Raw genomic sequence first — 113,827 nt, 5'->3', positions numbered from 1 at the left:
GCCGCTACCTGCTGGTGGACGCCGGGACGCTGGCGCAGGCCGAGGCGATCTTCGCCCCGGCGGTCGCGCTCAAGGTCGATCCGGATGCGCCCGCGGAACAGGACCCGTATTCCGACCCGCAATACCAGGTGCCGGACGACCTGACCTGGTAGGCCTTCAGGCGCCGCGCATCGCCCTGCGCGGCCTGCGCAACAGCCAGTACCAGGCCACGCCACAGGCGGCCAGCGCGATGAACCCGGACACCGCGAACGCAACCTGCCCGCTGAAGCGCCACAACTGGCCGGCAAGCAGCGCGCCGATCACGCCGCCCACGCCCGACGACATCCCGTAGAACACGCCCTGGCCGTGGCCGTTGTGGCGGCCCGGGAAGTATTCGGCCAGCAACAGCATCGCCGCGGCGAAGAACGCCGCGAAACTGAAGGCATGGGTGGCCTGCGCCGCCACCATCACCGGCAGCGAATCCGGCCATGCGGCCGTCGCCCACCAGCGCAGCACGGTGATGCCCAGCGAGAACACCAGCAGCCGGCGCGCGCCCCAGCGGCGGAAGATGCGCTGCGACAGGAACAGCAGGCCGATCTCGACCAGCACGCCGATGCTCCACAGCACGCCCTGCATGGTCGGCGAATAGCCGTGCTCGCCCAGGTAGATCGAGAAGAACGTGTAATAGGGGCCGAACGAGACCTGGATCAGGAAGGCGGCGGCGAAGAACGCGATGGTCTCCGGGCGACGCAGGCGCGCGCGGAAGCCGGCCTCGTCGCCGTGCCCGGCCAGCGCGGGCGGTTCCGCATACTGGTTGTTGAAGGCGCAGGCCAGCAACGCGACGAACAGCGGCAGCATCATCCACGGCAGCCAGGCCGCGCCGAGGCGGTCGATCAGCATGCCGAAACCGGCCACGACCAGGATGAAACCGATCGAACCCCAGACCCGGATCAGGCCGTACAGGTCGGTGCGGCCATGCAGGTGCGACTGGGTGATCGACTCGAACTGCGGCATCACCGCGTTGTAGAAGAAGCAGAACGCGCACATCACCGCGAACAGCCCGGCGAACTTCCACGGCAGCAGGAAACCGGCGAAGCAGGCCACGGTCAGCGCACATCCGATGTGCAGCCAGCGGATCGGGCGCGGCGAACGGGCGGCCAGCATGGTCCAGGCGCTCGGTGCCACGATGCGCGTTGCGTACCACAGGCTCATCAGCACGCTGATCGCGGCGATGCCCATGCCCTGCGACTGCAGGTACAGGCTCCAGTACGGGGTGAACGCGCCGAGCACGGCGTAGTAGGCGAAGTAGAAACTCGCCAGGCGCAGCATCGGCACCGGTGGATGGCCGGGGGGCGTCATCCGCGGAGCTTCGCATGCCGCGGGTTCGCGCCCGCGGTCCGGCCCGGCCGCCGGCTTGCGCCTGCGCGGCAAGGCTCAGCCGGCGGCATCGCTGGCCTCGAGCACGCGGCCGATCCCGGCGTCTTCGACCGCCTTGCGCAGCGTGTCCAGCGCGACCGGCAACGCATCCAGCCCGATCCGGAAGTGCAACTGGCCGTCCGGGGTGCGGGACGAGTGGATCGAGGCGAGGTTGATCCCGAGCGCCTCGAAGGTTTCCAGCAGCTCGCGCAGCGAACCGGGGCGGTCCTCCGGCAGGTAGACGCTGAGGCAGGGGCGTTCCGCGAGGTCGGCCAACAGGTAGCCGAGGCGGTCGAAACCGTGGCTGCGCGATGCCAGTTCGCCGGCATCGAACAGCGCGGCGGGTTCGGCGATGAAATCGCGGCGCAGCGCGCGCCGCGCATCCTCGCCGCCGTCCGCCACGCAATCGCGCAGGCGGCCGGTCGCCACGGCCAGTTCGCGCAGGACGGGCAGGACATGCGGGTTGTCGAACTGGATGCCCTCGTAGATCGCCGGGTTGCCGGACAGCAACCTGCCGGTGACGGTCAGGTCCAGCTCGTAGCCGACGGTGCGCAAGGCATGCAGCAGCGGCAGACCGCCGGCATCGGCGGCGAGCGCCCGCAAGACCCGCGCCTGGGTCATGTGCGAGGCATGCACCAGCCCCTGCACCAGCGCCATCGCGCGGTCGTGCGCGGCGGGAACGACGTCGACGCAGTCGGCTTCGAGCGAATCCAGCATGTGCGCCAGCCAGCCTTGCCAGCGATCGACCCGCGCCTGGCAGACCGCGAGCACGCGCCCGGCGAGGCTCCCGATCTTGGGCGGCGCGGCCATCGGATGGAGGCCGGCGACCTCGGCGCGCGAACGCAGCATCGCCTCCACCGGCACCTGCTTGATCGAGGTGAGGTCGAGCCAGAGCATGCCGGCTTCGTCGCCGCCCGCCGCTTGCACGTAGTCGTCGACGATCGCGGCGGTATGGCGGATCGGCGTGCTGAACACGAGCACGTCGCACTGCCCGAGCAGTTCGCGCGGCGTGGGCGAGGCCGCGAGCGCGGGATCGCACCCGGTTGTTCGCAGGCCGAGGCGCTCGCGGAAGAAGCGCGCGAACCAGCGCCCGTACGCGCCATCGATGCCGACGATGCCGACGACCGGAGGCTTGCCGTTGGGCCCGGTGCGGGCGCTCATTCCGGATCGTAGTCCAGGTTCGCCGCCAGCCAGCGTTCGGCCTGCGCAAGGCTCACGCCCTTGCGCCGCGCGTAGTCCTCGGCCTGTTCCTTCGACACCCGCCCGACGACGAAGTACTGGCTGCGCGGATGGCTGAAATACCAGCCCGAGACGGACGCCGCCGGGGTCATTGCGAAGCTTTCGGTCAGCGCCATGCCGGCATTGCCCGCGGCATCGAGCATGCGGAACAAGGTGGCCTTCTCGCTGTGCTCGGGGCAGGCGGGATAACCGGGCGCGGGGCGGATGCCGCGATATTGCTCGTCGATGATCGCATCGACCTCCAGCGCCTCGTCCGCGGCATAGCCCCAGAACTCGGTGCGCACGCGCTGGTGCATGCGCTCGGCCAGGGTTTCCGCCAGCCGGTCGGCGAGGGCCTTCAGCAGGATCGCGTTGTAGTCGTCGTGGTCGGCCTCGAAACGCGCCACGTGCGCGTCGATGCCGAGTCCGGCGGTCACCGCGAACGCGCCGATCCAGTCCGCCTTGCCATTGTCCTTTGGCGCGATGAAATCGGCCAGGCAGAAGTCCGGGCGTTCGACCGGCTTGTCGGTCTGCTGGCGCAGGAAGTGCAGCGTGGTGGACTTGCCGTCCACCTCGGCGATGACGTCGTCGCCGATCGACTGCGCCGGGAACAGGCCGATCACCGCCTTCGCGCGCAGCCATTTTTCGTCGACGATCTTCTTCAGCATCGCCTGCGCATCGGCAAACAGCTCCCGCGCCTGCTTGCCGACGATGGCGTCGTCGAGGATCGCCGGATAGCGGCCGGCCAGTTCCCAGGTATTGAAGAACGGCGTCCAGTCGATCAGCGGCAGCAGTTCGGCCAGCGGGTAGTCGTCGAACACCTGCAGGCCGGGCTGCTTCGGCGCCGGTGGCGTGTAGTTCGTCCAGTCGCCGTCGAATTTCTGCGCGCGCGCCTTCTCCAACGACACCAGCCGCTTGGCGTCGCCGCGGTTGCGATGGCGTTCGCGGATTTCGGCATAGTCGTTCGCCGCGGTTTCCACGAAGCCGCCACGCAGCTCCGCCGATACCAACGACTGCGCCACGCCGACCGCGCGGCTGGCGTCCTTCACCCAGATCGTCGGCGACTTGTAGTGCGGGTCGATCTTCAGCGCGGTATGCGCGCGCGAGGTGGTCGCGCCGCCGATCAGCAAGGGCAGGGTGAAGCCCTGGCGCTGCATCTCGCGCGCCACGTGGCTCATTTCCTCCAGCGACGGCGTGATCAGCCCGGACAGGCCGATGAGGTCGGCCTCGACCTCGCGCGCGGTATCGAGGATCTTCTGCGCCGGCACCATCACCCCGAGGTCGACCACCTCGAAGTTGTTGCAGGCCAGCACCACGCCGACGATGTTCTTGCCGATGTCGTGCACGTCGCCCTTGACCGTGGCCATCACGATCTTGCCGTTGTTCTTCCCCGCGTCGCCGGTGCGCAGCTTCTCCGCCTCGATGAACGGCAGCAGCCAGGCCACCGCCTTCTTCATCACGCGCGCCGATTTCACCACCTGCGGCAGGAACATCTTGCCGGCGCCGAACAGGTCGCCGACCACGTTCATGCCGTCCATCAGCGGGCCTTCGATCACGTCCAACGGGCGCGTGGCCTGCAGCCGCGCTTCCTCGGTATCGGCCTCGATGTAGGCGTCGATGCCGTGCACCAGCGCATGGCTCAGGCGCTCGCGCACCGGCTTGTCGCGCCAGCGCAGGTCCTCGACTTTCTTTTCGCCTTTCTTGCCCTTGAAACGGTCGGCGATCTCCAGCAGGCGCTCGGTGCCGTCGCTGCGGCGATTGAGCACCACGTCCTCGACGCGCTCGCGCAGTTCCGGATCGAGGTCGTCGTACAGCGGCAGCGCACCGGCGTTGACGATGCCCATGTCCATGCCGGCGCGGATCGCGTGGTACAGGAACACCACGTGGATCGCCTGCCGCACCGGCTCGTTGCCGCGGAAGCTGAAGCTGACGTTGGAGACGCCGCCGGAGATATGGCTGTGCGGATGCCGCCGCTTCAATTCGCGGCAGGCTTCGATGAAGGCCACGGCATAGCCGTCGTGTTCCTCGATGCCGGTGGCGATCGCGAACACGTTGGGATCGAAGATGATGTCCTCGGGCGGGAAGCCGATCTGTTCGGTCAGCAGCCGGTAGGCGCGCGAGCAGATCTCGACCTTGCGTTCGACGGTATCGGCCTGGCCCTGTTCGTCGAAGGCCATGACGACGACCGCGGCGCCGTAGCGCCGCACCAACCGCGCCTGGCGCAGGAACTCGGCTTCGCCTTCCTTCATCGAGATCGAATTGACGATGCCCTTGCCCTGCAGGCACTTCAATCCGGCCTCGATCACGCTCCACTTCGAGCTGTCCACCATCACCGGGATGCGCGCGATGTCCGGCTCGGCGGCGATCAGGTTGAGGTACTCGACCATCGCCTGCTGCGAATCGAGCAGGCCCTCGTCCATGTTGACGTCGATCACCTGCGCGCCGTTCTCGACCTGCTGGCGGGCGACGGCGACGGCCTCGTCCAGCCGGCCTTCCAGGATCAGCTTCTTGAACTGCGCGCTGCCGGTGACGTTGGTGCGCTCGCCGACGTTGACGAAGTTGGATTCAGGCGTGATCTGCAGCGGCTCGAGGCCGCTGAGGCGGGTGTTGCGGGCGAGGCTCATGCGGCGTCGGCCAGTTGCGGGATCGTGCGCGGCGGCAGGCCGGCCACGGCTTGCGCGATCGCGGCGATATGCTCGGGCGAAGTGCCGCAGCAACCGCCGACCAGGTTCAGCAAGCCGCTTTCCGCGAACTCGCGCAGCACGCCCGCCATGTCGTCCGGCGTTTCATCGTAGCCGCCGAACGCATTCGGCAGGCCGGCATTCGGATGGCAGCTGACGTGGGTGTCGGCGACCTGGGCGAGCACGTCGATGTGTTGGCGCAGATCCTTGGCGCCGAGCGCGCAGTTGAGGCCGATGGCCAGCGGTTGCGCGTGGCGCAGCGAATACCAGAACGCTTCCGCGGTCTGCCCGGACAACGTGCGGCCGGACGCATCGGTGATGGTGCCGGACACCATCACCGGCAGGCGGACCCCGAGCTCCTCGAACACGTCGTCGATGGCGAACAGCGCGGCCTTCGCGTTCAAGGTATCGAACACGGTCTCCACCATCAGGATGTCCGCGCCGCCTTCGATCAGGCCGCGCGCGGCCTCGCGATAGGCTTCGGCCAGTTCGTCGAAGTCGATCGCGCGGAAGCCGGGGCGGTTCACGTCGGGCGACAGCGACGCGGTGCGCGAGGTCGGGCCCAGCACGCCGATCGCGAAGCGCGGCTTGGATGGATCGCGGGCTTCGGCTTCGTCGCAGGCGCTGCGCGCGAGGGCCGCGCCTTCGCGATTGAGCTCGCGCACCAGGTGCTGCAGCCGGTAGTCGGCCAGCGAGATGCTGGTCGAGTTGAAGGTATTGGTTTCGACCAGGTCGGCGCCGGCGGCGAGGTAGGCGGCATGGATGTCGCGGATGATGTCGGGGCGGGTGAGCGTGAGCAGGTCGTTGTTGCCGCGCTGGTCGTGGCTTTCGCAGCCGCAACCCGCGCCATGCGCATGGCCGTCGGCGGCGAACAGGGCATCGTAGCCCTGCGCGAAGCGCTCGCCGCGATAGTCGGCTTCCTGCAAGTCATGGCGCTGGATCATGGTGCCCATCGCGCCGTCGATGATCAGGATGCGTTGCGCCAGCGCGGCTTGCAGCGCGGCGATGCGCGCCGGGTCCTTCCACGGCAGGCTCATGGCTTGATCCCGATCAGCGAGATCACCTCGAAATGCGGCGGGCGCTTTTCGCGGGTCACGGTTTCGCTGCTGGCGATGGTGAGCCCGGCCTTGTCGGCGAACTTGCGCAGTTCCTTCTCGCTGAAGCCCAGGTTCTGGTGGCCATAGGCTTCCACCGCGCTGCGGTGCTCGTGCTTGGCCAGGCTGGACAGCAGCAGGCGGCCGCCCTTGCGCAGCACGCGCGCGGCTTCCGCCACCGCCTGCGCCGGCTTGTCGGCATAGGTCAGCGCGTGCATCAGCACCACCAGGTCGAAACTGCCGTCCTTGAACGGCAGCGCATGCATGTCGCCTTCGCGCACGTCCACGTTGGCGAAGCGGCGCAGGCGCTCGCTGGCGGCGGCGACTACGCGCTGGCTGGAATCGATGCAGACATAGCGATGCGCATGCGGGGCCAGCAATTCGGCCAGCACGCCGTCGCCGGAGGCGATGTCGAGCACGTCGCCGGGCGACAGCAGCGGCAGCGCGGTGCGCGCCAACGCCTCCCAGGTGCGGCCCGGCGAGTAATGGCGTTCCATGTCGCCGGCCACGCTGTCGGCCCAATTCTGGTCGGCGGCGCGCATCGCCAGCACCGCCGGCACGCGCTCGGCATCCTGGCGCAGCAGCGGGTCGTCGCTGCCGGCGCTGATCGACTGCCACAGGGCGCGCTGCGCGGGGTCCAGCGCGGCATCGTCGAAACGGTAATAGGCGGACACCCCGGCGCGGCGGTCGCGGACGATGCCGGCTTCCTTCAGCTTGGCCAGATGCGTCGAGACGCGCGGCTGCGCGAGCTGGGTGATCGCGGACAACTCGGCCACGGTGAGTTCCTCGCCCTCGAGCAGGGCGAGCAGGCGCACGCGGGTGGCGTCCGCGAACACCTTCAGCCGGGACGACCAGCCTTCCAGATCCATATATATCTTTCCATCGCGATTTAACGATAAGTGTCCGCCGATGCGCGCTCCGGGTCAAGTCGCGGGATCGCGCGGGGTGGGGTTTACGGTGCCCCGGGGCTACAATTGCAATCCTTTGCAATCGAGCGGAGACCGCCGTGGATTTTGGGTTCACCGAAGAGCAGCTGATGATCCAGGACGTGGCCCGGCGCATCGCGCAGGAGAAGATCGCGCCCAGCGCGGAACACCACGACCGGACCGGCGAATTCCCGCTGGACAACATCCGCACCCTCGGCGAGAACGGCCTGATGGGCATCGAGGTGCCGGCCGAGTACGGCGGCGCCGGCATGGACCCGATCAGCTACGTGCTGGCGATGGTCGAGATCGCCGCCGCCGACGCCGCCCACAGCACCATCGTGTCGGTCAACAACTCGCTGTTCTGCAACGGCATCCTCAAGTTCGGCACCGAGGCGCAGAAGCAGCTGTACGTGCGCGCCATCGCCGAAGGCCGCGAGATCGGCGCGTTCGCGCTGACCGAGCCGCAGTCCGGCTCCGATGCCACCGCGATGCGCTGCAAGGCGACCAAGCAGGCCGACGGCAGCTTCGTGATCAACGGCAAGAAGAGCTGGATCACCTCCGGCCCGGTCGCCAAGTATTTCGTGCTGTTCGCGATGACCGACCCCGACAAGGGCGCGCGCGGCATCACCGCGTTCCTGATCGATGGCACCCGCGCCGGCTTCCATCGCGGCAAGACCGAACCCAAGCTCGGCATCCGCGCCTCGGCGACCTGCGAGATCGAATTCACCGACTACGTGGTGCAGCCCGATGAAGTGCTGGGCGAGGAAGGCCACGGCTTCAAGATCGCGATGAGCGTGCTGGATGCCGGCCGCATCGGCATCGCCTCGCAGGCGATCGGCATCGCCCGCGCCGCGTACGAAGCCACCCTGGCCTACGTCAAGGAACGCAAGGCCTTCGGCCAGCCGATCGGCAGCTTCCAGATGACCCAGGCCAAGATCGCCGACATGAAGTGCAAGCTGGACGCGGCGCTGCTGCTGACCCTGCGCGCGGCCTGGCAGAAGGGCCGTTTCGAGGCCGGCGGCGCCAAGTTCTCCACCGAGGCCGCGGTCGCCAAGCTCACCGCCTCCGAGGCGGCGATGTGGATCACCCACCAGGCGCTGCAGATCCACGGCGGCATGGGCTATTCCAAGGAAATGCCGATCGAGCGCTATTTCCGCGACGCCAAGATCACCGAAATCTACGAAGGCACCAGCGAGATCCAGCGCCTGGTGATCGCCCGCAACGAAACCGGCCTGCGCTGAGCAACCGAACCCGACACCATGGCCGCGCATGCGCGGCCATCGTCCATTGAAGGCAACCCTGCGATGACCATCAAAACCGACAGCAGCGATTCCGCTTCCATCAAACCGATCTTGGCCGCATTGGCCAAGCGCGTGCCCAAGGCCAGGCTGGCCGAGGCGCAGGCGTTCGCCACCGCCTTCTACCGCCGCATGAGCGGCGACGAGTTCGCCCAGCACGCGGCCGATGGCTGGGCCGAACTGGCCGCGGACATGCTGGAATTCGCCCGCGCGCGCAAGCGCGGCAAGGCCAATGTCCGCCTGTTCAACCCGGCGATGAAGGAAGACGGCTGGGAATCGCCGCATACCGTGGTGCAGGTGGTCAACGACGACATGCCGTTCCTGGTCGATTCGGTGACCATGGCGCTGGCCGAGCAGGGCATCGGCGTGCACGTGCTGGGCCACCCGGTGATGTCGATCGCGCGCGACAAGGCCGGCAAGCTGACGGCGGTGGGCGAGGGCGCGCTGGAATCGTTCATCCACCTGGAGGTGGACCGCCAGCCGCAGGCGGCGATGGCGGCGATCAAGGCGGCCATCGACAAGGTGCTCGACGACGTGCGCTCGATCGTGGTCGACTGGGATCCGATGCACGCGAAGATGCTGGAAGTCGCGGACGGCCTGGCCGAACGCCGCATGCCGGTGTCGGAGGAAGGCAAGCGCGAGGCGCAGGAGTTCCTGCGCTGGGCGGCGAACGACCACTTCACCTTCCTCGGCTACCGCGAATACAAGGTGGTCAGGCAAGGCAAGGACGAAGTGCTCGCCGCCGACGAAGGCAGCGGCCTCGGCCTGCTGCGCGGCAAGGACGCAGGCAAGCCGCGGGCCTTGAAGTCGCTGGCGGCGCACTACATGCCGCAAAGCGGGTCGGTGGATGCGTTGATCCTGACCAAGACCAATGCGCGCGCCACCGTGCACCGCCCGGGCTACATGGACTACATCGGCGTGCTCAGCTTCGACAAGGCCGGCAAGCCGGTCGCCGAGCAGCGCTTCCTCGGGCTGTACACCTCCAGCGCCTACCACCGCCGCCCCTGGGACATCCCGCTGGTGCGCGAACGCCACGAATACGTGATGCGCCAGTCGGGGCTCAACCCGACCAGCCACAGCGGCAAGGCGCTGCGCCACATCCTGGAAACCCTGCCGCGCGACGAGCTGTTCCAGTCGAACGAAGAGGAGCTGTTCCGCACCGGCATGGGCATCCTCGGCCTGCAGGAACGCGTGCGCAGCAAGCTGTTCCTGCGCCGCGACCGCTACGGCCGCTACTTCTCGGCGCTGGTGTACGTGCCGCGCGACCGCATGAACACCCAGCTGCGCAACCGCATCGAGGACATGCTCAAGCAGGCGCTGAACGGCGAGCACGTCGACACCAATGTGCAGATCGGCGAATCGCCGCTGGCGCAGATGCACATGATCGTGCGTCCCAAGGCCGGCGATGCGGTCGAGGTCGACCAGGCCTCGCTGGAGGAAAAACTCGCCGAGATCGTCCGCGACTGGCGCGACGAACTGCGCGAGCAGCTGGTCGCGCGCCATGGCGAAGAAACCGGGCTGAAGCTGGCCAACCGCTTCGGCCGCGCGCTGCCGGCCGGCTACATCGAGGAAGTCAGCCCGGCGATCGCGGCGTCCGACGTCGACCACCTGGCCGCGCTCGCCGGCCCGGACGACCTGCGGCTGTCGCTGTACCGCTCGCGCCGCAAGGACGGCGGCCTGCGCTTCAAGCTGTACCGCCAGCTGGACGACATCCCGCTGTCCGATGCGCTGCCGATGATGGAGAACATGGGCCTGCGGGTGATCTCCGAGCATCCGTACAAGGTCGATGCCGCGGATGGCGTGTCCTACATCCAGGACTTCGAGGTGGAATCGCTGCAGGGCGAGCTCGACGTCGACGTGCTCGACGAGAATTTCGAGGAAGCCTTCGCCCGCCTGTGGCGCGGCGACGCCGAGAACGACGGCTTCAACCGCCTGATCCTGGCCGCCGGCATGTCGTGGAAGCAGGTCGCGATGCTGCGCAGCTACTGCAAGTACCTGCTGCAGGTCGGGGTGCCGTTCTCGCAGAGCTACGTGGAAGCCACGCTGGCGCGCTATCCGCTGCTGTCGCGGCTGCTGGTGGAACTGTTCGAGGCCCGCTTCGATCCCTGCACCGGCAAGGAAAGCGATGCCGAGATCAAGCGCGGCATGGGCCGTCTGGGCGCGCAGCTGAAGGCGCTCGCAGGCACCGACGAAGCCGCGCTGGCGGCGCTGCAGCCGGTGGTCGGCGCGCGCAGCGGCAAGCGCGAACAGCAGGTGGAAGCGACCCGCAACGCCCTGCTCGGCCTGATGGACCGCGTTTCCAGCCTGGACGAGGACCGCATCCTGCGCAGCTTCATCGGCGTGATCGACGCCACCCTGCGCACCAGTTACTACATCGACCGCAAGGACGGCCTGCGCAAGGACGGTGGCCCGGCCGACTACGTCAGCTACAAGCTCGACTCGTCGCGGGTGCCGGACCTGCCGAAGCCGCGCCCGTACCGCGAGATCTGGGTGTGCGGCCCGCGCGTGGAGGGCGTGCACCTGCGCTTCGGCCCGGTCGCGCGCGGCGGGTTGCGCTGGTCCGACCGCCGCGAGGACTTCCGCACCGAGGTGCTGGGCCTGGTCAAGGCGCAGATGGTGAAGAACACGGTGATCGTGCCGGTCGGTTCCAAGGGCGGCTTCTTCTGCAAGCAGCTGCCGGACCCGGCGGCAAACCGCGACGCCTGGTTCAACGAGGGCGTGGCCTGCTACAAGCGCTTCATCAATGGCCTGCTCGACATCACCGACAACCTGTCGCCCGACGGCAAGGTGCTGCCGCCGGCCGGCGTGGTCCGCCACGACGGCGACGACCCGTACCTGGTGGTCGCCGCCGACAAGGGCACCGCGACCTTCTCCGACATCGCCAACGGGATCGCCCAGGCGCACGGCTTCTGGCTGGACGATGCGTTCGCCTCCGGCGGTTCGGTCGGCTACGACCACAAGGGCATGGGCATCACCGCGCGCGGCGCCTGGGAATCGGTCAAGCGCCATTTCCGCGCGATGGGCCGCGACTCGCAGAAGCAGGACTTCACCTGCACCGGCATCGGCGACATGTCCGGCGACGTGTTCGGCAACGGCATGCTGCTGAGCAAGCACATCCGCCTGGTGGCCGCGTTCGACCACCGCCACATCTTCATCGACCCGAACCCGGATGCCGCCGCCACCTTCAAGGAGCGCGCGCGCATGTTCAAGCTGGCGCGCTCGAGCTGGGAGGACTACGACAAGGCGCTGATCAGCAAGGGCGGCGGCGTGTGGCCGCGCAGCGCGAAGTCGATCCCGCTGTCGGCGGAGGCGAAGGCCGCGCTCGGCATCGAAACCGATGCCGCCTCGATGAGCCCGATGGAACTGATGAGCGCCATCCTCAAGGCGCCGGTCGACCTGCTGTGGAACGGCGGCATCGGCACCTACGTGAAGTCCAGCCGCGAGAACAACGCCGACGTCGGCGACCGCGCCAACAACGGCCTGCGCGTCGACGGCAGCCAGCTGCGCTGCAAGGTGGTGGGCGAGGGCGGCAACCTCGGCCTGACCCAGCTCGGCCGGATCGAGGCGGCGCAGCACGGCGTGCTGCTCAACACCGACTTCATCGACAACTCGGCCGGCGTGGACACCTCCGACCACGAGGTGAACATCAAGATCCTGCTCAACGGCGAGGTGCAGAAGAAGAAGCTGAGCCTGCCCGAGCGCAACAAGCTGCTGGCGTCGATGACCAACGAGGTCGCCGACCTGGTGCTCAACGACAACTACCGGCAGAACCAGGCGATCAGCCTGATGGAGCGGATGAGCGTGTCGCGGCTGGGCTCCAAGCAGCACTTCATCCGCACGCTGGAAGCGCAGGGCCTGCTCGACCGGCAGATCGAATACCTGCCCTCCGACGCCGAGATCGCCGAGCGCAAGGCGCGCGGCCTGGGGCTGACCCGCCCGGAACTGGCGGTGCTGCTGTCGTACTCCAAGCTGGTCGCGTTCCAGCAGCTGCTGGATTCCGACGTGCCGGAAGACCCGTACCTGAGCAAGGAGCTGGAGCGCTACTTCCCGCAGCCGCTGCAGGCGAAGTACGCCAAGGCGATGCAGCAGCACCGGCTGAAGCGCGAAATCATCGCCACCGCGGTGACCAACTCGACCATCAACCGGATGGGCGCGACCTTCCTGCTGCGCATGCAGGAAGACAGCGGGCGCAGCCCGGGCGAGGTCGCCAAGGCCTTCACCATCACCCGCGAGACCCTGGATGCGCGCGAGCTGTGGGCGAAGATCGACGCGCTCGACGGCAAGGTCGCCGAGTCGGTGCAGATCGACGCGCTGCAGGTGATCTGGAACCTGCAGAGGACGTTCACGCGCTGGCTGCTGTCGCGCGCCGGCGACATCCCGGACATCGCCACCGCGGTGGCGCGCTACCACGACGGCTTCCGCGACATCCGCGCCGGCGAAGGCATCCTGCCGTCCGCGCAACGCCCGGCCTACGAGGCCAGCCTGCGCAACTGGCGCGCGCATGGCGTGCCGCAGGAACTGGCGGCCCAGCTCGCGGCGCTGCCGTACCTGGAGCCGTGCGCGGACATCATCGAGGTCGCGCGCGAGCGCAAGCTGAAGCCGGTGGACGTGGCCAAGGTGCACTTCCGCATCGGCGATGCGCTCAACCTGCCGTGGTTGCAGGAACAGATCGACGCCTTGCCGGTGGAAGGCCGTTGGCATGCGGTGGCGCGCGGCGTGCTGCGCGAAGAACTGGCCACCCAGCAGCGTGCGCTGGTGCAGCAGGTGCTGGCGCGGCCCGGCGCCAATGCCGACGCCAAGGTCAAGAGCTGGCTGGAGCGCGACGACGCCGCGCTGCGGTTCACCCTGTCGATGCTCAACGAGCTCGCCGCGCAGAAGACGCTCGACTACCCGACCGCCTCGGTCGCGGTGCAGCGCCTCGCGCAGTTGGCCTCGCGCAGCTGATGCGGATCGCTCCTTTCCGCGAGGGAAAGGAGCAACGGGTTCGGGGTATGCTCAGGCCATGAGCATGCCCCGACTCGCATTGCTGGCCAGTCCCACTGACGACGCGCAGGCCGCGCTGCAGGCGTTGACCGCCATCCACGGCTCCCACGCGCCGCAGGAGGCCGACGTGCTGGTCGCGCTGGGCGGCGACGGCTTCATGCTGCAGACCCTGCATCGGCACGGCGCGCTCGGCAAGCCGGTGTACGGGATGAAGCTGGGCACGGTCGGCTTCCTGATGAACCATCACCGCGGCGACGACCTGCAGCAGCGGATCGCGACCGCCGAGCCCGCCGTGCTGCATCCGCTGGAAATGCTGGCGCAGACCGAATCCGGCGCGACCGTCGGCTCGCTGGCCTACAACGAGGTCTCCTTGCTGCGCCAGACCAGGCAGGCCGCGCACGTCGGCATCGAACTCAACGGCCAGCTGCGGCTGGACGAACTGATCTGCGACGGGGTGATGGTCGCCACCCCGGCCGGCAGCACCGCCTACAACTTCTCCGCCAGCGGCCCGATCCTGCCGCTAGGCGCGAACGTGATGGCGCTGACCCCGATCGCGCCGTTCCGCCCGCGGCGCTGGCGCGGTGCGGTGCTGAAGTCCGGTACCGAAGTGCGCTTCCGCGTGCTCGACCCGCACAAGCGCCCGGTCAGCGCCACCGCCGACTCGCACGAGGTGCGCGACGTCACCGAGGTGCTGGTGCGCGAACAGCGCGAACGCAGCGTGACCCTGCTGTTCGATCCCGAGCACAACCTCGAGGAGCGCATCCTCGCCGAGCAGTTCACCTCCTGAACTGGCCCCTCAGTCGGGCCGTTTCGCCGGGCGGCCAGAGGATGCCTCCGGATGGACCATCAGGACCGGCCAGGCGATGTCGCTGAGGTAGACCGCCTCGACCTGGATGGCGCCAACGCCCGGTTTCCACCCGCGGTTGTTCACGAAATGGATGTCGCAGGCCTGCGCATGCCGCGCCGCGGGGCAGAGCAGGCCGCGCGGATGATCGCCATCCTCGTCGCTTTCCCCGTGGCGCAGGGCCAGGGGCGCGGGTTCGCGTCGCCCCTTGCGGGTCGCGGCGGCGGCGTTGCGCACATGCCCCAGGCCAAACCGGCGGCAAGCCCGACCAGGCTGGCGCAACCCGCGAGGAACAGGCACAGCGCCCGCGGGGATTGTTCCTCCACCGGGGCGGCAGCGGCGAATCCGCCGATGGCGAGCACGCTGCAGGCGGGCGCCGCACGCGATTCGCCGATCATGCGCAGCTCGTCGACCTGTTCCTGCCGGGACATCGGGGCGGGCTTCATGGCGCCGATGCCCGCACAGCCGCATGTCGCGGATATTGCGACCGGGATCGCGGACAATGCGGCCATGCCCGAGCCCGTCGCCACCCTGACCGTCGCGATCACCGCGCGCGCGTTGTTCCACCTCGAGGACAGCCACGGCCTGTTCGAGGCCAAGGGCGTCAAGGCGTATGCCGACTACCAGCGCGCGCGCGAGGACGACCTGCTGGACCCCGGCATCGCCTTCCCGCTGGTGCGCAAGCTGCTGGCCTTGAACGCGACCGCCCCGGCGCAGGCGCCGCGCGTCGAGGTCATCCTGCTGTCGCGCAATTCGTCCGACACCGGCCTGCGCATCTTCAACTCGATCCAGCATTTCGGCCTCGACATCCGCCGCGCCACCTTCACCTCGGGCGCGCCGGTGTGGCCCTACATCAAGCCGTTCGGCACCCAGCTGTTCCTGTCGGCGAACCCGGAATCGGTGCGGCGGGCGCTGGAAGCGGGGATCGCCGCCGCCACCATCCTGCCGGCCAAGGCCAGCGAATCGGAGCACGACCAGTTGCGCATCGCATTCGACGGCGACGCGGTGATCTTCGGCGACGAAAGCGAACGCGTCTCGCGCGAGCACGGGGTGGAGGCGTTCGGCCGCCATGAGCGCGAGCGCGCCCGCGAGCCCTTGTCCGGCGGGCCGTTCCGCGGCTTCCTGTCCGCCCTGCACGACCTCCAGGCCGCGTTCCCGGCCGGCGACGGCGCGCCGATCCGCACCGCGCTGGTGACCGCGCGCTCCGCGCCGGCGCACGAACGCGTGATCCGCACCCTGCGCGAATGGGAGGTGCGCCTGGACGAGGCGCTGTTCCTCGGCGGCCGCGACAAGGGCCCGTTCCTGGAAGCCTTCGGCGCCGACATCTTCTTCGACGATTCGCCGCACAACATCGATTCGGCGCGCCGCCATGTCGCCGCCGGACATGTGCCGCACGGTGTCGCCAACGATTGAGCCGCAGCCTGCGCGGCGGGTTGTCCGCGGCGGATGCGCTCGCCGCCTGCCGGCCTTGCACCCGCGGCGCGGCAAGCGCCGCGCTAGTCGGGAAGCCGGATGCCGGTCAGCTTCCAGGTCATCCCGCTGCGGCTGAATTCGAACACGACGGGCTTGCCTTCGTCGTTCTGCACGGTCGCGGTGAACAAGGACAGCGACTCGTAGCCGGTCTTCGCATCCTTCAGCGGATCGGCCGCACGCACCTTGCCGTCGGCGTCCTTCTCGCCCGCGATCCGGCGGGCCAGCGCGCTCCCGTGCAGCAGGGTGGCGACGCCGACCGGGGACACCATCGCATCGATCGCAGGTTCCGAAATCAGGGCGGTGACGCCGCCGATCGCTTCCGCGGTCTGCCCGTGCCCGACGCGGTCGACGATGCCCTCCGCGATCCGCGCCTGGACCTGCGGCGCGATGCTTTCCCGCAACCTTGCGAAATCGACGAAGCGCCACAGTTCGCCATATGCGCCGGCGGCGATCACGTTGCGGATGCCGTTGATCGCCAGCCACGGGCCGGCGGCGACGAAGGCCAGCAGCGCCAGCAGCACGACCGCCAGGCTGGCCAGCAGCCATTTCGCTTTCCTGTTCATCCGGACACCTGCAACGGGGGTGCGTGCATCCTGCGCAAACCACGGCGGCCGGGCAAGCCCGGTCGTCGTCGCCTTGGCGCCGTCGCTCGGGACCGCGCGGCGCGCAGGCGATGCCCGTGGCGCCGGCGCCGGCCGTTGCGTTCCGCTTGCCGCATTCCATGCGCTGCGTCATCGCCGCCGGAAAAATGCCGCCAGGACCGGCCGCACTGGCCGGGATCCATCCATGCCGCAACCAGTGTTGCGCAGGCGGGCGCAGCGTGGCGGCCTCGTTTCCCGCGTCGACGGCGAGGCCGCGCACGGGATCTTGCGTAGCCATCTCGCGCCTACGCCTGCGGCCGGCGGTATTGCCGGCTCAGCGCAAGCCGGCGTCGATGCGGTCCGCCCAGGCGAGCAAGCGATCGAGCAGCACCTGCTTGTCGCCAGCGCCGGCATGGACTGGCCGCAGCTGCGCGATCTCATCGCGCAACCGGGCAAAGGTGCATTCGGACAGGCCGCTGTCGATGTCCAACCGCTCGCGGCGATACGCGTTCCAGCGTTCGCGTTCGGCCGGCAACAGGCTGTCCGGCCAGTTGCGCGCGCGATAGCGGAACAGCAGTTCCGGCAGGCGTTCGTCGCGGAAGGCGTACTGCGCCTTCGCCAGCAGGTGCGGCGGCGTGCCGCGCACCTGCGCGAACAGGCGCTTGTCGCCATCGCCGATGAAGCCGTCGTACAAGGCCGCATCGACGTCCACGCTGTCGGCCGGGCGTTCGCGGGCGAACACGCGGCGCACCTTTTCGGCAATCGCCGGGCCGGCGGCACGGACGCGCGCCGCGCGGCGCTGGACGGCGTCGGGATCGATGCCGAGCCAGGCGAAATCCGCCTCGCGCAGGTGCTCCCAGGCGACCAGCGCCGGGCATTTGTTGGTATGCACTTCCTTCAGCGGCACCCGCGCTTCGCCTTCCGGCAGGTCGGCCTGTCGGATGTACAGGCGTTCGGCGATGGCGTCGGCATCGAGGTCGAGCAGGGCGTCCGGTTCGCTGTCGAGGTCGAGCACGATCACCCGCGCATCGATCTGCGGATGCCGCGCCAGCGGGATCACCGGCGCGGCGCACAGGCGCGAGGCGGGATAGCGCTGCGACACATGCAGCAGCGGGGTCATGTCGGTGGTGTCGAGCAGCGACGCGGCATAGCGCTTGTTGCGCAGGCGCAGCGCGTAGTCCCACAGCCGCGGCTGGTGCTGGCGGAACAGGCGGGCGATGCCGATGGTCGCGCGCACGTCGCTCAAGGCTTCGTGCGCGTCGCCGATGCGCAGGCCGTTGTCCTCGGCGAGGTGTTCAAGCTTGAAGCTGGTGCCGCCGCCGTCCTCGCGCTGCCGCCAGGCGATGCCTTCGGGGCGCAGCGCATGCATCAGCCGCAACGCATCCAGCACGTCCCAGCGCGAATTGCCGGCTTTCCATTCGCGTTCGTAGGCATCGTGGAAGTTGCGGTACAGGCCGTAACGGACGAATTCGTCGTCGAAGCGGATCGAGTTGTAGCCGGCGCTGCAGGTCTCCGGTCGCGCCATCTCCTCGACGATGCGGGCGAACGCGGCGGCTTCGTTGACGCCATCGCGCAGTGCGTCCTGCGGGGCGATCCCGGTGATCAGGGTGGCGACGGGCGAGGGCAGCAGGTCGTCGGCCGGCTGCACGAAGAACGAGATCGGCGCGTCGATTTCGTTCAAGGCCTCGTCGGTGCGGATCGCCGCGAACTGGGCGATGCGGCTGCGGCGCGGGTCGGCGCCGAAGGTCTCGAGGTCGTAGAACAGGAAGCTGGCGCTCACGCCGGCGCGTCTGCCAGCGGGGCGAGTTTCGCCAGCACGGCGGCATCGACCGCGGCCCAATCGACGGCCTCCAGCGATGCGAGCCCGCGCGTGGCATCGACCAGGATCTCGCGCTGGATCTCGCTGCGATGCAAGGCGACCGAATACGGGATGCGCATGAAGCTGACCATCGCGTAATGCGGCACGAAACGGCCCGGATGGCGTTCCTGCAGCGCCAGTTCCAGTGCGCGCTGCAACAGGAAAGCGGCATCGTTGACCTTGTCGCGCATCTCGATGTAGTTCTCCAGCGCCATCTGCTGGATCGCTTCCGCGTCCGGCTTGCGCTGGGCTTCGAACGCGGCGAAGGCATCGGCGAGCGACGCGTTCGCGGCGAGGTGGTCGGCCAGCGCCACGCAGTCCTCGAACGCACAGTTCATGCCCTGGCCGTGGAACGGCACCATCGCGTGGGCCGCATCGCCGACCAGCACCGCGCGGCCATCAAGATGCCAGCGGTCGAGGTACAGCGTGCCGAGCGTGCCGACCGGGTTCGCCTCGTAGTCGTGGCGCAAGGCGGGGATCAACGGCAACGTGTCCGGGAAATCGCGTTCGAACAGCGCCTGCGCGTCGTCGGCGTCCTGCACCTGCTCGAAGCACGGGTAATCGCCCTTGTGCGGCATGAACAGGGTGACGGTGAAGGTGCGCTCGTCGTTGGGCAGGGCGATGCACATGTAATGGCCACGCGGCCAGATGTGCAGCGCGTTCGGCTCGATGCGGAAATCGCCGTTGGCGGCCGGCGGGATCTCCAGCTCCTTGTAGCCGTGGTCCAGCCAGTCGGTGCGCTCGTTGAGCGGCAGCACCTTGCCGATCTGCCCGCGCAGGGTCGAACCCGCGCCATCCGCACCGACCAGTGCGCGGAAAGGACGCACCACCTCGATCTCGTGGTGGCGGAACGCGGCCAGCCCCGCATCGAAATCGACGCGCTCCAGGCCGTGGTCGAAATGCAGGCGCGCGCCATGCGATTCGGCGATGTCGAGCAGGACGATATTGAGCTCGCCGCGGCTGATCGACCAGATCACCTCGGAATCGTCGCGGCCGTAGCGCTGCAGGCCGGGCTCGCCGTGCAACGGATGCACGTAGCGGCCGCGCATCATCACCGCCTGCTTCATCACCTCGCCGTCGGCGCCGGCCTGGCGCAGGGCATGCAGGCCGCGTTCGGCCAGCGCGAGGTTGATCGAACGGCCGCCGGCATAGCCGTGCACGCGCGGATCGCCGCGGCGTTCGTACACGTCGACCGCCCAACCGCGCTGGGCGAGCAGGGTGGCGAGTAGGGCGCCGGCTAGGCCGCCGCCGATGATGGTCAGCTCGCGCGCATCAGCTTGCATCGCGCCACTCCCGCACGGTGTTGGCGAAGCGCAGCACGTCGGCATGGGTGTTGTAGAGCGGCACCGGCGAGATGCGGATCACGTCGGGTTCGCGCCAGTCGCCGAGCACACCACGCGAGGCGAGGAACTCGAACAATTCGCGCCCGCGCTCGCGCCCGCCGATCACGCGGATGGAGAGTTGGCAGCCGCGCTGCGCAACATCGCGCGGGGTCACGACCTGCAGCACGTCGCGCAGGTCGGCATCGATCAATTGTTCGAGGTAACCGGTCAGCGACTCGGACTTGGCGCGCAGCGCCGGCATCGTCGCGCGGTCGTATTGATCGAGCGAGGCGCGCAGCGGCGCAAGCCCGAGGATCGGCGGATTGCTCAGCTGCCAGCCATCGGCGCCGGGCGTGGGATCGAACTGCGGCCCCATCTTGAAGCGCACGTCCTGGTTGTTGCCCCACCAGCCGGCGAAGCGCGGGCGCTGGGTGCGCGCATGGCGCTCGTGCACGAAGCAGCCTGCCACCGCACCGGGGCCTGAGTTCATGTATTTGTAGTGGCACCACACGGCGAAATCGGCGCCGCTGTCGTGCAGCTGCAGCGGCAGGTTGCCGACCGCATGGGCGAGGTCGAAACCGACGATGGCGCCCGCCGCATGGCCAAGCCGCGCGATTTCCTTCAGGTCGAAGGCCTGGCCGGTGCGGTATTGCACGCCGGGCCACAGGATCAATGCCAATCGCTTGGCGTTCTCGTTGATCGCGCGTTCGATCGCCTGCATCGAGAACGTGCCGTCGGGTTGATCCGGTTCGACTTCGATCAGGGTGTGCTGCGGCGGCAGGCCACGGTATTTCAGTTGTGATTCCACCGCGTAGCGATCCGACGGGAAGCTGCCGGCCTCGACCAGGATCGCGGTGCGCTCGATGGTCGGCTGGTAGAAGCTGACCAGCATCAGGTGCAGGTTGGCGGTCAGCGAATTCATCGCCACCACTTCGGACGGCTGCGCGCCGACCACGCGCGCCAGCGGGTCGCGCACCAGCTCGTGGTAGGGCATCCATTGCGCACTGCCGGTGAAGTGGCCTTCCACCGCTTCGGTCGCCCACTTGTCCAGCACTTCCTCGACATGCGCGCGCGCGCCCTTCGGCTGCAGGCCCAGCGAGTTGCCGACGAAGTAGGCCTGCGGCTTGCCGCCGTGCTGCGGGATGAAGAATTCGTCGCGGAAGGCGCGCAACGGATCGGCGGCATCGCGCGATTGCGCGTAGGCGTCGGTGAAGAGTTCGGTCATGCGAACCTCGATGCGGGCAGGCCGAGCCATTCCAGCGCGGTGCCGTGGTAGATGCGGGCGCGTTGCGCCTCGTCCAGCGCGAGGCGTTCGATGCCTTCGCCCGGCACCTGTTCGCCGAGCGGGAAGGGATAGTCGGTGCCGAGCATCACCCGCTCGCTGCCGCAGGCCTCGAGCAGGTAGCGCAGCGCCGCGTCGTCGGCGACCCAGGAATCGAAATACAGCCGCTTCAGGTATTCGCGCGGGTTGCGGAAATTGTCGGTGGCGACCAGGTCGGGCCGCATGTTGAAGCCGTGCTCGATGCGGCCGATGGTGTACGGGAAGCTGCCGCCGCCATGCGCCATGCACACGCGCAATTTCGGCAACCGCTCCAGCACGCCGCCGAACACCAGGCAGCAGGCCGCGCGCGACTGTTCCGCCGGCATGCCCACCAGCCACGGCAGCCAGTACTTGGGCATGGTGTCGGTGCCCATCATGTCCCACGGATGCACCAGGATCGCAGCGCCGAGGTCGCTGGCGGCCTGGAAGAACTCGAACAGTTCCGGCGCGTCCAGGTTCCAGTGTGCGTCGTTCGGGCCGTTGATGTGCGAACCGATCTGCACGCCCTGCAGGCCGAGTTCGTCCATGCAGCGCTCGAGTTCGCGAATGGCGAGCTGCGGGCTCTGCAGGGGCACCGTGCCGATGCCGGCGTAGTGGCGCGGGTAGTCGCGGCAGGTCCGTGCCATGTGGTCGTTGAGCGCGCGATGCAGTTCCAGCGCGTGGTGCGGCTTGGCCCATTCGCTGAACATCACCGGCACCGTGGAGAGCACCTGCACCTGCACGCCGAAGCCGGCGTAGTCGTCGATGCGGATCTGCGGGTCCCAGGTCTTCGGCCAGATCTCGCGGAAGAACTTGCCGTCCTTGTAGATGCGGTGGCGGCCATCGTCGCCGTGGTGGATCACCGGGAAGCGGGAATCGCCGTATTTCGCGGCGAGGTCGGGCCAGTCGCGCGGCAGGTAATGGGCGTGGGTATCGATCTTCAACATCAGGTGATGTCCGCCTGCGTGCCCTGCATCTCGTAGCGCTGCGGCCGCGGGTTCAGCGTGCCGCATTGCGTGCAGGTGCGCAGCGCATCGTCGCGGTAGAACCGCTCGAACACGCGGAAGAAGTCCTGCTCGATGTCGACCAGGTGGAAGGATTCCTCGTACAGCTTGTGGTTGCAGCTCACGCAGAACCACATCAGCGCGTCGTCCTCGTGGGCCAGGCGCTTGCGCTCGATCACCAGGCCGACGCTGCCCGGCATCCGCTGCGGCGAATGCGGTACGCGCGGCGGCAGGTAGAACATGTCGCCGGCGCGGATCGGGATGTCGCGGGCCGCACCGTCCTCCTGGATGCGCAGGACCATCTCGCCTTCCAGTTGGTAGAACCACTCCGGGCCGTCCTCGCAGTGGTAGTCCGTGCGTGCGTTCGGCCCGCCTACGATCATCACGATGTACTGGTCGTCCACGATGCACTTGTTGCCGACCGGCGGCTTCAGCAGGTGGCGGTGTTCGTCGATCCAGGCCTGCAGGTTGATCGGTCCGGGCAGGGGCATGGGCTTACTCCTTCAGCTGCGCGACGCACTTCAGTTCGATCGCAATCGGCGTGGGCAGGGCGGTGATGCCCAGCGTGGTGCGGCAGGGCGCGGCGGCGGCATCGGGGAAATGCTCGGCCCACACCGCGTTGTAGGCCTTGAAGTCGCGGGCCATGTCGGTGAGGTAGACGGTCACGTCGACCAGGTCGTCCCAGCGTGCGCCGCTGGCGTCGAGCACCGCGCGCACGTTGGCGAACACCGCGCGCGCCTGCGCTTCGATGTCGTACTTGCGCACGCGGCCGTCGGCGAAGTATTCGTTGCCGGCAATCGCATTCGTCTGCGGATCGCGCGGACCGATGCCGGACAGGTACAGCGTGTTGCCGACGCGGCGCGCGTGCGGGTAGCTGCCGACGGCTTTCGGCGCGTTGCCGGCATGGATGGCGTCGGACATCAGCGGTCCTCGCGGTCGCTGCGGATGGCCTCGAGTGCCGCCGCATATTGCGGTTCGAGTTGTTCCGGCGCGGCGACGTTCAGCGCGAGGTCGTGCACCCGGCCATCGCGAAGGGTATAGACCCAGCCATGCACCACCAGCTTCTGTCCGCGCATCCAGGCATCGCGCACGATGGTGGTCTGGCAGACGTTCACCACCTGCTCCAGTGCATTGAGCTCGCACAGGCGGTCGTGCTGCAGTTCCGGATCGCCCATGGCGTCGAGCACCGCCTGGTGCTTGGCGGCCACGTCGCCGACATGCCGGATCCAGTTGTCGGCAAGGCCGACGCGGCTGCCGTGCAGCGCCGCATGCACGCCGCCGCAGCCGTAGTGGCCGACCACGAGGATGTGCTCCACCTTGAGCACGTCGACGGCGAACTGGATCACCGACAGGCAATTGAGATCGGTGTGCACCACGACATTGGCGATGTTGCGATGGACGAAGACTTCGCCCGGCGCGAGGTCCACCACCTGGTTCGCCGGCACCCGCGAATCCGAGCAGCCGATCCACAGGTATTTCGGCGCCTGCTGCTTCGACAGCCGTTCGAAGAAGCCCGGGTCCTCGCGCGAGACGCGTTCGGCCCAGTCGCGGTTGTTGCGTAGCAGCGTCTCCAGGGTGGGCATCAGAGTGCGATTCCTATGTTGCGGGGTTCGGTGAAGAAACGCATCGCTTCGAATCCACCCTCGCGGCCGAGGCCGGAGGCGCCGCTGCCGCCGAACGGCGTGCGCAGGTCGCGCATCAACCAGGTGTTGATCCAGACCATGCCGACGCGCAAGCCGGCGGCAAGACGATGCGCGCGCGAGAGATCGTTGGTGAAGAGGGATGCCGACAAACCGTACTCGCCGGCATTGGCGAGTTGCAGCGCGTCTTGATCGGAATCGAAGGCCTGCAACGTCACCACGGGGCCGAAGATTTCCTCGCGATTGGTGGCGCATTCGGGACCGAGGCCGTCGATCACCGTCGGCGCGATGAACCAGCCGGGGCGATCGATGGCGGTACCGCCGCACAGCACGCGGCCGCCTTCGTCGCGGGCGCGCCGGATGCAGGCCAGCACCTTGTCGAACTGCGCCTGCGAGACCAAGGGGCCGAGCTGGGTGCCGGCATCCAGCGGAGCGCCGATACGCAGCGCCTGCACGCGCGCGACGAAGGCATCGCGGAACTCGTCGTAAATGCCGCGTTCGATCAGCAGCCGCGAGCCGCACAGGCAGATCTGCCCGCTGTTCTGGAACGCGCTGCGGACGAGGGTATCGAGATGCTTGCGCCAGTCGCTGTCGGCGAACACCAGCGTCGCGTTCTTTCCGCCAAGTTCCAGCGAAGTCTTCTTCAGCATCGGCCCGGTGATGCCGGCGATGCGGCGGCCCACCGCGCTGCTGCCGGTGAAACTGATCGCCTTGGTGGAAGGGTGTTGCACGATGGCTTCGCCCACCTTCGGGCCGAGGCCATTGACCACATTGAGCACGCCGGCCGGAAACCCGATCTCCGCCGCCAATGCGGCCAACATCGTCGCCGTGCGCGGCGTGACCTCGGAGGGCTTGGCGACCACGGTATTGCCCGCCGCCAGCGCCGGCGCGATCTTCCAGGTGAACAGGTACAGCGGCAGGTTCCACGGGCTGATGCAGCCGACCACGCCCAGCGGCAAGCGCAGCGTGTAGTTCAGCCCGGCTTCGCCGTGGTGCGATTCGCTGGCGAACTGGGTGGCCGCATGGGCGAAGAAGCGCAGGTTGCTGATCGCGCGCGGGATCTCGATGTCGCGGGCCAGCGCCAGCGGCTTGCCGCCGTCGATCGCTTCGGTGCGGGCGAAGTCCTCGATGCGCGCTTCCAGCGCATCGGCCAACCGCTCCATCCACTGCGCACGTGCGCTGTTCGGCAACGCGGACCATGCGGGGAAGGCGGCCTGTGCCGCGGCGACCGCGGCATCGACATCGCGCGCATCGCCATCGGCGACCTGCGAGGCGACTTCGCGCGTGGCGGGGTCGAACACGTCCAGCCATTGCCCGGTGGCGGGCATCGCCGGCTTGCCATCGATCCAGTGCGGGTCGCGTTGCATCCCGCTAGTTTAGAGCGAAAGCTCCGCGCTGCCGATCAGATCGACTGCATGCGGCCGCCATCCACCGCGAGCGACTGGCCGTTGACGTAGGCGGCGGCCTGCGTGCACAGGAAGGCGATGACGCCGCCGATCTCGCCGGCCTCGGCGAAACGGCCGGCCGGCACGCTGGCCAGCATCGCCTTGGCGATCTCGTCCTGCGGCTTGCCGCTGGCCGCGCTGCGATCCGTCAGGATCTGGTCCAGCCGCTGGGTGCGGGTGTAGCCGGGCAGCACGTTGTTGACGGTGATGCCGTCGCCGCCGAGTTCGCGCGACAGGGTCTTGGCCCAGCTCGCCACCGCGCCGCGGATGGTGTTGGACACGCCGAGATTGGGGATCGGCTCGTACACCGAGGTCGAGATCACGTTGACGATGCGGCCCCAGTGCGCGACGCGCATGCCCGGCAGCACCGCCTGCAGCAGGGTCTGGTTGGCGACGAGGTGCTTGTTGAAGGCGTCAAGGTAGGCCTCGATGCCGGCCGCATGCGCGGCACCGCCCGGCGGGCCGCCGGTGTTGTTGATCAGGATCTGCACGGGCTTGCCGGCGGCCAGCGCCGCCACGTCTTTGCCCAGTGCCTGCATCTGCGACACGTCTGCGACGAGATAACCGTGCTTTTGCGTGCCATTCGCCGACAGTGCGGCCAGCGTCTCGCGCAGGGCCTCTTCGCGACGGGCGAGCAGGGTGATATCCGCGCCAAGCAACGCCAGTTCGATGGCAGTAGCTCGGCCGATGCCTTCGGAGCCACCACAGACCAGCGCGTGTTTGCCGCCGAGGTCGAGGTTCATCAGGCGCGCCTTCCAAGTTGCTGCACCATCAATCCGCGCAATGCGTCGTCGTGCCGTGCGGACGGCGGCGATACCTCGCCCAGCGAGAACCCGCGCTCCAGCGCATCGTCCTCGTCCAGGCCGTCGAATTCGACGAATTCCGCATCCATCAGCGCCGCGCGGGCGGTGTCCATGCTGTCGTAGGGCAGGGTGGTGCCGTCGCTGTCGAAGACCTCGGCGGTGCCGGCCTCGCGTTCGCGCAGGCGGGCCCAGACGATGGTGCGGCCGAGGGTGGCCAGCCACCAGCTGTCGTTGTTCGCGTCGTTCATGACAATGCCTTCCCGATGACCCACAACACGCCACCCATCGCAATGCCGCCCAGGATCACCAACAGTGAAATACGCGACGGCGTGGCCAGGCCCGACAGGTTGCGGTCCGGGGTGGCGCGGTAGTCGCCGCGCAGCAACCACCACAGCGCACGCGGTTTCAGGAACGCGCCTTCGCCCAGCTGCGCGGTGATCTGCGGATGGCGGTCGCGGATATGCACCAGGCACAGCGGCCAGAAGATCACGAACGCGGTCGCGCCGGCGATGGCAATCGCGAACGCGAGCAGGGCGAAGAACAGGACGAGATCCGGATCCACCGCTTAGAACTCCGCGCTGCCGGGCGCGCGCGGGTAGGCGATCGCGTCGCGGATGTTGGCCAGCCCGCAGACGTAGACCACCAGGCGTTCGAAACCGAGGCCGAAACCGGCATGCGGCACGGTGCCGTAGCGGCGGAAATCGCGGTACCAGCCGTAGTGCTCCGGATCCAGGCCGAACTGCGCCATGCGCGCGTCGAGGACGTCCAGGCGTTCCTCGCGCTGGCTGCCGCCGATGATCTCGCCGATGCCGGGCGCCAGCACGTCCATCGCGGCGACGGTGCGGCCATCGTCGTTGATGCGCATGTAGAAGGCCTTGATCTGTTCCGGGTAGTTCATCACCACCACCGGGCGGCCCACGTGTTCCTCGGTCAGCCAGCGCTCGTGCTCGGTCTGCAGGTCCAGGCCCCATTCGACCGGGAACTCGAACTTCTTGCCGGACTTCTGCAGCAGGCCGATCGCGTCGCTGTAGTCGATGCGCTCGAACGGTGCGTTGATGAAGCCTTCCAGCCGGGTGATCGCGTCCTTCTGCACGCGCTCGGCGATGAAGGCCATGTCGTCACCGCGTTCGTCCAGCACCGCGCGGAACAGGTACTTGAGGAAGTCCTCGGCGAGGTCGGCATCGTCGTTGAGATCGGCGAAGGCGATCTCCGGCTCGATCATCCAGAACTCGGCCAGGTGGCGGGTGGTGTTGCTGTTCTCGGCGCGGAAGGTCGGGCCGAAGGTATAGACCTTGCTCAGCGCCAGGCAGTACGCCTCGACATTGAGCTGGCCGGACACGGTCAGGAAGGTTTCCTTGCCGAAGAAGTCGCGGCTGAAATCGACCTGGCCGTCCTTGCCGCGCGGCAGGTTGGCCATGTCCAGGGTCGACACGCGGAACATCTGGCCGGCGCCTTCGGCATCGGAGGTGGTGATGATCGGCGTGCTGATCCAGTAGAACTGGCGCTCGTGGAAGAAGCGGTGCACGGCCTGCGCCAGGCAATGGCGGATGCGGGTGACCGCGCCGAACAGGTTGGTGCGCGGGCGCAGGTGGGCGAATTCGCGCAGGTATTCCAGCGAGTGCTGCTTGGGCTGCATCGGGTAGGTGAGGGGATCCTCGACCCAGCCGGTGACTTCGATGTTCGATGCCTGCAGCTCGAAGCTCTGGCCCTGGCCCTGCGACTTCACCAGGGTGCCGGTGCAGATCACCGCGCAGCTGGTGGTCAGGTGCTTCACCTCGGACTCGTAGTTGGGCAGGGTGTCCGGCGCCACCACCTGGATCGGCGCGAAGCAGGAACCGTCGCTGACGTTGACGAAACTCAGGCCGGCCTTGGAATCGCGGCGGGTGCGCACCCAGCCCTTCACGGTCACTTGCCCGCCCTCGGGCGCGTGTCCGGCCAATGCCTGGGCTACCGACATGCTCGTCATCTTGAAATCCTGCGTTCCAGCATCGAAATAGGAGGGGAAGTTTACCGGAGCTACAATCCACGCATGGCCATCACCCTCACCGAATCCGCCCACGCCCGCATCCAGGGCTACCTCGATGCCGACCCGGCCGCGCTGGGCCTGCGTTTCGGCGTGGCCAAGACCGGCTGCTCCGGCTGGGGCTACAAGGTGGACATGGCCCGCGGCATGGACCCGGACGACACCGTGTTCGACGCCGGCGGCATCGGCATCTACGTGGATGCCGCCAGCCTGCCGCTGGTGGACGGCACCGAGATCGACTTCATCAAGCAGGGGCTGAACGAGCAGTTCGTGTTCCGCAACCCGAACGTGGCCGGCGAGTGCGGCTGCGGCGAGTCGTTCACCACCGACGCCGACAAGGCCGCCTGACCGGCCCCGGGCGCAGGATTTGCGCCCAAGTCATTGATCCTCCATACTATCGGGCTCCCGCTCTGCTAGGCATGCAGCGGGAGTTCTTGCCCGAACGCGCCCGACCGCATCGCGGAACAGGTGGCCGAGGGCTATCCCATCCGGCATCGCCGGTTGATATCCACAAGGAAACGACAATGCGTCATTACGAAATCGTGTTCCTGGTCCATCCGGACCAGAGCGAGCAGGTGCCCGCCATGATCGAGCGCTACAAGGGCTCGATCGAAGCCGGCAACGGCACCATCCACCGCCTGGAAGACTGGGGCCGCCGCCAGCTGGCGTACCCGATCCAGAACCTGGTCAAGGCCCACTACGTGCTGATGAACGTGGAAGCCGAGCAGGCCGTGCTCGACGAACTGGTCGACGGCTTCCGCTTCAACGACGCCGTGCTGCGCCACCTGGTGATGCGCCGCGACGACGCGGTGACCGAACAGTCCCTGATCATGAAGAACAAGGACGAGAAGGGCGACAAGCCGGAGCGCGGCGACCGCCGCCGCCGCGACGACGAGAGCGACAGTGCCGTCGGCACTGGCGACACCGAATCCGCCGAAGCCGCCTAAGGAATCCTCGACATGTCCAAGTTCTTCCGCCGCCGCAAGTTCTGCAAGTTCACCGCCGAGGGCGTGACCGAGATCGACTACAAGGATCTCAACACCCTGCGCCAGTACCTGACCGAGACCGGCAAGATCGTGCCCAGCCGCATCACCGGCACCAAGTCGAAGTACCAGCGCCAGCTGCAGTCGGCCGTCAAGCGCGCCCGCTTCCTGGCCCTGATCCCGTACACCGACAACCACAACGTCTGACCTGCTCTCATCGAGCAAGCCCGTCCATTCGGACAGCAACCGTTGCGGCGCCGCGCGCGCCGCTAACGAATACGGAGCACTGAAATGCAACTGATCCTCCTGCAGAAAGTCGTGAACCTCGGCAACCTCGGCGACAAGGTCAACGTCAAGCCGGGCTACGGCCGCAACTTCCTGGTCCCGCAGGGCAAGGCCGTGCCGGCCACCGCCGCCAACCTGGCCGAGTTCGAAGCCAAGCGCGCCGACTACGAAGCCAAGGCCCAGGCCTCGCTGGAAGGCGCCAACGCGCGCCAGGCCAAGCTGGCCGACGCCAGCGTCACCATCAGCGCCAACGCCTCGACCGAAGGCAAGCTGTACGGCTCGGTCGGCCCGCGCGAGATCGCCGAGGCGATCACCAAGCAGCTCGGCGTCGAAGTCGGCAAGTCGGAAGTGGTGATGGGCGAAGGCCCGCTGCGCCACACCGGCGAGCACGAAATCGTCGTGCACCTGCACGCCGACGTCGAGACCAAGCTCAAGGTGGTCGTGGTGCCGGACGCCGCGTAAGCGTCGTTTGCATCGTGATGCCGAACGGGCGCCGCAAGGCGCCCGTTTTGTTCGTGGAGATACCCGCCGCGTAAGCCGCCTCGGTCGCTGGGACGCGCCGCGAGTACCCGCTTCGCAAACGCTTGCCTCGCCCCTGCAGGCGGATCGGCGACCGAGGCGGCTTGGCGCTGCCGGTTTCCAGTGGTCGCAGCCGGTGAGACGGGTTATCCACAGGATGTCCCACGACTTGTCTGCAACGCTTCGGTCGCGATGCGCCCTACGATGCCTGCCATCGAACAAGAACAAGCGGTGCGCGATGACGCACCGCAACGGGGAGCTTTCCACCTGATGAGCGCACGACCGCAGCAGCGTCGCGACCAGTACGACACCCGCATCGAACAGTTGCGGGTGCCGCCGCAGTCGGTGGATGCCGAGCAGGCCGTGCTCGGCGGCCTGATGCTGGATCCGAACGCGTTCGACCGCGTCGCCGACCAGCTCACCGATGCCGACTTCTACCGCCGCGACCACCAGCTGATCTACCGCGCGATCCGCGAACTGGCGGAAAAGAACAAGCCGTTCGACGCGGTGACCCTCGGCGAGTGGTTCGATTCGCAGGGGCTAGGCGAACAGGTCGCCGGCGGCGCCTACCTGGTCGAACTGGCCAGCACCACGCCGAGCGCGGCCAACATCAAGGCCTATGCCGAGATCGTCCGCGACAAGGCGGTGCTGCGCCAGCTGATCGACGTCGGCACCGGCATCGTCAACGACGGCTTCCAGCCGGAAGGCCGCGATTCCGCCGAACTGCTGGCCAAGGCCGAGCAGGAAGTCTTCGCCATCGCCGAGGCCGGCGCGCGCGGCAAGCAGGACTTCACCCCGGTGCGCAAGGCGCTGATCGAAGCCTTCGACGTGCTGCAGACCCGCAACGCGAATGGCGGCGGCATCACCGGCCTCCCCAGCGGCTACACCGAATTCGACGAGATGACCGCCGGCCTGCAGCCCACCGACCTGGTGATCCTGGCCGCGCGCCCGTCGATGGGCAAGACCACGCTGGCGCTGAACATCGCCGAATACGCCGCGCTGAAGTCGAAGAAGGCGGTGGCGGTGTTCTCGATGGAAATGTCGGCCAGCCAGCTCGCGCTGCGCATGATTTCCTCGGTCGGCCGGGTCAACGCCACCCGCCTGCGCACCGGCGCCCTGGAGGACGAGGACTGGAGCCGCGTGTCCAGCGCGATCCAGCTGATGCGCGACATCAAGGTGTTCATCGACGACACCCCGGCGCTGTCGCCGGACGTGCTGCGCGCCAAGGCGCGCCGGCTCAAGCGCGAGCACGACCTCGGCCTGATCATGATCGACTACCTGCAGCTGATGGCGGTGCCGGGCAACAGCGAGAACCGCGCGACCGAGATCTCGGAGATCTCGCGCTCGCTGAAGGCGCTGGCGAAGGAACTCAACGTGCCGGTGATCGCCCTGTCGCAGCTCAACCGCTCGCTGGAACAGCGCGCCGACAAGCGCCCGGTGATGGCCGACCTGCGCGAATCCGGCGCGATCGAGCAGGACGCGGACATGATCGTGTTCATCTACCGCGACGATTACTACAACAAGGAAAATTCGCCGGACAAGGGCCTGGCCGAGATCATCATCGGCAAGCAGCGCAACGGCCCGACCGGATCGTTCAAGCTGAAATTCTTCGGCGAATACACCCGCTTCGACAACCTGGCGCACGATTCGGTGGGCAGCTTCGAATAACGCCTTCGCCGTTTCCCGCAGGCGCCGCCGGGAAGAACGGCATCGGCGCCTCGACGGCGGGGCAACAACGGCGAGATGTGGTCGAATAGCGCCATGAGCGACGCCCTCGGCCAACGCCCCACCCGCATCCGCGTCGACCTCGACGCGCTGTCGCACAACCTGCGGGCGATCCGCGCCCATGTCGGGGTGCCGGTGATGGGCATCGTCAAGGCCAATGCCTACGGGCATGGCCTGGTGCCGGTGGCGCGGCAGCTGGAGGCGCAGGGCGTCGACCAGCTCGGCGTCGCCTTCGTGGAGGAAGGGATCGCGCTGCGCAAGGCGGGGATCGCCACCCCGATCCTGGTGCTGGGCGGCATCTTCGGCCCGCAGGTCGCGCAGTTCATCGTCCACGGCCTCGAGATCACCGTGTCCTCGCTGGACAAGCTACGCCAGGCCGAGGCCGCGGCAGAATCGCTGGGCCGCAAGGCGGTCATCCACCTCAAGATCGACACCGGGATGGAACGGATCGGGGTGCACGGCTATTCCGCCGGGCCCTTCATCGAAGCGGCGGTGGCATCGCAATGGTGCGTGCTGAAGGGCATCTATTCGCACCTGGCCTGCGCCGACGACCCGGCATCGCCGATGACCCTGCAACAGCTCGAACGCTTCGAGGACGCTTGCGCGCACTTCGCGCGCATCGGCGCACCGCTGCCGCTGCGCCACCTCGCCAATTCCGGCGGGGTGCTGCACTTCCCGCAGACCTGGCTGGACATGGTGCGGCCCGGGATCGTGCTGTACGGGGTGCTGCCGGATCCGGCCTCGCGGCCGAGCATCGACCTGCGGCCGGCGCTGTCGCTGGTTTCGCAGGTCGTGTACTTCAAGGTGGTGCGGGCCGGCAGCACGGTCAGCTACGGCGCCACCTGGACGGCGCCGCACGACACCCGCATCGTGACCATCCCGATCGGCTACGGCGACGGTTTCCCGCGCGCGCTGTCCTCGCGCGGGCAGGCGCTGGTGCACGGGCGCCGCCTGCCCATCGTCGGCCGCATCTGCATGGACCAGTTCATGCTGGACCTGGGCCCGGATGGCAGCGCCTACAACGAGGACGAAGTGGTATTGATCGGTGCGCAGGGAAGCGAATCGATCCGCGCCGAGGACGTGGCGCGGCTGGCCGGCACCATCCCCTACGAAATCCTGACCGGGCTCAACGAACGCATCCCGCGCGTGTACTCCGGCGGTTGAGGCCGCGCGTTGACCGTGCGCGGGCGTACGTGATTCACTCGCGGCAATCCCGGGAGGTCAGATGGCTACGTCGAAACCGCGCTTGAAGCGTGCCGCCGAGGGGCCTGCCAAGCGCCTGAAGCGCGAACCCATGTCGCGGGTCGATACCGCCTGGCTGCGGATGGAGCGGCCGACCAATCCGATGATGATCACCGGCGTGCTGATGTTCGCCGAGCAGATGTCGCTGGTGCAGTTGAAAAAGGTGATCCAGCAGCGCTTCCTGGCGTATGCGCGGTTCAAGCAGAAGCCGGTGGAAGGCGCGACCGGCGCGCAGTGGGTGGAAGACGGGGATTTCGACCTGGACTGGCATGTGCGCCTGTCCGGGTTGCCGGGCAAGGGCAGTCCCGCTGCGGAAAAGAAGGCGCTTGAGCGCTTCGCCAGCCAGCTGGCCTCGAGCCCGCTGGATCCGACCAAGCCGCTCTGGCAATTCCACCTGGTCGAACGCTACCAGGGCGGTTCGGCGCTGGTGGCGCGCATCCACCATTGCTATGCCGACGGCATCGCGCTGGTGCAGGTGCTGCTGTCGCTGACCGACACCAGCCGCGACTCCTCCAGGGCCAGCCGGCTCGACAAGAGCTGGCTGAAGCAGGATGCCGCGCCGGTCGCGCGTCGCGTCGGTGCGGTCGACAGGTACATGAAGCTCGGCGGCAAGATGCTGGAGCAGGGGATGGCGGTGTACCGCGACCCCACGCTCGCCGGCCTGATCGCCAAGGAAGGCGGCGAGATCGCCCGCGAACTGGTCACCGCGCTGGCATTGCCCGACGATCCGCCCTCGCTGCTGCGCGGCAGGCTGGGCGTGAGCAAGCGCGTGGCCTGGGCCGAACCGCTGGACCTCGAGGAAGTGAAGGCGGTCGGCCGCGCCTGCGACTGCACGGTCAACGACGTGCTGATGGCCGCGGCGGCCGGCGCGCTGCGCGGCTACATGCTCGAGCGCGGCGAGAACCTGGAGGGCATGACCCTGCGCGCCACCGTACCGGTCAACCTGCGGCCGCTGGAACACGCCAAGAAGCTGGGCAACCATTTCGGCTTGGTGTTCCTGGAATTGCCGGTCGGCGAAGACAATCCGCTGCGCCGCCTCGAGCGGGTCGCCGATTGTATGAATCAGTTGAAAAACTCACGGCAAGCCATTGTTGCATATGGCCTTTTAGCGGCACTTGGCATCGCGCCGCCGGCGGTGCAGGAACTGGCGCTGGAAATGTTCAGCCGCAAGGCCAGCGCGGTGGCGACCAATGTCCCGGGGCCGCAGCAACCGCTGTACATGGCCGGCTGCACCCTGCGCGACATGATGTTCTGGGTGCCGCAGACCGGCTCGATCGGGCTCGGCCTGTCGATCCTGAGCTACCGCGGCCAGGTGCACTTCGGACTGATCAGCGACGCCCGCCTGATCCCGGACCCGGACGGGGTGATCCGCCGCTTCGGCGCCGAATTCGACAAGCTCCTGTACCTGGCGATGATGGGCAATTGGGACGTGCCGCTGGACGCCGCGGCGGCGACGGCTTTGCTGGAAGACGCAACCGCGGCTTAACGGCGCATGCGCCCGTTCACATTCGAGCCACATCCGCCCGCCTACCTTTCGTGCGTCTTCAGGGTTGGCCTGAACATTTCCGTACAAGGAGCCGTGCAATGACGTCCCAGCTCAAACTCGCCGCGCTTGCCGCCACCCTCGCGGCCTTCACCGCCGGCTGCGCCACCTACACCGGCCAGACCAACGATCCGAACGATCCCAACCGCACCAAGCGCGGTGCGCTGATCGGCGCGGCGATCGGCGCGGCCGCCGGCCTGCTCAGCGGCGACGATGCGGTCGAGCGGCGCCAGCGGGCGATGGTCGGCGCCGGCATCGGCGCACTCGCCGGCGGCGGCATCGGCGCCTACCAGGACCGGCAGGAAGCCGAACTGCGCCGCGAGACCGCCGGCACCGGCATCGACGTCAGCCGCGACGGCGACGTGATCAAGCTCAACCTGCCGGACGGGGTGACCTTCGACTTCGCCAAGTACGACCTGAAGCCGCAGTTCTACCCGGCGCTGAACACCATCGCCGACACCCTCAAGGAGTACAACCAGACCATCGTCGAGGTCAGCGGCCACACCGACAGCGTCGGCTCGGATGCCGCCAACCAGACCCTGTCGGAACGGCGCGCGAACGCGGTTTCCAGCTACCTGATCGGGCAGGGCGTGGTGCGCGAGCGGTTCGAGGTGGTGGGCATGGGCGAACGCTACCCGGTCGCCAGCAACGACACCGATTCCGGCCGCGCGCTCAACCGTCGCGTCGAGATCCGCCTGCTGCCGCTGAAGTCCTGATCCCGGCAGCGCAAGGAAAAAACGGGCCGCCCTTGGGCGGCCCGTTTGCATTGGTGGAGGTGGCGGGAATCGAACCCGCGTCCGAAGGCAATAAATAGCGTCCGCCAGTGTTCGCAGTCGACCTTGAAACCCGCATAAGCCTTATTTCATAGGCCGCGCTCGACCGCTTGCGTTCGCCCCCGTCTTTCCGTACTGTTTCCGTACGGATATTTTGAGGGCGATTTGAGTGGCGCGTCACGCTATCGACAAGGCTAAGACCCGTTCGGAGCTCGAACCGCGACGCGAGCCGTACTGGGGTGCGCCTGTAGAGCGTGGCCTTTTCGTGGGCTACCGCCGCCTGGCCATGGGCGGCAACTGGATCGCCCGCTACCGCAATGTGGAGGGCAAGCAGGTCTACCAGACCCTCGGCGCCGTATCGGCCACGAACGACTACGAAACCGCAAAGGTTGCGGCGCGGCGCTGGCGCGTCGCCGTTGACGCCGGGGTGCAGACCGACCGGCTGCTGACTGTCTCGGACGTTTGCCGCGACTACACCGACGCGTTGAAGGCTGAAGGCCGCGAGCGCGCCGAAACTGACGCTCGCAAGCGCTTTGACCGCATCGTGCACTCAGACCCAATCGGTAGCATGCGCGCCGACAAGCTCACCCAGCGGCACCTGGAAGCCTGGATGGCCAGGATGGAGGCCGGAGAGATGAAGGGGCGCAAGCGAGCCGCGCCCTCCAAGGCGACGTTCAATCGAAACCTCACCTCGCTCAAGGCCGCGCTCAATCGCGCAGTCAGTCGCCGAGAGATCCCCCAGGACCGCTCCGTTGAGTGGGCGTCCATCAAGCCGCACAAGAGCGCAGACGGGCGACGTGACGTGTACCTCGCGCTTCCCGAGAGGAAGGCACTGCTGGAGGCCGCAGAGGGCGACCTACGCAACTTCCTCACCTGCATCGCGTTGACCGGCTGCCGGCCGGGAGATCCCGCAGTCCTGGTGCGAAAGGACTATGACGCTCGAAGCACGACGGTCAAATTCCGCACCAAGACTGGCGAACGAATTATTCCGGTCTCACCCGCGGCGAAGGAGCTATTCGACAGGTTGGCCAAGGACAAGCTGCCCAAGGCGCTCATGTTCACCGACGGCGGGGAGGCCTGGACCGCACAAGCCTGGGCGCCGAAGGTGAAAGCTGCTGCACGAAAAGCCGGCCTGACCAGCAACGTTGTCGCGTACACCCTGAGGCATTGCTGGATCACGGACGCGATCGGCAGCGGCATGGATGTGGTGACGGTGGCCCGACTCACCGGCACGTCCATCGAAATGATCAACAAGACCTACGGGCATCTGGTGCATGCGGCCGCCCGAGAGAAGCTTGCGAGCATGGAGTTCGTTTAGCGAAAAATCCCGGAAGGGTTAAGCGGCGGGACCGGGTGTTAGCGGCACCCGGCCACGCCTTCCACAACCGTTAAATGGAGTAACAGTCATGGCGATTCAAAGTGTAGCAACCCAACCTATCGAGCCCGTGGAGCCGCTCCGTTTCGCATCCACTGAGGGCTGTAGTGACATGCGCTGGCGTGCGCGACAGAGCCACTTCAGCTCTGGGGTTACGAATCGGTTGGCTCGGGTCGATCGGTGCCTGTTCGCCGCAGGAGTGCTGCTTGGCTTGGCCTACGCAGACTCCAATGGCAAATCACATGCCGAGGATGACGAAACAGTTGTTCACAAGGGACTCGATCTGTTCGACGTGGACGGGCTGAATGTTGCTGCGATTGAGCTGTTGAGCCGGGCGCGGGAAAGCCTGGAGGATGTTCGCGAGAATGAGCATGGATGCTGTGGGCCCGAGGTGCATAGCCGATGAGCACCGCCACGGATAGTGTTCCAGTCGCGCCGCAGGCATTCGCCATGTGGGATAGCTCGATCTACCTGAGCTGGATCAACGCCATGAGTGATGTGCTGATGTGCAAAGGCGACCCCGGCCAGATGGCCCCAGAGACGATTAGCAGCTACGCCGGCCTCATGTACCAATTGGGCCTTGCCGTCGAGCAGGTCAGCGCAGAAGAACGCTTGCGTGCGGCTCGGGGGAAGCAGCCATGAGCGCTAGTATCCTCAGCTTTCCATCCAGACGAGAGCGAATGCTACGCACGGCTGAGCGGCCGGCTCCTGCGCCTCGGGTGACGATCAACCACCAACGCATTCAACAGCTAGCCGAACGGATCGAAAGGGTACTGGATGCAAATCCCGACCTTGTAAGGCGCTGGGGCATGCCCATCTCCGAAGGAAAGGCCTAGCCAAACACCCGTGCCTAGCTCGACGGAGCGAACAGCCGCCCACCCTGGCGGCCCGGCGCGGGATCTTTCAGGGGCGAGGGTGCGCGATGGCTAAGAGGTCGCTGGAAGATCGTCTACTTTCGGCAGATGCCGAACGACGAAAAGCCGAAAAGAAAGCCGCCAAGGATGACTTTGTGCGAAGGCATGCGGCTGCACTTGAGGCTTTGCCAGTCGAATTTCGGGAGCTAAGAGCCCGACTCAAGCCAGGCGATGGAACTTTGATGAAGTCTCAGCGGGTCATCGATCACCTGCTGTTTCGGAAATTGTTCGCGGAGACTTTCGCCAATGGCACGCGAGACTATGTAATTGAATCCTCAGGTGTGCGTTGGCACCAATCGGAAGAAGCCCTTCTGGCCGCCGAGAGTCTAGAAGAAGAGCACGAGATCATCTTCCGAATCGAGAACATCATTCGGCCGGGACGATTGTCGTTCCCTTGCTCTACAGACCAGGCCTTGGCTTGGGCATTGAACAACATGGACTCGGCGCCGCTAGGAGGAAATCCCAATGGCTTCCTGTACGTTCCCGACTGGTTGATCGGTGCCCTCAATCGTGACGATACCGATTCCGCACTGGCAGTCCTTGCCGAAGCTGGATTGCGCACCTGTGAGGCTCTAGAAAGGGCGCAAAGCGAAGGAGATCACGCGGCACAAAAGCTAGACCTTGCAGAGATCCGCAATCTGAAATTGGCAATCGAAGCGTTTGCTGAGATCGCGCGGTTGATCGAGTTGTCCCCGGCGGCCCCGAATGTCGATATAGGTCAGGAAGCGTCATCTGTTGGGGCATGGAAGGAGATCGATCCATCGCCCAAGGCGCAAAGGATTCAGCACCTTGTGATCGCTGCTCTTAATGGCTTGAAAAAGTTGCCTAACGAAGTGACGCCGCCGAAGATTATCAACTGGTTGTCGAGGAGTGCCGAGCACAGAGATTTCATTCGACCGGATGGCGGCAAATACAAATACAACAACGGCTCCGGATGGAAGCATCTATCGCATGGCGCGATTCAGAACCAGTTGGACGCAATTTCATCGAGGCTTTCAGCGGAAGCGGGGTAGTGGGATAGCGTTCTTCGCGCACTTTCTGCGCGGTATGGGGTAGAAGTGCCGGAGACATTCCAGAGACTTCCCGGATCTTTGCAGGACCATTTTCTAGGCGGATAGCGTCGGCACTGTAGTTGGTGACTTGCCAACCACGGCCGCCGCTAGCCCTTAGCGGCTCTCCACAAACGGAGACCGTAATGAATCCCACCTCCGCACCTTCGGCGCAACGGCCCGCTTTCGTTGCCTTTGTGCCCGCGTGCAAAGCACACGACATGTCCAAGACCACGGGGTATGCCCTGGTCAAACGAGGCCTGTTGAACGTCATCCGCATCGGACGACGCACCTACATCGACCCCGACGAGTTCCGCTCCTTGCCTGACCGTTTGGCGAAGGAGGCCGAATGAGGCCCGCTATCGACGGGCGCCGCGCGACCCGTGACCTCGCGCGACTCTACGGATCTCCGCCCGGCAAATACGACGACGCCCTGATCGCTGCGAACGATCAAGGCGTCCAGGTGGCTGACCGGCACACCCTCAAGCGGAATGGTAACACCGGCAGGCTGCCGAGCAACTGGCGCGGTCGTACGCCGATGCCGTCGTCGTGGTACGCGCAGAACGTGCCGGAGATCGTGATCTACAACGGCGTCGGCACCGCCCCGTGCCCAATGCACGCCGACCGCGGCCGCAACTTGACGGTTGATGTCGCGGGCACCAAGGGCGTCTGGTCCTGCCCGGTCTGCGGCCACGGCGATATGGTGGGGTTCGCCATGCGCCATTACGGCATTGCATTTGTCGATGCCGTGCGCCTCCTAGTGCTGGGGAGGAACGCATGACCGCCGCCCTCACCATGCGCCCAATCGACTTGCTGTTGTCCCGCCTGGAGTCCATGAAGCCTGCGGGGAAGGGCTCCCGTGGCCCGTGTCCATCCTGCGGCGGCAAGTCGGCAAAGTTGTCCGTCACGGAGGCCGACAACGGTGCAGTGTTGATGCACTGCTTTGGCGGCTGCGCGCCATCCGAAGTCCTTGGCTCCATTGGCCTGACGCTGGGCGATCTGTTCCCCGAACGCCTGCGCCCGGCAACGGATGCCGAGCGCCGAGATGCCCGTGAGCGTGCCCGAATTGCGCAGTGGCAGGCAGCACTGGAGGTGCTGTGCAAGGAGGCGGCTATCGTGCACTTGGCACAGCAACAACTCGTTCGCTGGCAGTTCCTGTCGGAAGAGGACGACGCCCGACTCAAGCTCGCCGAGACGCGCATCGCCAACGCCCGCAACGTGCTCTGCCCGCCGCCTGCGCGCTTCCGTCCGGAGGTGGTCCATGGCTGAACACATGTCACTGGAAGCCCGTGCCGAACGTGAAATTGGTGAAGGGGGAGGTTTTGTCAGTTTTGTCAGTGCCTCACCCGAGCCTTTGCCGAATCCACTGCCGCCCGTGCCGCGCCTCAACTCGGCGCTACTGCCCGATTCAGTACGCCGGTGGTGTGAGGACGCCGCAGAGAGCATCCAAGTGCCATTGGACTTCACCGCCATCCCAGCGATGGTCGCGTTGGCGTCCTCGCTGGGAGGGCGTCGCATCGCCGTACGCATGAAGCGCAATGCTGCCTGGTTCGAGCATCCGATTCTCTGGGGTTGCGTCATCGGACGGCCGAGCAGCGGCAAGAGCCCGGCACTCAGCCCGGCCCGTCGCATGCTCGAGAAGCTGGAAGCCACCGAGCGGGAGGCATGGGAGGTCAAGCGCGACGAGTTCATGGCGATGGTGGAGGTCTCGAAGATGGAGGCATCCAACGCTCAGGAAGTCGCACGTAAGGCGCTGAAGAAAGGCGCCAACCGTGCGGACGTTCTCGACCAACTTCAGGGAACCAAGAGGACGGAGGACAAGATCCCCGAGGAGCCCCGCATCGTGGTCAACGACGCCACCGTGGAGAAGCTTGGCGAGTTGCTCAACGCCAACCCGCTCGGCCTCGTCCAGTTCCGCGACGAACTGATGGGCTGGCTGGCCACTATGGACCGCGAAGGGCGCGAGTCTGACCGGGCGTTCTGGCTGGAGTGTTGGAACGGCGCGGGCGGCTACACGGTGGATCGCATCGGACGCGGCACGATCCGCATTGAAGCCTGCGCAGTGAGCGTGCTGGGTGGCGCACAGCCGGGAAAGCTTGCCGACTACGTTAGAGGTGCCGTCCGCGGTGGATTCGCCGACGACGGCCTCATGCAGCGATTCCAGCTCGCCGTCTACCCAGACCTGCCGAGTTCATGGAGATACACCGATCGCGCGCTTGATCCTGCTGCTGAGGCAGAGGCGCGCGCTGCGTTCACCCGCATGCGCAATCTGCAGGTTGATGCCATCGGGGCCATCCGGGACGGCTCTAGTGACGTGGCGTACCTGCCTCTGTCTGACGACGCGCAGAGCATGTTCATCGAGTGGCTAGAAGAGTTGATGCCCCGGCTGAGGGAGGGGGCAGAGCCACCACACATGGAGAGCCACTTGGCCAAGTACCAGAGCCTTGCCGGGCGCCTCGCATTGATCTTGCACCTGGCCGATGGTGGAACCGGGCCGGTGAGTGGGAACGCAATGGCTCGAGCGCTGGGCTGGTGTGAGTACCTAGAGGGCCATGCCCGTCGAATCTACGCGCCGGCAAGCGACAACGGCCTGAGTGCGGCGCACCTACTCCTGAAGAAGCGCACGAGCTTGCCTGATGGGTTCACTGCTCGGGATGTCTATCGGAAGGGCTGGGCTGGTCTCACCGATGCCGAGGTGGTGGCCGGCGGGTTGGACACCCTCGCTGAGTACCGCCACGTCCACGAAACGAACGTACCTTCCCGTGATGCCGGTGGCCGCCCAACCGTCGAATACAGGTGGGCGGCATGAGCGCGTGGCGCGATCGATTGGCGTCCCTCTCTGCGGTAGATGCAGGGACAGGGCCAAACGATGAACTGACAAAACTGACAGAACCCGGTTTTGTCAGTTTTGTCAGTGACCCAAACGGCCCCCGTGGCGAAATTTCCCTAGATCCACTGCCTCGCATGCTTCGCGTTGCGGAACGTGAGGGCGTCGATCCTGGCGTCGTCCACCGGTTGAGCAGGGCAGACTTGGCCGCTTGCGTCGGCGAGCCCGAGGAAACTCTTCTCGCCTACATCCGCGCCTTGCGCCGCGATGTTGATCTCGCTGCAGGTGTAGTCCCAGCAGGCTGGACGGAGCCCGTCACCTGTCACGGCTGCGGTCCGGTCTATCTGTGGTCTGGCTGCCCCCCGCACGTCATCGCCTGCCCCTGGTGCCGCCACCGCAAGGCTGGCACCGCTATCCCGACCCCGCCCCCATCTCCCTCCCTTCAGGATGCCCACGAACATGGCAATCACGAACCCGCTTGACCCAAACGACGATCCCAACCAGGCCAAGAAGCAGGCCATCGCCAGCCCGTCGATCGGCGCCATGCCGCGGCCGACACTGGTGAAGCCAGCGGCCAAGCTCGGCGCCCCTGCCACCAAGCCGGCCATTGCTGCGCCCACCAGCACCGCGTCCGGCGAGACGGCCTACGCTGAGGGTGTCCGCAACTCCCTCGGTATGCGTGGTGTGCGCGCCTTGGGCGATGCCTTCCATGCGATGGAGGCCCGCCGCGACGCCAGCATGGCCAACATCGGAAAGGCGATGGAGCAGGCGCAGCCGCGTCCTGTTGCCGCGCCTGCCCCTCCCGCCGTCGCCCAGCCGCAGTTCCCCGGCGTCCGCTTCGCTGGTGTCGATCCGGAGCCTGCCGGCCTGTTCAAGACCCCTGCGAGCACGATCGCCAAACCGCCGCAAGGTGGGCAGGGCGGTGGTTCCGTGGCCACCCCCACGACACCCACGACCTTTCGCACGGGTGACGGCCGCACGGCCAACCTGCCGGCGGGGATCTCCATGCGCGTGGGTGCCAACGGCGTGCGCGAGTTCAGCGGCACGGGAGAGACGGTCGCAGCGGCGACGGCTGCAGCGGGCGGCAGGGCTCCAGTTGGGGTCACCACGCAGTCCGTTATCCCCGCGCCGACCTTCGCGCCGCTGGGACGCCCGCAGGTGGCTTCGACCTACGGCCTGTCGGTCAACGATCCGCGCATCGACGAGCAGCAGGCCGGCATCGCCCGGCCCAACGTCGCCGTCCGGGGCCCGGACGCGATGGCCGAGCAGTACAACTCCCGCGAGGATCGGGAGATCGTTCGTAAGCTCATCAGCGACAACGACTCGGCCCGCTTCCGGCAAGAGCTGGTGCAAGCCCACGGAGGTCGGGCAGGGCGTGCGGCGACCGCGGCATTGGGGGACATCGCGGGTCAGCAAGCGCAGCTTGCCTCGGCGCTGTCTGGCCAGTCGTCTGCCGCGGTGCAAGGCCGGGCAGGGCGTGACAACCAGTTCGACATCGCGAGCCTGCAGGAAGCAGGACAGACCAGCCGTGCGGATGGTGCCCGTGGATCTGCTGAACGCATCGCGGCCATGGAAGGCGCCACCGCGCGCGAAGGCTTCGCCGCCGAGATCGCCCGGCCCCGCTATGACCAGGACCGCGCCGGCAACATGATCCAGATTGCTGGCTCGATCGCGCGCCCGGTGCGCTACGAGGATGGTCGGGCGGTCCAGGGTCAGGTGGCCAAGGCCAACGGCGAGATCACCGCCGCCATGCAGTACCAAGCCTTGAACGACCAGCTCGACACGTTGATGCAGAGTCCGCCGATGGCGGGTGATGACGCAGCGAAGGCTGCCTATGACCAGCGCGTCGCTGTGCTCCAGCAGCAGATCAACCACCTGACCTCGGGTGCACCTGCAGGGATGACGCTTGTGGGCACCAAGGGCGGCAGGCCCGTTTACCGTGACCAAGCCGGCAATCTGCACGTCCAGGAACAGTGAGGTGGGCAGGTACTTCATCAACTCGCACAACACCAGCCTCGCCCTCGAGCGTGCCGAGGATGGCATTACGGTCAGCTTCTGGGTCGTGGCCGGCGGTGGAACATCCGGTGACGGCATCCTGGTGCTCATCGGCAACGTTCACATCGCGCAGTGCGAAATCACGAGGTCCGGGATGGACGCCTTCCCGGTGCTTGCACTCGACAACACGGTCGTGCCTTTCGAGGACTACGCGACAGCGCAGGAGGTGGCGGATCATCTCGGCCTGGTCATGCCCGTCACCCTCCCAGGCGAAGTCACCCATGCCGGCCGTGCCTGAGGCCCGCGCACCGTTGAAGCCGGACGGCTCCTTTCCAACCCGCCCCCGCCGGGTTGGTCCTAAGCGCATGCGAAAGCGCGATCGGCCGCTATGTGGCGCCAAGACTCGGAAGGGGTTTCCCTGCGTGCGCAAGGTCGTCCCCGGTAAGGCTCGCTGTCCGAACCACGGCGGGCTCTCGACTGGACCGAAAACGGCTGAGGGGAAGGCTAGGGCTGCAATGAACTTGCCGAGAAGCAGAGACGAGCCGGTGACATGACGGTGACGCGCGTGCGCGCGCATTCCTCATGGGCTTTGCGAAAACCACCACCAGCGGTCTCCGGGCACCGGTGTAACCTAACCCGAAGGCTGCGGTAGCCCGCAACCTCCGAGAGTTGGACCCGAACTGGCACGCGGGCACCGGAGCCTTCGTCTTTGGCTACTATCCACTTGTCGCCTTGGCCCCAGGGAAAAGGGGGCCGGCTTTGGCCGGTGACGCGCTGGGCCCGGCTCGCATCCAAAGAGTCACCCTCGCGGTCCGCCTCCTCTTGCTTATCGGGCAAGACCGACTGCGGATCGCGGGGGTTCCTTGTCTGGAGACGGCAATGTCTGAGCAGAACACCGAGGCTTACATTCGCGACCTGTTCAAGGTGCTGGCGCACAGAAAGGCGTTGGGTCTGTCTGATCGGATTCCCTGCCTGACGCCCTACATCGAGCCAGTGCCGGACACCATCAAGCCCGAGATCAGCGAGACGCCGTAGACTCCAAGGGCGCTAAGCCGACCCCTTCCCGTTCGTCACCGGCGAGAACGCAGCGCGTCGGCACCTCACGCCGTCGCAGCTCGCTCGTGCGGTTGCGGCTATGAAGCCGTTCGAGGAGCGCAAGGCGAGGGAGCGGCAGGTTGCGCTCGCAGGCAGTCGCAAATAGGACCTTGTCGCCGTTCGGCAACAAGGTGCCGACATTGGTAGGACGGTCGAAAAGCTCGCGGACAAGGCGGGGGTCGGCGCACGCACCGTCAGCCGCGCCATCACGGTGCGCGAGAAGGGCATCCCGGAACTCAACGAGAAGGTGGCGCCTTGTCCTTTTGATGGTGTAGGCATCATACGGACTGGAACGACCTACCTGACCGGCCCCGTTGGTTTCGGCTGGTAGGCAAGCCCGTCAATCGTGCCGGGGATGTCCTGCCGCGCGGTGCCACCCTTATGCTTCGCTCAGCAGGCGCATGGCGCCCTCTTTTGACATCTCTCCAACCTGTTGATTTGTGTACCACTAAGTGATATATTTAATACGGAGCTTTGATGGCCTTTTACAAGGTAAAAGCGTTTGGTCGCTTCGCTCGCCAGAACGGCATTCCAGACTCGGTGTTGTTCCAAGCAGCCCAAGAAGTATTGGATGGTAGCTATGAGGCTGACCTTGGTGGAGGCGTGTTTAAGAAGCGTGTCGCTAGAGACGGAGGTGGGAAATCCGGTGGCTACAGAACCTTTGTGACGCACAAAACCAGCGACCACCTGTTCTTCGTGTATGGATTCCCAAAGAGCCAGAGAGACAACATCGACGAGAAAGAGGAAAAGGCGCTCAAAAAGATGGCGAAGGAGTTTGGCAAGCTCACTCAGGCGCAAATTGAGGAGGCTATTGCCGCTGGCGAGATTTCGGAGATTGAAGATGACGATGAAGGTGTTGAAGAAGCCGAATGATGTGGCCATTAAGAAGGCTCGTCTCGGTCCGAAGGCCCGGCGAGCGAAGGTAACGATGGTTAAGGTCAAGGCGGTCAGGAAGAGCGCAAGCCCAATCTTGGCTTCCATTCACGAGACCATGTCTGGCTTGCATAAGGCGGGCGTGGTGAAGGTTGAAACCATGCGTGAATTTGACAAGCTTTGCCTGGAACCCGTGGTCAAATTTGCGGGAGCGCAAATTGCTGCCCTTCGGAAGCGTGAAAAGGTATCTCAGCCAGTTTTTGCCATGTACTTGAACGTCAGCAAGAGTAGCGTTGCGCAATGGGAGTCGGGGGAAAAGAATCCTGATGGCCCCGCACTCAAACTCTTGAATCTCGTACAGCGCAAGGGTTTAGAAGTGCTCGCTTGAGCGCGCCCTTCGCGTGTTGACGACTTAAATCTAGACGATGCCAATCTCCTCGCGAGGGTCGTACTGCTACTGGAACGGTTCCTCGCACCACTCTTGCGTGTAGAAGCGACGCATGGCGTCATTGAATACGCCCAGCATGTCTTTTTCTCGAATGTCGGCCAACTTCACTATAAGCGGGCAGCCAATCGCTCTAACCGGATCTTGAACCAGGGTGTCCTGTGACCTGACCAACGGAATCAGGAATGGCACAGCGCCGTTCGGCGAGTAGAGGTCGCATCTCAATGCGATCTTCGAAGGGGTCTTCATCCCAAAGAACTTGCGCTGGCAGTACTCCCAGACCTGAGCCCCCTGCACCTTGCCCCACAGCATCGCCTTCGAATCAAAGGCTCGCTGCATCCCACTGTCAGACGCAGCCTCGTTCGCGTTGGCTAGTTTGTCTTTTGCGATACGCATAGGCCCAGCAAACAGTGTGAGTAGTGGGATCGCACCGCTTGTGGCGAAGTCCGCCACCCCAGAGTGCGTATCAGCACTTGGCGTAACGATGAGATAGTTCTCATGAACCGAGATCGCAAGCTCATCTTTCAACCAAGCATATTCAGCAGGGATGAGAGGCCCTTTAGCCACGGAGGGAAGCATTCCCCACCACTTCAGCTTTGTCCTTCCGAAATGAGGTAAAGGAGAATCTATGGGAGCTGGCTCACCTTCAGAGGTTGCAGTAGAGCTGTCCGGATCGGATCTATGCCCGCACGAGGGGCAATAGCGGTGCGCAGCGAGAAGCTCGCTTCCGCAATTGTTGCATTCCATGTAGTTCCCCGTTGGCTGCGTTCGGATGGAAATTACGTAAAAAGGGGCCCATAGCGGACTGCCGCAAACACGCAGCGCACACTGGCCCAAACACAGACTCCGCGCGCCAATGCCGACAAGCGCCATGCCGTGAGTCTGATGCTCGCGGATGACGAGTGGCGCACATGGAGCAACGAGGAAATCGCGCGACGTGTGCATGTCAGCCCGCACACGGTCGCCGACATGAAATCCACCCTCACTCTGCAAACGCAGAGTGAGGAGCAGCCGTCACGCAAGTTCACCAACAAGCACGGGCAGACCGCCACGATGAACACCGAGAACATCGGTCGCGCCGCACTAGTGCGTGTGGCAGATGCAGGTGGCCGGGAATGGCACTACACTTTCTGAAGCCCCCACGTATGGCTGCACATGCCTATCGGGCATGGTTTCATCCCAGCGTGGGGGCTGCACCCCCAGCGCCCTGGCTTAGTTTCCGGGGATCCGGTTGGGGGATCTCTTCGGCATCGGCCGGCAGGCAAGCCCGCAATCGCCGCGGGAACGTCCTGCCGGGCGGGGCCGCCCAGCCTTACCGGACCCGCAGCAGCTCGCTCCATTTCGTCGTGTAGGAAGGCGAGAGGAACTTCAGCGTTGGGCGCCACTGCGCGTCCTTGGGCGTCCTGATCGGCTCGCCTGGACGACGGCCACCAACCCTCCAGCCCGTGGTGCCAACGCCTACGGTGCCGCGTCCGAACTTGGCGTTGATGCGGTCCATGACTTCCATGCCGCGTTCCCTGCGCTCATCTGGGCCGTGGAACAGGTCGGCTTGTCGCTGCTCGCTGCGAACAAGATCAGCGAGGCCGACGCCACCACGCTTGAAGAGCTGGTCGCGCTTCATCATCGTCTCGGACAGGAAGCGAACGGCGCGTAGCACCTCGCCCGTGTCGCGGGTCGGGAAGGGGAGGGGCACGGCGCGCGAGGCGTGGAACCCGTCGTCCTTGTGAGCGTTGCCGTCCAGCCAGACCCAAAGGGCGCCGGCGGCCAGGCCCCGGCCGCGCATCTTCTCGCACGCCACCGTTGCGAAGGTCGCCAGAGCATCGAATGGGTCAACCACGTCCCGGCCGAACATCCGCGAGACCACGATCTGCTTGCGGTCAGGCTCATCCAGCTCGAGGTCGCCGCATGGGATGCCACGTAGCTCTTGCTGTGTGCGTGCGAGCACTACCCCGTAGCGACTCCGAACTGCCTCCTCTGGCAACGCAGCTAGGTCGGCTGCCGTGTGGACGCCCTCCTTAGCGAGGCGAGCGGCATAGCGATGGCCCACTCCCCAGACATCCTCGACCGAAAGTTGGTGGATGTTCTCTGGCGTGGCGTGGAACACGGCGAGGCGTCCAGCACGGATGGCGCGCTTGGACTGATTCTTTGCGAGCTTGTTGCCCGCCTTGGCCAGCGTGCGCGTGATACCGAGCCCCACGCAGCAGGGGATCCCGACCCACTGGAGGATGCGTCGACGCGCTTCCAGGCAGAGCGCGACCGGATCCTTGATGCCCTCGACATCGACGAAGTTCTCGTCGATCGAGTAGACCTCCACCCGCGGGAACAGGTCGCGCAGGATCGTCACGATCCGGGCGGAGATATCGCCATACAACGCGAAGTTGGCCGAACGCACCTGCACCTGCCTGCGGATGTCGTCGGGCACCTGGAAGATCGGAGTGCCGATCTTGAGCCCCAGCGCCTTGGCCTCCGGCGACAGGGCGATGCAACACCCATCGCCATTCCCGAGCACGACCGCAGGCACGTCCCGTAGCGAGGCATCCCACGCCCGCTCGCACGAGACATAGAACGTGTTCCCGTCGATCAGGCCGAAGCGTGGTGCCGGCTCAGACATGGAAATGCACGTTGCTGCGCACGACACCCCAGACATCGAGCTCGATGTCGTCCGGGACGACGATGGCAGGATGCCCCTTGCTCGCCAGCAGAATGAACCGATTAGCGTGCACGGCGAGCCGCTTGACGGTGTACCCGCCTTCCCACAGCACCAGCACCGTATGCCCGGGCCGCGGGTTGATCGAACGGTCGACGATCAACAGATCACCGTCGTGGATGCCGTAGTCCACCATCGAGCCCCCGCAGTCGGCCCAGGCAAAGAAGGTGGCCGGCGGGTTGGCAATGAGCTTTTCGTTGAGATCGAGTCGGTCGTCTTCGCGGAAGAAGTCTTCCGCCGGACTAGGGAAGCCACACGCCGCACGCATGGCCAGCATGGGCAGCGAGCGGGCGGTGAAGACCCCGATGGGGCCGATCAAGGTAGGGGGGTCGGGTATGTGTCGGGCGAGCATGGCGGGTGATCCTGAAAGGCCCGCGACTCAAACGGTGAGACACGGGGAGAAGAGGCTACGCCCGGCCCCAATGCCTCGCCATTAGTATTTGACTGAACTGGGGCGTGGAACCTGCGATCACGCTTAGGAGGTTGTTGTTCCACGGCAGGGCCGTGGGAGAATCGGAAATCCCCTATCTGGCCCATCCGGGCCGCGTCCAGAGCCGGAAACCGCCCTTGCATGAATGCCGTAGAGATTGAACAGGCACTATCCGAACTAGCCGAGAAGGCGTTCGTGGGCGCGGAGTTCCCGTTCCAGTTCCTGGAAGCCTTCGGCAACAAGGCGACGACCATTGCGCGCCTGCGCAAGGGCGACAGCAACAACTCCGATCTGCCGGGCGGCGTGCTGCAGCGCAACCATATCCACATCGCCGTGGCCGAGCCGGGCCAGGTGGGGCAGACCCTCACCGCATTGAAGGCCAGCCCGAAGACCGCCCAGGCCAAGGCCAAGTTCATCCTGGCCACCGACGGGACGACGCTGGAAGCCGAGGAGCTGGCCACGGGCGACGCCATCGCCTGCGAGTTCCCCCAGTTTCCCGACCACTTCGGCTTCTTCCTGCCGCTGGCCGGCATCTCCACGATCAAGGAGATCAAGGACAACCCCATCGACGTTCGGGCGACGGGTCGCCTGAACAAGTTGTACATCGAGCTGCTGCGCGAGAACCCGGCATGGGCGACGTTCGAGCGCCGACCGGACATGAACCACTTCATGGCCCGCCTGGTGTTCTGCTTCTTCGCCGAAGACACCGACATCTTCCCCGGCGCCTCCTTGTTCACCACCACCGTGGACCGGATGAGCGAGCGAGACGGCTCCAACGTCCACGAGGTGCTGGAAACGATCTTCCGCGCCATGAACACCAAGACGGAAGACCGGGCTGCAGCCGGATTGCCGCGCTGGGCGACCGAGTTCCCTTACGTCAACGGCGGGCTGTTCTCCGGTAGCACCGACGTACCGAAGTTCACGCGCACGGCGCGCTCTTACCTGTACCAGGCCGGGCAATTGAACTGGAGGCAGATCAATCCCGACATCTTCGGGTCGATGATCCAGGCGGTGGCCGATGACGAAGAGCGCGGCGCCCTAGGCATGCACTACACCAGCGTGCCCAACATCTTGAAAGTGCTGAACCCGCTATTCCTGGATGACCTACGGGCACAACTGGAAGCCGCGGGCGACAACAAGATCAAGCTGCTGAACCTGCGCAAGCGCATGGCACACATCCGGGTGTTCGATCCGGCGTGCGGCAGCGGCAACTTCCTGGTTATCGCCTACAAGCAGATGCGCGAGATCGAAGCCCAGATCAACCGCCTCCGTGGCGAGGCCAATCTGGCATCGGAAATCCCGATCAACAACTTCCGCGGGATCGAGCTGCGCGACTTCCCTGCAGAGATTGCGCGTCTGGCGCTGATCATCGCGGAGTTCCAGTGCGATGTGATGTATCGCGGTCAGAAGGAAGCGCTGACGCATGTGCTCCCGTTGGATAGCCAGAACTGGATCACATGCGGAAATGCCTTGCGCCTGGATTGGCTGGCCATTTGTCCACCGACTGGCACGGGAGTGAAGCTGGTCGGCGATGACCTGTTCAATACGCCGCTGGACCAGTCGGAAATCGACTTCGAGAACGAGGGCGGCGAAACCTACATCTGCGGTAACCCTCCTTATCTTGGTTCAACGTGGCAGACGAAGGATCAAAAATCCGATATGGCCGCGGTGTTTGAAGGACGCGCAAAGAACTGGAAACTGCTTGACTATGTAGCTGGTTGGTTCATGAAGGCTGCGGAGTATGGAGGGCACACGCAGGCATCGGCAGCCTTCGTGGCTACGAACTCCATTTGCCAGGGCCAACAGGTGCCAATTCTATGGCCAGCGATCTACGCGACGGAGAGCCAGATTCAATTCGCCTACTCGTCATTCAAGTGGGCAAACCTGGCTAGCCACAATGCAGGGGTTACCGTTGTCATCGTTTGCATTTCGCGGGAGCCGCGGAGAATGAAGAGTCTTTTCTCTCCTGGGGAAAATGACTCATCCATCCTAAAAGAAGTTGAGAACATCAACGCCTATTTGGTTTCAGGGCCTAGTTACATCGTTGAGCCTGCGACGCGAAATAGTAATGGCTTTGCTGAAATGGTCCGCGGAAACACGGGATACGATGGCGGCCATTTGTATTTGACTCCTAGTCAACTGCGCGACTTAGAGCTTACGAAAGATCAGCGCGACCGCTTTGTTCGTCAAGTTTATGGGTCTGATGAGTTCATCAACGGTTCCATACGATTTTGTATTTGGATCGAGGACGAATACCTCGATGAGGCGTTAGCGATCCGTGGATTGGCGCAGCGTTTAGAGGCAGTTAGAGCGACAAGACTGAAAAGTCCTGATCCTGGTGCTCGGAAAATGGCAGCGAGACCGCACCAGTTTCGTGAAATGAATCAGTCAGAGAGTCACTTGCTTGTAGTGCCAAGAGTGAGTTCTGAGGGTCGCCCGTTTCTTCCGGTCGGTCTATTGCCAGCGCCGAACGTCATAAGTGATCGCAACTTTGCGCTCTATGATGCTCCGCTGTGGAACCTTGCCCTTATCGCTTCACGCTTGCACTGGGTTTGGGTGGGAACAGTTTGCGTGCGAATGCGAACCGATTTCTCGTATTCCAACACCCTCGGCTGGAACACTTTCCCGATCCCAACGCTGACCGAACAGAACAAGGCCGACCTGACGGCCTGCGCCCAGGAAATCCTGTTGGCCCGCGAAGCACATTTCCCGGCAACGATCGCCGACCTATACGACCCGGACACCATGCCGGACGACTTGCGCCGGGCGCACGAAAAGAACGATGAGACGCTGGAACGCATCTACATCGGCCGCAAGTTCAAGAACGATACCGAGCGGCTGGAAAAGCTGTTCGACCTCTACACCAAGATGACGGCGGGCCAGGCCAAGCCGAAGAAGGGGAAAGCGAAATGACTTCGGATGGCAACCCAACCGACACCAGGAAAATCCCGTCGGTCTCAATTGCGACGGCGCGCACGGGTGCGTCGAGCAAGATCAATGCCCTGGGCATGCGCCCCATGCAGGAGCGCGCCTACGCCAAACGTGGCGAGCAGTACCTGTTGATCAAGTCGCCGCCGGCATCGGGCAAGTCGCGCGCACTGATGTTCATTGCGCTGGACAAGTTGCAGAACCAGGGCTTGAAACAGGCCATCATCGTGGTGCCCGAGAAGTCCATCGGCGGCAGTTTCGCCGACGAGGAACTGTCCAAGTACGGGTTCTGGGCGGACTGGAAGGTTCAGCCGCAGTGGAACCTATGCAATGCGCCGGGCGACGACGAGGTGAAGGTCGATAAGAGCAAAGTGCGGGCCGTTGGACAGTTCCTGGGGAGCGAGGACAGGGTGTTGGTCTGTACGCACGCCACCTTTCGGTTCGCTGTGGAGGAGTACGGCATCGAGGCCTTCAATGACCGGTTGATTGCCGTGGACGAGTTCCACCATGTCAGCAGCAACCCGGACAACGTGTTGGGTAGCCAGCTCACGCAACTGATTGGCGCCGGTTCGGCCCACTTGGTGGCCATGACCGGCTCCTACTTCCGCGGCGATACGGTGGCGGTGCTGGCGCCGCAAGATGAAAACCGCTTCGAGACGGTGACGTACACCTACTACGAGCAGTTGAACGGTTATACCTACCTGAAATCGCTAGAAATCGGCTACTTCTTCTATACGGGCCGATATCTGGACGCGATCACCAAGGTGCTGGATCCGGCGTTGAAGACCATCGTCCACATCCCGAACGTCAACTCGCGCGAGAGCCTGCAAGACAAATACCGGGAAGTCGAGGAAATCCTGGAGTCGCTTGGTACGTGGAAGGGCGCCGATCCCGTCACGGGCTTCCACCTGGTGGAGCGGGCGGATGGCTCCATGTTGAAGGTGGCCGATCTGGTGGACGACAGCGACGCGACGAAGCGCGCGAAGGTGCTGAACTCGCTGAAAGACCCGACGCAGAAGAACAACCGCGATCACGTGGACATCATCATCGCGCTGGGGATGGCCAAGGAAGGGTTCGACTGGATCTGGTGCGAACACGCGCTGACCATCGGCTACCGCAGCAGTCTGACCGAGATCGTTCAGATCATTGGCCGCGCCACCCGTGATGCACCCGGCAAGGAGCGTTCGCGTTTCACCAACCTGATTGCCGAGCCTGCCGCAGGCGAGGCGGAAGTCGTGGCGGCTGTCAACGACACGTTGAAAGCCATTGCCGCAAGCCTGCTGATGGAGCAGGTGTTGGCGCCACGTTTCGAGTTCACGCCCAAGAACCAAGGCAAGCTCGAAGGCTTCGAGTACGAAGGCGGTTATGTCGAGGGCGGAAGCAACGTTGGTGTGAACGCAGCAACCGGCCAAGTCCACGTGGAGATTGGCGGACTGACCATGCCCGAGACCCACGAGGCCAAGCGGATCTGCAAGGAGGACTTGAACGAGGTCATCACCGCTTTCGTCCAGGACAAGACGGCCATCGAGAACGGCTTGTTCAATGACAACACCCTGCCCGAGGAACTGACACAGGTTCAGATGGGCAAGATCGTGCGCGATCGCTACCCCGAGTTGAGCGAGTCCGATCAGGAGGCTATCCGCCAACATGCCATCGCTGCGCTCAACCTCACTCAACAGGCCAAGCAAGTGCTGGCAAAGGCCGAAGCGGATGGAACGGCATCCGAACAGCAGGGTAATACCGCCCTGATCGATGGCGTACGCCGTTTCATCAATGTCCGTGACCTGGACATTGACCTGATTGACCGTATCAATCCGTTTGAGGCAGCGTATTCCGTGTTGGCCAAGGCCATGGACGAGAAGGTGTTGCGTCAGGTGCAGGCCAGCATTTCGGCCAAGCGCGTGAACATCCCGAAGGAAGAGGCGCGCGAATTGGCTAAGCGTGCGTTGGAGTTCAAGACTGAGAAGGGGCGCTTGCCCGACATCAATTCGCCTGATGCCTGGGAGAAGCGCATGGCCGAAGGCGTTGCCGCCCTGGCCAAGTATCGGGCCGACGAGAAAGCCAAAGAGGCCGCCAATGGCTGACCTGGATGACGATGACCTGCTGGATGCATTGGGCGTTGAGGCCGCGCCTAGTAAGGCAAGTACCCATACGGCGCAGCAAGAGCGGCTGATCGCCGGTTTCGAGGACATCCTGCACTTCGTGGAAGCCAATGGAAGGGCCCCTCAGCACGGCGAAGACCGCGACATCTTCGAGCGCATTTATGCCGTTCGCTTGGATCGCCTGCGCGGCATCCCGGATGCACGCGACCTGTTGGCCAACTTGGACACAGCAGGATTGCTCCAAGGCGCGGGCGCCGCCATTCCAGTCAACCTAGACGCGCTGGACGACGAGGCGCTGTTGGCCGAGTTGGGGGCGGAAGCACCAGCCGACGAGAATGACATCTCCCGGCTACGCCATGTGGCGTCCTATGCCGACCGCAAGGCCGCAGAGGAAATCGCCAACCGAACTCGATGCCAGGACTTCGAGCTTTTCCGGCCGAAGTTCGAGGAAGTGGAAATCGGCTTGAAGACTGGCAAGTGGATCACCAAACCGTTTGCCAAGGACGCCAGTATTGAATTGGGCGACTTCTTCATCATCGGTGGCCAGATCGCTTACGTTGCCAAAATCATGGATGGCGGTAAGACGAAGGACGGGCGCGACAACCCGCGCTTGCGCGTGATCTTCGACAACCAGACCGAAAGCGATCTGCTACTGCGTTCCTTGTCCCGCTCGCTTTATCCGGATGGCGACACGCCCGTAGGGCGCCGGATCATCAAGGTGGATGCAGGCCCGCTGTTCGGCGACACCATGGAGCCCGACGACATCGAAAGCGGCACCATCTATGTCCTGCAAAGCCAGTCAGATCACCCTTATGTGGTGGAGCATCGCGAGTTGATCCACAAGATCGGTGTGACGGGCATGAAGGTGGAAACCCGCATTGCCGGAGCGAAGGACGATGCGACCTATCTGCTTGCAGGCGTGACTATCGTGGCCACCTACAAGCTTGCGCATATCAATCGCACGAAGCTGGAAAACCTGTTCCACAAGATCTTCGGGCCCGCGCAGCTCGACCTGACCATTGAAGATCGGTTCGGCAAGCCGGTGAAGCCGCGCGAGTGGTTCTTTGTCCCGCTGGAAGCCATTGACGATGCTGTGAACCGTATCCGCGACGGCTCCATCACGAAGTATGTTTACGATCCGAAATCGGCGCGGCTGGTACCGGCCAAGGGATAACCCATGTGCTACTCCGCGGAATGCTGGTCCCTGTACGACGGCTACGTGCGCGAGTTCGGCGCAGACATCGACATCAAGGCGTTCTGGGAGCTGTACTTGGGGCGCGATGAGAAATACCGCATCCGAAAAAAGCTGTCCGATGGGACGAAGATCCCCAAGGGCATGGATCTGAACTTCCTGCGGCCCAAGACCGAGTTGGAGCGCAAGATTCAGGATCTGATCGGCGAATGGAACGGGCGCAAGCTCGCCGAGAGTGAGGAGGGGCTGGCCAAACAGGAAGCCCGGCTCGCCGCGGCCGAAGCCAAGCTCGCGGTCAAGGAAACCAAGACCGCGCTCAACGAGCAACGGATCGCCGGCAACAAGATCAAACAGATGCAGCGCTGGATCGAGGATGCCAAGCGCACCCGGCACGAACCCGCACGGGATGACTGCATCTTTCCCGACTGGTATGCGCCGGTGCTAATCCTCGAGGATGGTCGGAAGGTCATCCGCCCGATGCGCTATCACTGTCGCTTGGCTGGCTTGCCGGCACCCAGTGACTATGTGAAGGACGGCAGCATCTCAGGCACCTACAACGCTCGACGTGACAACCTCACCCGTTGGTGGCGCAACCAGTTCGGGCACACTCACGCCCTAATGCTGGCTGAAAGTTTCTACGAGAACGTGGATGACGGCCGGGGCGGAAGCAAGAAGATCCAGTTCCGTCCCCGCACCGGCGAGACGATGTACATCGCCTGCCTGTACTCACATTGGGTCGACCCGAAGGGCCAGGAACCGGATCTGTGGTCGTTCGCGGCCATCACCGACGAGCCAGAACCAGAAGTAGCCGCGGCAGGTCACGACCGCACAATCATCAATATCAAGCCTGAGCACGTCGATGCATGGCTGACGCCTAAAGGTAGGTCAGACGAAGAGTTATTCGCGATCTTCGACGACCGACGGCATCCGTTCTACGAGTTGGTCAAGGAGGCGGCATGACAATCGCTGAGCGTATGGCTGCGTTGGTCAATCGACTACCTAACCTGGCGGGGGCGCATCCGGAACTGAAGGACATCTGGCGCGTGGTCGATGATGAGATGGCCTCGATCCTTCCCCATATCGAAACTGAAAGCGACCAACGCGCCCTTGACGACCACTATCGCGAGCTAATGCAGAAAGCGGACTTGATGGGGCTGCTGCAGCCTGAGTAGTGGCGAAAAGGGCACGCTGGGCCTTGGGAAGGTATACGGGCTAGTTGCTCCGGCAAAGTAAGCGAAGCATCCAAGCAGCTTTGAGATCGCCACTTGCGGTTGCGACACGCAGGGCGGCCAGCAGGGCTTCGGGAGACATAGCAGGGGCTCACATGGATTGGTTGCGGGAAGGATCGGCTACCAGAGGGATTAGGGGCATCGGCAAAGCCCAGATCCTCGAGTAGGGGAATGCCTACCCCAAGGCCAGGCGGGCATCCATTCCGGGATCAGCTTTCCGTACCCGCGTCCGTACAAAGAAAAAGGGCGCCCCGAGAGGCACCCTAAGTCTTTGTTTCTACTGCATTGTATGGTGGAGATGGGGGGAATCGAACCCCCGTCCGAAGGCACTCCATGCCCGGCACTACATGCTTAGCCCGTTGTTTGGTCTCGGATGCCGGCAACACAACGTGCGAAGCACGCCGTCATCCATACCCGCTGTGTTTCGGCGCCGGTTGGCGGGTCGCCGCCGGTGCCTATTCCCTTGATAATGACCCTACATCCACGAGCAAGGGCACAAGTGGGTTCGGGGCTTACGCCTTAAGCGGCGAGAGCGTAGACGTCGTCGTTGGCGTCTGGGTTTTTGCAGCTGGATTAACGAGGAAAGCCACCCCCTCGGCATGCGCCGTGCGATTTCGCGACCCCCGTCGAAGCCAGTGCACCCCCGGGAATGTCGATATCACCGACCGATCCAGTATAGGGCCGGATGCGCCGTTCACAAGGGCGATGCGGAGCGCAGGCCGGGCAGCGGTTATCCTTCGATGATGGCGCAAGGCACGGACGCTCCGCATTCCCCGGACGATCGCACGCCGGCGGCCGGCTTGCGCTGGCGGCTGGGCTATCCGTTCGCGATCCTGGTGCTGCTGGTGTCGCTGGGCCTGGTGTTCAGTGCCTGGAACAACGCGCGCGAACGCGAGTTGGAGCTCGCCGAGTCGCAATTCCACAGCACGGTCGGCAAGCTTGCGTCGCTGGTGCAATTGCGCCTGACCAGCTTCGACATCACCCTGCGCGGCGGGGCGTCGTTGTTCGCCGCGTTGAAATGGCCGTCGCCGGAGCACTGGCGCAGTTACACCGACGGCCTGGCCTTGCAAGGCCGCTTTCCCTCGTTGGCCGGGCTCGGCTTCGCGGCCTATGCCGACCCGTCCAAGCTGGCCAGGCTGCAGTTGCTGATACGCGACACCGGCAACGGCCGCTTCAACGTGCATCCGCACGGCCTGCGCCCGCAGTACGGCCCGATCGTCTACCTGGAGCCGCACACCGCGGAAAACCTGCGCGCGGTGGGCTACGACATGTATTCCGAGCCGGTGCGCCAGGCCGCGATGCGCGCCGCCATGGACAACGGCCAGACCCGGATGACCGGCATGGTGCATCTGGTCCAGGATGGCGGGCGCGAGATCCCCGGCCTGCTGCTGTATACCCCGGTCTACGACACCAGCCTGCCTCCGGGCAACGCGATCCAGCGCAGGCAGGCGATGAAGGGCTGGGTGTACGCGCCGTTCCACGTCGACACCATGCTGCAGGCCGCCGTCGAACCCGCCAAGGGCAACGAACGCATGCGGGTGGTGGACGTGACCGATCCGGCGCAGGTCGTGCTGTATGCGGATCCCGCGATCGGCGAGGTCAACACCTTCACCCACAGCCTGCAGCTGTCGTTCTACGGGCGCCGCTGGCGCTTCGATTTCTTCTCCGGCCCGGAAAGGACCGCGGCGCCGCAACTCGCGACCATCAACAAACTGCTGGTCGCCGGGATCGGCGCCTCGTTGCTGCTGTTCGCGCTGGCCTGGATGCTGGCCTCGACCGAAGCGCGCGCGCAGCGCATCGCGCGGGACATGACCGCCTCCTATCGCCGCAGCGAGCAGCGGTTCCGCAATTCGATGCGCTATTCGGGGATCGGCAAGGCCCTGCTCGATGCGCGCGGCAACATCGTCGAGGTCAATCCCTCGTTCACCACGATCGTCGGCCGCGAAGCGCAGGACCTAGTCGGGCAACCGTTGGCGGACTTGCTGGACACGGTCGACAGCGAACCGCTGCGCACGGCGCAGATGAACCCGGTGCTCGACGAGCAGGGCGGGGTGGTGCGCACCACCCGCACCCTGCGCCGCCGCGACGGCGACGTGCGCCACGTGCAACTCACCTTCGCGCCGGTGCCGAACGACCCCGGCAACGACGTCGTGCGCCTCGTGCAGGTCGACGACGTCAGCGAACGGGTGCGCGCGGAAAGCGCGGTGCAGGCGCTGAACCGGACCCTGGAAGCGCGGGTCGCGGCGCGCACGCGCGAGCTCAGCGAGGCCAACCGCGAGCTGGAATCCTTCGCCTACAGCGTCTCGCACGACCTGCGCGCGCCGCTGCGGGCGATCGAGGGCTTCAGCCGCATCCTCGGCGAACGCCATGCCGGTGCGCTGGACCAGACCGGGCGCGACTACCTCGAACGCGTGCGCAAGGCCACCGGCCGGATGGGCGAGCTGATCGACGCGCTGCTGAAGCTCTCGCGGATCGGCCGCAGCGGGCTCAACCTGGAGGACGTCGACTTCAGCGCCCTGGCCGAGGAAGTCGGTGCCGGGCTGGCGGATGCCAACCCGGAGCGCAAGGTCGAGCTGCGCGTGCAGCCCGGCATGCGCGCGCGCGGCGACCGCGCGCTGCTGCTGACCCTGCTCGACAACCTGATGGGCAATGCCTGGAAGTTCACCGGCAACACGCCGGCAGCGCGGCTCGAAGTCGGCATGGAAATGGATGCGCAGGGCTCGGCGGAATTCTTCGTGCGCGACAACGGCGCAGGCTTCGATGCCGGTTACGCGGACAAGCTGTTCCGTCCGTTCCAGCGCCTGCACAGCCAGGACGAATTCCCCGGCCACGGCATCGGCCTGGCGTCGGTCAAGCGCATCATCGAACGCCACGGCGGGCAGATCGCCGCATCCGGTTCGCCGGGGCAGGGGGCCACCTTCCGTTTCAAGCTCGGCGAGCCGGTCGATCCCGCCAGCGACGCGGGCTGATCGCCGGGCCGCCGCTTCCGGCGTTTCCGCCGCCCCCGCACCGGTGGCGCGAATCGGCGATGGCGGCATGGCGTGCCGGGTCTTCCGGCGTCGCCGGGAGACTCACGCGTCCTTGTTGTGCCGGCGCATCACCCGTTGCTTCTCGCGGTTCCAGTCGCGCTCCTTGCTGGCCTCGCGCTTGTCGTGGCTCTGCTTGCCGCGCGCCAGCGCCAGTTCCATCTTCACCTTGTTGCCCTTCCAGTACAGCGCGGTCGGGATCAGGGTGAAGCCGTCGCGCTGCACGCGGCCGACCAGCACGTCGATCTCGCGACGGTGCAGCAGCAGCTTGCGGGTGCGGCGGTCGTTGGCGACGACATGGGTCGAGGCCTGGATCAGCGGGGTGATCTGCGAGCCGACCAGGAACAGTTCGCCCTGCAGCACCACCGCATAGGCGTCGACGATGTTGGCGCGCCCGGCGCGGATCGACTTCAGCTCCCAGCCCTGCAGGGCCATGCCCGCCTCGTACTTCTCCTCGAAGTGGTACTCGTGGCGCGCGCGCTTGTTGAGGGCGATGGTGCCGCCGCCGTTTGGCTTATCCTTGCCGGTCTTCTTGTTCATCGCGCGCATTGTCGCCGATCGACGTTGCCTGTTGGAGCCGCGATGCCCGAAATCGTCCGCAGTGCCCTGGTCGAACATTCCGCCGCGCGGATGTTCGCGCTGGTCAACGACATCGCCGCCTATCCGCGGCGCTTCGACTGGTGCCGGGCCGCCGAGCTGCTGGAGCAGGGCGAGGATCGGATCGTCGCCCGCCTCGACCTCGGCATCGGCGGCTTCCACACCTGGTTCACCACCGAGAACACCCTGGCGCCGCCGCACCACATCGACATGGCCCTGCGCGACGGCCCGTTCAAGCGCCTGTCCGGCCGCTGGCAGTTCCACGCGCTCGACGAATCCGCCTGCAAGGTCAGCCTGAAGCTCGACTTCGAGCCGCAGAACCGCTTGCTGGGCCCGGCGCTGGCGCTGGGCATGCAGGGACTGGCCGATCGCATGGTCGACGATTTCGTCCGCGAGGCGGACCGCGGCGGCGGCGCGGCATGATCCGGATCGAGCTGGTGCGCGCCTGGCCGCAACGGCACCAGTCGATGTCGATCGAACTGGCGGACGGCGCGACCGTCGCCGATGCGCTGGACGCGGGCGGCTGGCGGCTGGACGCGGAGTTCGTCGGGCTGGCGGTGTTCGGCCAGGCCGCCACGCCGGCGACCGTGCTGCACGCGGGCGACCGCATCGAACTGCTGCGCGGCCTGCGACTGGATCCGAAACAGGCGCGCCGGCTGCGGGCCGCGCGCGCCAAGGGCAAGCCCTGAAAGACCGGCCTCAGCGGCGGCCCTTCTTGCCCTTGTCCTTGTCCTTGGCCAGGTTGCCGAACTTGGCCATCGTCTTGGCCAGCTCCGAGTCTTCCTCGGGGAAGTATTCGCCTTCCCACTTCGACAGCGCTTCGTTCTCGAAGTACAGGGTCATGTTCTTGACTTCGGTCGGGCCGCTGCGGCCGGTACGGCGGCTGGCGACATAGTCCCAGCGGTCGTGGTGGAACGGATCGCGGATCGAGGGCGTGCCGAGCAGGGTCATCACCTGGCGCTTGTCCATGCCCTGCTGCAACTGGTCCACCGCGGCCTTGTCGAGCAGGTTGCCCTGGTAGATCGGCTGCCGGTACAGCACGCCGCAACCGCTGGCGAACATGACGATCAGGACGAGAGCAACGAGCTTGCTCAAAACGGGCTTGCGCATCGGCAGGAGAGGGCAGTGAACGGTGGCGCCGATGATACACTGAAGCCCTCGCGGCACAGTGCCTGCGGCCGCCCAGCCGGCTCGCGTTCATGTGCTGTTGCATGCATGGAGCGCCAATGGAATCGCAGGACCTGCGCAAGGCCGGACTGAAGGTGACCCATCCGCGGATGCGGATCCTGGAACTGCTGGAGCAGACCCGGCCGCGGCACATGACCGCGGAAGACATCTACAGGCAGCTGCTCGGCGACGGCGAGGAAATCGGCCTGGCCACGATCTACCGGGTGCTGACCCAGTTCGAATCCGCCGGGCTGGTGCTCAAGCACAACTTCGAGGGCGGCCATGCGGTCTACGAACTCGACCGCGGCGAGCACCACGACCACATGGTCGACGTCGACAGCGGCAAGGTGATCGAGTTCCACAGCGACGAGATCGAGGCCCTGCAGCAGAAGATCGCCGCCCAGCACGGCTACGTGATCGAGGACCACGCGCTGGTGCTGTACGTGCGCAAGAAGCGCTAGAGCCCGAGCAGCCGCTTCGCCGCGGCCTGCGCTTCCCTGGTCACCTGCGCGCCGCCCAGCATCCGGGCGATTTCGCCGATGCGGCCGGCCGCATCCAGCACTTCCACCGACGACTGGGTGATGCCGTCCCGCGCGGCCTTGCTGACCCGGTACTGCGCATGCCCCGCCGCGGCGACCTGCGGCTGGTGGGTCACGCACAGCACCTGGCGTGTATCGCCGAGCGCGCGCAGCTTGGCGCCGACCGCCGCGGCGACCGCGCCGCCGATGCCGGAATCGACCTCGTCGAACACCATCGTCGGCACCGCATCCAGGCCCAGCGTGGCCACTTCGATCGCCAGCGAGAGGCGTGAAAGCTCGCCGCCGGAAGCCACCTTGCGCAACGGCCGCGGCAACTGGCCGGCATTCGCCGAGACCAGGAAATCCGCGCGTTCGGCGCCATTGGCATCCGGCGCGTGCGGGTCGGCGGTCGCTTCCAGCGCCACCTCGATCCGGCCGCCCTCCATGCCGAGTTCGGCGATCAGGGTTTCGACCGCCTGCGCCAGCGCATCGCCGGCCCTGCGGCGCGATGCGCCGAGCCGCGTGGCCGCGGCGTCCCAGTCGGACAGGGCCGAGGCGATGTCGCGGTCGAGGCGTTGCAGGCGCTGATCCGCATCGGCCAGCGATTCCAGTTCCAGCGCCAGCGCATCGCGGTGCGCGGCCAGCCTGTCCGGCGCGACCCGGTGCTTGCGCGCCAGGTCCTGCACGCGCACCAGCCGCTGCTCGATCTCCTGCAGCGCCTCGGGGTCCAGGTCCAGGTCGCCGCGGATGCGTTCGAGCAGGCCGAGCGCCTCGTCCAGCTGGATCGCGGCCGAATCCAGCATCGCGTCCACTTCGTCCAGGCGCGGTTCGTTGCCGGCTTCGCGCTGCAGGCCGGCACGCAACCGCTGCAGTTGCGGCGCCAGCGCCTCGTCGCCGCCGAGGCGCTGCAGCGCCTGCTCGCAGGCGGCGATCAGCGAGGCCGCGTGCGCATGCCGGCGATGGCTGGCATCGAGTTCCGCAAGCGCCCCGGGCTCCAGCGTCTCCGCCTGCAGTTCGTCCAGCTGGTGCGCCAGCCAGGCCTTGCGCTCGGTCACGTCGCCGCGGGCGAGCAGGGCATCGCGTTCGTCGCGCAATCCGCGCCAGCGGAGCGCGGATTCGCGCGTGGCCGCAAGCAGCGCCGGGTGTTGCGCATAGGCGTCCAGCAATTGCGTCTGGGTGGCGCGCGACAGCAGCGCCTGTTGTTCGTGCTGGCCGTGGATTTCCACCAGCAGCGCGGCAAGCTCGGCCAGTTGACCGATGCTCGCCGCACGCCCGTTGATCCAGGCGCGCGAGCCGCCGTCCGCGCGCAGGGTGCGGCGCAGCTGGCAGTCATCGCCATCGTCGAGTTCGGCTTCGCGCAGCCAGTCGCGCGCCGCCGGGCAATCGGCCAGCGAAAAGCCGGCTTCCAGTTCCGCGCGCTCGGCGCCGTGGCGCACCGCGCCGGCATCCGCGCGCGCGCCGCAAAGGAAGCCCAGCGCATCCACCAGCAGCGACTTGCCGGCGCCGGTCTCGCCGGAAATCACGGTCAGGCCCGCGCCGAATTCCAGCTCGGCATGGGCAACCACGGCGAAATCGCGGATGGACAGGCGGCTCAGCATCGGCGCGCATTGTGCCTGTTCGATGGGCGGATTCGATAGCGCTTGCACGCGGGCGGAACGGCGCTTACAACATCGGCATGGCACGCCCCACGGCCTCCGGCATCGCCGACGATCCGCGCGCGCGGCAATTGCTGCGCACGCTGGTGTCGCGGCATATCCGCGACGGCGAGCCGGTGGGCTCGCAGACCCTGGCCCGGCATGCCGGGCTGGACGTCAGCCCGGCCACGATCCGCAACATCCTGTCCTCGATGGAGGATGCCGGCCTGCTGGCCGCGCCGCACAGTTCCGCCGGGCGGATTCCCACGGCGCAGGGTTACCGGCTGTTCGTGGACGCGCTGCTGCAGGTCAAACCCTTGCCGGAAGGCGATCTGAGCCGGCTGCGCAGCGAGCTGCCGGCCGGCGCGGGCACCCAGGCCCTGCTCGGTAGCACCAGCGAGCTGCTGTCGGCGATGACCCATTTCGTCGGCATGGTCAGCGTGCCCGGGCGCGAGAGCTTCGCCTTCCGCCAGATCGAGTTCGTGGCGCTGGATCCGCAGCGGGTGCTGGCGATCCTGGTGTTCGCCGATGGCGAGGTGCAGAACCGGATGGTGCAGGTGCGCCGCGCGTTCGACCCGGCCGAGCTGGAACAGGCCGCGAACTACCTCAACACCCATTTCGCCGGGCAGCCGCTGGCGCAGATCCGCGCCGCCCTGCTGCGCGACCTGCGCAATGCGCGCAGCGAGATGGACCGGCTGCTGGCCAGTTCGATCGAACTGGCCGAACAGGCGTTCGCGCCGAGCCGGGACGACATGCTGGTGGCCGGCCAGACCCGGCTGATGGGCCTGCAGGACATCAACGACCTGGAACGCCTGCGCGCCCTGTTCGAGGCCTTCGCCGAAAAGCGCGAACTGCTGCAATTGCTGGAACGCACCGCCAAGGCGCCGGGCATGCGGGTGTTCATCGGCGAGGAAACCGGGCTGGCGCCGCTGGAAGGGATGTCGCTGGTGACCGCGCCCTACGGCAGCGGCGGGCGCATGCTGGGGGTGCTGGGGGTGATCGGCCCCAGCCGGATGGCCTACGAGCGGGTGATCCCGGTGGTCGAGGCCACCGCGGCCGTGCTCGGCGCGGCGCTCGCCCCCGACGCTTGAATCCGTCGGGCCGCGGCCCCATAGCCTCGGTGGACGCGGCACCGGGCCGCGAATGACGACTCCCAAGACATGAGCAACGACCCGATGCAGGATGCACTCGACACCGCCGGCGATGCGCCGCAGATCGACGAACTCGAGGCGCTGCGCGCCGAACTCGAGCAACTCAAGGCGCAATCGCTGATCGAGCGCGCCGACCTCGAGAACCAGCGCAAGCGGCTGGCCCGCGAAATCGAGCAGGCCCGCAAGTTCGCCAACGAGCGCCTGCTCGGCGACCTGCTGCCGCTGTTCGACAGCATGGAAGCCGGCCTAGCCAACGCCGCGGCGGACGATCCGTTGCGCGCCGGCCTCGAACTCACCCTGCGCCAGCTGCATATCGTCGCCGGCAAGAACGGCCTGACCGAAGTCGCCCCGGCCGCCGGCGATGCCTTCAACCCGGAGCACCACCAGGCGATGGGCATGGTCGATGCCGAAGGCGTGGCCCCGGGCGCAGTCGCGCAGACCTTCCAGAAGGGCTACGTGCTCAACGAACGCCTGCTGCGGCCGGCGCTGGTGATGGTCGCCAGGCACGACTGAACGGCATCGACACGCGGCCCTTGAAGCCGCGCGCCAAAGCCCCACATCACGGTCATCGGCGCACGGCGCCCCCGACATTCAAAGATTCCAGAGGGAACACACATGGCTAAGATCATCGGCATCGACCTCGGCACCACCAACTCCTGCGTCGCCATCATGGAAGGCGGCAAGGCCAAGGTCATCGAAAACAGCGAGGGCGACCGCACCACCCCGTCCATCGTCGCCTGGACCAAGGACGGCGAAGTGCTGGTCGGCGCGTCCGCCAAGCGCCAGGCCGTCACCAACCCGAAGAACACCTTCTACGCGGTGAAGCGCCTGATCGGCCGAAAGTTCACCGACGCCGAAGTGCAGAAGGACCTGGGCCTGGTGCCGTACGCGATCACCCAGCACGACAACGGCGATGCCTGGGTCGCGCTGACCGACGGCAAGAAGCTGGCGCCGCAGGAAGTCTCGGCCAAGGTGCTGGAGAAGATGAAGAAGACCGCCGAGGCCTACCTAGGCGAGCCGGTCACCGAGGCGGTGATCACCGTGCCGGCCTACTTCAACGACAGCCAGCGCCAGGCGACCAAGGACGCCGGCCGCATCGCCGGCCTTGAGGTCAAGCGCATCATCAACGAGCCGACCGCGGCCGCGCTGGCCTATGGCCTGGACAAGGGCGACGCCAAGGACCGCAAGATCGCGGTGTACGACCTCGGCGGCGGCACCTTCGACGTGTCGATCATCGAGATCGCCAACATCGACGGCGAGAAGCAGTTCGAGGTGCTGGCCACCAACGGCGACACCTTCCTCGGCGGCGAGGACTTCGACAAGCGCGTCATCGACTACCTCGTCGACGAGTTCAACAAGGAGCAGGGCATCGACCTGCGCAAGGATCCGCTCGCCCTGCAGCGCCTGAAGGACGCGGCCGAGCGCGCCAAGATCGAGCTGTCCTCCAGCCAGCAGACCGAGGTTAACCTGCCGTACGTGACCGCCGATGCCAGCGGCCCGAAGCACCTCAACATCAAGCTGACCCGCGCCAAGCTGGAAGCCCTGGTCGACGACCTGGTCAAGAAGACCATCGAGCCCTGCCGCATCGCGCTGAACGACGCCGGCCTGCGCGCCAGCGACATCAGCGAGGTGATCCTGGTCGGCGGCCAGACCCGCATGCCGAAGGTGCAACAGGCGGTCACCGAGTTCTTCGGCAAGGAACCGAAGAAGGACGTGAACCCGGACGAGGCCGTGGCCGTGGGCGCCGCGATCCAGGGCGGCGTGCTGCAGGGCGACGTCAAGGACGTGCTGCTGCTCGACGTGACCCCGCTGTCGCTGGGCATCGAGACCATGGGCGGCGTGTTCACCAAGATCATCGAGAAGAACACCACCATCCCGACCAAGGCCAGCCAGACCTTCAGCACCGCCGAGGACAACCAGACCGCGGTCACCGTGCACGTGCTGCAAGGCGAGCGCGAGCAGGCCCGCTACAACAAGTCGCTGGCCAAGTTCGACCTGACCGGGATCGAGGCGGCGCCGCGCGGCATGCCGCAGGTGGAGGTGAGCTTCGACATCGACGCCAACGGCATCCTGCACGTCAACGCCAAGGACAAGAAGACCGGCAAGGAACAGAAGGTCGAGATCAAGGCCGGTTCCGGCCTGTCGGACGACGAGATCCAGCGCATGGTGCAGGACGCCGAGGCCAACCGCGAGGAAGACAAGCGCTTCCACGAGCTGGTCACCGCGCGCAACCATGCCGACGGCCTGATCCACGCCACCCGCAGCGCGATCAAGGACAACGGCGACAAGGTGCCGGGCGACGTGATCGGCCGCGCCGAAGGCGCCATCGCCGAGCTGGAATCCGCGATCAAGGGCGACGACAAGGGCCAGATCGAGGCCAAGGCCAAGGCGCTGGAAGAGGCCGGGCAGGCCTTGTTCGCGGCGGTGGCCGCGGCCGGCCAGCAGGCTGGCGGCGATGCCGGCGCAGGCCCGGCGGCGGGCGGCAACGACGACGTGGTCGATGCCGAGTTCACCGAGGTCAAGGACGACAACAACAAGGCCTGATCGCGGCAGCGAGGCAGGAAACGCGACGGGCAGGCCAGTGGTCTGCCCGTCGCCGTGAGGGAAGTTGAGTACGAATGAGCAAGCGCGACTACTACGAAGTGCTGGGCGTGGCCCGCAATGCCGGCGACGAGGAGCTGAAGAAGGCCTACCGGCGCGCGGCGATGAAGCACCACCCGGACCGCAACCCCGGCGACAAGGCCGCCGAGGCCGCGTTCAAGGAGTGCAAGGAAGCCTATGAAGTGCTGAGCGACGGCGGCAAGCGCCGCCTGTACGACCAGCACGGGCATGCCGCGTTCGAGCACGGCATGGGCGGCGGCAACGCCGGCCCAGGCTTCCACGACGTCGGCGACATCTTCGGCGACATCTTCGGCAACATCTTCGGTGGCGGCGGCGGGCGCCAGGCCCCGCGTCGCGGCGCCGACGTCGGCTACGTGATGGAACTGGACCTCGAGGAGGCCGTTGCCGGCATCGAGAAGCGCATCGAGATCCCGACCCTGGCCGAATGCGCGCCGTGCAAGGGCTCGGGCTCGGCCGACGGCAAGGTCGACACCTGCGCCACCTGCCACGGCCGCGGCCAGGTGCGCATGCAGCGCGGGCCGTTCGCGATGCAGGCGGCCTGTCCGCACTGCGGCGGCAGCGGCAAGACCATCGCCAACCCGTGCCAGCAATGCGACGGCGCCGGCCGGGTGGAGGAAGACAAGACCCTGTCGGTGAAGATCCCGGCCGGCGTCGACAATGGCGACCGCATCCGCCTGGCGGGCGAGGGCGAGGCCGGTCCGGCCGGCACCCCGGCGGGCGATCTCTATGTGGAAGTCCGCGTGCGCCCGCATGCGATCTTCCAGCGCGACGGCGACGACCTGCATTGCGAAGTGCCGATCCGGATCTCGCAGGCGGCGCTCGGCGATACCGTGCGCGTGCCCACCCTGGGCGGCGAAGTCGAGCTGCGCATCCCCGCCGAGACCCAGAGCGGCAAGGTGTTCCGCCTGCGCGACCGCGGGGTGAAGTCGGTGCGCAGCCGCGCCCCGGGCGACCTGTACTGCAAGGTCGCGGTGGAAACCCCGGTCAACCTGACCGCAGAACAGCGCACCCTGCTGGAACAGTTCGAAGCCAGCTTCAGCGGCGAGGACGCGCGCCGGCATTCGCCGAAGTCGGCCACCTTCCTCGATGGGGTCAAGGGCTTCTGGGACCGGATGGTGTCGTGAGCGCGGCCAGGGCGGAATGACTGCATACGATTGCAGTCATCCGCGCCCGCGTCGAAACATGACGCTGGTCAACGACTTGTGACGAAATGTGACGTAACGTGTAAGGTGCGGTCAGTCGTCTCCAGGCACCTCGATGTCCCTTGATCCCCCCGCCAATCCGTTCGGCCAAGGCCGGCAAGACCCGGCCCTGCTGCTCGACGCGCTGCAGAAGGTCGCGCTCGAAAAGCTGAAGCCCGCGCTCGATGCCGCGCTGGGGCGGGTGGACGACTATCTTTTCCAGCGCAGCGAATCCGGCCACGACGATTTCGGCCTGAACGCGTTGCGCGACCTGCGCCGCGCCCGCAGCCAGATCGGCCAGCGCTTCGAGCAGGGCTTGATCGCCGGCTTCCGCGCACTGATCGACCCGCGCGCGGGCATGGGCGGCGCCGACAGCGGCTTGCTGGCCCTGGTCAGCGAGGACGCCCTCGAGGAACAGCTGGCCAACGAACAGTTGGCCGCCAGCCTGACCCGGATGCACGCCCCGGAGTTGGAAGTGCTGGGCAAGCGCATCGCCCACCTGGCCGGGCGCGACTCGCTGGACGCGCTCGACAACCCGATGAACCCGGCCTTCATCGCCGCCCTGCTGCGGCGCGCGCTGGAAGGCGTCGATCTCGATGCCGGCGTGCGCATCGTGGTGTTCAAGTTCTTCGAGCGCGAGCTGGCCATCGCGCTGGGCAGCAGCTACGAGCGCGGCAACACCCTGCTGGTGTCGGCCGGCGTGCTCCCGCAGCTGCGCGCCACGGTCAGGGCGGAAGCGCCGAAACCCGCGGGCCCCGGCGAGCAGGCATTCGATTCCGCCACGCTGCCGGCGATGTCGCATCCGCCGTCGCCGGCGGAGCAGGCGGTGTTCGCCAACCTGCTGGGCCTGCTGCAGGGCTGGCGCACCAGCCAGGGGCCGGCGCTGAACGGCCATGCAGGCCAGGGCGCGGTCGGCCCGGCGCAGACCCTGAGCTCCAACGAGCTGATGTCGATCCTCTCGCTGATGCAGCGCGACGCGCAAAGCGGCTTCGAGCCCGCCAGGCGCAACCCGCAGCAATCGCTGGCCGAGCAACTGCGCCAGGAAGTGTTCGGCGGCGCGCGCAAGCTCGGGGTCCAGAGCGACAACCTGAGCCTGGACGGCCTCGACGAGGATGCGGTCGACCTGGTCGCGATGCTGTTCGACGTGCTGCTCGACGGCCCGCAATACGACGCCGACATCCGCCGCAAGATCGGCCGCATGCTGGTGCCCTACGTCAAGGTCGCGGTGCAGGATCGCCGCATGTTCCTGTTCAAGGAACACCCCGCGCGCAAGCTGCTCAATACCGTCGCCGAAGCCTGCGAAGGCAACCACGGCGAAGCGCCGCAGGAACGCGAACTGCTGGGGCGCGTCGATGGCACCATCGATCGCCTGGTCACCGAGTTCAACGAAGACGTGGCGATCTTCGAGACGCTGGAGCAGGAACTGCGTTCCTACATGGCGCAGCACCGCAAGCGCTTCGAACTGGCGGAAAAGCGCGCGACCGAAGCCCAGCGCGGCCGCGAGCGGCTCGAGCACGCGCGCAGCGCCACCAACGCCCTGCTGGCCCAGCATCGCGGCGAACGCGTGCTGCCGGCGGTGATGACCGAATTCCTGTCCGGCTACACCTCGCACCACCTGATCCAGGTGATGCTGCGCGATGGCCATGGCTCGCCGCGCTACGACGACGCGATGCTGGCGGTCGATGAGCTGATGCAGGCCTTCGACCATGCCGAATTGCGCACCCCGGTCGAGGAACTGCCGGCGCTGCATCGGCCGCGGTTCGAGGCGATCCTGGCCAGTTCCGGCTGCCTCGGCGATGGCGCGGAAGCCGCCATCGATTGCCTGCAGGACGCCCTGGTGCGGCTGGCCAGCGGCGAACGCGCCGCCGACAACACCACCCACATGCCCGAGCCGCAACAGGCGCCGGAACCGGTCGTCCTGCACGAGCCGGAGCCGGTGCTGGAAGTGGTTGCCGGCACCGATACCCTGGATTTCGATGGCGCGGTGCTCGAGCGCATGCGCAAGCTGCAGGTCGGCGGCTGGATCCAGCTCGCCACCTCGGCCGATCGCATCGAACCGGCCAAGGTGTCGTGGATCAGCCCGATCTCCGGCCGCCTGTTGCTGGTCAACCGCCGCGGCATCCGCGTGCTGGTCGCCTCCGCCGAGGAACTCGCGGCGATGGCCAAGCTCGGCAAGGTCTCGCTGCGCGAAGGCGAAAGCCCGTTCGAGGACGCGCTGCACCAGGTCGCCGGCCGCCTGCAGAACGCGGCGAACCAGGGCTGAGCCAAACGCTCGGCGGCACCGCTCCGTCGTCCCGAACCCGCCGGTTACACTGCGCCGGCGGCGGTGTGCTGCATGGAGAAGGGAGCGATTGGATGCGAACGATTCTGGGCCTTGTGGCCGCCGTGGCGGCAGGCGTCGGGCTTGCGATGCCGGTCGCGCAAGCGGGCGAGCGCGAACTGTCGCTCAAGGTGGAACGCGAAATCGTCGCCTACACCGTCAATGCGGACGGCAGCTACACCGAAGCGCGCGAACAGACCATTCGGGTCCTGAAGGACTCCGCGCTGGACTCGGCGAAAAGCGCGTCGGTCAGTTACAGCACCAGCATCCAGAAAGCCCGAGATGTCGTGGCCTACACATTGAAGGCCGATGGCCGCCGCATCCCGGTGCCTGCCGGCAATTTCCAGGTCAACAGCAGCGCCGGGCAGAACGGGGACTCGCCGTTCTATTCGGACCAGACCACGTTGACGGCGGTGTTCCCCGATCTCGCGGTAGGCGATGCCACCGTCTTCTCGTATCGCCTCGAGGCCAGCAAGCCGATGTTCGATGGCCAGTTCTCGGTGATCGAGAACTTCAGCCCCACCACGTACTACGGCGACGTGCGGATCAGCATCGATGCGCCGGAATCGATGGCTGCGCAACACGAAGCCTGGCAATTGCACGAAACCGGCGATCGCGTGCGCGACGGCCGCCGCCGCATCGAATGGCAGTGGAGCAACCGCAAGCCTGCGGATCCGGAAAGCCTGCGCGATGGCGTGTTCAAGTACGAGCGCTATCCCGGTTACGCCTATTCCACGTTCGCAAGCTATGCGGCCATCGCCCAGGCGTATGGCGAACGCGCCGAAGCGAAGGCCGCCGTCACGCCGCGCATCCGCAAGCTGGCCGACGACACCGCGGGCGATGCGAAAGAGCCGCGCGAAGCCGCCAAGCGCCTGTACGAATGGGTGTCGCGCAACATCAGCTACGCCGGCAACTGCATCGGCCTGGGCGCGGTGGTGCCGCGCGACCTCGACGTGGTGCTGGACAACCGCATGGGCGATTGCAAGGACCACGCGACCCTGCTGCAGGCCTTGCTGGCCGCGCGCGGGATCGCAAGCACGCAGGCGCTGATCAATGCGGGCGGCAGTTACTCCATGCCGAAGGTGCCGGTGGCATCGGTGGTCAACCACGTCATCAACTACGTCCCGGGCCTCGACCTGTACCTGGATTCCACCGCGGCCACGGTACCGTTCGCCAGCCTGCCCGACGGACTGTACGAAAAGCCGGTACTGCTGGTGTCCGGCCATCATGACGATGCGAAAACCCCGGCGCGGCAGATGGGCAACGACTGGCAGAAGCTGCAGACGCGCCTGTCCATCCTGCCCGATGGCTCGGTCAAGGGCAGCCAGCGGCTGGAATTGAGCGGTCGCCTGGCGGTGGCCGCGCGCGAACAGTTCCGCAACATGCCGGCGGACGATGCCGACAAGCTGGTCAAGCGCTATTTCCGCGGCAGCGGCTACAAGGCCAACGGCAAGCTGCGCTTCGACGACCCGAAACCGATGCTGGAAAAGTTCTGGATCGAAGCCGATTTCGAAGTCGAACGCGCGCTTCCGCTATCCGGCGGCTTGCCCGTGCAGCCGTGGTTCGTCAGCTACGCGCCGGTATCCGGCACGGTGGCGCGCAACCTGGGCGACGAGGAAACGCCTGCGGGCGAAAGCGGTTGCGGCGGCATCCTGACCGAGGAAACCTTCAGCTTCGAGTTCCCGTCCAGCATGCGCATTGCGGCAGTGCCGATGGATGCATCCGTGCAGGAGGGCAACGTGCGCTATGCCGCCACCTTCCGGCAGCAAGGCAACCGCATCGAAGTGAATCGCAGCTTGGACGACCGCACGCCCGGCCCGGTCTGCACGGCGGAATACAACGCGGCGTACGCGAAGACCATGCGCGGCATCTTCCCCGGCCTGCGCCAGCAGATCGTCTACTTGGGCGATGCCGGCAAGGGCGCATCGCCATGAGCGTCCGCTTGCTGATCCATGGCGCCAACGGCCGCATGGGCCAGGCGTTGCAGCGCCTGTGCGACGACCAATCCGGTTGCAGCGTGGTGGCTGCCGTCTCGCGCAAGGTCGGGCCGCGGGTAATCGACGGCATCCCGCAATTCGCCGCCTCCGAACTCGCCGGCGTCCCCGAATTCGACGTCGCCATCGATTTCAGCCTGCCCGAAGGCTTCGATGCGATCCTCGGCCTGTGCGTTTCGCGCGGCAAGCCGCTGGTCTCGGGTACTACCGGGCTGTCGCAGGCGCAACTCGCCGCGCTGGAAGCCGCGTCCGCGAAGATCGCGCTGGTCTGGGCCAGCAATTTCAGCCTCGGCGTGGCGGTATTGCACGATTTGGTCGAACGCGCCGCACGCGCGTTGCCGGGCTGGGATTGCGACATCGTCGAAGCGCACCACACGCGCAAGCTCGACGCGCCCTCCGGCACCGCGTTGACCCTCGGTGCCGCCGCCGGCGAGGGCGGGGCCACCCCGCATTACGCCTCGATCCGCGCCGGCGACATCGTCGGCGAGCACCTGGTGCAGTTCGCCACCGCCGGCGAGCGCATCGAACTGGTCCACCGAGCGACCAACCGCGACATCTTCGCCCGGGGCGCGCTGCATGTCGCAGGCACGATCCGTGGCCGCGCGCCGGGCCGCTATCGGGTCGCCGACCTGCTCTGAGGCTGGCGTCGCGGGCCGCGACCCCGTACAATTCCCGCTCGCCTAAACACCCCAGCTCCGGACCGGCCCCCGCCGCTTCGGCGCTTTTTTGCAACCTGTCTTTTGTGCAACTTTCCGCAGGGCGACGCACTTGAACATACCCGCCATCCTCGCGCTTGAAGACGGCACCGTCTTCGAGGGCATTTCCGTGGGCGCAGCCGGTCTTTCCGTGGGCGAAGTGGTGTTCAACACCGCCATGACCGGCTACCAGGAAATCCTCACCGACCCGTCGTACGCACGGCAGCTGGTCACGCTGACCTATCCGCACATCGGCAACACCGGCTGCACCGACCAGGACGACGAGGCCAGCCAGACCTGGGCCGCCGGCCTGATCGTGCGCGACGTGCCGCGCCGGCCCAGCAGCTGGCGCAGCCAGGTCGCGCTGCCGGAGTGGCTGCAGCAGCGCGGCATCGTCGCCATCGCCGACATCGATACCCGCAAGCTGACCCGCATCCTGCGCGACAACGGTGCGCAGAACGGCGCGCTGCTCGCCGGTTCCGCGCCGAACGACGTGCTCGACGCCGACAAGGCGATCGAAGCCGCGCGCAAGTTCCCCGGCCTGAAGGGCATGGACCTGGCCAAGGTGGTCAGCACCGCGTCTGCCTACCAGTGGCAGGAAGGCCAGCTCGACCTCGACCGCAACGCATTCGTCCGCGCCGAACCGAAGTTCAAGGTCGTCGCCTACGACTTCGGCGCCAAGGCCAACATCCTGCGCATGCTGGCCGAGCGCGGCTGCGACGTGCACGTGGTGCCGGCGCAGACGCCGGCCGCCGATGTGCTGGCGATGCAGCCGGACGGCGTGTTCCTGTCCAACGGCCCCGGCGATCCGGCGCCCTGCGATTACGCGATCGCCGCGATCCGCGAATTCGTCAAGGCGAAGATCCCGACCTACGGCATCTGCCTCGGCCACCAGCTGCTCGGCCTCGCGGTCGGCGCGCAGACCATGAAGATGCCGCACGGCCACCATGGCGCGAATCATCCGGTCATCGACATCGATTCCGGCCGCGTCATGATCACCTCGCAGAACCACGGCTTCTGCATCGACGAGGCCACGCTGCCCGCGAATGCACGCGTGACCCACCGTTCGCTGTTCGACGGCAGCAACCAGGGCATCGAGCTGACCGATGCGCCGGCCTTCAGCTTCCAGGGGCATCCGGAAGCCTCGCCGGGACCGCACGACGTGGCGCCCTTGTTCGACAAATTCATTGCCCTGATGTTGAACAAGCAAGAAGAGGCCCGCTGACATGCCAAAGCGCACCGACCTCAAGACCATCCTGATCATCGGCGCCGGCCCGATCGTGATCGGCCAGGCCTGCGAATTCGACTACTCCGGCGCACAGGCCTGCAAGGCCCTGCGCGACGAGGGCTATCGCGTGGTGCTGGTCAACAGCAACCCGGCCACGATCATGACCGACCCGGAGATGGCCGACGCCGTCTACATCGAGCCGATCAACTGGCAGACGGTCGAGAAGATCATCGCCAAGGAGCGCCCCGACGCGCTGCTGCCGACCATGGGCGGGCAGACCGCGCTGAACTGCGCGCTGGACCTGGCCGACCACGGCGTGCTGGAGAAGTACAACGTCGAGCTGATCGGCGCCAAGCGCGAAGCGATCCGCATGGCCGAGGACCGCGAGCTGTTCCGCGTGGCGATGAAGGAGATCGGCCTGGAATGCCCGAAGGCCGAAGTCGCGCACACGCTGGAGGAAGCGCTCGACATCCAGACCCGCGTCGGCTACCCGACCATCATCCGCCCCAGCTTCACCCTCGGCGGCAGCGGCGGCGGCATCGCCTACAACCGCGAAGAGCTGATCGAGATCGTCAACCGCGGCCTGGAACTGTCGCCGACCACCGAAGTGCTGGTCGAGGAATCGGTGCTGGGCTGGAAGGAATTCGAGATGGAAGTGGTTCGCGACACCGCGGACAACTGCATCATCGTCTGCAGCATCGAGAACTTCGACGCGATGGGCGTGCACACCGGCGACAGCATCACCGTCGCCCCGGCGCAGACCCTGACCGACAAGGAATACCAGCGCCTGCGCAACGCCAGCATCGCGGTGCTGCGCAAGATCGGCGTGGACACCGGCGGCAGCAACGTGCAGTTCGGCATCAATGCCAAGAACGGGCGCGTGGTCGTCATCGAAATGAACCCGCGCGTGTCGCGTTCGTCCGCGCTGGCCTCGAAGGCGACCGGTTTCCCGATCGCCAAGGTCGCCGCGAAACTCGCCGTGGGTTACACGCTGGACGAGCTGAAGAACGAGATCACCGGCGGCAAGACCCCGGCCTCGTTCGAGCCGGCCATCGACTACGTGGTCACCAAGATCCCGCGCTTCGCCTTCGAGAAGTTCCCGGCCGCCGACGCGCGCCTGACCACCCAGATGAAGTCGGTGGGCGAGGTGATGGCGATCGGCCGCAGCTTCCAGGAATCGCTGCAGAAGGCGCTGCGCGGGCTGGAAACCGGCAAGTCCGGACTCGATCCGACCGGCCTCAACCTGACCGATGAAGGCGATCTCGCCACCCTGCGCCGCGAATTGAAGGAGCCGGGCCCGGAACGCATGTTCCACCTCGGCGATGCGTTCCGCGCCGGCATGTCGGTGGAAGAGGTGCATGCGCTGTCGTTCGTCGATCCGTGGTTCCTCGACCAGCTGGAAGAGCTGATCGATGCCGAAGTGGACCTGGTCCATCGCGGCCTGGATGGCCTCGATGCCAGGCGCCTGCGCGCGCTGAAGCGCAAGGGCTTCTCCGACGCGCGCATCGCCCAGCTGGCCGGCACCAACGAAACCGCGGTGCGCGCGCTGCGCAAGGCGTTCAACGTGCGCCCGGTGTACAAGCGCGTGGACAGCTGCGCCGCCGAATTCGCGACGACCACCGCCTACCTGTATTCGACCTACGAGGACGAATGCGAGGCGCAGCCGTCCGACCGCCAGAAGATCATGGTGCTCGGCGGCGGCCCGAACCGCATCGGCCAGGGCATCGAGTTCGACTACTGCTGCGTGCATGCCGCGCTCGCCCTGCGCGAGGACGGCTATGAAACCATCATGGTCAACTGCAACCCGGAAACCGTCAGCACCGACTACGACACCTCCGACCGCCTGTACTTCGAGCCGCTGACGCTGGAAGACGTGCTGGAGATCGTGGAGCTGGAGAAGCCGCGCGGGGTGATCGTGCAGTACGGCGGGCAGACCCCGCTCAAGCTGGCGAAGGCGCTGGAAGCCAACGGCGTGCCGATCATCGGCACCTCGCCGGATTCCATCGACCTGGCCGAAGACCGCGAGCGCTTCCAGCAACTGGTCAACGACCTCGGCCTGCTGCAGCCGCCGAACCGCACCGCGCGCAGCGCTGAGGAAGCGCTGTCGCTGGCCCGCGAGATCGGCTATCCGCTGGTGGTGCGCCCGAGCTACGTGCTCGGCGGCCGCGCGATGGAAGTGGTGCATGCCGACGCCGACCTCGAGCGCTACATGCGCGAGGCGGTGAAGGTGAGCAACGATTCGCCGGTACTGCTGGACCGCTTCCTCGACAACGCGGTGGAAGTGGACATCGACGTGATCGCCGACAGCCAGGGCAACGTGCTGGTCGGCGGGGTGATGCAGCACATCGAGGAAGCCGGGGTGCATTCCGGCGATTCGTCCTGCTCGCTGCCGCCGTATTCGCTGTCGGCATCGACCCAGGCGCGCCTGCGCGAGCAGGTCGTGCAGCTGGCGAAGGCGCTGAACGTGGTCGGCCTGATGAACACCCAGTTCGCGGTGCAGACCAATGCCGCGGGCGAGGACACCATCTACCTGCTGGAAGTGAACCCGCGCGCCTCGCGCACGGTGCCGTTCGTGTCCAAGGCGATCGGCCAGCCGCTGGCCAAGATCGCCGCGCGCTGCATGGCCGGCAAGACCCTGGCGGAGCAGGGCGCGACCAGGGAAATCGTGCCGGATTACTACTCGGTGAAGGAAGCGGTGTTCCCGTTCGCCAAGTTCCAGGGCGTGGATCCGATCCTCGGCCCGGAGATGCGTTCCACCGGCGAGGTGATGGGCGTGGGCCGCAGCTTCGAGGCCGCGTTCGCGCGCGCCGAGGAAGCGGCCAACATCAAGGCGCCGCAGCCGGGCAAGGCCTTCATCTCGGTGCGCGACCCGGACAAGGCGCGCGTGCTGCCGGTGGCGAAGTACATGCTGGAGCGCGGCTTCAGCATCGTCGCCACCAGCGGCACCGCGGATTACCTGAGCGCCCATGGCGTGGCCTGCGAGCGCGTCAACAAGGTGATCGAGGGCCGCCCGCATATCGTCGACCTGATCAAGAACGGCGAGATCTGCTACATCGTCAACACCACCGAGGGCCGCGCGGCGATCGCCGACTCCTTCTCGATCCGGCGCGAGGCCCTGCAGCAGCGCGTCACCTATTCGACCACCGTGTCCGGCGCGAACGCCCTGCTGCATTCGCTGGACCACCGCGGCGCGGGCGACGTGCTCTCGCTGCAGGAACTGCACAAGGAACTTGCATGAGCCGTGCCCCCATCACCGCCAAGGGCGCCGCCCGCCTGCGCGCGGAACTCGAGGAACTGAAGTCGGTCAAGCGGCCGGCGGTGATCAACGCGATCGCGGAGGCGCGCGCGCATGGCGACCTCAAGGAAAACGCCGAATACCACGCCGCGCGCGAGCAGCAGGGCTTCATCGAGGGCCGCATCAAGCACCTCGAGGGCGAGCTGTCGCATGCGCAGGTGATCGACATCGCCACGCTGACCGCGGGCGACAAGATCGTGTTCGGCGCCACCGTGCAGCTGGCCGATGCCGATACCGACGAAGAGAAGACCTACCAGATCGTCGGCGACCTCGAAGCCGACATCAAGCAGGGCCTGATCGCGATTTCGTCGCCGGTGGCGCGCGCGCTGATCGGCAAGCACGAGGGCGACAGCATCAGCATCGACGCCCCGGCCGGCACCCGCGAATACGAGATCATTTCGGTCAAGTACATCGGCTGATCCATGCCGCGGCTGACGCTGTTGCTGCCCGCCACGCAGAAGTTCGCCGGCATTCCGTTGCCGGCGGCCTTGGCGAAGGCGCTGGGCAGGGCGGATCGCGCCGCACATGGTGCTGGCGAGCAGGCGCAACTGTCGCGCTACTTCCGGCCGATCCCGAACCGCTGGAGCGACGCCGCGCTGACGCGTGTCGCGGATACCGATGAAGGCGATGCGCGCCTGAGCGCATGGCTGCGTGCGGATCCGGCCTACATCCGCCCCGACATCAATGGCGCGCGCCTGCTCGGCATCGGCGCGGCGCTCGGCATCGAGCAGGCGGATGTCGACGCCTTCCTGCCGGCCTTGCGCCCGCTGTTCGGCGACGTCGGTGTCACCCTCGATGCGCCGACGCCCTCGCGCTGGTACCTGCGCCTGCCGTGCGAGGCGAGGTTGCCGTCGTTCACCACGCCCGACGATGCGCTGGGCGACGACGTGTTCGAACATATCCCGGATGGACCCGAAGCCCGACGCTGGCGCGTGTTGTCCAGCGAGGCGCAGGTGCTGCTGCACAACCATCCGCGCAATGCCGAACGCATCGCGGCCGGCAAGCCACCGGTCAATTCGCTGTGGTTCTGGGGCGGCGGCGTGTTGCCCGACAGCATCGCGGGCGATTGCCCGACCTTGTATTCGGACGATGTCCTGCTGCACGGCATCGCCCGCATCGGCAGGCTCGAGGCCATGCCGCTTGCCGCCTGCACGAATCCCGGGATCGACGCCGCACTGATTGACCTGCGCGATGCGCGCGATCCACGCGCAGTCGTCGAGCGCTGGTTGTCGCCGGCGGCGCAATCGCTTGCACGACGCGAGATCGTGTTCGATTTTTCCGATGGACAGGTGTTCACCCTGCGCGCGAACCAGCGCTGGCGGTTCTGGCGCAAGCCGTTGGCATTGCCGTCGTGAATGCGGCACCACGAATCCGTCGGCGCGAGATGGTCGATGCAGGGGAATGGCCTGCGGACTACCCGCCACTGCTGCGCCGCCTGCATGCCGCGCGCGGCGCCAGCAATCCGGCGCAGGCGATGCCGCGACTGGCCGACCTGCCGACACCGGACGCGATGCCCGGCATTGATGCAGGCGTCGCGCTGCTGGAGCAGGCGATCGCGGCGCAACGCAGGATCGTGGTCGTCGCCGATTTCGACTGCGACGGCGCCACCGCCTGCGCCGTCGGCGTGCGCGGGCTGCGCATGCTCGGCGCAACCGAGGTCGCCTACGCGGTGCCGAACCGCACCGTGCACGGTTACGGGCTGACCCCGGGACTGGTGGAGGAACTCGCGGCGCTGCAGCCGGACTTGCTGGTCACGGTGGACCACGGCATCGCCTGCCATGCCGGCATCGCGGCGGCGAAGGCGCGCGGCTGGCAGGTGCTGGTCACCGACCACCACCTGCCGGGCGAGACCTTGCCCGAGGCCGATGCCATCGTGAATCCAAACCTGCCGGATCACGCATTCGGCAGCCGCGCGCTGGCCGGGGTTGGCGTGATGTTCTACCTGTTGCTGGCCCTGCGCAGGCAGTTGCGCGATGCCGGCGCGTTCGCCGGTGGCGAGCCTGATCTGACCCGCCTGCTGGACCTGGTCGCGGTCGGCACCGTCGCCGACCTGGTGCCGCTGGACGCGTGCAACCGCGCCCTGGTCGGCGCCGGGCTGCGCCGATTGCGCGCGGGGCAGGGCAGCGCGGGATTGCGCGCGCTGATCAATGTGGCCGGCCGCCGCGAAGCGACGCTGACCACCGGCGACATCGGTTTCGCCGTCGGCCCGCGGATCAATGCGGCGGGACGCCTGGAAGACATGGCGTTGGGCATCGAATGCCTGCTCGAGGACGATCCCGTTCGCGCCCGCGAATTGGCGGGCACGCTGGATGCGATCAATCGCGAACGCCGCGGCTTGCAGCAACAGACCACCGACGAAGCCGAGGCCGCGCTGGCGCGCTTGCTGCCCGCGCTCGACTCGGCACCGCCGGTACTGGTCCTGCACGACGAGGCCTGGCACGCGGGCGTGATCGGGCTGGTCGCATCAAAGCTGGCACAAGGCGCGCATCGCCCGGCCTTCGTGTTCGCCCCCGCTCAGCCCGGCAGCGACGAACTGCGCGGTTCCGCGCGCTCGATCCCCGGCCTGCATGTGCGCGACCTGCTGGCGGCGGTGGATGCCGCCCATCCCGGCTTGATCCAGCGCTTCGGCGGGCATGCGATGGCCGCCGGGCTGACGCTGGAGCGACGCCACCTGCCGGCATTCGAGGCCGCGCTGCGCGCCGCGGCCGAGGCGGTGCTCGATCCCGCCCTGCTGCAGGCGGAGCTGTTGAGCGATGGCGAACTCGACGCGCACGAGTTCGCCATCGACACCGCCATCGCCCTGCGCGACGGCGGCCATTGGGGACAGGCATACCCGGAACCGTTGTTCGACGGCGAATTCGCGGTGCTGGGCTGGCGCATCGTCGGCGAGCGGCATCTGAAACTGGAACTCGGCATCGGCAGCAAGCGCCTGAACGCCATCCACTTCGGCGGCTGGGACGGCGATGCGCCGCCGGCGCGGGTGCGCATCGCCTATCGCCTGGCACCAGACGATTACCGCGGCGGCGATGCTATCCAGCTGCTGGTCGTGCATCGGGAAGCGGCAACGGCTTCGATTCCCGCTTGAGCCCGAACAGCGGGCGCAGCCAGCCGATGCGGCGGATGACTTCATAACCGAGCAGGCACAGGGCGAAGGTCGCCGCGATCAGCAAGGGGCCTTCCAACGCGGGCGCGATGTGCAGTGGCTTCAGGTTGTGGGCGAGCACCACGATCACGGTCTGGTGGAGGATGTAGAAGGGGAACACCGCCGCGGTGAGGTAGCGCAGCAGCGGACTGTCCTTCGGGTTCCATGCCCGCGCGTAACCGAGGATGGCGGCGATCGCAGCCCATTCCATCACGCCCCACAGCGTGCGCAGCGCCATCAGCGGACCATCCGGAATCGCGTCGACATCGTCGAATTGCAGGTAGCCGGCGATCATCAGTACGTAACTGGCGAGTGCGGCTGTCAACATCCAGTGGCGGGATCGACGCAACTGCTCCCACGGGCCATCCGCCTTCGCCAACAGGTAACCCAGCGCGAACATCAGCCCGTATTGCAGGTGGTTGTAGTAGTCGCCCTCGAGGTCGTGCGTTGAAGGGAAATGCGGATACACCAGCACCCGCGCTGCCACCAGCCACAGCATCGGCCAAAGCAGGACACCGCGGCGGCTGCAGGCAGCGCGCACGAAGGCCGCCACCCGGTTGCGCCACGCTTGCGGCAGCAGGCGGGTGCAGCCCCATAGCGCGAGGGTGTAGACCCACAGGTAGGCGACGAACCACAGGTGGTTCCAGGCCGGGCCGTCGACGCAGTCGTGCGCTGCCATGCAGTAGATGTCGCCGCCTTGCAGGTATTGCCCCATGAAGCCGAGGTAGCCCGCGTGGTAGCCGCCCGGGACCTTCTCGACCAGCTCCAGGTAGGCCTGCGGCGGCACCACCACATACATGCCGAACAACAGCGGCAGCAGCAGCCGCCACGAGCGCTGGCGCAGGAAGCCGGTGGGCAGCTTCGCCTTCAGGAACGCGGTCGCGACGCCCGATACCAGGAACAGCAGCGACAGTCGCCAGGGTGCGCTGAGCATCATCAACGGTTCCAGCGCGGGTACCAATTGCGGGCTTTTGACGTGCCAGTCCCAGCTCACGTAGTACATGCCGACGTGGTAGGGGACGAGCAGGGCGAAGGCGAGGATGCGGACCCAGTCGAGGTCGAAGCGGCGCTGCATGGCACGAGGTCCGTTCGGGAAGAAGGGTCAGGATTCGATCCGGCAGGACACGCCGCCAGCCTGAAGTGACCGTTTGACGCGGCTTGGGGACGAGGCGCGGACGGCGGGGACGAGTCGGGATGGCGGCCGCGAGTGCCGCCCATACAATGCGCGGATGGATTCCGACGCCCCGACCTTCTACCAGCGTTACCAGCCGTGGCGGCGCAGTTTCGAAATCGGGTTCTGGGTGCTCAGCTACCTGGCCAGCGCCATCGCCAACAGCCTGACCGCCAACATGGACGTGCGTCGGCTGGACCTCGGTTTCGCCGTCTGGCAACCGCCGGTGTGGGAAGCCAGCAGCGCGCTGGCGGCATTGGCCCTGGTGCCGGCCGTGGTCTGGTTCACCCGTCGCTGGCCGGTGCACCTGGACAACTGGCGGCGGATGCTGCCGATCCATGTGCTGGCCAGCATCGCCTGGTCGGCCCTGCACGTGGCCGGGATGGTGGCGATCCGCAAGGCGGTCTACGCCAGCCAGGGCCAGCATTACGACTTCGGCCCGTGGTGGCGGGAATTCGGCTACGAGTACCTGAAGGACGTGCGCTCCTATGCCGGCGTGGTGCTCACGGTCGAGGGCTATCGCTTCGTGATGCGCCGCCTGCAGGGCGAAGCCAGCCTGCTCTCGATCCCGGACGAAGGGCCGCCGGTGGAGCCGCTGGAGCGCCCGGAGCGCTTCCTGGTGCGCAAGCTCGGCCGCGAATTCCTGGTCGCCGCCAACGACATCGAATGGCTGCAGGCCTCGGGCAACTACGTGAACCTGCGCGTGCGCGGCCACGACTATCCGCTGCGCAGCACCATCGCCGGCATCGAGGCCAAGCTCGACCCCGAACGTTTCGTGCGCATCCAGCGCAGCTACATCGCGAACCTCGACCACGTGGCCTCGATCGAACCGCTGGACACCGGCGATGCCCGTGTGCACATGAAGGACGGCAGCCGCCTGCCGTGCAGCCGGACGTATCGCGGCGGGTTGCGGCAGCGTTCGGGCTAGGCTTGCGGCGGGCGTGCAACCCCGTTCACGCTGGTCGCGCGTTGGCTGGATCGCCGGGCTGACGCTGCGGCTGAGCACCGGCTGGGCCACGCCGCGGCAGCAGGACCAGACCGTGACCCTGCGCCTGTCCGGCAAGGACGAGTCCGTGCTGGTGGGCGAGTTCGAGGTCAAATGAGCCGCGGGCCGGCCGGGGCGGCGTGGCCGCCTCAGTCGGCCAGCTTGGTCAGCGCCGCACCGTAGTGCGCCGCCACGTGTTCGGTCTTGTCGCTCCTGATTTCGTACTGCGGCTTGTCCGGCGTGGCCCGGTGGCGGTGGCCCTTGTAGTCGAAATCGGCGGTATGCACCTTGACGATGCGGCCGCTGACGCGTCCGGCTTCCGAATTCCAGCCCACGTGGTCGCCCACCTCGAACGCTTGCATGGATGCCTCCAATCAGGGGGGGGCGGGAAGGATCGCAGCTTGTTCGTGAGCGCGATGCCGGCAAACTGTTAAAATCCGCGACCATTTTGCGGTACCGAGCCGAGCCATACATGATCGAACTGAACCCGATCCGCCAGCGCATCGCCGACCTCGTTGGTCGGCTGGATGCGCTGAGGGGGTTTCTTTGACTACGACGCCAAGCGCGAACGCCTGGAAGAAGTAGAACGCGAACTGGAAAACCCGGACGTCTGGAACGATTCCGAACGCGCGCAGGCGCTGGGCCGCGAACGTTCGATGCTGGACAAGACCGTCAACGGCATCCGCGACCTGAAGGACGGCCTGGCCGGCGCGGGCGAACTGCTCGAACTGGCCGAGATGGAGGACGACGAGGACACCGCGCTGGCGGTGGTCGCCGACGTCGACCGTTTCGAGAAGGGCGTGGAGCAGCTGGAATTCCAGCGCATGTTCTCCGGCAAGATGGATTCGGCGAACGCCTTCGTCGACATCCAGGCCGGCGCCGGCGGCACCGAGGCCCAGGACTGGGCGGAAATGCTGCTGCGCATGTACCTGCGCTGGGCCGAAGCGCGCGGCTGGAAGACCGAGCTGATGGAAGTCAGCGGCGGCGACGTGGCCGGCATCAAGTCGGCCACCTTCCGGGTCGAGGGCGATTACGCCTACGGCTGGCTGAAGACCGAGATCGGCGTGCACCGGCTGGTGCGCAAGTCGCCGTTCGACTCCGACAACCGCCGCCACACCAGCTTCACCAGCGTGTTCGTGTCGCCGGAAGTGGACGACGACATCGACATCGAGATCAACCCGGCGGACCTGCGCACCGACGTGTACCGTTCTTCCGGCGCCGGCGGCCAGCACGTCAACAAGACCGAGTCGGCGGTGCGCATCACCCACATCCCGACCAATACCGTGGTCGCCTGCCAGACCGGGCGCAGCCAGCACCAGAACCGCGACACCGCGATGAAGATGCTGGCGGCCAAGCTGTACGAACTCGAGATCCAGAAGCGCAACGCCGAAAAGGACGCGCTGGAAGCGACCAAGTCCGACATCGGCTGGGGCAGCCAGATCCGCAACTACGTGCTGGACCAGTCCCGCATCAAGGACCTGCGCACCGGCATCGAGCGCAGCGACACGCAGAAGGTGCTGGACGGCGACCTCGACGAATTCGTGGAAGCCAGCCTGAAGTCGGGGCTGGAGGCCGGGTCGAAACGGATCGATGCGGCCTGACCGCATCGTCCCCCGAATCGCCCATCCGACGCAGACGAACACTTCCATGACCGACGAAACGCAGACCCAGCCCACCGACGAGAACCACCTGATCGCCGAGCGCCGCGCCAAGCTCGCCGCGCTGCGCGGGCAGGGCATCGCCTTCCCCAACGATTTCCGCCGCGGCGACTTCGCCAACGACCTGCAGGGCGACTACGCCGATGCGGAAAAGTGGACGGGCGAGGCGCTGGAGGCCAGCGGCCGCCGCGTGGCCATCGCCGGCCGCCTGCTGGCCAAGCGGGTGATGGGCAAGGCCGCGTTCGCCACCGTGCAGGACATGAGCGGGCGCATCCAGCTGTTCCTGCAAAGCACGGCGCTGGGCGGGACCTACGACGCGTTCAAGGGCTGGGACATCGGCGACATCGTCGCCGCCGAAGGCTCGCTGATGCGCACCAAGACCGGCGAGCTGTCGGTCAAGGTGGAATCGCTGCGCCTGCTGGTGAAGTCGCTGCGCCCGCTGCCGGACAAGTTCCACGGCCTGGCCGACGTCGAGCAGCGCTACCGCCAGCGCTACGTCGACCTGATCGTGACCCCGGACGCGCGCGAGGTGTTCATCGCCCGTTCGCGGATCGTCGCCGGCATCCGCCGCTGGCTGGATGCGCGCCGTTTCCTGGAAGTGGAGACGCCGATGATGCATTACATCGCCGGCGGCGCCGCCGCGCGTCCGTTCACCACCCACCACAACGCGCTGGACCTGGACCTGTTCCTGCGCGTGGCGCCGGAGCTGTACCTCAAGCGCCTGACCGTGGGCGGGCTGGAGCGCGTCTACGAGATCAACCGCAACTTCCGCAACGAAGGCGTGAGCACCCGCCACAACCCCGAGTTCACCATGCTCGAGCTGTACGAGGCCTATGCCTCGTACATCGAGGTGATGGACCTGACCGAGGGCATGATCCGCGACGTCGCCGTGGAGGCGATGGGCAAGACCGTGTTCGAATGGGACGGCCACAGCATCGACCTCGCGCCCGCGTTCCGTCGCTGGAAGCTGGAAGAAGCGGTGCGCGAACTCAACCCGGAGATTTCCGTCGCCGACTGCCGCGACCGCGCGGCGCTGGCCGCGCATTGCGCGCGCCTCGGCGTGCACGTGAAGCCGGGCTACGGCTGGGGCAAGCTGCTGCTGGAGATCTTCGAGAAGACCGTCGAAGGCGGCCTGGTCCAGCCGACCTTCATCACCCACTATCCGGTGGAAGTCAGCCCGCTCGCGCGCGAGTCCGACAGCGAGCCCGGCATCACCGACCGCTTCGAACTGTTCATCGGCGGCAAGGAACTGGCGAACGGGTTCTCCGAATTGAACGATCCGGAAGACCAGGCCGCGCGTTTCCGCGCCCAGGTCGAGGCGAAGGAGGGCGGCGACGACGAAGCCATGCACTACGACGCCGACTACATCCGCGCACTCGAGGTCGGCCTGCCGCCGACCGGCGGACTCGGCGTCGGCATCGACCGGCTGGTGATGTTGTTGACCGGTTCGTCCTCGATCCGCGACGTGCTGCTGTTCCCCTACATGCGTCCGGAGCATGCGGCCGGCTGAACCGCCGGCGATGGCCTGATCGCGGCCTTGCCCGCGTAGTGTCCGATGCGTCCGTGTGACGCAACGCGTCACCCGCGATCGCGCCCCTTGCCAAGCGCCTGCTTTGCGGGGACGATGCAGGCGTCGAGCGATCCCGTATTCATCGGCAAGGGGGCACTGCATGGACATCGTGATCGTCGATGATCAAGCCTCGGCGCGCACGATGTTGCGCCACATCGTGCAGGACATCGGCCCGCAACTCGCGGTGCACGATTTCAGCGAGCCGGATGCGGCGCTCGAGTGGTGCAACGCGCACCTGCCCGATCTCCTTCTGCTCGACTACCGCATGCCGGGCATGGACGGACTGGAACTGGCGAAGGCGTTCCGCAAGCCGTTGCGCAACCGCGACGTGCCGATCGTGCTGGTGACCGTGGTCGGCGACGAGCAGGTGCGGCAGGCCGCGCTGGACGCCGGCGTGATCGATTTCCTGGTCAAGCCGATCCGCCCGCGCGAGCTGCGCGCGCGCTGCCGCAACCTGCTGCAGCTGCGCCAGCAATCGGAATCGGTGAAGCAACGGGCGTTGTCGCTGGAACAGCGGTTGCTGGCCAGCATGCACGAAGTCGAGGAACGCGAGCGCGAGACGCTGTCGCGCCTGGCGCGCGCGATCGAGCTGCGCGACACCGGCACCAGCGCCTACCTGGAACGCATGGCGCACGTCGCCGGGCTGGTCGCCGAGGGACTGGGCTTGCCCGAGGAGCAGGCGCGCACCATCGAACTGGCGGCGCCCCTGCACGACATCGGCAAGATCGCGATCCCCGATTCGCTGTTGATGAAGCCCGGCCCGCTCGACGACGGCGAACGCAAGCGCATGCAGCGGCATCCCGGGATCGGCTACGAGCTGCTGCAGGACAGCCACAACCGCTTCATCCAGATCGGCGCGACCATCGCGCGCCACCACCACGAGCGTTACGACGGCACCGGCTATCCGGACGGGCTGGCGGGCGAGGACATCCCGATCGAGGCGCGGGTGGTGACCGTGGCCGACGTCTTCGATGCGCTGATTTCGCCGCGCCCGTACAAGCGGGCCTGGAGCATCCAGGAAGCGCTCGATTTCATCCAGGAACAGAGCGGCAAGATGCTGGATCCGCAGTGCGTGCGCGCCCTGATGGACAACCTGCCTAGGCTGCACGAGATCTGCGAACGCTACTCACAGGTCGTGCCGCAGCCGGAGACGCACTGAACGATGCGCGCGGGCCTGCGCTGGATGCAGTCGCGCCTGCGCGGCCGCGCGGACAGCGAGCACGCCCAGGTGTTCGTGCGCATCGCGATCACCACCTTGTTCGCGACCTACCTGGGCTGGGAGGTCAGCGGCGGCGGCGGCAGTCCCGCGCTGTTCGCGACCTGGTGGATCCTGGTCGGCGAATGGGTGCTCTCGATCGGCCTGCTGGTCGCGATCCTGTGGTCGCCGATGCCGTCCAATCCGCGCCGCTGGATCGGCATGCTGGCCGATTACACCGCCATGGGCGCCGTCATGTACCTGCAGGGCGAGACCGCCTCGCCGCTGTACGCGGTCTACCTGTGGGTGACGATCGGCAACGGCATGCGCTACGGCACCCGTTACCTGTTCGCCGCCACCGCGCTCGCCAGCCTGTCGTTCCTGCTGATGATGCGGATCACCCCGTACTGGCAGGACAACCCCTACCTGTCGTGGGGCCTGTTGATCGGCCTGATCGCGGTGCCGCTGTATTTCGCCTCGCTGCTGAAGGCGCTGACCACGGCGATCGACGAGGCGCGTCGCGCCAACCTGGCCAAGAGCCGCTTCCTGGCGAACATGAGCCACGAGTTCCGCACCCCGCTCAACGGACTGTCCGGGATGTCGGAGCTGCTGGCGAGCACCCGCCTTGATTCCGAACAGCGCGGCTACCTGGAAACGATCCAGGCGGCGGCGCGCTCGCTGCTTTCGCTGGTCGAGGACGTGCTGGACATCTCGGCGATCGAAGCCGGCAAGCTCAAGCTCAAGCTCGAGGAATTCGAGCTGGCCGCCCTGCTGGACGAGATCGAACTGATCCTGCGGCCGGATGCGCGCGCGCGCCAGCTGGATTACGTCGTCGCCGTCGCCGCCGAGGTGTCCCCGCGCCTGCGCGGCGATCCTGGCCACCTGCGCCAGGTCCTGCTGAACCTGCTGAGCAACGCGATCAAGTTCACCCCTTCCGGCGAAGTGCGGCTGCAGGTGGCGCTCGCGGACGCCTCGGGCGCGAGCCGGCAACGCCTGCGCTTCACGGTGTCGGATACCGGCATCGGGATCCCGGCATCGGCCCGCGCCAAGCTGTTCGAGGCCTTCGAACAGGCCGACAACAGCCTGTCGCGCAAGCATGCCGGCACCGGACTGGGCACCACCATCGCCAAGGGCCTGACCGAGGCGATGGGCGGCTCGATCGGCTTCGAGAGCAGCGAGAACATCGGCAGCCGGTTCTGGGTCGAACTGCCGTTCGAGCTCCCGGCCGACATCGCGCAGGCGCCGGCCACGGCGAAACCGGCGCCGGCGCTGCGGCAGCCGGGCCAGGCGGAGCAGGGCGCCAACATCATCGCCTTCGCCGATCCGTTCCTGCGCCATCGCGCGCGGATCAAGCCGCTGCACGTGCTGATCGCGGACGACCACGCGGCCAACCGCATGGTCCTGCAGGGCGTGCTGCAGAAGGCCGGGCACCGCATCCTGATGGTCGACGACGGCGAGGCCGCGCTCGATGCCCTCGCGGTCGACGCATTCGACCTGGCCATCGTCGACCTGCACATGCCTTCGCTCAGCGGGATCGACCTGCTGCACCACTTGCGGGTGATGGAAGCGGGCGGACGCGAGCGCACCCCCGTGGTGGTCCTGAGCGCGGATGCCACCCCGGAATCGGTGCAGGCATGCACCAACGCGGGCGCGCGCGCGTTCATCGCCAAGCCGTTCGCGGTCTCCAGGCTGCTCGATGCGATCGCCGAGATCGCCACCGGCGGCACCATCGGCAAGCTCGAGGAGTCGCGCAGCCCGGCCGGCCTCGGCGCCGCGGGCGTGCTGGATCCGAGCGTGCTCGACGAACTGTCCGCGCTCGGGATGGGGCATGCCTTCGAGGCCGACTTCGTTGGCCAGTGCGTGGCCGATGCGAGGGTGGCGCTGGCGCGGATGCGCCGGGCCGGCGAAGGCGAGGATTGGGACGAAGTGCGCGAGCAGGCGCATGCGCTCAAGGGCATCGCCGGCAACCTCGGCCTGGTCCAGGTCGCCGCGCAAGCCGGCGAAGTGATGAAGACCAACGGATTCGAGCTGGCGCGCCACTGGCGGCAGCACGTGGCCATGCTGGTCGAACGCCTGCGCGGCGGCGAACAGGCGCTGGCTGCGCGCGGGACGTGGCAGCCCGCGCGCGGCGAAGACGCATCCTGAGCCGGATTCAGGCGAGCGCGGCTGCGCGCGATCCGTGCCGCTTGTACTGGGCCCGGACCAGACGCTCCATCGTGCGCAGGGATTTCTCGCCGAGCTGCAGGGCGGTGTCCACCCAGACCTCGGTGATCGCCATCATCTCCTCCAGGGTGACCGGCTGCGACATCGCGCGGACCCGGTGCATGGCGGTACGCGCATGCGGGATGCGGCGGTTCGCGCGGATCACTTCCTCGACGGCCTGCACGCCCTGGCCACGCGGCACCAGCACGTCGACCAGGCCCATCTTGTGGAGCTCGTCGCTGCCGTGGATCTCGCCGGACAGCATCAGTCGCTCGGCCTGGTGCGGCGGGATGCGCTTGCACAGGAACGAATAGGCGCCCATGCCGGGGAACAGGTCGAACAGCACTTCCGGCAGGCCCATGCCGACGCCTTCCTCGGCGACGATGGTATGGCAGCTGAGCGCCGCCTCGAAACCGCCGCCGAGCGCGTCGCCCTGGACCAGGGCGATGCTGTGCGCACCCGCATCGAGCCCGGTATGGAAGGCATGCACGCCGCGCACGCACTGCCGCGCATAGGTGAGCAGCGCATGCCGGTCCTGGCGGCGGATGGCATCGCAGAAATACTCCAGGTCGCCGCCCAGGTTGAAGGCGTCGCAATCGGAAGCCAGCACCACGTGCTGCAGGCCGCCGTCGTCATGGCCGCGCGCGCGGCGCATGCGGTCGGCGAGCGACCACTGGTACTGGATGATCTCGTTCACCAACGCCGGCTTGAAGCATGCGCGCCCGGGCTGGTGCGCCAGGTCGGCATGCATGTAGCACCAATGCACGCTCGCGTCCGCGCTCTCGGCGGCGCGCAGGTTGGAATAACGCGAAACAGGGGTCAGCTTTTCCAGGGTGGCCATGGTCGCTCCGGGCGTGGGAAGCCAGCCCGGGCCTGGCCGGCGGGGTCAGGGGATATCGTGCGTAGGCCCGTGCGGCCTCTATGCGCCTAAAAACCGCAAAGCGCAAGCAGCAGAAGCACGCGGGCCCAGGTAATGCCCGGGCCCGCCGCTGGACCGCCTGCAAGGCCGCTCAGCCCGGCGTGGGCGAACGCAATTCCTTGCGCAGGATCTTGCCGACGTTGCTCTTCGGCAGCTCGTCGCGGAACTCGACGAACTTGGGCTGCTTGTAGCCGGTCAGCTGATCGCGGCAGAACGCCTTGATCGCGTCGGCGGTGAGCGCCGGGTCCTTCTTCACCACGAACACCTTCACCGCCTCGCCGGACTTGTCGTCGGGCACGCCGATCGCGGCCACTTCGAGCACGCCCGGCATCATCGCGATCACGTCCTCGACTTCGTTCGGATACACGTTGAAGCCGGACACCAGGATCATGTCCTTCTTGCGGTCGACGATGTAGAAATAGCCCTGTTCGTCCATCCGCGCGACGTCGCCGGTATGCAGCCAGCCGTCGGCGTCGATCACCTTGGCGGTCTCTTCCGGCCGTTGCCAGTAGCCCTTCATCACCTGCGGCCCCTTCACGCACAACTCGCCGATCTCGCCGGTGGGCAGCATGTTGCCGTCGTCGTCCTTGATGCAGACGTCGGTGGAAGGCACCGGCAGGCCGATCGAGCCGTTGTATTCGCGCAGGTCGAGCGGGTTGATGCAGACCGCGGGCGAGGTCTCGGTCAGGCCGTAGGCTTCGGCCAGGGTCACGCCGGTGACCTGCTTCCACTTGTCGGCCACCGCGCGCTGCACGGCCATACCGCCGCCCAGGGTGAGGTGCAGTCTGGAAAAGTCGATGTCGGCGAAACCGGGCGTGTTGAGCAGGCCGTTGAACAGCGTGTTGACGCCAGTGATCGCGGTGAACGGGATCGACTTCAACTCCTTGACGAAGCCCGGCATGTCGCGCGGGTTGGTGATCAGGTGGTTGTGCGCGCCGAACTTCATGAAGGTCAGGCAGTTCGCGGTCAGCGCGAAGATGTGGTACAGCGGCAGCGCGGTGACGATCAGCTCGTCGCCCAGGCGGATGTTGGTGCCCACCCAGGACGCGGCCTGCTGCATGTTGGCGACCAGGTTGCGATGGGTCAGCATCGCGCCCTTGGAGACCCCGGTGGTGCCGCCGGTGTACTGCAGGAAGGCGAGGTCTTCCGCCGCGTTCCTCACCACGGGCAACTGGTGCATGCGCCCCAGGGTCAGGGTGTCGCGGAAGCGCACGGCGCCGGGGATGTCGTAGTCCGGCACCATCTTCTTCACGTGCTTGAGCACGAAGTTGACGATCAGGGACTTGGGGAAGCCGAGCATGTCGCCCAGGCCGGTGGTGACCGCGCGCACGCCGGGCACCTGCGCCAGCACTTCCTGCGCGACCGGGCCGAAGTTGTCGAGCACGACCAGCACGGTGGCGCCGGAATCGATCAGCTGGTGCTTGAGCTCGCGCGCGGTGTACATCGGGTTGGTGTTGACCACGGTCAGGCCGGCACGCAGCACGCCGAACACCGCCACCGGGTACTGCAGGCAGTTCGGCATCATGATCGCGACGCGGTCGCCCTTCTTCAGCTTCAGCTCGCCGAGCAGGTAGCCGGCGAAGTCGCGGCTGAGGCGATCCAGGTCGGCATAGCTGATGGTCTTGCCCATGTTGGTGAACGCGGGCTTGTCGCGGTACTTGAGCAGGGCTGCGTCGAAGACGTCGGTGATCGCGGCGAACTCGTCCATGTCGATCTGCGCGGGCACGCCGGCGGGATAGTGGGCCAGCCAAGGACGTTGTTCGGACATGCGCGATTCCCCTGCGAGTGAGCCGGCGCGCGGATGCGGCGGCGTATGGATTGCACCCGATTTGAGCATAGGCTCCAATGACTGACAAGGCGATTTCACGCCGCCGGAACAATGCCGCAATGCAGCAATTCCACCGCCTCCAGCGATCCGCGAAGCGCATCACATTGCTGCTCCTGCTGGCCCTCGCGGCATGCGGCAAGGCGTCGCCGGAGCAGGCGGTGCGCAAGCAGGTCGAGGCGATGCAGGCGGCGATCGACGCGCGCGATGCGGGCGACATCGAGGGCCTGCTCGCCGACGATTTCATCGGCAACGACGGCATGGACCGCCGCGCGGCGAAGCAACTGGCCGCGGCGGTGTTCCTGCGCCACCGCGACATCGGCGCCAAGCTCGGCCCGGTCGGCGTCGAACTGCGCGGGCAGGGCGAAGCCGTCGCGCGCTTCAGCGTGCTCGCCACCGGCGGTTCCGGCGGGCTGTTGCCCGACACGGGACAGGTCTACCGGGTCGAGACCGGCTGGCGCCTGGTCGACGGCGAATGGAAGCTGCTCAGCGCCAGCTGGACGCCGAACCTCTAGCGCGAAAAGCGAAAAGGCGGCCACAGCCGCCTTTCGCCCGCATTGCCGCGACGCTCAGGCCGCCTTGTGCGCGGCCAGTTGCCGCAGCACGTACTGCAGCAGGCCGCCATGCCGGAAGTACTCGACTTCCTTCGGCGTCAGCAGCAGCACCTTGGCCTCGAACGCGCGGGTCGTGCCGTCGGCGCGGGTGGCGGTGACGGTGACGGACTTCGACGCGCCGTCGCGCAGGCCGGCGATGTCGAAGGTCTCCGACCCATCGAGGCCCAACGACGCCGCGTTCTGGCCATCCAGGAACTGCAATGGCAGCACGCCCATGCCGACCAGGTTGCTGCGGTGGATGCGCTCGAAACTCTCGGCGATCACCGCCTTCACCCCCAGCAGGTTGGTGCCCTTGGCCGCCCAGTCGCGGCTGGAGCCGGTGCCGTATTCCTTGCCGGCGACCACCACCAGCGGCACGCCGTCGGCCTTGTAGCGCATCGCCGCGTCGTAGATCGCCAGCTTTTCCGGCGGCGTCGCGCCGAAGTACAGCGTGTTGCCGCCTTCCTCGCCGCCGAACATCAGGTTCTTGATGCGGATGTTGGCGAAGGTGCCGCGCACCATCACGTCGTCGTTGCCGCGGCGCGAGCCGTAACTGTTGAAGTCGGCCGGCTGCACACCGCGTTCCTGCAGGTAGCGGCCCGCCGGCGAATCCTTCTTGATGTTGCCGGCCGGGCTGATGTGGTCGGTGGTGATCGAATCGCCGAACAGGCCCAGCACGCGCGCGCCATGGATGTCGTCGATGGAGCCGACCTGCATGGTCATGCCGTCGAAGTAGGGCGGGTTCTTGATGTAGGTCGAGGCCGCGTCCCACGCATAGGACTCGCCTTCCGGCGATTCGATCCGGTTCCAGCGCGAATCGCCCTTGAACACGTCGGCGTAGTTCTGCGCGAACAGTTCCGGGCCGACGGTGGCGGCGATGGTGTCGCCGATCTCCTTGTTGCTCGGCCAGATGTCGCGCAGGTAGACCGGGTTGCCGGCGGCATCGTGGCCGAGTGGATCGCGGGTGAGGTCGATGTCGACGGTGCCGGCGATCGCATAGGCCACCACCAGCGGCGGCGAGGCCAGGTAGTTCGCCTTCACTTCCGGATGCACGCGGCCCTCGAAATTGCGGTTGCCGGACAGCACCGAGGCGACCACGAGTTCGTTCTCGGCGATGCCCTTCGAAACCTCATCCGGCAACGGGCCGGAATTGCCGATGCAGGTGGTGCAGCCATAGCCGACCACGTAGAAGCCGAGCTGCTCGAGGTCGTCGAGCACGCCGGCCTTCTTCAGGTAGTCGGTGACCACCAGCGAGCCCGGGCCGAGCGAGGTCTTCACCCACGGCGCCGCCTTCAGCCCCTTCGCGACCGCGTTGCGCGCCAGCAGGCCCGCACCCAGCATCACCGCCGGATTGCTGGTGTTGGTGCAGGAGGTGATCGCCGCGATCACCACCGAACCATCGCCGAGTTCGGCCTCCTGGTCGCGGATGCGGATCTTCGATTTCGGTTTCGCCGCCAGGTGTTCGGCCTGCGGCTGCGCGCCGCCTTCGGCCTTGAGCTCCTCGACCGCACAGCCGGTGCGCGGCTTGCGGTGCGCGACCAGCGGGCCCAGGTTCTCGGCGAAATTGACCTGCACGTCCTGCAGCAGCACGCGGTCCTGCGGGCGTTTGGGGCCGGCCAGTGACGGCTTCACCTCGCCCAGGTCGAGTGCCAGCGTGGCGGAGTAGGTGGCGTGCGGCGAATCGGCGTCATGCCACAGCCCCTGCGCCTTCGCGTAGGCCTCGACCAGCGCGATCTGGTGTTCGCTGCGGCCGGACAGGCGCAGGTAGTTCAGGGCTTCGGCATCGATCGGGAAGATGCCGCAGGTCGCGCCGTATTCCGGCGCCATGTTGGCGATGGTGGCGCGGTCGGCCAGCGGCAGGTGCGGCAGGCCTTCGCCGAAGAACTCCACGAACTTGCCGACCACGCCATGCTTGCGCAGCATCTGGGTCACCGTCAGCACCAAGTCGGTCGCGGTCGCGCCTTCCGGCAACTTGCCGGTCAGCCTGAAGCCCACGACCTGCGGGATCAGCATCGACGACGGCTGGCCCAGCATCGCGGCTTCGGCCTCGATCCCACCCACGCCCCAACCCAGCACGCCGATGCCGTTGATCATGGTGGTGTGCGAATCGGTGCCGAACACGGTGTCCGGGAACGCCCACCGTTCGCCATCCACGTCGCGTTCCATCACTACGCGGGCGAGGTTCTCCAGGTTCACCTGGTGGACGATGCCGGTGTTCGGCGGCACCACCTTGAAGTTGCCGAATGCCTTCTGGCCCCAGCGCAGGAAGCTGTAGCGCTCCGCATTGCGCTCGAATTCGATCTTGCCGTTGAGGTCCAGCGCATCCGGGCGGCCGAACACGTCGACCTGCACGGAATGGTCGATCACCAACTCGGACGGGATCAGCGGATTGATCTGGCTGGCGCTGCCGCCGAGCCGGGTGACCGCGTCGCGCATCGCGGCCAGGTCGACCACGCAGGGCACGCCGGTGAAGTCCTGCAGGACCACGCGGGCCGGCATGAAGGCGATCTCGGTGTCGGGTTCGGCCTTGGCGTCCCAGGTCGCCACCGCCTCGATGTGTTCCGGCCCCACCGTCATCCCGCCGTCTTCGTGGCGCAACAGGTTCTCCAGCAGGATCTTCATGGAGTAGGGCAGGCGGGCCAGCTCGAAGCGCTCGCCGAGCTTGGCGAGGCTGGAATACGTGTAGGACTTGCCGTTGACGTCGAGCTGGGCGCGGGTGGCGAAGGAGTCGGCCATGTCGGGGTTCCGTGGCTGCTGCGTTGGGGCCAGTGTACGTGCCCGTGGATGACCGCGCCGTTGCGCCATGGCAACGCTGCGGGACGCCACGGACGGGTATGCAAGTGCCCGCATGCCCCGGAAAGTACGTATAATCGATGCATACTTTTTCGTCCGTGGAGATTCCGCATGGAAGCCACCGTCGCCGAACGCGGCCAGATCACCCTGCCCAAGGCCGTGCGCGATGCGCTGGGCCTGACCAAGGGCAGCGTGCTGAAGGTCGAGCTGGAAGGCAGCCGCATCGTGCTGAGCAAGCACGTGGACGATGCGATCTCGCGCGTGCGCGGCAAATTCGCGCTGGACGCGACGGCAGGCAAGGACTGAGCCGGTGATCGCCGTCGATGCCCCCGTCCTGGTCGAACTGCTGACCGACGGCCCGCGCGCGGATGCCGCCGAAGCCTGCCTGCGCCAGGCGCTGGGCAGCGGCCGGGTGGTGGTCTGCGATGCCGCTTTGGCTGCCGTCTGCGCCTCCCTGCGCAACGGCGCGGAAGCCCTCGGTGCGCTGGAAGACATGGGCGTGCACTACAACGCCATCGAATCCAAGTCCGCCCTGCGCGCCGGCGAAATGCAGCGCCGGCAACGCCAGCGTGGCGGCGAAGCACGCCCACTGGCCGATTTCCTGGTCGGCGCGCACGCGATGCTGCAATGCGACGCGCTGATCACCTACGACACCGCCTTCCACCGCGATTTCTTCAAGGGCCTGAAACTGATCGTGCCCAAGGCCTGACCCCGATTCCTGACCAAGATCCACGTTTCCCCGGAGAGTCCCCCATGCTGCAGACCTACCGCCAACACGTTGCCGAACGCGCCGCCCTCGGCATCCCGCCGCTGCCGCTGACCGCGCAGCAGACCGCCGAGGTCATCGAACTGCTGAAGAACCCGCCGGCGGGCGAAGAGCAGTTCCTGCTCGACCTGATCAGCAACCGCGTGCCGGCCGGCGTGGACGATGCGGCGAAGGTCAAGGCGTCGTACCTGGCCGCCATCGCCCATGGCACGGAGAAGAACGCGCTGATTTCGCGCGCGCGCGCCACCGAGCTGCTGGGCACCATGCTGGGCGGCTACAACATCCATCCGCTGATCGAGCTGCTGGACGATGCCGAGGTCGGCACCGTCGCCGCCAACGCGCTCAAGCACACCCTGCTGATGTTCGACGCCTTCCACGACGTGCAGGAGAAGGCCGAGGCCGGCAACGCCAATGCCAAGGCCGTGCTGCAGAGCTGGGCCGATGCCGAATGGTTCACCAGCAAGCCGGAAGTGCCGGAATCGCTGACCGTCACCGTGTTCAAGGTGACCGGCGAAACCAATACCGACGACCTGTCGCCGGCCCCCGATGCCACCACCCGCCCGGACATCCCGCTGCACGCGCTGGCGATGCTGAAGAACGCGCGCGACGGCATCGTGCCGGAGGAAGACGGCAAGCGCGGCCCGGTCAAGTTCATCGAATCGCTGAAGGACAAGGGCCACCTGGTCGCCTATGTCGGCGACGTGGTCGGCACCGGTTCGTCGCGCAAGTCGGCCACCAACAGCGTGCTGTGGTTCACCGGCGAGGACATCCCGTTCATCCCGAACAAGCGCTTCGGCGGCGTCTGCCTGGGCTCGAAGATCGCGCCGATCTTCTACAACACGATGGAAGACGCCGGCGCATTGCCGATCGAACTCGACGTGTCGCAGATGGACATGGGCGACGTGGTCGAACTGCGCCCGTACGAAGGCAAGGCGCTGAAGAACGGCGAGGTGATCGCCGAGTTCGCGTTGAAGTCCGACGTGCTGCTGGACGAAGTCCGCGCCGGCGGCCGCATCCCGCTGATCGTCGGTCGCGGCCTGACCGCCAAGGCGCGCGAAGCGCTGGGCCTGCCGGCCTCGACCCTGTTCCGCCTGCCGCAGAACCCGGCCGATACCGGCAAGGGCTACTCGCTGGCGCAGAAGATGGTCGGCCGCGCCTGCGGCCTGCCGGAAGGCCAGGGCGTGCGCCCGGGCACCTATTGCGAGCCGAAGATGACCTCGGTGGGCTCGCAGGACACCACCGGCCCGATGACCCGCGACGAGCTGAAGGACCTGGCCTGCCTCGGTTTCTCCGCCGACCTGGTCATGCAGTCGTTCTGCCACACCGCCGCCTATCCGAAGCCGGTGGACGTGAAGACCCACCACACGCTGCCGGAATTCATCAGCAACCGTGGCGGCATCGCGCTGCGCCCGGGCGATGGCGTGATCCACAGCTGGCTCAACCGCATGCTGCTGCCCGACACCGTCGGTACCGGCGGCGATTCGCACACGCGTTTCCCGGTGGGCATCTCGTTCCCGGCAGGTTCCGGCCTGGTCGCGTTCGCCGCGGCCACCGGCGTGATGCCGCTGGACATGCCGGAATCGGTGCTGGTGCGCTTCAGCGGCACCCTGCAGCCCGGCGTCACCCTGCGCGACCTGGTCAACGCAATCCCGCTGGCCGCGATCAAGTCCGGCCTGCTGACGGTGGCCAAGCAGGGCAAGAAGAACATCTTCTCCGGCCGCATCCTCGAGATCGAAGGCCTGCCGCAGCTCAAGGTGGAGCAGGCGTTCGAACTGTCCGACGCCTCGGCCGAACGCTCCGCCGCCGGCTGCACGGTGAAACTCGACAAGGCGCCGATCATCGAATACCTCAACAGCAACATCACGTTGCTGAAGTGGATGATCGCCGAGGGTTATGCCGACGCACGTTCGCTAACCCGCCGCATCAAGGCGATGGAAGCCTGGCTGGCCAACCCGCAGCTGCTGGAAGGCGATGCCGATGCCGAATACGCCGCGGTCATCGACATCAACCTGGACGAGATCGTCGAACCCATCGTCGCCTGCCCGAACGATCCGGACGACGTGAAGACCCTGTCCGACGTGGCCGGCGCGGCGATCGATGAAGTGTTCATCGGTTCGTGCATGACCAACATCGGCCACTTCCGCGCCGCCGCCAAGCTGCTGGAAGGCAAGCGCGACATCCCGACCCGTTTGTGGGTCGCGCCGCCGACCAAGATGGACGCCAGCGAGCTGACCAAGGAAGGCCATTACGGCACCTTCGGCACCGCCGGCGCGCGCATGGAAATGCCGGGCTGCTCGCTGTGCATGGGCAACCAGGCGCAGGCGCGCGAGGGCGCGACGGTGTTCTCCACCAGCACCCGCAACTTCCCGAACCGCCTGGGCCGCAACACCAATGTGTACCTAGGTTCGGCGGAGCTGGCAGCGATCTGCTCGCGCCTGGGCCGCATCCCGACCCGCGCCGAGTACATGGCGGATATCGGCGTGATCAACGAGCAGGGCGCGGAGATCTACCGCTACATGAACTTCGACCAGATCGCGGATTACAAGGACGTGGCGGACAGCGTTGCGGCCTGATCGAATCACAGTTTGAATGCAAAACGCCCGGCAATGCCGGGCGTTTTTCTTGGATCATCGCGGAGCGTCCGGCGGCGTAGCCATGCCCGCGAATGTCCTCCGGCAGCGAAAGAGCCGCTGCCTCCCCCTTGATTTCGCGAGCATGGCTACGCCACCAGACACTCTCCAGTCGCAACCGCCAGATGAGGGAACAGCCGAGCTTGGTTCACGCGTTGCCGCGGCGTTCGGGCAGGGCCTTTGGCAGGCAGCCTCTTGCAGCGAAATAAAGGGGGAGGCAGCAGCTTCACCGCTGCCGGAGGACATTCGCTGCAAGAGGCTGCCTGCCGGAGGCCCTGCAAGCGAGTAGCCTGCTCCCTCAGCCCAACAACGAATCTATCGCCGCCGCCATCTCGCGCCGACGGAACACGAAGTCCCACAGGCTGCCGCCGGACTGCCGCCACAGCACCGCCGAGCGCAGCGCGGCCAGCAACAGGGCGCGGATCTCCGCCACCACACCGGCCTGGCCGAGGTAATGCGGATTGCCTTGCACCATCACCCGCGGGCGCAAGGTGCTGACCGTATCCGCGTACAGGCTGCCCAGCCCGGCGACCACGTCCGGATGCGCGCTGCCGAGGCGTTCGGCCGGCGCCGTAAGTCCCTGGATGCCGGTGCCCACCTGGGCGGCGACAGCGGCCTCGCTGCTGAAACGGCGTTCCAGCTGCAGCACCGACAAGCCGAGCTTGCCCAAGGCTTCGTCCTTGTCGCTGCTGGCAAGGTAATTGCGCAGCAGCCGCAGGCCGTTGCGCAACGCGGCGATATCGCCGTAGACCGCCTGGGTATCCGCGGCATCGATGCGGAACACGCTGTCCAGCGCCACCTGCACCGGCGCCGCTTCCGACTGCCCGGTGTCGGCGATCCGGCGCACCTGCGCCAGCGCCTGCAGCATCCCGCCCAGGGCGAGCACGCGGTCTTCGATGCCACTCATGCGGCGTTGTTCCTCGGATTGGCTTGACCTGCGGCAGGCGCATCGGTCGAAAGGATGATGGCCCCGCCCAGGCACACGTCGCCGTCGTACAGCACCAGCGATTGCCCCGGCGTGACCGCGCGTTGCGGCCGCGCGAACGCCACCTGCAGGCTGCCGTCGTCGAGCACCTCGACCTCGCAGGCCTCGTCCGGTTGCCGGTAGCGGGTCTGCGCGGTGCATTCGAAACGCGCGGAAGGCGGTTGCCCGGCGATCCAGTGCGCGGGTTCGCTGCGCAAGCGGGTCGACTGCAGCCACGGACTGTCGTGGCCCTGGTCGACGTACAGGACGTTGCGCTCGATGTCCTTGCCAACCACGAACCACGGCGCCTGCGGCCGGCCGCGCACGCCGCCGATGTTCAGGCCTTCGCGCTGGCCCAGGGTGAAATAGAACACGCCCGGATGCTCGCCGATGCGCTCGCCGTCGGGCGTGCGGATCTCGCCGGTTTTCGCCGGCAGGTAGCGCGCCAGGAACTCGCGGAAATCGCGCTCGCCGATGAAGCAGATGCCGGTGGAATCCTTCTTCTCCGCGGTCGCGAGACCGTGTTCGGCGGCGATCCTGCGCACTTCGTCCTTGTGCAGCTCGCCCAGCGGGAAGCGGGTGGCGGCCAGTTGCGCCTGGCCGAGCTGATGCAGGAAGTAGCTCTGGTCCTTGCCGCGGTCCTTCGCCCGCAGCAGCCGGTACCGGCCGTCCACGCGGTCGACGCGGGCGTAGTGGCCGGTGGCGATCGCCTCGGCGCCCAGCGCGCGCGCGGCATCCAGGAAGTGCTTGAACTTGATCTCGCGGTTGCACAGCACGTCCGGGTTCGGCGTGCGGCCGGCGGCGTACTCCGAGAGGAAATGCCGGAACACGCCGTCCCAGTATTCGCTCGAAAAATCGCGGAAGCGGATCGGCAGGCCCAGCCTGCCGCAGACCGCCACGGCATCGCGGCGGTCGTCCTCGGCGCGGCAGTCGCCGGAACCGTCGTCCGTCCAGTTCTGCATGAACACGCCGGTGACGTCGAATCCGGCATCGCGCAGGAGCAGGGCGGCGACGGAGGAATCCACGCCGCCCGATACGCCGACGACGATGCCCTGTTTCACGAATGCCGCCCCGCTCATCCCAGCTGCTGCACCAGCGACAACGGGTGCCGGCTGCCGCCGAGGAAATCGGCGACGGTGCGCCAGACCAATGGGCTGCGATGGCGCGTGGCCTCGGCCTGCAGCTCCTGCGGGGTCAGCCACAGGGTGCGGACGATGCCTTCGTCCAGGCTCGCGCCGGGGATCTCGTCCACTGGCTCGGCGGCGAAGGCGAAGCGCATGTAATGGCGGCCGGTCTCTTCCGCCTTCCACTGGTAGGCGCCGACCACGTGGGTGATGCGCACGTTCCAGCCGGTTTCCTCGCGGGTCTCGCGCACCGCGGCTTCCAGCAGGCTCTCGTCGGGTTCCAGGTGGCCGGCCGGCTGGTTGATCACCAGCCGCCCGTTGGCGCGCTCCTCCACGCACAGCAGGCGGCCGTCGCGCACCACCACGGTGGCCACGGTCACGTCCGGCTGCCAGAAGCGGCCTTCACGGTAGCTCATCGCGCTTGGATTTCCGGGGACATGCCCGCATTGTCCCTGTTGCCACCGACGCCGTCCACGCACGCAGCCTTCGTATAATTCGCCCATGCCGCAGAAGCCCGACAACCCGCACCACGAGCACGGCGTCGTCGTCGCCCCCAGCCGTCCGCAGACCGCGCGCCCGCCGCTGTATTCGGTGCTGCTGCTGAACGACGACTACACGCCGATGGATTTCGTGATCGACGTGCTGATGCGCTTCTTCCCGCTGAACCTGGAAAACGCCACCCAGATCATGCTGCACGTGCATACCCGCGGCCGCGGCGTGTGCGGGGTGTTCACCCGCGAGATCGCCGAGTCCAAGGTGGCGCAGGTGAACGAATATTCAAGGCTGAACCAGCACCCACTGTTGTGCACGATGGAGAAAGCGTAGAAGGTCTTGTGTAGGGGTGGTTTCCACCCCACATCCTGAGCAGTCACCAGGAGGGTTCCGCCCCCATGTTCAGCAAGGATCTCGAGCACAGCATCGGCCAGTGCTACAAGCGCGCCCGCGAGGCGCGCCACGAGTTCATGACGGTCGAGCACCTGCTGCTCGCGCTGCTCGACAACCCGTCCGCCGAAGCCGTGCTCAAGGCGGTCGGCGCGGATTTCCCGCGCCTGCGCGGCGAGCTGGAAGACGCCATCGAAGTCTCGGTCAACAAGCTGGCCGAGGACGACGGCCGCGACACCCAGCCCACGCTGGGCTTCCAGCGCGTGCTGCAGCGCGCGGTCTACCACGTGCAGTCCTCCGGCAAGAAGGAAGTCACCGGCGCCAACGTGCTGGTGGCGATCTTCGGCGAGAAGGATTCGCACGCCGCGTATTTCCTCAACCAGCAGGACGTGCACCGGCTGGACGTGGTCAATTACATCTCGCACGGCATCGCCCGCCATGGCGAGGGCGAGGGCGAATCCGCGCAGCCGCAGGACGGCGAGGCCAAGCCGGAAGGCGGCGAGGGCGAGCACAAGGGCGACGCGCTGGCCGAATTCGCCAGCAACCTCAACGAACTGGCGCTGGCCGGCAAGATCGACCCGCTGGTCGGCCGCACCGAGGAAGTGGAGCGCACCATCCAGGTGCTGTGCCGCCGCCGCAAGAACAACCCGCTGTACGTGGGCGAGGCCGGCGTCGGCAAGACCGCGCTGGCGGAAGGCCTGGCCAAGCGGATCGTCGAGGGCGACGTGCCCGAGGTGCTGTCCGAGGCGACGATCTACGCGCTCGACCTGGGCGCGCTGGTCGCCGGCACCAAGTACCGCGGCGATTTCGAGAAGCGGCTGAAGGCGGTGCTGGCGGCGCTGAAGAAGCTGCCGCACGCGATCCTGTTCATCGACGAGATCCACACCATCATCGGCGCCGGCTCGGCATCGGGCGGCACCATGGACGCGTCCAACCTGATCAAGCCGGTGCTCGCCAATGGCGAGCTGCGCTGCATCGGTTCCACCACCTTCCAGGAATACCGCGGCATCTTCGAGAAGGACCGCGCGCTGGCGCGGCGCTTCCAGAAGATCGACATCGTCGAACCGACGGTGGGCGAGGCGATCGAGATCCTGCAGGGGCTGAAGCCGAAATACGAGGCGCACCACGGCGTCAGCTACGCCGACGAGGCGATCAAGGCCGCGGTCGACCTGTCGGTCAAGCACATCGGCGACCGCCTGCTGCCGGACAAGGCGATCGACGTGATCGACGAGGCCGGCGCGCGCCAGCGCCTGCTGCCGCTGGAGACCCGCAAGAGCCTGATCGACGTCGAGGAAATCGAGACCATCGTCGCCAAGATGGCGCGGATCCCGGCCAAGCAGGTGTCGTCCTCCGACAAGGACGTGCTGCAGCACCTGGACCGCAACCTGAAGATGGTGATCTTCGGCCAGGACGAGGCGATCACCAGCCTGACCTCCGCGATCAAGCTGGCGCGCAGCGGCCTGGGCAATCCCGACAAGCCGATCGGCAACTTCCTGTTCGCCGGCCCCACCGGCGTCGGCAAGACCGAGGTGACCAGGCAGCTGGCGATGCAGCTGGGCATCGAGCTGGTGCGCTTCGACATGTCCGAATACATGGAACCGCATTCGGTCAGCCGCCTGATCGGCGCGCCGCCGGGCTACGTCGGCTTCGACCAGGGCGGCCTGCTCACCGAGAAGATCGTGAAGACGCCGCACTGCGTGCTGCTGCTCGACGAAATCGAGAAGGCGCATCCGGACATCTTCAACATCCTGCTGCAGGTCATGGACCGCGGCGTGCTGACCGACACCAACGGCCGCGAGGCGAACTTCCGCAACGTGATCCTGGTGATGACCACCAATGCCGGCGCCACCCAGGCCGCGCGGCGCACCATCGGCTTCACCAAGCAGGACCACAGCACCGATTCGATGGAAGCGATCCGCCGCGGTTTCACCCCGGAATTCCGCAACCGGTTGGACGCGGTGGTGCAGTTCCAGGCGCTGGGCTTCGACCACATCCTGCGGGTGGTGGACAAGTTCCTGATCGAGCTGGAGATGCAGTTGCACGAGAAGCAGGTGGCGCTGTCGGCGACGCCGGGCGCGCGCGACTGGCTGGCCCAGCACGGCTTCGACCCGCTGATGGGCGCACGCCCGATGGGCCGGCTGATCCAGGACAAGGTCAAGCGCCCGCTGGCCGACGAGTTGCTGTTCGGCAAGCTGGTCAACGGCGGCCGCGTCGCCCTCGACGTGGTCGATGGCGAACTGGCGCTGGACGTGCAGGCGGAACCGGAGAAGCTGTTGCCGGCGGTGGTCGAATAACGACCGCCCGCTCATGTTCGGGAGCAACGAAAAAGGCGGCCGATGGCCGCCTTTTTCCTGATGCCGCCAACCGCTTACTTCATGCGGTAGGTGATGCGGCCCTTGGTCAGGTCGTAGGGAGTCATCTCGACCTTGACCTTGTCGCCGGTCAGGATCCGGATGTAGTTCTTGCGCATGCGCCCGGAGATGTGGGCGATGATCTCGTGGCCGTTCTCCAGCTTGACCCGGAACATGGTGTTCGGGAGCGTTTCGGAGATCGTGCCTTCGAATTCGATGACGTCGTCTTTTGCCACTGTGGCTGGTATTCCTGGTCTGGAGCGTGAAACCGGGCCGCGACCGCGACCCGAAGCGCGGCATTCTGACACGTGCAGCCGGGGCTTGCAAAAATCCCGTTAATCCGCCAAAGGCATCAGTATTGCGCCGGCCTGCAGCTCGCCGAAGCGCGCCGACCAATTGCCGGGTTCGGCCGGGGCATCGCGCAGGCCGGCCAGCGCCAGCAGGTAGTCGTCGCGGCGCCAGGTCTCGACGCCCAGGCTGCGGGTATGCGGGTTCGGCACCTGCGCATCGATGATCGGCCAGCCCCAGGCCTGCAGTCGCCGGGCAAGCGCGGCGAGGGCCAGGCTGGATGCGCCGGAGCGCGCCGAAAACATGCTTTCGCCGCAGAACATGCGGCCGACCGCAAGGCCGTACAGGCCGCCGACGAGCTCGTCGCCATCGAAGACCTCGATGCTGTGCGCGTGGCCGAGCCGGTGCAGCCTCGCATAGGCCGCAATCATCGCCCCGGTGATCCAGGTGCCGCCCGACTGCCCGGGCCGCGGGCGATGCGCGCATGCCTCGATCACCGCATCGAACGCGGTATCCGCGCGCACGCGCAGGTTCGATTTGCGCAGGCTGCGCCTCGATCGCGACGACAGGCGGACGCCATCGCTGCGGAACACCGCGCGCCGCGACGGACTCCACCACAGGATCGGCTCGCCTTCCGAAAACCACGGGAAGATGCCCTGCGCATACGCATTGAGCAGGCGCTGCGGCGACAGGTCGCCACCGAAGGCGAGCAGGCCGTCCGGCTCGGCGAGCGCCGCCTCGACGGGCGGGAAGGGCGACCCCGGGTCGTGTTGCAGCTGGGCGATGCGCAGGTTCACGCCGCGCCCGCCCTGAACGGCGAATGCGCCTGCAAGTGCCGCTGCTGCCGGCGGACCGCCGCGCGCTCCTCCGCGCACCAGTCGCCGATGGCGCGGGCGAAGCGCGGGTCGGCGATCAGGTGCCGGCTGCGCACGATGCTGGGCAGGAAGCCGCGCGCGATCTTGTGCCGGCCCTGCGCGCCGGGCTCGAAACGGGCGAGGCCTTCGCGCAGGCAGTAGTCGATGCCCTGGTAATAGCAGGTCTCGAAATGCAGGCCGGGGTGCAGTTCGGCGGCGCCCCAGTAGCGGCCATACAGGGTGTCGCCGCCGCGCAGGCACAAGGCACCGGCGATCGGCAGGCCATCGCGCTCTGCCAGCACGATGATCAGTTGCCGCGGCATCGCGTGCGCCAGGTGGCGGACGAAACCGAGGGTCAGGGCCGGCGAATTGCCGTATTCGGAAAACGTCTGCAGGTAGAAGCCGTGCATCGCCGCGAGATCGGCATCGCTCGCCTCGTCGCCATGCACGAGGCGGAAGGAAATTCCGGCATCGCCCACCTTGCGCCGTTCCTGGCGGATGTTCTTGCGGTGCTTGTGGTCCATCGCGCCGAGGAAATCGTCGAAAGCCTTCCAGCCTGCTTCGTTGCGCCAGTGGTACTGGATGTCCTCGCGCAGCAGCCATCCATCGTCGAATGAAGACGCGTCGGCCCCGTCGTGGAAATTCACGTGCGCCGACGACAGGCCGGACTGGCGCGCGAATCCGCCGATGGCGTCGCGCAGTGCATGCTTCCCGCCATCGTCGCGCGCCAGCAGGCGCGGCCCGGTCACCGGCGAGTAGGGCACCGCGCCCAGCCATTTCGGGAAGTAGTCCAGCCCGTGCTGCATGTAGGCATGCGCCCAGGCGTGGTCGAACACGAATTCGCCGTGCGAGTTGGTCTTGAGGTAGCCGGGCGCAGCCGCCACGAGCGCAGCGCCATCCCACAGACCGATGTGGCAGGGCGCCCAGCCCCAGTCCTCGCGCAGGCAGCCGGTGGTCTCGAGGCCGCACAGGAAGGCGTGCGACACGAAGGGGTTGCGCCCGTCGTGCAGCGCGTCCCAGTCGGCCGCAGAGATTTCGGACAGCGCGCGGTGGATGCGGGCGATGGCCGCCATCGATCAGGCGGGGAGGGAGTAGGAGACTTTCACGCCGTCGATGCCGACCAGCTTGCGGCGGACGAGCTCGTTGACGATCCGGTCCAGCGCCGGTGCGTCCAGCTTGTTGCCGAACCAGGCGGAAATCATCGTGCGCAGCGTGCGCTCGCGTTGCGGCCGGCTCTTGGGCATGCCCTTGAGCTTGGCGACGACGGCATCGACTTGGTCGTCCTTCGATGCTTCGGCGAGCCCCTTGAGGATCGGGATGCCATCCAGCGACGCCGAGCGGTTGGAAAGGATGCCCTTCGACTTGAGATGCGCGATCAGCGGGTCGAAGCCGGTGTCGCGCGAGATGATGTGGAAGAACGCTTTCGGCTCGGTCGCCGCAATGCGGCCGATGTAGTACGCGATGTGGAAATCGAGGGCATTGGAACCGTTGCCGGAGATCCGCACGTACTCGGCGCGTTCGCCGAGCGCCTGCATCGCTTCGGCCAGTTCGATCGGCACCTTGGCCTGGTTGGCGCCGACGAAGACCTTGACCCTGAAGTGCTCTTCGGCCAGCGAGGCCAGGTTCTTCGGCTGGACGTTCTCGTAGTCGATCAGGACGTAATTGATCTTCATCGCCGTCCAGCCGGATCCGCTCAGTGCCCTTCGTCCAGGAATTTCTCCGCATCCAGCGCGGCCATGCAACCGAAGCCGGCCGAGGTGATCGCCTGCCGGTAGACCTGGTCGGCCACGTCGCCGGCGGCGAACACGCCCGGCACCGAGGTCTGGGTGGCATTCCCGTCGAGCCCGGTGCGGATGGTCAGGTAGCCGTTCTTCATCGCCAATTGGCCGTCGAACAGCGAGGTGTTCGGGCTGTGACCGATCGCCACGAAGAAACCGTGCACCGGGATCTCGCGGGTGCTGCCGTCCAACACCGACTTCAGGCGCATGCCGGTGACGCCGGCATCGTTGCCCAGCACTTCGTCCACGGTGTGGTGCCAGACCAGTTCGATCTTGCCGCTGGCGGCCTTCGCCATCAGCTTGTCCTGCATGATCTTCTCCGCGCGCAGAGTGTCGCGGCGATGCACCAGGTAGACCTTGCGGGCGATGTTGGACAGGTACAGCGCTTCCTCGACCGCGGTATTGCCGCCGCCGATCACCGCCACGTCCTGGTCCTTGTAGAAGAAGCCGTCGCAGGTGGCGCAGGCGGACACGCCGCGGCCCTTGAACGCCTCTTCCGAGGGGATGCCCAGGTACTTGGCGGTGGCGCCGGTGGCGATGATCAGCGCATCGCAGGTGTAGTCGCCGGCATCGCCCTTGAGCCGGAACGGGCGCTGCGACAGGTCGGCGGTGTGGATGTGGTCGAACACGGTTTCGGTGTCGAAGCGCTCGGCATGCGCCTGCATGCGCGCCATCAGGTCCGGGCCCATCAGGCCGTGGGCATCGCCCGGCCAGTTGTCCACCTCGGTGGTGGTCATCAGCTGGCCGCCCATGGCCATGCCGGTGACCACGACGGGCTTGAGGTTGGCGCGCGCGGCGTACACGGCCGCGGTCCAGCCGGCGGGGCCGGAACCGAGGATCAACAAACGGGTGTGCTTGGTCGGGGTCATGGAGGCGTCGATGTGGGCGATATGCCGCGGAAGTCCCATAGCTTGGCGACGGGGCCGGCCCAACACAAGGCGCGATGCTTGCAACAGTGTCGCCCGGGCGTATGCCTGCCGGTGCTGTGCCGCATGTCACAAATGTCGTAATATCAAACCACTAGGGGAATTTCCTGAGGTCTGATCGCAGGTGGCACGTACGGCTCCTGAAGTGGGCAAGGCTGGCCGCAAGGCCGGATCCAAGAACGCGGCCAGCAAACCCGCGATGAGCCCGCGCCGCCAGCGCCTGTGGCGCGACCTCGCATTGATCGCGGTCGCGCCGCTGCTGTTGTTCCTGTTGGCCAGCCTGGTGACCTATTCGCCGGTCGATCCCGGTTTCTCGAATTCCGGCAGCATCACCGCGCCGATCCACAACGCCTGTGGCCGCGTCGGCGCGTGGATCGCCGACGTGCTGCTGGTGCTGACCGGCTACGTCGCTTTCATACTGCCGTTGGTGCTTGGTGCAATCGCCTGGATCGCGCTGTTCGGCATGGACAGCGACGGCGATGGGGATGCCGACCTCGGTCCGGCATTGCGACTGGTCGGAATCGTCGGCTTCCTGGTGTCATCGTCCGGATTGTTGGCCCTGCGCATCGAAAGCTCCAACGACCTGCCCCAAGGCAGTGGTGGCGTGTTCGGCCATCTGATCGGCGACTCGCTGCAGACGCTGTTCGGCGCGCTCGGTGCCAACCTGTTCCTGCTCAGCCTGTTCCTGATCTCGGTGACTTTGGCGACCGGGTTGTCGTGGCTGGCGGTGATGGACCGGATCGGCGGCTGGGTGCTGGCCCTGCCTGGCCTGCTCGGCCGCGGCGCGCGCAAGGGCGCGCAGCAGGCCAGCGAATGGCAGGAAACGCGTGCGCTGCGCGAGGAGCGGGTGGAGGCGCGCAAGGTCGATACCGAGCTGCGGGCCAAGCGCGCGCCGGTGAAGATCGAACCGCCGGCCGCGCCGGTGGTGGAGAAGAGCGACCGCGCCAAGCGCGAGACCCAGATCCCGCTGTTCCACGGCGGCGACGGTTCCGGCATCCCGCCGCTCGCCCTGCTCGACGATCCCAAGCCGCAGCCCAAGGGCTACGACGAGCAGACCCTGGAAACCCTGTCGCGGCAGATCGAATTCAAGCTCAAGGACTTCCGCATCGATGCCGAGGTGGTCGGCGCCTATCCGGGCCCGGTGATCACCCGCTTCGAGGTGCAGCCGGCGCCGGGCGTGAAGGTCAGCCAGATCAGTTCGCTGGACAAGGACATCGCGCGCGGGCTGAGCGTGAAGTCGGTGCGCGTGGTCGACGTGATCCCGGGCAAGTCGGTGATCGGCCTGGAAACCCCGAACAGCCATCGCGAGATGATCTATCTCAGCGAGCTGCTGCGCTCCAAGGAATACGACAAATCCAGCAGCCCGTTGACCCTGGCGCTGGGCAAGGACATCGCCGGCCGGCCGACAGTGGCCGACCTCGCCCGCATGCCGCACCTGCTGGTCGCCGGCACCACCGGCTCGGGCAAGTCGGTGGCGGTCAACGCGATGGTGCTGTCGCTGCTGTACAAGGCCTCCGCGAAGGATCTGCGGATGCTGATGATCGACCCGAAGATGCTGGAACTGTCCGTCTACCAGGGCATCCCGCACCTGCTGGCGCCCGTCGTCACCGACATGAAGGAGGCCGCCAACGGCCTGCGCTGGTGCGTGGCGGAAATGGAGCGCCGCTACAAGCTGATGAGCGCGGTCGGCGTGCGCAACCTGGCCGGCTTCAACAAGAAGGTGAAGGACGCCATCGACGCCGGCCAGCCGCTGATGGATCCGCTGTTCAAGCCGAACCCGGAACTGGACGAAGCGCCGCGCCAGCTGGAAACCCTGCCGTTCATCGTCATCTTCATCGACGAATTCGCCGACATGATGATGATCGTCGGAAAGAAGGTGGAAGAGCTGATCGCGCGTCTCGCGCAGAAGGCGCGCGCGGCCGGCATCCACCTGATCCTCGCCACCCAGCGTCCGTCGGTGGACGTGATCACCGGCCTGATCAAGGCGAATATCCCGACCCGCATCGCGTTCCAGGTGTCGAGCAAGATCGACAGCCGCACCATCCTCGACCAGAGCGGCGCGGAAACCCTGCTGGGCCACGGCGACATGCTGTACCTGCCGCCCGGCACCGCGATGCCGGAACGCGTGCACGGCGCCTTCGTCAGCGACGAGGAAGTGCACCGCGTGGTCGAGCACTTGAAGCAGAGCGGGGGAGGGCCGGATTACATCGAGGGCGTGCTGGAAGAGGCGCAAACGATGTACGACGGCAGCACGGTCGGCGCCACCGGCCTGCCGGAAACCGCCTCCAGCGGCGACGATCCGGAAGCCGATCCGCTGTACGACCAGGCCGTGCAGATCGTCACCGAAACCCGCCGCGCCTCGATCTCGGGCGTGCAGCGCCGCTTGAAGATCGGCTACAACCGCGCCGCGCGGATGATCGAGGCGATGGAAGCCGCCGGCATCGTCAGCACGCCGGAACACAATGGCGACCGCACCGTGCTCGCGCCGCCGCCGCCGCGTCCCTGATCTCCCGTTCAGGCCTGCGCGGCCATCGTGCATTCGCATTCAGCTTTCCTCGCACACACTGCATCGCAACGCTGCAGGAGAACGCCCATGAAATTCGCCACCACCGTCCTGTCCTCCGCGCTGTTGCTGGCTGCCAATGCCGCCAATGCCGGCGCGCGCGACCAGCTCAATGCCTTCACCAAGGGCCTGAAGGGCCTGGACGGGCAGTTCAGCCAGCAGGTGTTCGATGTGCGCGGCAAGCAGAAGGAAAGCTCGACCGGTCGCGTCGCCGTATCCGCGCCGCGCCTGTTCCGCTGGGAATACGTGAAGCCGTATCCGCAGCTGATCGTGGCCGACGGCAAGAATGTCTGGGTGCACGATCCCGACCTGCAGCAGGTCAGCAAGCGCCCGCAGGGCGCGGAAGAAGCCAACAGCCCGTTGGCGATCCTGCTGGACCCCGCCAAGCTCGACCGCGATTTCACGGTCAAGGAGGCGGGCGTGAGCGCAGGCGTCGAATGGCTGCAGCTCACCCCGAAGCAGGCCGAGGCGCCGTTCAAGACCGCCAGGCTCGGCTTCAGCAAGGCCGGGCTCGCGCAGATGGAATACGTCGATGCACTGGGCCAGCGCACCAGGATTTCCTTCAGCGCGTGGAAGCGCAACCCGAGCTTCGCCAAGGGCACCTTCGTCTACGTGCCGGCCAAGGGCGTGGACGTGATCGGCGGCTGATCGCAGGGCCTGCGAAAGGCGGGCGGGTAGAATCGCAGGATGCCCGCCCCACGCAAGCAGACTCCGAATCCCCACCTGCTGGACGCAGGCAGCGAAGCGCTGCGTCCGCTCGCCGAGCGCATGCGTCCGCGCACGCTTGAGGACATGGTCGGCCAACGCCGCCTGCTGGCGCCGGGTTCCGCGTTGCGCCGCGCGGTCGAAGGCGGGCATGTCCATTCGATGATCCTGTGGGGCCCGCCGGGCTGCGGCAAGACCACGCTGGCCTTGCTGCTGGCGCGCTATGCCGATGCCGAGTTCGTGGCGATCTCCGCAGTGCTGTCCGGCCTGCCGCAGGTGCGCGAGGTCCTGGCCGAAGCGCAGGCGCGCTTCGAAGCCGGCCGGCGCACCGTGCTGTTCGTCGACGAGGTGCACCGCTTCAACAAGGCGCAACAGGACGCGTTCCTGCCGCACATCGAACGCGGCACGATCCTGTTCGTCGGCGCCACCACCGAGAACCCGTCGTTCGAATTGAACTCCGCGTTGCTGTCGCGTTGCCGCGTGCACGTGCTGGAAGCGGTGTCGGCCGAGGACATCGTGGTCGCGCTGCGGCACGCGCTGGACGACAGCGAGCGCGGCCTCGGCGCACGCGGCCTGACCGTCGCCGACGCCGCCCTGCGCGAGATCGCCGGCGCCGCCGATGGCGACGTGCGACGCGCGCTGACCCTGCTCGAAATCGCCGCAGAAATCGCCGAAGGCGAGGGCGGCGAGATCAGCGAGCAAACCCTGCACCAGGTACTGGCCGACCGGACCCGTCGCTTCGACAAAGGCGGCGACCAGTTCTACGACCAGATCAGCGCCCTGCACAAATGCGTGCGCAGCTCCAACCCGGATGCCGCGTTGTACTGGCTGGCACGCATGCTGGACGGCGGCGCCGATCCCGCCTACCTCGCGCGGCGCCTGACCCGGATGGCGGTGGAAGACATCGGCCTGGCCGATCCGCGCGCCTTGCAGATGGCGATCGAATCGTGGGACGCGTACGACCGCCTGGGCTCGCCCGAAGGCGAACTCGCGCTGGCGCAGCTCACCCTCTACCTGGCCAGCACCGCGAAATCCAACGCAGCCTATCGTGCCTACAACACCGCGCGCGCCGATGTCGAAGCGCATGGCACGCAGGACGTGCCGCTGCACATCCGCAATGCGCCGACGAAGCTGATGAAGTCGCTCGGCTACGGCAAGGACTACCAGTACGACCACGATGCCGACGGCGGCATCGCGCTGGACCAGACCGGCTTCCCCGACGCGATGGGCGAACGCATCTACTACGAGCCGGTGCCGCGCGGGATGGAACTGAAGCTCAAGGAAAAACTCGACGCGCTGCGCGCCGCACGCGAGCAGGCACGCAAGGGGCGCGGCTGATGCGTGCGTTGCTGGCGGGCTTGCCGAGGACGGTCTGGCTGCTCGGCTTCATCAGCCTGATCAACGATGCCGCCAGCGACATGATCTATCCGCTGGTGCCGCTGTACCTGGCCTCGGTGCTGATGGCCGGGCCGAAGGCGCTGGGCCTGATCGAAGGCGTGGCCGAGGCCGTCGGCAGCCTGATGAAACTGGCCGCTGGCGTGCTGGCCGACCGCATGCGCCGGATCAAGCCGTTCGTGGTATTCGGCTATGGCCTTGCCGGCATCGCGCGTCCGTTGATCGGCATCGCCACCAGCTGGGTCGGCGTGCTTGCGTTCCGCTTCGTCGATCGCATCGGCAAGGGCCTGCGCTCGGCACCGCGCGATGCACTGTTGGCCGGCAGCGTTGCGCCGGAACAGCGTGGACTGGCTTACGGCCTGCATCGCGGGATGGACAATGCCGGCGCGGTGGTCGGCCCGCTGGTGGCGGCGGCGTTGCTGGCCGCGGGGTTCTCGTTGCGGCAGGTATTCCTGTTCGCCTTCGTCCCGGCTGTCGCGGTCCTGCTGCTGTCGTTGCGCCTCCGCGAGCCGGAACCTGCGCCGGTGGAAGCGCGACAGGCCTTCGACTGGAAGTTCTCGGCACTGCCGGCGCGTTATCGCCGCTACCTGTTCGCGCTCGGGCTGTTCACGCTGGGCAATGCGTCGAACATGTTCCTGTTGTTGCGCGCGCAGGAACTCGGACTCGGCGCCGCGCAGATCACCTTGCTGTGGGCGGTGTTCTCGGCTGTTGCCGCATTGTGTTCCGCGCCGCTGTCCGCATGGTCGGACCGCATCGGCCGCACGCGGTTGATCGTGGCGGGCTGGGCGGGCCAGGCCGCGATGTATGCCGTGCTCGGCTGGCTCGGCTTCGATGCCAATTGGCTGTGGCTGATCTTCGCCGGCTACGGCTTCGTCACCGCGATGATCGAAGGCAGCGAACGCGCCTTGGTCGCGGACATGGTGCCTGCGGCAAGGGCGGGCACTGCATTCGGCTGGTACTACCTGGTCACCGGCTTGCTGCTGTTGCCGGCCTCGGTGGTG

Annotated in this window: 103 protein-coding genes and 1 other RNA gene (2 of these 104 only partly in view); 65 read left to right on the top strand and 39 right to left on the bottom strand. The window is 66.7% G+C overall.

Going from position 1 to position 113,827, the window contains the following annotated elements; genetic code table 11:
• Positions 1 to 152: the final stretch of a DUF2058 domain-containing protein gene (locus FHQ07_RS01340; RefSeq protein WP_139714987.1), read on the top strand. Its footprint begins 490 nt before the window's first position; the window shows 152 of its 642 coding nt (coding positions 491–642); its start codon lies beyond the left edge, outside the window; its stop codon occupies positions 150 to 152.
• Between the two features lie 4 nt (positions 153 to 156).
• Here FHQ07_RS01340 and FHQ07_RS01335 read toward each other — a convergent pair whose 3' ends face one another.
• From FHQ07_RS01335 to FHQ07_RS01315, 5 genes are all read right to left on the bottom strand, one after another.
• Entirely contained in the window at positions 157 to 1,338 is a 1,182-nt protein-coding gene (locus FHQ07_RS01335; protein WP_139714986.1) for an MFS transporter, read from the bottom strand.
• Between the two features lie 75 nt (positions 1,339 to 1,413).
• On the bottom strand, positions 1,414 to 2,556 hold the full coding sequence (locus FHQ07_RS01330; RefSeq protein ID WP_139714985.1) for a prephenate dehydrogenase: 1,143 nt from the start codon (positions 2,554 to 2,556) through the stop codon (positions 1,414 to 1,416).
• Positions 2,553 to 5,237 carry a methionine synthase gene (gene metH / locus FHQ07_RS01325; RefSeq protein WP_139714984.1) on the bottom strand — a complete coding sequence of 895 codons (2,685 nt, stop codon included), beginning with the start codon at positions 5,235 to 5,237 and terminating at the stop codon, positions 2,553 to 2,555. Before metH ends, FHQ07_RS01330 begins: the two co-directional genes overlap by 4 nt.
• Entirely contained in the window at positions 5,234 to 6,331 is a 1,098-nt protein-coding gene (locus FHQ07_RS01320) for a homocysteine S-methyltransferase family protein (protein ID WP_139714983.1), read from the bottom strand. The genes metH and FHQ07_RS01320 overlap by 4 nt, the downstream gene beginning before the upstream one ends.
• Complete coding sequence (locus tag FHQ07_RS01315) at positions 6,328 to 7,257, bottom strand: ArsR/SmtB family transcription factor (RefSeq protein WP_139714982.1); 930 nt, start codon at positions 7,255 to 7,257, stop codon at positions 6,328 to 6,330. The genes FHQ07_RS01320 and FHQ07_RS01315 overlap by 4 nt, the downstream gene beginning before the upstream one ends.
• A 104-nt stretch (positions 7,258 to 7,361) precedes the next feature.
• Here FHQ07_RS01315 and FHQ07_RS01310 point away from each other — a divergent pair, with 104 nt between their 5' ends.
• From FHQ07_RS01310 to FHQ07_RS01300, 3 genes are all read left to right on the top strand, one after another.
• The gene (locus tag FHQ07_RS01310) at positions 7,362 to 8,555 is read left to right on the top strand and encodes an acyl-CoA dehydrogenase family protein (RefSeq protein WP_425476954.1); all 1,194 of its coding nucleotides are present in this window, start codon (positions 7,362 to 7,364) and stop codon (positions 8,553 to 8,555) included.
• Between the two features lie 63 nt (positions 8,556 to 8,618).
• Positions 8,619 to 13,556 (top strand): NAD-glutamate dehydrogenase, encoded by a 4,938-nt coding sequence (locus tag FHQ07_RS01305; protein ID WP_240703523.1) that lies wholly within the window; start codon positions 8,619 to 8,621, stop codon positions 13,554 to 13,556.
• 58 nt (positions 13,557 to 13,614) lie between these two features.
• Positions 13,615 to 14,382, top strand: a complete 768-nt coding sequence (locus FHQ07_RS01300; protein ID WP_139714979.1) for an NAD kinase — start codon at positions 13,615 to 13,617, stop codon at positions 14,380 to 14,382.
• A 9-nt stretch (positions 14,383 to 14,391) separates the two neighbouring features.
• On the opposite strand, the gene FHQ07_RS01295 is transcribed toward FHQ07_RS01300, so the two are convergent.
• A complete protein-coding gene (locus FHQ07_RS01295) occupies positions 14,392 to 14,676 on the bottom strand; it encodes a hypothetical protein (protein ID WP_139714978.1) in 285 nt (94 codons plus the stop codon).
• A gap of 273 nt (positions 14,677 to 14,949) precedes the next feature.
• On the opposite strand from FHQ07_RS01295, the gene FHQ07_RS01290 reads away from it, so the two are divergent.
• The gene (locus FHQ07_RS01290; protein WP_139714977.1) at positions 14,950 to 15,852 is read left to right on the top strand and encodes a 5'-nucleotidase; all 903 of its coding nucleotides are present in this window, start codon (positions 14,950 to 14,952) and stop codon (positions 15,850 to 15,852) included.
• Positions 15,853 to 15,935: 83 nt separating this feature from the next.
• On the opposite strand, the gene FHQ07_RS01285 is transcribed toward FHQ07_RS01290, so the two are convergent.
• From FHQ07_RS01285 to asnS, 13 genes are all read right to left on the bottom strand, one after another.
• A complete protein-coding gene (locus FHQ07_RS01285) occupies positions 15,936 to 16,475 on the bottom strand; it encodes a DUF2939 domain-containing protein (protein WP_139714976.1) in 540 nt (179 codons plus the stop codon).
• Between the two features lie 352 nt (positions 16,476 to 16,827).
• Positions 16,828 to 18,273 (bottom strand): exodeoxyribonuclease I, encoded by a 1,446-nt coding sequence (sbcB, locus tag FHQ07_RS01280; RefSeq protein ID WP_139714975.1) that lies wholly within the window; start codon positions 18,271 to 18,273, stop codon positions 16,828 to 16,830.
• A complete protein-coding gene (locus tag FHQ07_RS01275) occupies positions 18,270 to 19,634 on the bottom strand; it encodes an FAD-dependent oxidoreductase (protein ID WP_139714974.1) in 1,365 nt (454 codons plus the stop codon). The genes sbcB and FHQ07_RS01275 overlap by 4 nt, the downstream gene beginning before the upstream one ends.
• Positions 19,624 to 20,898: a kynureninase gene (gene kynU / locus FHQ07_RS01270; protein WP_139714973.1), complete on the bottom strand. Its 1,275-nt coding sequence runs from the start codon at positions 20,896 to 20,898 to the stop codon at positions 19,624 to 19,626. The genes FHQ07_RS01275 and kynU overlap by 11 nt, the downstream gene beginning before the upstream one ends.
• Positions 20,895 to 21,920, bottom strand: a complete 1,026-nt coding sequence (locus FHQ07_RS01265) for an amidohydrolase family protein (protein ID WP_139714972.1) — start codon at positions 21,918 to 21,920, stop codon at positions 20,895 to 20,897. Before FHQ07_RS01265 ends, kynU begins: the two co-directional genes overlap by 4 nt.
• Positions 21,920 to 22,468, bottom strand: coding sequence for a 3-hydroxyanthranilate 3,4-dioxygenase (locus FHQ07_RS01260; RefSeq protein WP_139714971.1), 549 nt, complete (start codon positions 22,466 to 22,468; stop codon positions 21,920 to 21,922). The genes FHQ07_RS01265 and FHQ07_RS01260 overlap by 1 nt, the downstream gene beginning before the upstream one ends.
• Before the next feature lie 4 nt (positions 22,469 to 22,472).
• Entirely contained in the window at positions 22,473 to 22,898 is a 426-nt protein-coding gene (locus FHQ07_RS01255; RefSeq protein WP_206202328.1) for a RidA family protein, read from the bottom strand.
• Positions 22,898 to 23,560: a carbonate dehydratase gene (gene can / locus FHQ07_RS01250; protein ID WP_139714969.1), complete on the bottom strand. Its 663-nt coding sequence runs from the start codon at positions 23,558 to 23,560 to the stop codon at positions 22,898 to 22,900. The genes FHQ07_RS01255 and can overlap by 1 nt, the downstream gene beginning before the upstream one ends.
• Entirely contained in the window at positions 23,560 to 24,984 is a 1,425-nt protein-coding gene (locus FHQ07_RS01245; protein ID WP_139714966.1) for an aldehyde dehydrogenase, read from the bottom strand. The genes can and FHQ07_RS01245 overlap by 1 nt, the downstream gene beginning before the upstream one ends.
• A gap of 35 nt (positions 24,985 to 25,019) precedes the next feature.
• Positions 25,020 to 25,805 carry an SDR family oxidoreductase gene (locus FHQ07_RS01240; protein WP_139714964.1) on the bottom strand — a complete coding sequence of 262 codons (786 nt, stop codon included), beginning with the start codon at positions 25,803 to 25,805 and terminating at the stop codon, positions 25,020 to 25,022.
• Positions 25,805 to 26,113, bottom strand: coding sequence for a hypothetical protein (locus FHQ07_RS01235; RefSeq protein WP_139714962.1), 309 nt, complete (start codon positions 26,111 to 26,113; stop codon positions 25,805 to 25,807). The genes FHQ07_RS01240 and FHQ07_RS01235 overlap by 1 nt, the downstream gene beginning before the upstream one ends.
• The gene (locus FHQ07_RS01230) at positions 26,110 to 26,427 is read right to left on the bottom strand and encodes a hypothetical protein (RefSeq protein WP_139714960.1); all 318 of its coding nucleotides are present in this window, start codon (positions 26,425 to 26,427) and stop codon (positions 26,110 to 26,112) included. The genes FHQ07_RS01235 and FHQ07_RS01230 overlap by 4 nt, the downstream gene beginning before the upstream one ends.
• 3 nt (positions 26,428 to 26,430) lie before the next feature.
• Positions 26,431 to 27,831: an asparagine--tRNA ligase gene (gene asnS / locus FHQ07_RS01225; RefSeq protein WP_139714958.1), complete on the bottom strand. Its 1,401-nt coding sequence runs from the start codon at positions 27,829 to 27,831 to the stop codon at positions 26,431 to 26,433.
• A 63-nt stretch (positions 27,832 to 27,894) separates the two neighbouring features.
• Between asnS and FHQ07_RS01220 the strand changes: the two genes are divergently transcribed.
• The 22 genes from FHQ07_RS01220 to FHQ07_RS01125 all read left to right on the top strand — a co-directional run bounded on the left by FHQ07_RS01220 (position 27,895) and on the right by FHQ07_RS01125 (position 45,474).
• Positions 27,895 to 28,236 carry a HesB/IscA family protein gene (locus FHQ07_RS01220; RefSeq protein ID WP_139714956.1) on the top strand — a complete coding sequence of 114 codons (342 nt, stop codon included), beginning with the start codon at positions 27,895 to 27,897 and terminating at the stop codon, positions 28,234 to 28,236.
• A gap of 176 nt (positions 28,237 to 28,412) precedes the next feature.
• Entirely contained in the window at positions 28,413 to 28,835 is a 423-nt protein-coding gene (rpsF, locus tag FHQ07_RS01215; RefSeq protein ID WP_139714953.1) for a 30S ribosomal protein S6, read from the top strand.
• A 12-nt stretch (positions 28,836 to 28,847) separates the two neighbouring features.
• Positions 28,848 to 29,078 (top strand): 30S ribosomal protein S18, encoded by a 231-nt coding sequence (gene rpsR / locus FHQ07_RS01210; protein WP_139714952.1) that lies wholly within the window; start codon positions 28,848 to 28,850, stop codon positions 29,076 to 29,078.
• Positions 29,079 to 29,162: 84 nt separating this feature from the next.
• Positions 29,163 to 29,618, top strand: coding sequence for a 50S ribosomal protein L9 (rplI, locus tag FHQ07_RS01205; RefSeq protein ID WP_139714950.1), 456 nt, complete (start codon positions 29,163 to 29,165; stop codon positions 29,616 to 29,618).
• A gap of 327 nt (positions 29,619 to 29,945) precedes the next feature.
• Positions 29,946 to 31,343: a replicative DNA helicase gene (locus tag FHQ07_RS01200; RefSeq protein ID WP_139714948.1), complete on the top strand. Its 1,398-nt coding sequence runs from the start codon at positions 29,946 to 29,948 to the stop codon at positions 31,341 to 31,343.
• 93 nt (positions 31,344 to 31,436) lie between these two features.
• Positions 31,437 to 32,564, top strand: coding sequence for an alanine racemase (gene alr / locus FHQ07_RS01195; RefSeq protein ID WP_168191430.1), 1,128 nt, complete (start codon positions 31,437 to 31,439; stop codon positions 32,562 to 32,564).
• 61 nt (positions 32,565 to 32,625) lie between these two features.
• Positions 32,626 to 34,128, top strand: a complete 1,503-nt coding sequence (locus FHQ07_RS01190; RefSeq protein WP_139714944.1) for a WS/DGAT/MGAT family O-acyltransferase — start codon at positions 32,626 to 32,628, stop codon at positions 34,126 to 34,128.
• 98 nt (positions 34,129 to 34,226) lie between these two features.
• Positions 34,227 to 34,901, top strand: coding sequence for a YiaD family glycine zipper/OmpA-like lipoprotein (locus tag FHQ07_RS01185; protein WP_139714942.1), 675 nt, complete (start codon positions 34,227 to 34,229; stop codon positions 34,899 to 34,901).
• 322 nt (positions 34,902 to 35,223) lie between these two features.
• Positions 35,224 to 36,276, top strand: a complete 1,053-nt coding sequence (locus tag FHQ07_RS01180) for a tyrosine-type recombinase/integrase (RefSeq protein ID WP_240703522.1) — start codon at positions 35,224 to 35,226, stop codon at positions 36,274 to 36,276.
• 268 nt (positions 36,277 to 36,544) lie between these two features.
• Positions 36,545 to 36,739, top strand: a complete 195-nt coding sequence (locus tag FHQ07_RS01175; protein WP_139714938.1) for a hypothetical protein — start codon at positions 36,545 to 36,547, stop codon at positions 36,737 to 36,739.
• Positions 36,736 to 36,975: a hypothetical protein gene (locus FHQ07_RS01170; RefSeq protein WP_139714936.1), complete on the top strand. Its 240-nt coding sequence runs from the start codon at positions 36,736 to 36,738 to the stop codon at positions 36,973 to 36,975. The genes FHQ07_RS01175 and FHQ07_RS01170 overlap by 4 nt, the downstream gene beginning before the upstream one ends.
• Positions 36,976 to 37,255: 280 nt before the next feature.
• The gene (locus tag FHQ07_RS01165) at positions 37,256 to 38,260 is read left to right on the top strand and encodes a hypothetical protein (RefSeq protein ID WP_139714934.1); all 1,005 of its coding nucleotides are present in this window, start codon (positions 37,256 to 37,258) and stop codon (positions 38,258 to 38,260) included.
• Between the two features lie 182 nt (positions 38,261 to 38,442).
• A complete protein-coding gene (locus tag FHQ07_RS01160; protein WP_139714933.1) occupies positions 38,443 to 38,649 on the top strand; it encodes a helix-turn-helix domain-containing protein in 207 nt (68 codons plus the stop codon).
• Positions 38,646 to 39,077 carry a CHC2 zinc finger domain-containing protein gene (locus FHQ07_RS01155; protein ID WP_139714931.1) on the top strand — a complete coding sequence of 144 codons (432 nt, stop codon included), beginning with the start codon at positions 38,646 to 38,648 and terminating at the stop codon, positions 39,075 to 39,077. Before FHQ07_RS01160 ends, FHQ07_RS01155 begins: the two co-directional genes overlap by 4 nt.
• Entirely contained in the window at positions 39,074 to 39,565 is a 492-nt protein-coding gene (locus FHQ07_RS14250; protein ID WP_168191429.1) for a hypothetical protein, read from the top strand. The genes FHQ07_RS01155 and FHQ07_RS14250 overlap by 4 nt, the downstream gene beginning before the upstream one ends.
• On the top strand, positions 39,558 to 41,105 hold the full coding sequence (locus FHQ07_RS01150) for a YfjI family protein (RefSeq protein ID WP_168191428.1): 1,548 nt from the start codon (positions 39,558 to 39,560) through the stop codon (positions 41,103 to 41,105). The genes FHQ07_RS14250 and FHQ07_RS01150 overlap by 8 nt, the downstream gene beginning before the upstream one ends.
• Positions 41,106 to 41,582: 477 nt before the next feature.
• Positions 41,583 to 43,100, top strand: coding sequence for a hypothetical protein (locus FHQ07_RS01145; RefSeq protein ID WP_139714927.1), 1,518 nt, complete (start codon positions 41,583 to 41,585; stop codon positions 43,098 to 43,100).
• A gap of 1 nt (position 43,101) precedes the next feature.
• Positions 43,102 to 43,416: a hypothetical protein gene (locus tag FHQ07_RS01140; RefSeq protein WP_139714926.1), complete on the top strand. Its 315-nt coding sequence runs from the start codon at positions 43,102 to 43,104 to the stop codon at positions 43,414 to 43,416.
• Positions 43,400 to 43,672, top strand: coding sequence for an HGGxSTG domain-containing protein (locus FHQ07_RS14695; RefSeq protein ID WP_425476930.1), 273 nt, complete (start codon positions 43,400 to 43,402; stop codon positions 43,670 to 43,672). The genes FHQ07_RS01140 and FHQ07_RS14695 overlap by 17 nt, the downstream gene beginning before the upstream one ends.
• A gap of 325 nt (positions 43,673 to 43,997) precedes the next feature.
• Entirely contained in the window at positions 43,998 to 44,153 is a 156-nt protein-coding gene (locus FHQ07_RS14245; RefSeq protein ID WP_168191427.1) for a hypothetical protein, read from the top strand.
• 537 nt (positions 44,154 to 44,690) lie between these two features.
• Positions 44,691 to 45,086, top strand: a complete 396-nt coding sequence (locus FHQ07_RS01130; RefSeq protein ID WP_139714923.1) for a type II toxin-antitoxin system RelE/ParE family toxin — start codon at positions 44,691 to 44,693, stop codon at positions 45,084 to 45,086.
• Positions 45,055 to 45,474, top strand: coding sequence for a helix-turn-helix domain-containing protein (locus FHQ07_RS01125; protein ID WP_240703521.1), 420 nt, complete (start codon positions 45,055 to 45,057; stop codon positions 45,472 to 45,474). The genes FHQ07_RS01130 and FHQ07_RS01125 overlap by 32 nt, the downstream gene beginning before the upstream one ends.
• 66 nt (positions 45,475 to 45,540) lie before the next feature.
• Here the strand turns inward: FHQ07_RS01125 and FHQ07_RS01120 are convergent, their stop codons facing one another.
• On the bottom strand, positions 45,541 to 46,059 hold the full coding sequence (locus FHQ07_RS01120; RefSeq protein ID WP_139714921.1) for a hypothetical protein: 519 nt from the start codon (positions 46,057 to 46,059) through the stop codon (positions 45,541 to 45,543).
• 348 nt (positions 46,060 to 46,407) lie between these two features.
• Between FHQ07_RS01120 and FHQ07_RS01115 the strand changes: the two genes are divergently transcribed.
• A complete protein-coding gene (locus FHQ07_RS01115; RefSeq protein ID WP_139714919.1) occupies positions 46,408 to 46,665 on the top strand; it encodes a hypothetical protein in 258 nt (85 codons plus the stop codon).
• Positions 46,666 to 46,843: 178 nt separating this feature from the next.
• On the opposite strand, the gene FHQ07_RS01110 is transcribed toward FHQ07_RS01115, so the two are convergent.
• Together FHQ07_RS01110 and FHQ07_RS01105 are read right to left on the bottom strand one after the other, a co-directional pair.
• The gene (locus FHQ07_RS01110; RefSeq protein ID WP_139714917.1) at positions 46,844 to 48,142 is read right to left on the bottom strand and encodes a Y-family DNA polymerase; all 1,299 of its coding nucleotides are present in this window, start codon (positions 48,140 to 48,142) and stop codon (positions 46,844 to 46,846) included.
• A complete protein-coding gene (locus FHQ07_RS01105; RefSeq protein ID WP_139714915.1) occupies positions 48,135 to 48,590 on the bottom strand; it encodes a LexA family protein in 456 nt (151 codons plus the stop codon). The genes FHQ07_RS01110 and FHQ07_RS01105 overlap by 8 nt, the downstream gene beginning before the upstream one ends.
• Before the next feature lie 219 nt (positions 48,591 to 48,809).
• Here FHQ07_RS01105 and FHQ07_RS01100 point away from each other — a divergent pair, with 219 nt between their 5' ends.
• Genes FHQ07_RS01100 through FHQ07_RS01080 form a run of 5 tightly spaced genes read left to right on the top strand, consistent with a single transcriptional unit; the run spans position 48,810 to position 56,062 of the window.
• Positions 48,810 to 51,581: a class I SAM-dependent DNA methyltransferase gene (locus FHQ07_RS01100; RefSeq protein WP_139714913.1), complete on the top strand. Its 2,772-nt coding sequence runs from the start codon at positions 48,810 to 48,812 to the stop codon at positions 51,579 to 51,581.
• Complete coding sequence (locus FHQ07_RS01095; RefSeq protein ID WP_139714911.1) at positions 51,578 to 53,680, top strand: DEAD/DEAH box helicase; 2,103 nt, start codon at positions 51,578 to 51,580, stop codon at positions 53,678 to 53,680. Before FHQ07_RS01100 ends, FHQ07_RS01095 begins: the two co-directional genes overlap by 4 nt.
• Positions 53,673 to 54,872: a GIY-YIG nuclease family protein gene (locus FHQ07_RS01090; protein ID WP_139714909.1), complete on the top strand. Its 1,200-nt coding sequence runs from the start codon at positions 53,673 to 53,675 to the stop codon at positions 54,870 to 54,872. Before FHQ07_RS01095 ends, FHQ07_RS01090 begins: the two co-directional genes overlap by 8 nt.
• 3 nt (positions 54,873 to 54,875) lie before the next feature.
• Positions 54,876 to 55,850: an SOS response-associated peptidase family protein gene (locus tag FHQ07_RS01085; protein WP_139714908.1), complete on the top strand. Its 975-nt coding sequence runs from the start codon at positions 54,876 to 54,878 to the stop codon at positions 55,848 to 55,850.
• The gene (locus tag FHQ07_RS01080) at positions 55,847 to 56,062 is read left to right on the top strand and encodes a hypothetical protein (RefSeq protein WP_139714906.1); all 216 of its coding nucleotides are present in this window, start codon (positions 55,847 to 55,849) and stop codon (positions 56,060 to 56,062) included. Before FHQ07_RS01085 ends, FHQ07_RS01080 begins: the two co-directional genes overlap by 4 nt.
• Before the next feature lie 347 nt (positions 56,063 to 56,409).
• Here the strand turns inward: FHQ07_RS01080 and ssrA are convergent.
• Positions 56,410 to 56,764: a transfer-messenger RNA gene (gene ssrA / locus FHQ07_RS01075) on the bottom strand.
• A gap of 98 nt (positions 56,765 to 56,862) precedes the next feature.
• Between ssrA and FHQ07_RS01070 the strand changes: the two genes are divergently transcribed.
• Complete coding sequence (locus FHQ07_RS01070; protein WP_168191426.1) at positions 56,863 to 59,088, top strand: CHASE domain-containing protein; 2,226 nt, start codon at positions 56,863 to 56,865, stop codon at positions 59,086 to 59,088.
• A gap of 102 nt (positions 59,089 to 59,190) precedes the next feature.
• On the opposite strand, the gene smpB is transcribed toward FHQ07_RS01070, so the two are convergent.
• Complete coding sequence (gene smpB, locus FHQ07_RS01065) at positions 59,191 to 59,685, bottom strand: SsrA-binding protein SmpB (RefSeq protein ID WP_139714904.1); 495 nt, start codon at positions 59,683 to 59,685, stop codon at positions 59,191 to 59,193.
• A gap of 42 nt (positions 59,686 to 59,727) precedes the next feature.
• Here smpB and FHQ07_RS01060 point away from each other — a divergent pair, with 42 nt between their 5' ends.
• Both FHQ07_RS01060 and FHQ07_RS01055 read left to right on the top strand, forming a co-directional pair.
• Entirely contained in the window at positions 59,728 to 60,165 is a 438-nt protein-coding gene (locus tag FHQ07_RS01060) for a type II toxin-antitoxin system RatA family toxin (RefSeq protein WP_139714902.1), read from the top strand.
• Entirely contained in the window at positions 60,162 to 60,431 is a 270-nt protein-coding gene (locus FHQ07_RS01055) for an RnfH family protein (RefSeq protein WP_206202327.1), read from the top strand. The genes FHQ07_RS01060 and FHQ07_RS01055 overlap by 4 nt, the downstream gene beginning before the upstream one ends.
• Before the next feature lie 10 nt (positions 60,432 to 60,441).
• Here the strand turns inward: FHQ07_RS01055 and FHQ07_RS01050 are convergent, their stop codons facing one another.
• Positions 60,442 to 60,852, bottom strand: coding sequence for an outer membrane protein assembly factor BamE (locus FHQ07_RS01050; protein ID WP_168191425.1), 411 nt, complete (start codon positions 60,850 to 60,852; stop codon positions 60,442 to 60,444).
• A gap of 116 nt (positions 60,853 to 60,968) precedes the next feature.
• On the opposite strand from FHQ07_RS01050, the gene fur reads away from it, so the two are divergent.
• Positions 60,969 to 61,370, top strand: coding sequence for a ferric iron uptake transcriptional regulator (gene fur, locus FHQ07_RS01045; protein WP_168191424.1), 402 nt, complete (start codon positions 60,969 to 60,971; stop codon positions 61,368 to 61,370).
• Here the strand turns inward: fur and recN are convergent.
• Positions 61,367 to 63,025 (bottom strand): DNA repair protein RecN, encoded by a 1,659-nt coding sequence (recN, locus tag FHQ07_RS01040; protein WP_139714899.1) that lies wholly within the window; start codon positions 63,023 to 63,025, stop codon positions 61,367 to 61,369. The genes fur and recN overlap by 4 nt on opposite strands.
• Before the next feature lie 77 nt (positions 63,026 to 63,102).
• Between recN and hrcA the strand changes: the two genes are divergently transcribed.
• From hrcA to recJ, 12 genes are all read left to right on the top strand, one after another.
• The gene (gene hrcA / locus FHQ07_RS01035) at positions 63,103 to 64,152 is read left to right on the top strand and encodes a heat-inducible transcriptional repressor HrcA (protein WP_139714897.1); all 1,050 of its coding nucleotides are present in this window, start codon (positions 63,103 to 63,105) and stop codon (positions 64,150 to 64,152) included.
• A 69-nt stretch (positions 64,153 to 64,221) separates the two neighbouring features.
• Positions 64,222 to 64,725, top strand: coding sequence for a nucleotide exchange factor GrpE (grpE, locus tag FHQ07_RS01030; protein WP_139714896.1), 504 nt, complete (start codon positions 64,222 to 64,224; stop codon positions 64,723 to 64,725).
• A gap of 102 nt (positions 64,726 to 64,827) precedes the next feature.
• Complete coding sequence (gene dnaK, locus FHQ07_RS01025) at positions 64,828 to 66,756, top strand: molecular chaperone DnaK (protein WP_139714895.1); 1,929 nt, start codon at positions 64,828 to 64,830, stop codon at positions 66,754 to 66,756.
• 74 nt (positions 66,757 to 66,830) lie between these two features.
• Positions 66,831 to 67,958, top strand: coding sequence for a molecular chaperone DnaJ (gene dnaJ / locus FHQ07_RS01020; RefSeq protein WP_139714893.1), 1,128 nt, complete (start codon positions 66,831 to 66,833; stop codon positions 67,956 to 67,958).
• A 133-nt stretch (positions 67,959 to 68,091) separates the two neighbouring features.
• Positions 68,092 to 70,278, top strand: a complete 2,187-nt coding sequence (locus FHQ07_RS01015) for a DUF1631 family protein (protein WP_139714891.1) — start codon at positions 68,092 to 68,094, stop codon at positions 70,276 to 70,278.
• 92 nt (positions 70,279 to 70,370) lie between these two features.
• Positions 70,371 to 72,269, top strand: a complete 1,899-nt coding sequence (locus FHQ07_RS01010) for a DUF3857 domain-containing transglutaminase family protein (protein WP_139714890.1) — start codon at positions 70,371 to 70,373, stop codon at positions 72,267 to 72,269.
• Entirely contained in the window at positions 72,266 to 72,967 is a 702-nt protein-coding gene (dapB, locus tag FHQ07_RS01005) for a 4-hydroxy-tetrahydrodipicolinate reductase (RefSeq protein ID WP_139714888.1), read from the top strand. Before FHQ07_RS01010 ends, dapB begins: the two co-directional genes overlap by 4 nt.
• Before the next feature lie 130 nt (positions 72,968 to 73,097).
• Positions 73,098 to 74,249: a glutamine-hydrolyzing carbamoyl-phosphate synthase small subunit gene (gene carA / locus FHQ07_RS01000; protein WP_139714886.1), complete on the top strand. Its 1,152-nt coding sequence runs from the start codon at positions 73,098 to 73,100 to the stop codon at positions 74,247 to 74,249.
• Position 74,250: 1 nt separating this feature from the next.
• The gene (gene carB / locus FHQ07_RS00995) at positions 74,251 to 77,490 is read left to right on the top strand and encodes a carbamoyl-phosphate synthase large subunit (protein WP_139714885.1); all 3,240 of its coding nucleotides are present in this window, start codon (positions 74,251 to 74,253) and stop codon (positions 77,488 to 77,490) included.
• Between the two features lie 11 nt (positions 77,491 to 77,501).
• Positions 77,502 to 77,966 carry a transcription elongation factor GreA gene (gene greA, locus FHQ07_RS00990; protein WP_206202366.1) on the top strand — a complete coding sequence of 155 codons (465 nt, stop codon included), beginning with the start codon at positions 77,502 to 77,504 and terminating at the stop codon, positions 77,964 to 77,966.
• A gap of 3 nt (positions 77,967 to 77,969) precedes the next feature.
• Positions 77,970 to 78,902: a phosphoglycerate mutase gene (locus FHQ07_RS00985; protein WP_139714881.1), complete on the top strand. Its 933-nt coding sequence runs from the start codon at positions 77,970 to 77,972 to the stop codon at positions 78,900 to 78,902.
• Positions 78,903 to 78,931: 29 nt separating this feature from the next.
• The gene (gene recJ / locus FHQ07_RS00980) at positions 78,932 to 80,632 is read left to right on the top strand and encodes a single-stranded-DNA-specific exonuclease RecJ (protein WP_139714880.1); all 1,701 of its coding nucleotides are present in this window, start codon (positions 78,932 to 78,934) and stop codon (positions 80,630 to 80,632) included.
• On the opposite strand, the gene FHQ07_RS00975 is transcribed toward recJ, so the two are convergent.
• Positions 80,577 to 81,764 (bottom strand): acyltransferase, encoded by a 1,188-nt coding sequence (locus FHQ07_RS00975; protein WP_139714878.1) that lies wholly within the window; start codon positions 81,762 to 81,764, stop codon positions 80,577 to 80,579. The genes recJ and FHQ07_RS00975 overlap by 56 nt on opposite strands.
• A 154-nt stretch (positions 81,765 to 81,918) precedes the next feature.
• On the opposite strand from FHQ07_RS00975, the gene FHQ07_RS00970 reads away from it, so the two are divergent.
• Positions 81,919 to 82,788 (top strand): LytTR family DNA-binding domain-containing protein, encoded by an 870-nt coding sequence (locus FHQ07_RS00970; RefSeq protein WP_139714877.1) that lies wholly within the window; start codon positions 81,919 to 81,921, stop codon positions 82,786 to 82,788.
• 13 nt (positions 82,789 to 82,801) lie between these two features.
• Positions 82,802 to 82,963 carry a hypothetical protein gene (locus tag FHQ07_RS14240; RefSeq protein ID WP_168191423.1) on the top strand — a complete coding sequence of 54 codons (162 nt, stop codon included), beginning with the start codon at positions 82,802 to 82,804 and terminating at the stop codon, positions 82,961 to 82,963.
• Positions 82,964 to 82,994: 31 nt separating this feature from the next.
• Here the strand turns inward: FHQ07_RS14240 and FHQ07_RS00965 are convergent, their stop codons facing one another.
• Complete coding sequence (locus tag FHQ07_RS00965; protein WP_139714875.1) at positions 82,995 to 83,207, bottom strand: hypervirulence associated TUDOR domain-containing protein; 213 nt, start codon at positions 83,205 to 83,207, stop codon at positions 82,995 to 82,997.
• 110 nt (positions 83,208 to 83,317) lie between these two features.
• Between FHQ07_RS00965 and prfB the strand changes: the two genes are divergently transcribed.
• From prfB to FHQ07_RS00945, 4 genes are all read left to right on the top strand, one after another.
• Positions 83,318 to 84,446, top strand: a protein-coding gene (gene prfB / locus FHQ07_RS00960; protein WP_139714873.1) for a peptide chain release factor 2 whose coding sequence is annotated in 2 segments (ribosomal slippage) — positions 83,318 to 83,392 and positions 83,394 to 84,446 — 1,128 coding nt in all. Because the reading frame shifts where the segments join, the coding sequence is not laid out codon by codon here.
• 46 nt (positions 84,447 to 84,492) lie between these two features.
• Positions 84,493 to 86,013, top strand: coding sequence for a lysine--tRNA ligase (gene lysS, locus FHQ07_RS00955; protein WP_139714872.1), 1,521 nt, complete (start codon positions 84,493 to 84,495; stop codon positions 86,011 to 86,013).
• 160 nt (positions 86,014 to 86,173) lie between these two features.
• Complete coding sequence (locus tag FHQ07_RS00950) at positions 86,174 to 87,232, top strand: response regulator (RefSeq protein ID WP_139714870.1); 1,059 nt, start codon at positions 86,174 to 86,176, stop codon at positions 87,230 to 87,232.
• A gap of 3 nt (positions 87,233 to 87,235) precedes the next feature.
• A complete protein-coding gene (locus FHQ07_RS00945; RefSeq protein ID WP_139714868.1) occupies positions 87,236 to 89,413 on the top strand; it encodes an ATP-binding protein in 2,178 nt (725 codons plus the stop codon).
• A gap of 7 nt (positions 89,414 to 89,420) precedes the next feature.
• Here the strand turns inward: FHQ07_RS00945 and FHQ07_RS00940 are convergent, their stop codons facing one another.
• Together FHQ07_RS00940 and FHQ07_RS00935 are read right to left on the bottom strand one after the other, a co-directional pair.
• On the bottom strand, positions 89,421 to 90,311 hold the full coding sequence (locus tag FHQ07_RS00940) for a crotonase/enoyl-CoA hydratase family protein (protein ID WP_139714867.1): 891 nt from the start codon (positions 90,309 to 90,311) through the stop codon (positions 89,421 to 89,423).
• Between the two features lie 169 nt (positions 90,312 to 90,480).
• Positions 90,481 to 92,157 (bottom strand): long-chain fatty acid--CoA ligase, encoded by a 1,677-nt coding sequence (locus tag FHQ07_RS00935; RefSeq protein ID WP_139714866.1) that lies wholly within the window; start codon positions 92,155 to 92,157, stop codon positions 90,481 to 90,483.
• A gap of 119 nt (positions 92,158 to 92,276) precedes the next feature.
• On the opposite strand from FHQ07_RS00935, the gene FHQ07_RS00930 reads away from it, so the two are divergent.
• A complete protein-coding gene (locus FHQ07_RS00930; RefSeq protein WP_139714865.1) occupies positions 92,277 to 92,729 on the top strand; it encodes a nuclear transport factor 2 family protein in 453 nt (150 codons plus the stop codon).
• Positions 92,730 to 92,783: 54 nt separating this feature from the next.
• Here the strand turns inward: FHQ07_RS00930 and acnA are convergent, their stop codons facing one another.
• Positions 92,784 to 95,543, bottom strand: coding sequence for an aconitate hydratase AcnA (acnA, locus tag FHQ07_RS00925; protein ID WP_139714864.1), 2,760 nt, complete (start codon positions 95,541 to 95,543; stop codon positions 92,784 to 92,786).
• Between the two features lie 168 nt (positions 95,544 to 95,711).
• Between acnA and FHQ07_RS00920 the strand changes: the two genes are divergently transcribed.
• Genes FHQ07_RS00920 through acnB form a run of 3 tightly spaced genes read left to right on the top strand, consistent with a single transcriptional unit; the run spans position 95,712 to position 98,939 of the window.
• On the top strand, positions 95,712 to 95,906 hold the full coding sequence (locus FHQ07_RS00920) for an AbrB/MazE/SpoVT family DNA-binding domain-containing protein (protein ID WP_139714863.1): 195 nt from the start codon (positions 95,712 to 95,714) through the stop codon (positions 95,904 to 95,906).
• A 4-nt stretch (positions 95,907 to 95,910) separates the two neighbouring features.
• Entirely contained in the window at positions 95,911 to 96,309 is a 399-nt protein-coding gene (locus FHQ07_RS00915) for a type II toxin-antitoxin system VapC family toxin (RefSeq protein ID WP_139714862.1), read from the top strand.
• A gap of 44 nt (positions 96,310 to 96,353) precedes the next feature.
• A complete protein-coding gene (gene acnB, locus FHQ07_RS00910) occupies positions 96,354 to 98,939 on the top strand; it encodes a bifunctional aconitate hydratase 2/2-methylisocitrate dehydratase (protein ID WP_139714861.1) in 2,586 nt (861 codons plus the stop codon).
• A gap of 355 nt (positions 98,940 to 99,294) precedes the next feature.
• Here the strand turns inward: acnB and hflD are convergent, their stop codons facing one another.
• Genes hflD through FHQ07_RS00895 form a run of 3 tightly spaced genes read right to left on the bottom strand, consistent with a single transcriptional unit; the run spans position 99,295 to position 101,500 of the window.
• A complete protein-coding gene (gene hflD, locus FHQ07_RS00905; RefSeq protein WP_139714860.1) occupies positions 99,295 to 99,903 on the bottom strand; it encodes a high frequency lysogenization protein HflD in 609 nt (202 codons plus the stop codon).
• Complete coding sequence (mnmA, locus tag FHQ07_RS00900; protein WP_139714859.1) at positions 99,900 to 101,039, bottom strand: tRNA 2-thiouridine(34) synthase MnmA; 1,140 nt, start codon at positions 101,037 to 101,039, stop codon at positions 99,900 to 99,902. The genes hflD and mnmA overlap by 4 nt, the downstream gene beginning before the upstream one ends.
• Positions 101,036 to 101,500 (bottom strand): NUDIX hydrolase, encoded by a 465-nt coding sequence (locus tag FHQ07_RS00895; protein WP_139714858.1) that lies wholly within the window; start codon positions 101,498 to 101,500, stop codon positions 101,036 to 101,038. The genes mnmA and FHQ07_RS00895 overlap by 4 nt, the downstream gene beginning before the upstream one ends.
• An 85-nt stretch (positions 101,501 to 101,585) precedes the next feature.
• Between FHQ07_RS00895 and clpS the strand changes: the two genes are divergently transcribed.
• Together clpS and clpA are read left to right on the top strand one after the other, a co-directional pair.
• Positions 101,586 to 101,909: an ATP-dependent Clp protease adapter ClpS gene (gene clpS / locus FHQ07_RS00890; protein WP_139714857.1), complete on the top strand. Its 324-nt coding sequence runs from the start codon at positions 101,586 to 101,588 to the stop codon at positions 101,907 to 101,909.
• Positions 101,910 to 101,974: 65 nt separating this feature from the next.
• A complete protein-coding gene (clpA, locus tag FHQ07_RS00885; protein ID WP_139714856.1) occupies positions 101,975 to 104,260 on the top strand; it encodes an ATP-dependent Clp protease ATP-binding subunit ClpA in 2,286 nt (761 codons plus the stop codon).
• Positions 104,261 to 104,334: 74 nt separating this feature from the next.
• On the opposite strand, the gene infA is transcribed toward clpA, so the two are convergent.
• The 5 genes from infA to trxB all read right to left on the bottom strand — a co-directional run bounded on the left by infA (position 104,335) and on the right by trxB (position 108,106).
• Positions 104,335 to 104,553 (bottom strand): translation initiation factor IF-1, encoded by a 219-nt coding sequence (infA, locus tag FHQ07_RS00880; RefSeq protein WP_112926214.1) that lies wholly within the window; start codon positions 104,551 to 104,553, stop codon positions 104,335 to 104,337.
• Between the two features lie 99 nt (positions 104,554 to 104,652).
• On the bottom strand, positions 104,653 to 105,402 hold the full coding sequence (aat, locus tag FHQ07_RS00875; RefSeq protein ID WP_139714855.1) for a leucyl/phenylalanyl-tRNA--protein transferase: 750 nt from the start codon (positions 105,400 to 105,402) through the stop codon (positions 104,653 to 104,655).
• Positions 105,399 to 106,532 carry a GNAT family N-acetyltransferase gene (locus FHQ07_RS00870; RefSeq protein WP_139714854.1) on the bottom strand — a complete coding sequence of 378 codons (1,134 nt, stop codon included), beginning with the start codon at positions 106,530 to 106,532 and terminating at the stop codon, positions 105,399 to 105,401. Before FHQ07_RS00870 ends, aat begins: the two co-directional genes overlap by 4 nt.
• A 3-nt stretch (positions 106,533 to 106,535) precedes the next feature.
• Positions 106,536 to 107,132, bottom strand: coding sequence for a PIN domain-containing protein (locus FHQ07_RS00865; RefSeq protein ID WP_139714853.1), 597 nt, complete (start codon positions 107,130 to 107,132; stop codon positions 106,536 to 106,538).
• A gap of 20 nt (positions 107,133 to 107,152) precedes the next feature.
• Positions 107,153 to 108,106, bottom strand: a complete 954-nt coding sequence (trxB, locus tag FHQ07_RS00860; protein ID WP_139714852.1) for a thioredoxin-disulfide reductase — start codon at positions 108,104 to 108,106, stop codon at positions 107,153 to 107,155.
• A gap of 181 nt (positions 108,107 to 108,287) precedes the next feature.
• On the opposite strand from trxB, the gene FHQ07_RS00855 reads away from it, so the two are divergent.
• The 4 genes from FHQ07_RS00855 to FHQ07_RS00840 form a co-directional block, all read left to right on the top strand.
• The gene (locus FHQ07_RS00855) at positions 108,288 to 110,669 is read left to right on the top strand and encodes a DNA translocase FtsK (protein WP_139714851.1); all 2,382 of its coding nucleotides are present in this window, start codon (positions 108,288 to 108,290) and stop codon (positions 110,667 to 110,669) included.
• An 87-nt stretch (positions 110,670 to 110,756) separates the two neighbouring features.
• Positions 110,757 to 111,374, top strand: coding sequence for an outer membrane lipoprotein periplasmic chaperone LolA (lolA, locus tag FHQ07_RS00850; protein ID WP_139714850.1), 618 nt, complete (start codon positions 110,757 to 110,759; stop codon positions 111,372 to 111,374).
• 39 nt (positions 111,375 to 111,413) lie between these two features.
• Positions 111,414 to 112,769 (top strand): replication-associated recombination protein A, encoded by a 1,356-nt coding sequence (locus FHQ07_RS00845; RefSeq protein ID WP_139714849.1) that lies wholly within the window; start codon positions 111,414 to 111,416, stop codon positions 112,767 to 112,769.
• On the top strand, positions 112,769 to 113,827 hold the 5' portion of the coding sequence (locus FHQ07_RS00840; RefSeq protein WP_139714848.1) for an MFS transporter. 114 nt of this gene lie beyond the right edge of the window; 1,059 of the gene's 1,173 nt are visible here — the first part of the coding sequence; the start codon lies at positions 112,769 to 112,771; its stop codon lies off the right edge, out of view. Before FHQ07_RS00845 ends, FHQ07_RS00840 begins: the two co-directional genes overlap by 1 nt.

This window comes from Thermomonas aquatica (assembly GCF_006337105.1).
GTDB classification, from domain to species: Bacteria; Pseudomonadota; Gammaproteobacteria; order Xanthomonadales; family Xanthomonadaceae; genus Thermomonas; species Thermomonas aquatica.
This window is presented reverse-complemented; position numbering and strand designations above follow the sequence as displayed.

Excerpts from the sequence above, each read along its gene's own strand:
- kynU (WP_139714973.1), bottom strand. The coding sequence starts at position 20,898 with ATGACCGAACTCTTCACCGACGCCTACGCGCAATCGCGCGATGCCGCC.
- FHQ07_RS01110 (WP_139714917.1), bottom strand. The coding sequence starts at position 48,142 with ATGTCTGAGCCGGCACCACGCTTCGGCCTGATCGACGGGAACACGTTC.
- FHQ07_RS01070 (WP_168191426.1), top strand. The coding sequence starts at position 56,863 with ATGGCGCAAGGCACGGACGCTCCGCATTCCCCGGACGATCGCACGCCG.
- grpE (WP_139714896.1), top strand. The coding sequence starts at position 64,222 with ATGAGCAACGACCCGATGCAGGATGCACTCGACACCGCCGGCGATGCG.
- mnmA (WP_139714859.1), bottom strand. The coding sequence starts at position 101,039 with ATGAGCGGGGCGGCATTCGTGAAACAGGGCATCGTCGTCGGCGTATCG.
- FHQ07_RS01240 (WP_139714964.1), bottom strand. The coding sequence starts at position 25,805 with ATGAACCTCGACCTCGGCGGCAAACACGCGCTGGTCTGTGGTGGCTCC.
- FHQ07_RS01265 (WP_139714972.1), bottom strand. The coding sequence starts at position 21,920 with ATGTTGAAGATCGATACCCACGCCCATTACCTGCCGCGCGACTGGCCC.
- FHQ07_RS01090 (WP_139714909.1), top strand. The coding sequence starts at position 53,673 with ATGGCTGACCTGGATGACGATGACCTGCTGGATGCATTGGGCGTTGAG.
- FHQ07_RS01275 (WP_139714974.1), bottom strand. The coding sequence starts at position 19,634 with ATGCAAGCTGATGCGCGCGAGCTGACCATCATCGGCGGCGGCCTAGCC.
- FHQ07_RS01305 (WP_240703523.1), top strand. The coding sequence starts at position 8,619 with ATGACCATCAAAACCGACAGCAGCGATTCCGCTTCCATCAAACCGATC.
- FHQ07_RS01095 (WP_139714911.1), top strand. The coding sequence starts at position 51,578 with ATGACTTCGGATGGCAACCCAACCGACACCAGGAAAATCCCGTCGGTC.
- FHQ07_RS14250 (WP_168191429.1), top strand. The coding sequence starts at position 39,074 with ATGACCGCCGCCCTCACCATGCGCCCAATCGACTTGCTGTTGTCCCGC.
- FHQ07_RS01320 (WP_139714983.1), bottom strand. The coding sequence starts at position 6,331 with ATGAGCCTGCCGTGGAAGGACCCGGCGCGCATCGCCGCGCTGCAAGCC.
- FHQ07_RS00975 (WP_139714878.1), bottom strand. The coding sequence starts at position 81,764 with ATGCAGCGCCGCTTCGACCTCGACTGGGTCCGCATCCTCGCCTTCGCC.
- FHQ07_RS00935 (WP_139714866.1), bottom strand. The coding sequence starts at position 92,157 with ATGTCCGAACAACGTCCTTGGCTGGCCCACTATCCCGCCGGCGTGCCC.
- rpsR (WP_139714952.1), top strand. The coding sequence starts at position 28,848 with ATGTCCAAGTTCTTCCGCCGCCGCAAGTTCTGCAAGTTCACCGCCGAG.
- FHQ07_RS00970 (WP_139714877.1), top strand. The coding sequence starts at position 81,919 with ATGGATTCCGACGCCCCGACCTTCTACCAGCGTTACCAGCCGTGGCGG.
- FHQ07_RS01290 (WP_139714977.1), top strand. The coding sequence starts at position 14,950 with ATGCCCGAGCCCGTCGCCACCCTGACCGTCGCGATCACCGCGCGCGCG.
- can (WP_139714969.1), bottom strand. The coding sequence starts at position 23,560 with ATGCCCACCCTGGAGACGCTGCTACGCAACAACCGCGACTGGGCCGAA.
- lysS (WP_139714872.1), top strand. The coding sequence starts at position 84,493 with ATGACCGACGAAACGCAGACCCAGCCCACCGACGAGAACCACCTGATC.
- FHQ07_RS14245 (WP_168191427.1), top strand. The coding sequence starts at position 43,998 with ATGTCTGAGCAGAACACCGAGGCTTACATTCGCGACCTGTTCAAGGTG.
- FHQ07_RS01010 (WP_139714890.1), top strand. The coding sequence starts at position 70,371 with ATGCGAACGATTCTGGGCCTTGTGGCCGCCGTGGCGGCAGGCGTCGGG.
- clpA (WP_139714856.1), top strand. The coding sequence starts at position 101,975 with ATGTTCAGCAAGGATCTCGAGCACAGCATCGGCCAGTGCTACAAGCGC.
- FHQ07_RS01125 (WP_240703521.1), top strand. The coding sequence starts at position 45,055 with ATGACGATGAAGGTGTTGAAGAAGCCGAATGATGTGGCCATTAAGAAG.
- FHQ07_RS01300 (WP_139714979.1), top strand. The coding sequence starts at position 13,615 with ATGAGCATGCCCCGACTCGCATTGCTGGCCAGTCCCACTGACGACGCG.
- FHQ07_RS01335 (WP_139714986.1), bottom strand. The coding sequence starts at position 1,338 with ATGACGCCCCCCGGCCATCCACCGGTGCCGATGCTGCGCCTGGCGAGT.
- smpB (WP_139714904.1), bottom strand. The coding sequence starts at position 59,685 with ATGAACAAGAAGACCGGCAAGGATAAGCCAAACGGCGGCGGCACCATC.
- FHQ07_RS01130 (WP_139714923.1), top strand. The coding sequence starts at position 44,691 with ATGGCCTTTTACAAGGTAAAAGCGTTTGGTCGCTTCGCTCGCCAGAAC.
- FHQ07_RS01015 (WP_139714891.1), top strand. The coding sequence starts at position 68,092 with ATGTCCCTTGATCCCCCCGCCAATCCGTTCGGCCAAGGCCGGCAAGAC.
- FHQ07_RS01260 (WP_139714971.1), bottom strand. The coding sequence starts at position 22,468 with ATGCCCCTGCCCGGACCGATCAACCTGCAGGCCTGGATCGACGAACAC.
- FHQ07_RS00845 (WP_139714849.1), top strand. The coding sequence starts at position 111,414 with ATGCCCGCCCCACGCAAGCAGACTCCGAATCCCCACCTGCTGGACGCA.
- FHQ07_RS00865 (WP_139714853.1), bottom strand. The coding sequence starts at position 107,132 with ATGAAGATCAATTACGTCCTGATCGACTACGAGAACGTCCAGCCGAAG.
- FHQ07_RS01170 (WP_139714936.1), top strand. The coding sequence starts at position 36,736 with ATGAGCACCGCCACGGATAGTGTTCCAGTCGCGCCGCAGGCATTCGCC.
- hflD (WP_139714860.1), bottom strand. The coding sequence starts at position 99,903 with ATGAGTGGCATCGAAGACCGCGTGCTCGCCCTGGGCGGGATGCTGCAG.
- FHQ07_RS01235 (WP_139714962.1), bottom strand. The coding sequence starts at position 26,113 with ATGAACGACGCGAACAACGACAGCTGGTGGCTGGCCACCCTCGGCCGC.
- FHQ07_RS01055 (WP_206202327.1), top strand. The coding sequence starts at position 60,162 with ATGATCCGGATCGAGCTGGTGCGCGCCTGGCCGCAACGGCACCAGTCG.
- FHQ07_RS01330 (WP_139714985.1), bottom strand. The coding sequence starts at position 2,556 with ATGAGCGCCCGCACCGGGCCCAACGGCAAGCCTCCGGTCGTCGGCATC.
- hrcA (WP_139714897.1), top strand. The coding sequence starts at position 63,103 with ATGGCACGCCCCACGGCCTCCGGCATCGCCGACGATCCGCGCGCGCGG.
- FHQ07_RS01255 (WP_206202328.1), bottom strand. The coding sequence starts at position 22,898 with ATGTCCGACGCCATCCATGCCGGCAACGCGCCGAAAGCCGTCGGCAGC.
- FHQ07_RS01165 (WP_139714934.1), top strand. The coding sequence starts at position 37,256 with ATGGCTAAGAGGTCGCTGGAAGATCGTCTACTTTCGGCAGATGCCGAA.
- alr (WP_168191430.1), top strand. The coding sequence starts at position 31,437 with ATGAGCGACGCCCTCGGCCAACGCCCCACCCGCATCCGCGTCGACCTC.
- clpS (WP_139714857.1), top strand. The coding sequence starts at position 101,586 with ATGCCGCAGAAGCCCGACAACCCGCACCACGAGCACGGCGTCGTCGTC.
- dnaJ (WP_139714893.1), top strand. The coding sequence starts at position 66,831 with ATGAGCAAGCGCGACTACTACGAAGTGCTGGGCGTGGCCCGCAATGCC.
- FHQ07_RS01150 (WP_168191428.1), top strand. The coding sequence starts at position 39,558 with ATGGCTGAACACATGTCACTGGAAGCCCGTGCCGAACGTGAAATTGGT.
- FHQ07_RS00930 (WP_139714865.1), top strand. The coding sequence starts at position 92,277 with ATGCAGCAATTCCACCGCCTCCAGCGATCCGCGAAGCGCATCACATTG.
- FHQ07_RS14695 (WP_425476930.1), top strand. The coding sequence starts at position 43,400 with ATGCCGGCCGTGCCTGAGGCCCGCGCACCGTTGAAGCCGGACGGCTCC.
- FHQ07_RS01080 (WP_139714906.1), top strand. The coding sequence starts at position 55,847 with ATGACAATCGCTGAGCGTATGGCTGCGTTGGTCAATCGACTACCTAAC.
- FHQ07_RS01105 (WP_139714915.1), bottom strand. The coding sequence starts at position 48,590 with ATGCTCGCCCGACACATACCCGACCCCCCTACCTTGATCGGCCCCATC.
- dapB (WP_139714888.1), top strand. The coding sequence starts at position 72,266 with ATGAGCGTCCGCTTGCTGATCCATGGCGCCAACGGCCGCATGGGCCAG.
- FHQ07_RS01220 (WP_139714956.1), top strand. The coding sequence starts at position 27,895 with ATGGCCATCACCCTCACCGAATCCGCCCACGCCCGCATCCAGGGCTAC.
- metH (WP_139714984.1), bottom strand. The coding sequence starts at position 5,237 with ATGAGCCTCGCCCGCAACACCCGCCTCAGCGGCCTCGAGCCGCTGCAG.
- FHQ07_RS01160 (WP_139714933.1), top strand. The coding sequence starts at position 38,443 with ATGAATCCCACCTCCGCACCTTCGGCGCAACGGCCCGCTTTCGTTGCC.
- FHQ07_RS01060 (WP_139714902.1), top strand. The coding sequence starts at position 59,728 with ATGCCCGAAATCGTCCGCAGTGCCCTGGTCGAACATTCCGCCGCGCGG.
- carB (WP_139714885.1), top strand. The coding sequence starts at position 74,251 with ATGCCAAAGCGCACCGACCTCAAGACCATCCTGATCATCGGCGCCGGC.
- trxB (WP_139714852.1), bottom strand. The coding sequence starts at position 108,106 with ATGACCCCGACCAAGCACACCCGTTTGTTGATCCTCGGTTCCGGCCCC.
- FHQ07_RS01190 (WP_139714944.1), top strand. The coding sequence starts at position 32,626 with ATGGCTACGTCGAAACCGCGCTTGAAGCGTGCCGCCGAGGGGCCTGCC.
- recN (WP_139714899.1), bottom strand. The coding sequence starts at position 63,025 with ATGCTGAGCCGCCTGTCCATCCGCGATTTCGCCGTGGTTGCCCATGCC.
- FHQ07_RS01050 (WP_168191425.1), bottom strand. The coding sequence starts at position 60,852 with ATGCGCAAGCCCGTTTTGAGCAAGCTCGTTGCTCTCGTCCTGATCGTC.
- fur (WP_168191424.1), top strand. The coding sequence starts at position 60,969 with ATGGAATCGCAGGACCTGCGCAAGGCCGGACTGAAGGTGACCCATCCG.
- FHQ07_RS01200 (WP_139714948.1), top strand. The coding sequence starts at position 29,946 with ATGAGCGCACGACCGCAGCAGCGTCGCGACCAGTACGACACCCGCATC.
- FHQ07_RS00920 (WP_139714863.1), top strand. The coding sequence starts at position 95,712 with ATGGAAGCCACCGTCGCCGAACGCGGCCAGATCACCCTGCCCAAGGCC.
- FHQ07_RS01155 (WP_139714931.1), top strand. The coding sequence starts at position 38,646 with ATGAGGCCCGCTATCGACGGGCGCCGCGCGACCCGTGACCTCGCGCGA.
- FHQ07_RS01315 (WP_139714982.1), bottom strand. The coding sequence starts at position 7,257 with ATGGATCTGGAAGGCTGGTCGTCCCGGCTGAAGGTGTTCGCGGACGCC.
- FHQ07_RS01100 (WP_139714913.1), top strand. The coding sequence starts at position 48,810 with ATGAATGCCGTAGAGATTGAACAGGCACTATCCGAACTAGCCGAGAAG.
- FHQ07_RS01285 (WP_139714976.1), bottom strand. The coding sequence starts at position 16,475 with ATGAACAGGAAAGCGAAATGGCTGCTGGCCAGCCTGGCGGTCGTGCTG.
- acnA (WP_139714864.1), bottom strand. The coding sequence starts at position 95,543 with ATGGCCGACTCCTTCGCCACCCGCGCCCAGCTCGACGTCAACGGCAAG.
- FHQ07_RS01185 (WP_139714942.1), top strand. The coding sequence starts at position 34,227 with ATGACGTCCCAGCTCAAACTCGCCGCGCTTGCCGCCACCCTCGCGGCC.
- dnaK (WP_139714895.1), top strand. The coding sequence starts at position 64,828 with ATGGCTAAGATCATCGGCATCGACCTCGGCACCACCAACTCCTGCGTC.
- rplI (WP_139714950.1), top strand. The coding sequence starts at position 29,163 with ATGCAACTGATCCTCCTGCAGAAAGTCGTGAACCTCGGCAACCTCGGC.
- FHQ07_RS01245 (WP_139714966.1), bottom strand. The coding sequence starts at position 24,984 with ATGCAACGCGACCCGCACTGGATCGATGGCAAGCCGGCGATGCCCGCC.
- recJ (WP_139714880.1), top strand. The coding sequence starts at position 78,932 with ATGGTCGATGCAGGGGAATGGCCTGCGGACTACCCGCCACTGCTGCGC.
- FHQ07_RS01085 (WP_139714908.1), top strand. The coding sequence starts at position 54,876 with ATGTGCTACTCCGCGGAATGCTGGTCCCTGTACGACGGCTACGTGCGC.
- FHQ07_RS00985 (WP_139714881.1), top strand. The coding sequence starts at position 77,970 with ATGCCGCGGCTGACGCTGTTGCTGCCCGCCACGCAGAAGTTCGCCGGC.
- rpsF (WP_139714953.1), top strand. The coding sequence starts at position 28,413 with ATGCGTCATTACGAAATCGTGTTCCTGGTCCATCCGGACCAGAGCGAG.
- acnB (WP_139714861.1), top strand. The coding sequence starts at position 96,354 with ATGCTGCAGACCTACCGCCAACACGTTGCCGAACGCGCCGCCCTCGGC.
- FHQ07_RS00870 (WP_139714854.1), bottom strand. The coding sequence starts at position 106,532 with ATGGCGGCCATCGCCCGCATCCACCGCGCGCTGTCCGAAATCTCTGCG.
- FHQ07_RS00965 (WP_139714875.1), bottom strand. The coding sequence starts at position 83,207 with ATGCAAGCGTTCGAGGTGGGCGACCACGTGGGCTGGAATTCGGAAGCC.
- FHQ07_RS00950 (WP_139714870.1), top strand. The coding sequence starts at position 86,174 with ATGGACATCGTGATCGTCGATGATCAAGCCTCGGCGCGCACGATGTTG.
- FHQ07_RS00895 (WP_139714858.1), bottom strand. The coding sequence starts at position 101,500 with ATGAGCTACCGTGAAGGCCGCTTCTGGCAGCCGGACGTGACCGTGGCC.
- lolA (WP_139714850.1), top strand. The coding sequence starts at position 110,757 with ATGAAATTCGCCACCACCGTCCTGTCCTCCGCGCTGTTGCTGGCTGCC.
- FHQ07_RS00940 (WP_139714867.1), bottom strand. The coding sequence starts at position 90,311 with ATGGCCACCCTGGAAAAGCTGACCCCTGTTTCGCGTTATTCCAACCTG.
- asnS (WP_139714958.1), bottom strand. The coding sequence starts at position 27,831 with ATGACGAGCATGTCGGTAGCCCAGGCATTGGCCGGACACGCGCCCGAG.
- FHQ07_RS01145 (WP_139714927.1), top strand. The coding sequence starts at position 41,583 with ATGGCAATCACGAACCCGCTTGACCCAAACGACGATCCCAACCAGGCC.
- FHQ07_RS00945 (WP_139714868.1), top strand. The coding sequence starts at position 87,236 with ATGCGCGCGGGCCTGCGCTGGATGCAGTCGCGCCTGCGCGGCCGCGCG.